At 70.9% G+C, this 110,384-nt stretch carries 107 protein-coding genes and 1 pseudogene (2 of these 108 running past the window's edge); 45 read left to right on the top strand and 63 right to left on the bottom strand.

What is annotated here, in order from left to right; translation table 11 throughout:
• Positions 1-125, top strand: partial view of a hypothetical protein gene (locus AC0IWM_RS05070; RefSeq protein ID WP_471753354.1) — the end only. 1,234 nt of this gene lie to the left of the window's left edge; only the last 125 of its 1,359 coding nucleotides appear in the window; the start codon falls outside the window, past its left edge; it ends in the stop codon at positions 123-125.
• 16 nt (positions 126-141) lie between these two features.
• Here the strand turns inward: AC0IWM_RS05070 and dapE are convergent, their stop codons facing one another.
• A complete protein-coding gene (gene dapE / locus AC0IWM_RS05065; RefSeq protein ID WP_471753353.1) occupies positions 142-1,317 on the bottom strand; it encodes a succinyl-diaminopimelate desuccinylase in 1,176 nt (391 codons plus the stop codon).
• A gap of 113 nt (positions 1,318-1,430) precedes the next feature.
• On the opposite strand from dapE, the gene AC0IWM_RS05060 reads away from it, so the two are divergent.
• Positions 1,431-2,213: a HesA/MoeB/ThiF family protein gene (locus AC0IWM_RS05060; RefSeq protein WP_471753352.1), complete on the top strand. Its 783-nt coding sequence runs from the start codon at positions 1,431-1,433 to the stop codon at positions 2,211-2,213.
• 27 nt (positions 2,214-2,240) lie between these two features.
• On the opposite strand, the gene AC0IWM_RS05055 is transcribed toward AC0IWM_RS05060, so the two are convergent.
• Positions 2,241-4,088, bottom strand: a complete 1,848-nt coding sequence (locus tag AC0IWM_RS05055) for an ABC transporter transmembrane domain-containing protein (RefSeq protein WP_471753351.1) — start codon at positions 4,086-4,088, stop codon at positions 2,241-2,243.
• Positions 4,089-4,266: 178 nt separating this feature from the next.
• Here AC0IWM_RS05055 and rpmE point away from each other — a divergent pair, with 178 nt between their 5' ends.
• On the top strand, positions 4,267-4,521 hold the full coding sequence (gene rpmE / locus AC0IWM_RS05050; RefSeq protein ID WP_055948879.1) for a 50S ribosomal protein L31: 255 nt from the start codon (positions 4,267-4,269) through the stop codon (positions 4,519-4,521).
• 132 nt (positions 4,522-4,653) lie between these two features.
• Here the strand turns inward: rpmE and rcdA are convergent, their stop codons facing one another.
• Complete coding sequence (rcdA, locus tag AC0IWM_RS05045) at positions 4,654-5,184, bottom strand: protease adaptor protein RcdA (RefSeq protein WP_471753350.1); 531 nt, start codon at positions 5,182-5,184, stop codon at positions 4,654-4,656.
• Positions 5,185-5,745: 561 nt separating this feature from the next.
• Here rcdA and rpmH point away from each other — a divergent pair.
• The 6 genes from rpmH (at position 5,746) to AC0IWM_RS05015 (ending at position 11,903) form a co-directional block, all read left to right on the top strand.
• Complete coding sequence (gene rpmH, locus AC0IWM_RS05040) at positions 5,746-5,880, top strand: 50S ribosomal protein L34 (protein WP_055947927.1); 135 nt, start codon at positions 5,746-5,748, stop codon at positions 5,878-5,880.
• Positions 5,881-5,965: 85 nt separating this feature from the next.
• The gene (rnpA, locus tag AC0IWM_RS05035) at positions 5,966-6,565 is read left to right on the top strand and encodes a ribonuclease P protein component (RefSeq protein WP_471753349.1); all 600 of its coding nucleotides are present in this window, start codon (positions 5,966-5,968) and stop codon (positions 6,563-6,565) included.
• Positions 6,558-8,411: a membrane protein insertase YidC gene (yidC, locus tag AC0IWM_RS05030; RefSeq protein WP_471753348.1), complete on the top strand. Its 1,854-nt coding sequence runs from the start codon at positions 6,558-6,560 to the stop codon at positions 8,409-8,411. Before rnpA ends, yidC begins: the two co-directional genes overlap by 8 nt.
• Positions 8,412-8,551: 140 nt before the next feature.
• Complete coding sequence (gene yihA, locus AC0IWM_RS05025; RefSeq protein ID WP_471753347.1) at positions 8,552-9,202, top strand: ribosome biogenesis GTP-binding protein YihA/YsxC; 651 nt, start codon at positions 8,552-8,554, stop codon at positions 9,200-9,202.
• Entirely contained in the window at positions 9,199-9,573 is a 375-nt protein-coding gene (locus tag AC0IWM_RS05020; protein ID WP_471753346.1) for a DUF423 domain-containing protein, read from the top strand. The genes yihA and AC0IWM_RS05020 overlap by 4 nt, the downstream gene beginning before the upstream one ends.
• Positions 9,574-10,013: 440 nt before the next feature.
• A complete protein-coding gene (locus tag AC0IWM_RS05015; protein ID WP_471753345.1) occupies positions 10,014-11,903 on the top strand; it encodes a methyl-accepting chemotaxis protein in 1,890 nt (629 codons plus the stop codon).
• A 48-nt stretch (positions 11,904-11,951) separates the two neighbouring features.
• Here the strand turns inward: AC0IWM_RS05015 and AC0IWM_RS05010 are convergent, their stop codons facing one another.
• The gene (locus AC0IWM_RS05010; protein ID WP_471753344.1) at positions 11,952-12,575 is read right to left on the bottom strand and encodes a carboxymuconolactone decarboxylase family protein; all 624 of its coding nucleotides are present in this window, start codon (positions 12,573-12,575) and stop codon (positions 11,952-11,954) included.
• Positions 12,576-12,610: 35 nt separating this feature from the next.
• A complete protein-coding gene (locus AC0IWM_RS05005) occupies positions 12,611-14,056 on the bottom strand; it encodes a short-chain fatty acid transporter (RefSeq protein ID WP_471753343.1) in 1,446 nt (481 codons plus the stop codon).
• A 236-nt stretch (positions 14,057-14,292) separates the two neighbouring features.
• On the opposite strand from AC0IWM_RS05005, the gene AC0IWM_RS05000 reads away from it, so the two are divergent.
• The gene (locus AC0IWM_RS05000) at positions 14,293-14,604 is read left to right on the top strand and encodes a hypothetical protein (RefSeq protein WP_471753342.1); all 312 of its coding nucleotides are present in this window, start codon (positions 14,293-14,295) and stop codon (positions 14,602-14,604) included.
• 72 nt (positions 14,605-14,676) lie between these two features.
• On the opposite strand, the gene clpB is transcribed toward AC0IWM_RS05000, so the two are convergent.
• A complete protein-coding gene (gene clpB, locus AC0IWM_RS04995) occupies positions 14,677-17,307 on the bottom strand; it encodes an ATP-dependent chaperone ClpB (protein WP_471753341.1) in 2,631 nt (876 codons plus the stop codon).
• Positions 17,308-17,535: 228 nt separating this feature from the next.
• On the opposite strand from clpB, the gene AC0IWM_RS04990 reads away from it, so the two are divergent.
• A complete protein-coding gene (locus tag AC0IWM_RS04990; RefSeq protein ID WP_471753340.1) occupies positions 17,536-18,318 on the top strand; it encodes an MOSC domain-containing protein in 783 nt (260 codons plus the stop codon).
• 388 nt (positions 18,319-18,706) lie between these two features.
• On the opposite strand, the gene AC0IWM_RS04985 is transcribed toward AC0IWM_RS04990, so the two are convergent.
• From AC0IWM_RS04985 to AC0IWM_RS04975, 3 genes are all read right to left on the bottom strand, one after another.
• A complete protein-coding gene (locus AC0IWM_RS04985; RefSeq protein ID WP_471753339.1) occupies positions 18,707-19,219 on the bottom strand; it encodes a DUF3060 domain-containing protein in 513 nt (170 codons plus the stop codon).
• Positions 19,220-19,352: 133 nt separating this feature from the next.
• Entirely contained in the window at positions 19,353-19,628 is a 276-nt protein-coding gene (locus tag AC0IWM_RS04980) for a hypothetical protein (RefSeq protein WP_471753338.1), read from the bottom strand.
• A gap of 195 nt (positions 19,629-19,823) precedes the next feature.
• The gene (locus tag AC0IWM_RS04975; protein ID WP_471753337.1) at positions 19,824-20,033 is read right to left on the bottom strand and encodes a hypothetical protein; all 210 of its coding nucleotides are present in this window, start codon (positions 20,031-20,033) and stop codon (positions 19,824-19,826) included.
• A gap of 237 nt (positions 20,034-20,270) precedes the next feature.
• Between AC0IWM_RS04975 and argB the strand changes: the two genes are divergently transcribed.
• On the top strand, positions 20,271-21,167 hold the full coding sequence (gene argB / locus AC0IWM_RS04970) for an acetylglutamate kinase (protein ID WP_056466552.1): 897 nt from the start codon (positions 20,271-20,273) through the stop codon (positions 21,165-21,167).
• A 13-nt stretch (positions 21,168-21,180) separates the two neighbouring features.
• Here argB and AC0IWM_RS04965 read toward each other — a convergent pair whose 3' ends face one another.
• From AC0IWM_RS04965 to AC0IWM_RS04950, 4 genes are read right to left on the bottom strand one after another with little or no spacing between them, the layout of a single operon-like run.
• Positions 21,181-22,878 (bottom strand): SpoIIE family protein phosphatase, encoded by a 1,698-nt coding sequence (locus AC0IWM_RS04965; RefSeq protein ID WP_471753336.1) that lies wholly within the window; start codon positions 22,876-22,878, stop codon positions 21,181-21,183.
• Positions 22,875-23,738, bottom strand: a complete 864-nt coding sequence (locus AC0IWM_RS04960) for a GGDEF domain-containing protein (protein ID WP_471753335.1) — start codon at positions 23,736-23,738, stop codon at positions 22,875-22,877. The genes AC0IWM_RS04965 and AC0IWM_RS04960 overlap by 4 nt, the downstream gene beginning before the upstream one ends.
• The gene (locus tag AC0IWM_RS04955) at positions 23,735-24,121 is read right to left on the bottom strand and encodes a DUF1987 domain-containing protein (protein WP_471753334.1); all 387 of its coding nucleotides are present in this window, start codon (positions 24,119-24,121) and stop codon (positions 23,735-23,737) included. The genes AC0IWM_RS04960 and AC0IWM_RS04955 overlap by 4 nt, the downstream gene beginning before the upstream one ends.
• A gap of 14 nt (positions 24,122-24,135) precedes the next feature.
• The gene (locus AC0IWM_RS04950; protein WP_243214334.1) at positions 24,136-24,672 is read right to left on the bottom strand and encodes a SiaB family protein kinase; all 537 of its coding nucleotides are present in this window, start codon (positions 24,670-24,672) and stop codon (positions 24,136-24,138) included.
• Positions 24,673-25,096: 424 nt separating this feature from the next.
• Between AC0IWM_RS04950 and AC0IWM_RS04945 the strand changes: the two genes are divergently transcribed.
• Together AC0IWM_RS04945 and AC0IWM_RS04940 are read left to right on the top strand one after the other, a co-directional pair.
• Complete coding sequence (locus AC0IWM_RS04945) at positions 25,097-25,825, top strand: pyrimidine 5'-nucleotidase (protein WP_471753333.1); 729 nt, start codon at positions 25,097-25,099, stop codon at positions 25,823-25,825.
• Positions 25,822-26,244, top strand: coding sequence for a metallopeptidase family protein (locus AC0IWM_RS04940; protein WP_471753332.1), 423 nt, complete (start codon positions 25,822-25,824; stop codon positions 26,242-26,244). The genes AC0IWM_RS04945 and AC0IWM_RS04940 overlap by 4 nt, the downstream gene beginning before the upstream one ends.
• Before the next feature lie 5 nt (positions 26,245-26,249).
• On the opposite strand, the gene AC0IWM_RS04935 is transcribed toward AC0IWM_RS04940, so the two are convergent.
• The 5 genes from AC0IWM_RS04935 to AC0IWM_RS04915 form a co-directional block, all read right to left on the bottom strand.
• Positions 26,250-27,488, bottom strand: coding sequence for a peptide ABC transporter permease (locus tag AC0IWM_RS04935; RefSeq protein WP_471753331.1), 1,239 nt, complete (start codon positions 27,486-27,488; stop codon positions 26,250-26,252).
• Between the two features lie 131 nt (positions 27,489-27,619).
• Positions 27,620-28,147, bottom strand: coding sequence for a DUF2937 family protein (locus tag AC0IWM_RS04930; RefSeq protein ID WP_471753330.1), 528 nt, complete (start codon positions 28,145-28,147; stop codon positions 27,620-27,622).
• A 67-nt stretch (positions 28,148-28,214) separates the two neighbouring features.
• Positions 28,215-28,502 carry a hypothetical protein gene (locus tag AC0IWM_RS04925; RefSeq protein WP_471753329.1) on the bottom strand — a complete coding sequence of 96 codons (288 nt, stop codon included), beginning with the start codon at positions 28,500-28,502 and terminating at the stop codon, positions 28,215-28,217.
• A gap of 5 nt (positions 28,503-28,507) precedes the next feature.
• Positions 28,508-29,509, bottom strand: coding sequence for a WD40 repeat domain-containing protein (locus AC0IWM_RS04920; protein WP_471753328.1), 1,002 nt, complete (start codon positions 29,507-29,509; stop codon positions 28,508-28,510).
• Positions 29,510-29,542: 33 nt separating this feature from the next.
• A complete protein-coding gene (locus AC0IWM_RS04915) occupies positions 29,543-30,214 on the bottom strand; it encodes a YoaK family protein (RefSeq protein ID WP_471753327.1) in 672 nt (223 codons plus the stop codon).
• A gap of 168 nt (positions 30,215-30,382) precedes the next feature.
• Between AC0IWM_RS04915 and AC0IWM_RS04910 the strand changes: the two genes are divergently transcribed.
• Genes AC0IWM_RS04910 through AC0IWM_RS04900 form a run of 3 tightly spaced genes read left to right on the top strand, consistent with a single transcriptional unit; the run spans position 30,383 to position 32,357 of the window.
• Positions 30,383-30,811 carry a response regulator gene (locus AC0IWM_RS04910; RefSeq protein ID WP_056466516.1) on the top strand — a complete coding sequence of 143 codons (429 nt, stop codon included), beginning with the start codon at positions 30,383-30,385 and terminating at the stop codon, positions 30,809-30,811.
• A gap of 51 nt (positions 30,812-30,862) precedes the next feature.
• Positions 30,863-31,225: a photosystem reaction center subunit H gene (locus tag AC0IWM_RS04905; protein WP_471753326.1), complete on the top strand. Its 363-nt coding sequence runs from the start codon at positions 30,863-30,865 to the stop codon at positions 31,223-31,225.
• 55 nt (positions 31,226-31,280) lie between these two features.
• A complete protein-coding gene (locus tag AC0IWM_RS04900) occupies positions 31,281-32,357 on the top strand; it encodes an ROK family protein (RefSeq protein WP_471753325.1) in 1,077 nt (358 codons plus the stop codon).
• Positions 32,358-32,372: 15 nt separating this feature from the next.
• Here AC0IWM_RS04900 and AC0IWM_RS04895 read toward each other — a convergent pair whose 3' ends face one another.
• The 14 genes from AC0IWM_RS04895 to AC0IWM_RS04830 form a co-directional block, all read right to left on the bottom strand.
• Positions 32,373-32,984, bottom strand: coding sequence for a DUF2939 domain-containing protein (locus AC0IWM_RS04895; protein ID WP_056466507.1), 612 nt, complete (start codon positions 32,982-32,984; stop codon positions 32,373-32,375).
• A 14-nt stretch (positions 32,985-32,998) separates the two neighbouring features.
• A complete protein-coding gene (locus AC0IWM_RS04890; RefSeq protein WP_471753516.1) occupies positions 32,999-33,556 on the bottom strand; it encodes an RNA pyrophosphohydrolase in 558 nt (185 codons plus the stop codon).
• A gap of 78 nt (positions 33,557-33,634) precedes the next feature.
• Complete coding sequence (locus tag AC0IWM_RS04885; protein WP_471753515.1) at positions 33,635-34,852, bottom strand: divergent polysaccharide deacetylase family protein; 1,218 nt, start codon at positions 34,850-34,852, stop codon at positions 33,635-33,637.
• A gap of 132 nt (positions 34,853-34,984) precedes the next feature.
• Positions 34,985-36,307, bottom strand: a complete 1,323-nt coding sequence (locus AC0IWM_RS04880) for a S41 family peptidase (RefSeq protein ID WP_471753324.1) — start codon at positions 36,305-36,307, stop codon at positions 34,985-34,987.
• On the bottom strand, positions 36,307-37,614 hold the full coding sequence (locus AC0IWM_RS04875; protein WP_471753323.1) for a murein hydrolase activator EnvC family protein: 1,308 nt from the start codon (positions 37,612-37,614) through the stop codon (positions 36,307-36,309). The genes AC0IWM_RS04880 and AC0IWM_RS04875 overlap by 1 nt, the downstream gene beginning before the upstream one ends.
• Before the next feature lie 29 nt (positions 37,615-37,643).
• On the bottom strand, positions 37,644-38,144 hold the full coding sequence (gene rlmH, locus AC0IWM_RS04870; protein WP_471753322.1) for a 23S rRNA (pseudouridine(1915)-N(3))-methyltransferase RlmH: 501 nt from the start codon (positions 38,142-38,144) through the stop codon (positions 37,644-37,646).
• A 16-nt stretch (positions 38,145-38,160) separates the two neighbouring features.
• Positions 38,161-38,604 (bottom strand): ribosome silencing factor, encoded by a 444-nt coding sequence (rsfS, locus tag AC0IWM_RS04865; protein WP_471753321.1) that lies wholly within the window; start codon positions 38,602-38,604, stop codon positions 38,161-38,163.
• 63 nt (positions 38,605-38,667) lie between these two features.
• A complete protein-coding gene (locus tag AC0IWM_RS04860; RefSeq protein WP_471753320.1) occupies positions 38,668-39,291 on the bottom strand; it encodes a nicotinate-nucleotide adenylyltransferase in 624 nt (207 codons plus the stop codon).
• A gap of 30 nt (positions 39,292-39,321) precedes the next feature.
• On the bottom strand, positions 39,322-40,620 hold the full coding sequence (locus tag AC0IWM_RS04855; protein ID WP_471753319.1) for a glutamate-5-semialdehyde dehydrogenase: 1,299 nt from the start codon (positions 40,618-40,620) through the stop codon (positions 39,322-39,324).
• Positions 40,621-40,729: 109 nt separating this feature from the next.
• Positions 40,730-41,866 (bottom strand): glutamate 5-kinase, encoded by a 1,137-nt coding sequence (proB, locus tag AC0IWM_RS04850; RefSeq protein WP_471753318.1) that lies wholly within the window; start codon positions 41,864-41,866, stop codon positions 40,730-40,732.
• 76 nt (positions 41,867-41,942) lie between these two features.
• On the bottom strand, positions 41,943-42,977 hold the full coding sequence (gene obgE / locus AC0IWM_RS04845) for a GTPase ObgE (protein WP_471753317.1): 1,035 nt from the start codon (positions 42,975-42,977) through the stop codon (positions 41,943-41,945).
• A 151-nt stretch (positions 42,978-43,128) separates the two neighbouring features.
• Positions 43,129-43,395 carry a 50S ribosomal protein L27 gene (gene rpmA / locus AC0IWM_RS04840; RefSeq protein WP_056466480.1) on the bottom strand — a complete coding sequence of 89 codons (267 nt, stop codon included), beginning with the start codon at positions 43,393-43,395 and terminating at the stop codon, positions 43,129-43,131.
• A 39-nt stretch (positions 43,396-43,434) separates the two neighbouring features.
• Positions 43,435-43,749: a 50S ribosomal protein L21 gene (rplU, locus tag AC0IWM_RS04835; RefSeq protein WP_055947814.1), complete on the bottom strand. Its 315-nt coding sequence runs from the start codon at positions 43,747-43,749 to the stop codon at positions 43,435-43,437.
• A gap of 223 nt (positions 43,750-43,972) precedes the next feature.
• Complete coding sequence (locus AC0IWM_RS04830; protein ID WP_471753316.1) at positions 43,973-45,508, bottom strand: helicase HerA-like domain-containing protein; 1,536 nt, start codon at positions 45,506-45,508, stop codon at positions 43,973-43,975.
• A gap of 139 nt (positions 45,509-45,647) precedes the next feature.
• On the opposite strand from AC0IWM_RS04830, the pseudogene AC0IWM_RS04825 reads away from it, so the two are divergent.
• Positions 45,648-46,091: pseudogene (locus tag AC0IWM_RS04825) on the top strand (DUF2267 domain-containing protein); the annotation flags it as partial.
• Positions 46,092-46,293: 202 nt separating this feature from the next.
• A complete protein-coding gene (gene olsB, locus AC0IWM_RS04820) occupies positions 46,294-47,340 on the top strand; it encodes a l-ornithine N(alpha)-acyltransferase (protein WP_471753315.1) in 1,047 nt (348 codons plus the stop codon).
• A 7-nt stretch (positions 47,341-47,347) separates the two neighbouring features.
• Here the strand turns inward: olsB and AC0IWM_RS04815 are convergent, their stop codons facing one another.
• Genes AC0IWM_RS04815 through AC0IWM_RS04805 form a run of 3 tightly spaced genes read right to left on the bottom strand, consistent with a single transcriptional unit; the run spans position 47,348 to position 50,130 of the window.
• Positions 47,348-48,208, bottom strand: a complete 861-nt coding sequence (locus tag AC0IWM_RS04815) for an SDR family oxidoreductase (RefSeq protein WP_471753314.1) — start codon at positions 48,206-48,208, stop codon at positions 47,348-47,350.
• 24 nt (positions 48,209-48,232) lie between these two features.
• Positions 48,233-49,378 carry a tRNA epoxyqueuosine(34) reductase QueG gene (gene queG, locus AC0IWM_RS04810; RefSeq protein ID WP_471753514.1) on the bottom strand — a complete coding sequence of 382 codons (1,146 nt, stop codon included), beginning with the start codon at positions 49,376-49,378 and terminating at the stop codon, positions 48,233-48,235.
• Between the two features lie 59 nt (positions 49,379-49,437).
• Positions 49,438-50,130, bottom strand: a complete 693-nt coding sequence (locus tag AC0IWM_RS04805; RefSeq protein ID WP_056466467.1) for a glutathione S-transferase family protein — start codon at positions 50,128-50,130, stop codon at positions 49,438-49,440.
• Between the two features lie 252 nt (positions 50,131-50,382).
• Between AC0IWM_RS04805 and AC0IWM_RS04800 the strand changes: the two genes are divergently transcribed.
• The 5 genes from AC0IWM_RS04800 to AC0IWM_RS04780 all read left to right on the top strand — a co-directional run bounded on the left by AC0IWM_RS04800 (position 50,383) and on the right by AC0IWM_RS04780 (position 55,454).
• Entirely contained in the window at positions 50,383-51,186 is an 804-nt protein-coding gene (locus AC0IWM_RS04800; RefSeq protein ID WP_056467894.1) for an undecaprenyl-diphosphate phosphatase, read from the top strand.
• Positions 51,187-51,354: 168 nt separating this feature from the next.
• Positions 51,355-53,214, top strand: coding sequence for a methylmalonyl-CoA mutase family protein (locus tag AC0IWM_RS04795; protein WP_471753313.1), 1,860 nt, complete (start codon positions 51,355-51,357; stop codon positions 53,212-53,214).
• Between the two features lie 66 nt (positions 53,215-53,280).
• Positions 53,281-53,667, top strand: a complete 387-nt coding sequence (locus AC0IWM_RS04790) for a hypothetical protein (protein ID WP_103708441.1) — start codon at positions 53,281-53,283, stop codon at positions 53,665-53,667.
• Between the two features lie 144 nt (positions 53,668-53,811).
• Entirely contained in the window at positions 53,812-54,243 is a 432-nt protein-coding gene (locus AC0IWM_RS04785; RefSeq protein WP_471753311.1) for a hypothetical protein, read from the top strand.
• A gap of 209 nt (positions 54,244-54,452) precedes the next feature.
• Complete coding sequence (locus tag AC0IWM_RS04780) at positions 54,453-55,454, top strand: diguanylate cyclase domain-containing protein (protein ID WP_471753310.1); 1,002 nt, start codon at positions 54,453-54,455, stop codon at positions 55,452-55,454.
• Positions 55,455-55,477: 23 nt separating this feature from the next.
• Here the strand turns inward: AC0IWM_RS04780 and AC0IWM_RS04775 are convergent, their stop codons facing one another.
• The 3 genes from AC0IWM_RS04775 to lepA form a co-directional block, all read right to left on the bottom strand.
• The gene (locus tag AC0IWM_RS04775; RefSeq protein ID WP_471753309.1) at positions 55,478-56,188 is read right to left on the bottom strand and encodes a L,D-transpeptidase; all 711 of its coding nucleotides are present in this window, start codon (positions 56,186-56,188) and stop codon (positions 55,478-55,480) included.
• A gap of 221 nt (positions 56,189-56,409) precedes the next feature.
• A complete protein-coding gene (locus tag AC0IWM_RS04770; protein WP_471753308.1) occupies positions 56,410-57,264 on the bottom strand; it encodes a glycosyltransferase family 2 protein in 855 nt (284 codons plus the stop codon).
• Positions 57,265-57,280: 16 nt separating this feature from the next.
• Entirely contained in the window at positions 57,281-59,086 is a 1,806-nt protein-coding gene (gene lepA / locus AC0IWM_RS04765) for a translation elongation factor 4 (RefSeq protein ID WP_056466452.1), read from the bottom strand.
• A 274-nt stretch (positions 59,087-59,360) separates the two neighbouring features.
• Between lepA and AC0IWM_RS04760 the strand changes: the two genes are divergently transcribed.
• From AC0IWM_RS04760 to AC0IWM_RS04750, 3 genes are all read left to right on the top strand, one after another.
• Positions 59,361-60,107 (top strand): response regulator transcription factor, encoded by a 747-nt coding sequence (locus AC0IWM_RS04760; protein ID WP_471753307.1) that lies wholly within the window; start codon positions 59,361-59,363, stop codon positions 60,105-60,107.
• On the top strand, positions 60,104-61,459 hold the full coding sequence (locus AC0IWM_RS04755; protein WP_471753306.1) for an ATP-binding protein: 1,356 nt from the start codon (positions 60,104-60,106) through the stop codon (positions 61,457-61,459). Before AC0IWM_RS04760 ends, AC0IWM_RS04755 begins: the two co-directional genes overlap by 4 nt.
• Positions 61,460-61,602: 143 nt before the next feature.
• A complete protein-coding gene (locus AC0IWM_RS04750; RefSeq protein ID WP_471753305.1) occupies positions 61,603-61,857 on the top strand; it encodes a hypothetical protein in 255 nt (84 codons plus the stop codon).
• A gap of 99 nt (positions 61,858-61,956) precedes the next feature.
• Here AC0IWM_RS04750 and AC0IWM_RS04745 read toward each other — a convergent pair whose 3' ends face one another.
• Positions 61,957-62,751, bottom strand: a complete 795-nt coding sequence (locus tag AC0IWM_RS04745; RefSeq protein WP_471753304.1) for a HugZ family pyridoxamine 5'-phosphate oxidase — start codon at positions 62,749-62,751, stop codon at positions 61,957-61,959.
• 341 nt (positions 62,752-63,092) lie between these two features.
• On the opposite strand from AC0IWM_RS04745, the gene AC0IWM_RS04740 reads away from it, so the two are divergent.
• The 5 genes from AC0IWM_RS04740 (at position 63,093) to AC0IWM_RS04720 (ending at position 67,148) form a co-directional block, all read left to right on the top strand.
• Positions 63,093-63,803 carry a response regulator transcription factor gene (locus tag AC0IWM_RS04740; protein ID WP_055947774.1) on the top strand — a complete coding sequence of 237 codons (711 nt, stop codon included), beginning with the start codon at positions 63,093-63,095 and terminating at the stop codon, positions 63,801-63,803.
• Positions 63,804-63,863: 60 nt separating this feature from the next.
• Complete coding sequence (locus AC0IWM_RS04735) at positions 63,864-65,627, top strand: sensor histidine kinase (RefSeq protein WP_056466442.1); 1,764 nt, start codon at positions 63,864-63,866, stop codon at positions 65,625-65,627.
• 19 nt (positions 65,628-65,646) lie between these two features.
• Positions 65,647-66,183, top strand: coding sequence for an HPr kinase/phosphorylase (locus AC0IWM_RS04730; RefSeq protein WP_471753303.1), 537 nt, complete (start codon positions 65,647-65,649; stop codon positions 66,181-66,183).
• 125 nt (positions 66,184-66,308) lie between these two features.
• The gene (locus tag AC0IWM_RS04725; protein WP_056466439.1) at positions 66,309-66,710 is read left to right on the top strand and encodes a PTS sugar transporter subunit IIA; all 402 of its coding nucleotides are present in this window, start codon (positions 66,309-66,311) and stop codon (positions 66,708-66,710) included.
• Positions 66,711-66,827: 117 nt separating this feature from the next.
• Positions 66,828-67,148 carry an HPr family phosphocarrier protein gene (locus tag AC0IWM_RS04720; protein WP_056466436.1) on the top strand — a complete coding sequence of 107 codons (321 nt, stop codon included), beginning with the start codon at positions 66,828-66,830 and terminating at the stop codon, positions 67,146-67,148.
• A 21-nt stretch (positions 67,149-67,169) separates the two neighbouring features.
• Here the strand turns inward: AC0IWM_RS04720 and AC0IWM_RS04715 are convergent, their stop codons facing one another.
• From AC0IWM_RS04715 to AC0IWM_RS04705, 3 genes are all read right to left on the bottom strand, one after another.
• Positions 67,170-68,066: a GNAT family N-acetyltransferase gene (locus tag AC0IWM_RS04715; protein ID WP_471753302.1), complete on the bottom strand. Its 897-nt coding sequence runs from the start codon at positions 68,064-68,066 to the stop codon at positions 67,170-67,172.
• 111 nt (positions 68,067-68,177) lie between these two features.
• Entirely contained in the window at positions 68,178-69,296 is a 1,119-nt protein-coding gene (locus tag AC0IWM_RS04710) for a CobW family GTP-binding protein (protein ID WP_471753301.1), read from the bottom strand.
• A gap of 202 nt (positions 69,297-69,498) precedes the next feature.
• Positions 69,499-71,034, bottom strand: a complete 1,536-nt coding sequence (locus AC0IWM_RS04705) for a D-alanyl-D-alanine carboxypeptidase family protein (protein ID WP_471753300.1) — start codon at positions 71,032-71,034, stop codon at positions 69,499-69,501.
• A 367-nt stretch (positions 71,035-71,401) separates the two neighbouring features.
• Here AC0IWM_RS04705 and queE point away from each other — a divergent pair, with 367 nt between their 5' ends.
• The 4 genes from queE to AC0IWM_RS04685 all read left to right on the top strand — a co-directional run bounded on the left by queE (position 71,402) and on the right by AC0IWM_RS04685 (position 74,043).
• Positions 71,402-72,034, top strand: a complete 633-nt coding sequence (queE, locus tag AC0IWM_RS04700; protein ID WP_471753299.1) for a 7-carboxy-7-deazaguanine synthase — start codon at positions 71,402-71,404, stop codon at positions 72,032-72,034.
• A gap of 44 nt (positions 72,035-72,078) precedes the next feature.
• The gene (gene queD, locus AC0IWM_RS04695) at positions 72,079-72,444 is read left to right on the top strand and encodes a 6-carboxytetrahydropterin synthase QueD (protein ID WP_471753298.1); all 366 of its coding nucleotides are present in this window, start codon (positions 72,079-72,081) and stop codon (positions 72,442-72,444) included.
• Positions 72,441-73,154 (top strand): 7-cyano-7-deazaguanine synthase QueC, encoded by a 714-nt coding sequence (gene queC, locus AC0IWM_RS04690; RefSeq protein ID WP_471753297.1) that lies wholly within the window; start codon positions 72,441-72,443, stop codon positions 73,152-73,154. Before queD ends, queC begins: the two co-directional genes overlap by 4 nt.
• A gap of 94 nt (positions 73,155-73,248) precedes the next feature.
• A complete protein-coding gene (locus AC0IWM_RS04685) occupies positions 73,249-74,043 on the top strand; it encodes an SGNH/GDSL hydrolase family protein (protein WP_471753296.1) in 795 nt (264 codons plus the stop codon).
• Between the two features lie 87 nt (positions 74,044-74,130).
• On the opposite strand, the gene AC0IWM_RS04680 is transcribed toward AC0IWM_RS04685, so the two are convergent.
• The 3 genes from AC0IWM_RS04680 to AC0IWM_RS04670 form a co-directional block, all read right to left on the bottom strand.
• Positions 74,131-74,730 (bottom strand): cyclase dehydrase, encoded by a 600-nt coding sequence (locus AC0IWM_RS04680; protein ID WP_471753295.1) that lies wholly within the window; start codon positions 74,728-74,730, stop codon positions 74,131-74,133.
• A 32-nt stretch (positions 74,731-74,762) separates the two neighbouring features.
• A complete protein-coding gene (locus AC0IWM_RS04675; protein WP_471753293.1) occupies positions 74,763-75,935 on the bottom strand; it encodes a zinc-dependent alcohol dehydrogenase in 1,173 nt (390 codons plus the stop codon).
• Between the two features lie 99 nt (positions 75,936-76,034).
• Entirely contained in the window at positions 76,035-76,946 is a 912-nt protein-coding gene (locus AC0IWM_RS04670) for a LysR family transcriptional regulator (RefSeq protein WP_471753292.1), read from the bottom strand.
• A 96-nt stretch (positions 76,947-77,042) separates the two neighbouring features.
• On the opposite strand from AC0IWM_RS04670, the gene AC0IWM_RS04665 reads away from it, so the two are divergent.
• Positions 77,043-77,489, top strand: coding sequence for a DMT family transporter (locus tag AC0IWM_RS04665; protein ID WP_471753291.1), 447 nt, complete (start codon positions 77,043-77,045; stop codon positions 77,487-77,489).
• A 9-nt stretch (positions 77,490-77,498) separates the two neighbouring features.
• Here the strand turns inward: AC0IWM_RS04665 and AC0IWM_RS04660 are convergent, their stop codons facing one another.
• From AC0IWM_RS04660 to AC0IWM_RS04650, 3 genes are read right to left on the bottom strand one after another with little or no spacing between them, the layout of a single operon-like run.
• A complete protein-coding gene (locus AC0IWM_RS04660; protein WP_471753290.1) occupies positions 77,499-77,984 on the bottom strand; it encodes a secondary thiamine-phosphate synthase enzyme YjbQ in 486 nt (161 codons plus the stop codon).
• On the bottom strand, positions 77,981-79,705 hold the full coding sequence (locus AC0IWM_RS04655; RefSeq protein WP_471753289.1) for a cisplatin damage response ATP-dependent DNA ligase: 1,725 nt from the start codon (positions 79,703-79,705) through the stop codon (positions 77,981-77,983). Before AC0IWM_RS04655 ends, AC0IWM_RS04660 begins: the two co-directional genes overlap by 4 nt.
• A complete protein-coding gene (locus AC0IWM_RS04650) occupies positions 79,702-80,745 on the bottom strand; it encodes a ligase-associated DNA damage response exonuclease (RefSeq protein WP_471753288.1) in 1,044 nt (347 codons plus the stop codon). Before AC0IWM_RS04650 ends, AC0IWM_RS04655 begins: the two co-directional genes overlap by 4 nt.
• 41 nt (positions 80,746-80,786) lie before the next feature.
• Here AC0IWM_RS04650 and AC0IWM_RS04645 point away from each other — a divergent pair, with 41 nt between their 5' ends.
• Together AC0IWM_RS04645 and AC0IWM_RS04640 are read left to right on the top strand one after the other, a co-directional pair.
• A complete protein-coding gene (locus tag AC0IWM_RS04645) occupies positions 80,787-81,749 on the top strand; it encodes a class I SAM-dependent DNA methyltransferase (RefSeq protein WP_471753287.1) in 963 nt (320 codons plus the stop codon).
• A 167-nt stretch (positions 81,750-81,916) separates the two neighbouring features.
• Positions 81,917-82,654 carry a YoaK family protein gene (locus AC0IWM_RS04640; protein WP_471753286.1) on the top strand — a complete coding sequence of 246 codons (738 nt, stop codon included), beginning with the start codon at positions 81,917-81,919 and terminating at the stop codon, positions 82,652-82,654.
• Between the two features lie 49 nt (positions 82,655-82,703).
• Here the strand turns inward: AC0IWM_RS04640 and arfB are convergent, their stop codons facing one another.
• Both arfB and AC0IWM_RS04630 read right to left on the bottom strand, forming a co-directional pair.
• Positions 82,704-83,123, bottom strand: a complete 420-nt coding sequence (arfB, locus tag AC0IWM_RS04635) for an alternative ribosome rescue aminoacyl-tRNA hydrolase ArfB (protein ID WP_471753285.1) — start codon at positions 83,121-83,123, stop codon at positions 82,704-82,706.
• A gap of 28 nt (positions 83,124-83,151) precedes the next feature.
• Positions 83,152-83,436, bottom strand: coding sequence for a BolA family protein (locus AC0IWM_RS04630; RefSeq protein ID WP_056466387.1), 285 nt, complete (start codon positions 83,434-83,436; stop codon positions 83,152-83,154).
• A gap of 130 nt (positions 83,437-83,566) precedes the next feature.
• On the opposite strand from AC0IWM_RS04630, the gene AC0IWM_RS04625 reads away from it, so the two are divergent.
• The 3 genes from AC0IWM_RS04625 (at position 83,567) to cobT (ending at position 87,371) form a co-directional block, all read left to right on the top strand.
• Complete coding sequence (locus AC0IWM_RS04625) at positions 83,567-84,193, top strand: J domain-containing protein (protein WP_471753284.1); 627 nt, start codon at positions 83,567-83,569, stop codon at positions 84,191-84,193.
• A gap of 255 nt (positions 84,194-84,448) precedes the next feature.
• Positions 84,449-85,432 (top strand): cobaltochelatase subunit CobS, encoded by a 984-nt coding sequence (gene cobS / locus AC0IWM_RS04620; RefSeq protein WP_056466381.1) that lies wholly within the window; start codon positions 84,449-84,451, stop codon positions 85,430-85,432.
• Between the two features lie 37 nt (positions 85,433-85,469).
• Positions 85,470-87,371, top strand: coding sequence for a cobaltochelatase subunit CobT (cobT, locus tag AC0IWM_RS04615; RefSeq protein ID WP_471753283.1), 1,902 nt, complete (start codon positions 85,470-85,472; stop codon positions 87,369-87,371).
• Between the two features lie 40 nt (positions 87,372-87,411).
• Here cobT and addA read toward each other — a convergent pair whose 3' ends face one another.
• The 9 genes from addA to AC0IWM_RS04570 form a co-directional block, all read right to left on the bottom strand.
• Positions 87,412-90,894 carry a double-strand break repair helicase AddA gene (addA, locus tag AC0IWM_RS04610; protein ID WP_471753513.1) on the bottom strand — a complete coding sequence of 1,161 codons (3,483 nt, stop codon included), beginning with the start codon at positions 90,892-90,894 and terminating at the stop codon, positions 87,412-87,414.
• Positions 90,894-94,028, bottom strand: a complete 3,135-nt coding sequence (gene addB / locus AC0IWM_RS04605; RefSeq protein WP_471753282.1) for a double-strand break repair protein AddB — start codon at positions 94,026-94,028, stop codon at positions 90,894-90,896. The genes addA and addB overlap by 1 nt, the downstream gene beginning before the upstream one ends.
• A 67-nt stretch (positions 94,029-94,095) precedes the next feature.
• A complete protein-coding gene (locus AC0IWM_RS04600) occupies positions 94,096-94,833 on the bottom strand; it encodes a nucleotidyltransferase family protein (protein WP_471753281.1) in 738 nt (245 codons plus the stop codon).
• Positions 94,834-94,889: 56 nt separating this feature from the next.
• On the bottom strand, positions 94,890-96,443 hold the full coding sequence (tsaE, locus tag AC0IWM_RS04595; RefSeq protein WP_471753512.1) for a tRNA (adenosine(37)-N6)-threonylcarbamoyltransferase complex ATPase subunit type 1 TsaE: 1,554 nt from the start codon (positions 96,441-96,443) through the stop codon (positions 94,890-94,892).
• Positions 96,444-96,634: 191 nt separating this feature from the next.
• Positions 96,635-99,127 (bottom strand): sensor histidine kinase, encoded by a 2,493-nt coding sequence (locus AC0IWM_RS04590; RefSeq protein ID WP_471753280.1) that lies wholly within the window; start codon positions 99,125-99,127, stop codon positions 96,635-96,637.
• Positions 99,128-99,441: 314 nt separating this feature from the next.
• Positions 99,442-100,842, bottom strand: coding sequence for an adenosylhomocysteinase (ahcY, locus tag AC0IWM_RS04585; RefSeq protein ID WP_471753279.1), 1,401 nt, complete (start codon positions 100,840-100,842; stop codon positions 99,442-99,444).
• A gap of 373 nt (positions 100,843-101,215) precedes the next feature.
• On the bottom strand, positions 101,216-103,351 hold the full coding sequence (locus tag AC0IWM_RS04580; RefSeq protein ID WP_471753278.1) for a VCBS domain-containing protein: 2,136 nt from the start codon (positions 103,349-103,351) through the stop codon (positions 101,216-101,218).
• Between the two features lie 337 nt (positions 103,352-103,688).
• Positions 103,689-105,305 carry an AMP-binding protein gene (locus AC0IWM_RS04575; RefSeq protein WP_471753277.1) on the bottom strand — a complete coding sequence of 539 codons (1,617 nt, stop codon included), beginning with the start codon at positions 105,303-105,305 and terminating at the stop codon, positions 103,689-103,691.
• Between the two features lie 10 nt (positions 105,306-105,315).
• Positions 105,316-105,915 (bottom strand): nitroreductase family protein, encoded by a 600-nt coding sequence (locus AC0IWM_RS04570; protein WP_471753276.1) that lies wholly within the window; start codon positions 105,913-105,915, stop codon positions 105,316-105,318.
• Positions 105,916-106,206: 291 nt separating this feature from the next.
• Here AC0IWM_RS04570 and AC0IWM_RS04565 point away from each other — a divergent pair, with 291 nt between their 5' ends.
• The gene (locus AC0IWM_RS04565) at positions 106,207-107,532 is read left to right on the top strand and encodes a GGDEF domain-containing protein (RefSeq protein ID WP_471753275.1); all 1,326 of its coding nucleotides are present in this window, start codon (positions 106,207-106,209) and stop codon (positions 107,530-107,532) included.
• Positions 107,533-107,557: 25 nt separating this feature from the next.
• Here the strand turns inward: AC0IWM_RS04565 and AC0IWM_RS04560 are convergent, their stop codons facing one another.
• A complete protein-coding gene (locus tag AC0IWM_RS04560; protein WP_055947672.1) occupies positions 107,558-107,797 on the bottom strand; it encodes a hypothetical protein in 240 nt (79 codons plus the stop codon).
• Between the two features lie 85 nt (positions 107,798-107,882).
• Positions 107,883-108,110, bottom strand: a complete 228-nt coding sequence (locus tag AC0IWM_RS04555) for a hypothetical protein (RefSeq protein ID WP_471753274.1) — start codon at positions 108,108-108,110, stop codon at positions 107,883-107,885.
• A gap of 141 nt (positions 108,111-108,251) precedes the next feature.
• Between AC0IWM_RS04555 and AC0IWM_RS04550 the strand changes: the two genes are divergently transcribed.
• Positions 108,252-108,476 (top strand): hypothetical protein, encoded by a 225-nt coding sequence (locus AC0IWM_RS04550; RefSeq protein ID WP_471753273.1) that lies wholly within the window; start codon positions 108,252-108,254, stop codon positions 108,474-108,476.
• Positions 108,477-108,480: 4 nt separating this feature from the next.
• Here AC0IWM_RS04550 and AC0IWM_RS04545 read toward each other — a convergent pair whose 3' ends face one another.
• The gene (locus AC0IWM_RS04545) at positions 108,481-109,071 is read right to left on the bottom strand and encodes a glutathione peroxidase (RefSeq protein WP_471753272.1); all 591 of its coding nucleotides are present in this window, start codon (positions 109,069-109,071) and stop codon (positions 108,481-108,483) included.
• Positions 109,072-109,263: 192 nt separating this feature from the next.
• On the opposite strand from AC0IWM_RS04545, the gene AC0IWM_RS04540 reads away from it, so the two are divergent.
• Positions 109,264-109,809, top strand: coding sequence for a PRC-barrel domain-containing protein (locus AC0IWM_RS04540; RefSeq protein ID WP_471753271.1), 546 nt, complete (start codon positions 109,264-109,266; stop codon positions 109,807-109,809).
• Positions 109,810-110,043: 234 nt separating this feature from the next.
• Here the strand turns inward: AC0IWM_RS04540 and AC0IWM_RS04535 are convergent, their stop codons facing one another.
• Positions 110,044-110,384, bottom strand: partial view of a response regulator gene (locus AC0IWM_RS04535; protein WP_471753270.1) — the 3' portion only. Its footprint extends 94 nt past the window's final position; the window shows 341 of its 435 coding nt (coding positions 95-435); its start codon lies off the right edge, out of view; it ends in the stop codon at positions 110,044-110,046.

Genomic DNA, 110,384 nt, shown 5'->3' with positions numbered 1-110,384 from the left:
GCCTGCGCCAGATCTTCATCGCAGTGGGTGATCGCCTCGGGCCGGACTCCCGGCGCTTCCGGAACCAGGCGGCGGGCGCCACGGCGAGCGCCCCCGGGGCGACGACCGCCGCGAACGGCCCGTGAGGGCGAAGCGGCCCTATCAGGCGGCGAAGTACGCCGCCAGGACCCGCGTGTAGATCGCCGTCAGGCGGTTCAGGTCCGCCACCGGCACGCACTCGTCGGTCCGGTGCATGGTCTGGCCGACGAGGCCGAACTCGATGACCGGGCAGGCATCCTTGATGAAGCGCGCGTCCGAGGTGCCGCCCGTGGTCGAGAGCACCGGGCGGCGGCCGGTCTCGGTGGCGATGGCGCCGGCGACGAGTTCGGTGAAGGCGTCGGGCTCCGTGAGGAAGGCCGGCGAGTTGGAGGGCAGCAGGTCGAGTCTGTAGCGCACGCTGCGCCCGGCCGCCGCGTCGAGGCGGGCCCGGATCTCCCCCCCCAGGGTCTCGGCGGTCCAGCGGTCGTTGAAGCGGATGTTGAAGGTGCCGTGCGCCTCGGCCGGGATGACGTTGGTGGCCGTGTTGCCGACGTCGAGGGTGGTGAATTCGAGGTTCGAGGCGCCGAAATGCCGGGTGCCGGCATCGAGCGGCGCGGCGAGAAGCGCCGAGGCGAGGCGCAGCAGGCCGGGAATCGGGTTCTCGGCCAAATCCGGATAGGCGACATGGCCCTGGCGGCCGTGCACGGTGAGCCGTCCCGTGAGCGAGCCGCGCCGGCCGATCTTGATCATGTCGCCGAGGGAATCCGGGTTGGTCGGCTCGCCGAGGAGGCAATGGTCGAAGCGCTCGCCGCGGGCACGCGCCCATTCGAGGAGCTTGACCGTGCCGTTGATCGCCGGCCCCTCCTCGTCACCGGTGATGAGGAAGCCGATCGAGCCCGGAAAGTCCGGACCGGCCACATCCAGGTAATCGAGGGCGGCAGCGAGCATGCAGGCGATTCCGCCCTTCATGTCGACGGCCCCGCGCCCGTACAGCACCCCGTCCTCCACGGTTCCGGCGAAGGGGCCGTGGCGCCAGCGGGCGACGTCGCCGGGGGGCACCACGTCGGTGTGGCCGGCGAACAGCAGGTAGGGCGCGCCCGTGCCGATGCGGGCGTAGAGGTTGTCGATGTCGGGCGTGCCGGGCTCCGAGAAGCGTGGGCGCTCCACGGTGAATCCGGCCCCTTCGAGGATGCCGGCGAGCCAGGCGAGCGCGCCTCCCTCCTCCGGGGTCACCGAGGGACAGCGGATCAGGCTCTTGGCGAGAGCGAGGGGGGAGCGGTCGCGGGGCACGTTCGGCATGGGCGGGACTCTTCGCGGGGTGTCCGGGTGCGAACGGCCATAAGCGCCGTCGCGCGGGGGTGCAATTCGCGGCCGGGCTTTCGCCGCACGCCGGCGGGGCTTATCTGCGGGGCATGGCCTTCTCCCCCGACGAAGTCGAACGCTATGCCCGCCACCTCGTCCTGCCGGAGGTCGGCGGCCCGGGCCAGGCCCGCCTGAAGGCCGCCCGGGTCCTCGTCATCGGCGCCGGCGGCCTCGGCGCGCCGCTGATCCAGTACCTCGCGGCCGCCGGGATCGGGACGATCGGCCTCGTCGACGACGACACCGTCTCCCTGTCGAACCTGCAGCGGCAGGTGATCCACGCGACCTCCGACATCGGCCGCCTGAAGGTCGAGAGCGCAGCGGAGACGGTGGCGCGCCTCAACCCGCACGTGGCCGTGGAGACGCACGCGACGCGCCTGACCCCGGAGAATGCGCAGGCGCTCATCGGCGCCTACGACGTGGTCGCGGACGGGTCCGACAACTTCGCCACGCGCTACGCAATCTCGGACGCCTGCTTCCACGCCCGGCGCCCGCTGGTGACGGCGGCGCTCGGGCGCTTCGACGGCTCGCTCACCACCCTGCGGCCCTACGAGACCGATGCGGGCGGTCGCCCGCACCCGACCTATCGCTGCCTGTTCCCCAACCCGCCGCCGCCCGGCAGCGTCGCGCCCTGCGCCGAGGCCGGCGTGCTGGGCGCGCTCGCCGGCATCATGGGCTCGCTGATGGCCCTGGAGGTGATCCGCACGGTGACGGAGTTCGGCGAGCCCCTCGTCGGGCGCCTCCTCATGGTCGACACCCGCGCGATGCGCTTCGAGACCCTGGGCTACGCCTGGGACGAGGCCAATCCCCTGAACGGGACCGGCGCGGCGGGCTGACCCCGCGGCCGGCCACGCCCTGGCGCCCTACTCCGCGGGCAGGGCGTCGAGCAGCGGCCGCGGCTCGCGGGCGCGCATGCCGTCGTCGTGGGCGTCGGTGAACTGCAGCGCCGCCAGTTGCGCGTAGAGGGCGCCCTGCGCGAGCAGGCTCTCGTGGGTCCCGCTCTCGACGATCCGGCCGCCGTCGAGGACGAGGATGCGGTCGGCCTTGCGGATCGTGGCGAGGCGGTGCGCGATGACCAGAGTGGTCCGGCCGCGCATCAGCGTGTCGAGGGCGGTCTGCACGGCGCGCTCGCTCTCGGCGTCGAGGGCCGAGGTCGCCTCGTCGAGGAGCAGGATCGGCGCATCCTTGAGGATGGCCCGGGCGATCGCCACCCGCTGGCGCTGGCCACCGGAGAGGGTGACGCCGCGCTCGCCCACCGTGGTGTCGTAGCCCTGCGGCAGGGCCCGGATGAAGCCGTCGGCATGGGCGAGTTCGGCCGCGCGCTGGACCTGGGCCTCCGTCGCCTCCGGCCGCCCGTAGCGGATGTTCTCGAGCACCGAGCCGGAGAACACCGTCGGGTCCTGCGGCACGAGGGCGAGGCGCTCGCGCAGGCTGTCCGGGTCCACCCGGGCGATCTCGACGCCGTCGATCCGGATGAGGCCGGATTGCGGATCGTAGAAGCGCAGCAGCAATTGCAGCACCGTGGTCTTGCCGGCGCCCGACGGCCCGACGAGGGCCACCCGCTCGCCGGGCGCAATGGCGAAGCTGATGCCGTCGAGGGACGGATGGTCCGGCCGGGTCGGGTAGTGGAAGCGCACGGTCTCGAAGGCCACGGCGCCCCTGGCGGGCACCGGCAGGGCCAGCGGATCGGCGGGGGAGCGGATCGTCGATTCGGCGGCCAGGATCTCGCCGAGACGCTCGGCCGCGCCGGCCGCCTGGGCCAGCTCGCCGTAGACCTCCGAGAGCTGTCCGAGGGCGCTCGCCCCGAACACCGCGTAGAGCACGAATTGCGAGAGCTGGCCCGCCGTCATGGTGCCGGCCAGGACCCCTTGCGCGCCGTACCACATCACCCCGACGACGCTGGCCGAGATGAGGAAGATCGCGACGCCGGTGAGGAGCGCCCGTGCCTGGATCGAGTCGCGGGCGGCCCCGTAGGCGTTCTCGGCGGCGGCGGCGAAGCGGGCCGCCGTGGTCCGGCCCATGCCGAAGGCCTGCATGGTGCGGATCGCGTTCACCGCCTCGGCGGCATAGGCCGAGGCGTCGGCGAGGCGGTCCTGGGCTGCGCGGGAGCGCCGCCGCACGCCGCGGCCGGAGAGAATCAGCGGAAAGACGATGAGCGGAATGGCCGCCAGGACGAGCACGGACAGCTTCGGGCTCGTGATGACCATCATCACCACGGCGCCGGTGAACAGGAAGGCGTTGCGCAGGAGGATCGAGATCGAGACGCCGAAGACGGCCTTCACCTGCGTGGCATCCGCGGTGAGGCGCGAGATGATCTCGCCCGAGAGCGAGCGGTCGAAGAAGGCGGGGTCGAGCTGGGTCAGGCGCCGGAACACGGCGGTGCGCAGATCCGCCACCACGCGCTCGCCGAGCGTCGCGACCGTGTAGTAGCGCGCGCCGCTCGACAGGGCGAGGACCGCCACCACGCCGATCAGGGCGGCGAAGTAGGTGTCGATCACGCTCTGACCCTCGGGCGAGAAGCCATGGTCGATGACCCGACGCAGGGCGATCGGGACCACGAGGGTCGCGCCCGAAGCGGCCAGGAGCGCCAGGAACGCCGCCAGCATCCGGCCGCGATAGACCATCGCGAACGGAATCAGCGGGCGCAGCGAACCGAGCGGTGCCTTCGGCCGGGCCTCCCCGGGGATTTTCTTGTCACGGCCGCGAGCCATGGTGCCTCGTCATCATTGGTCTTCCAGGAAAAGCGACCGGCCGGCGGTCTCTTCGATCGGCGCACGCTTGTCGGGCGAGGGTGCGTGAGGTATAGGCGCGCCTTCATCCGATTGCGCGTGATCTATGGCCGCGGGCCGCCAGACGGGCCGGTCGGCTTGGCTATTCAAGGATTTCGTCATGGCAAAGAGCGCGGCCGACAAGGCCAAGGGTACCGAGCATCCCGACTACCACTTCATCAAGGTCGTGATGACCGACGGGTCCGAGTACATGACCCGGTCGACCTACGGCAAGGAGGGCGACACCCTCAACCTCGACATCGATCCGAACACCCACCCGGCCTGGACCGGCGGCGAGCAGAAGATGCTCGATCGCGGTGGCCGCGTGTCGCGCTTCAACTCGCGCTTCGGCGCCCTCTCCTTCGGCAAGAAGTAAGCGCGCCTCGGGTCTCCGCCGCGACGACGCGGCGGTGCCCTCGGAACGACGCAGAACGGGCGGCACCCTCGGTGCCGCCCGTTCTGCGTTCAGGAGCCCTTCGCTCGGTTCGAAACCGGGCGCGCGGCCGTGTCAGGCGGAAGCCGCACCGAAGGCGGAGCGGAGGAGGCTCAACTGGGCGACGACGGGGCTCTCCTGGGGCTGAGGGGTCGGGCGCTCGTCGGCGATCAGGCCGTCGAGGTGCAGGATCCGGCTGTGGAGCCGGCGCGAGCGCACGATGAGATCCTGAAGGGTCGGGGGCAGGACGCCGAACACGTCGCCGCGGAAGGTCTCGGGCGTGGTCAGCCGCACCCGGGTCTTCTCCTGCATCGCCTCAGCCGGCGTCAGCTCGCCCTCGGAGACGGCCCGCTGAACGAGGAGCCAGGAGGCGATCTGCATCAGACGCGTGGTGAGGCGCATGCTCTCGCCGGCATAGCTCAGCGTGCCGTCGCGGGACATCAGGCGGGATTCCTCGCGACCCGTGCCGTCGAGGTAGGCCGCCGCCTCCTCCACCAGGGTCATGCCCTCGCGGAAGAGGACCTTGAAGGCCTCCGAGGCGACGTAGGTGTCACCGAAATTCACCCAGTCGCGCTCGTCCCGGAACATGACGTCGAACCCGCTCATGGTGCCTCCTGTGCCGCGACCGAACCGATTGCGTTCCGAAATGGGACGAAGGCGGCGCGTTTGCACCTGTCTGCGCAACTCTAGCGCCGAACGCCCCGGTCCGCGGCATTTACCGGTCGTTAACGTTAACCCGGCCGGTCGGTGCCATCGGTCCGGCGTGCGACCACAGCCCTCGGCAATTGCGCAGGACCGGAGACGAAAAAAGGCCGCCCGTTGCGGGGCGGCCTGACAGGCGAGTTTCGGGAGCAGTCCAAGCGAGCGAACGGGAAAGTCCGCGCGCTGTCCGGGAGCACCGAACAGGATCACAGGATGGCGCGGATCGGTTAACGAATGGTTGATGCCGTCGCGGCCCGCGCGCCTCGTTCGGGGTCAGGGATCATGCCGTTTCGGCACGCTCCGGAATTGACTCGGGCGGGACCTTGCCCCATAAGCCGCGCCATCGCGACGCGGCGCCCTCGAGGGGCGCTGTTCGCGCTTGCAGACACATTTCAGGGCGAGTGAATATCCGGCGCGGCCTTCGGTGCGGCCCGGATCGATCCTCGGCCATTCGGAGATCGCGCCATGAAGAGAACTTACCAGCCCAGCAAGCTCGTGCGTAAGCGCCGTCACGGCTTCCGTGCTCGCATGGCCACGGCCGGCGGCCGCAAGGTCATCGCGGCCCGTCGCGCCCACGGCCGCAAGAAGCTCTCGGCCTAAGAGACCGGTGGCGCCGTCACGGACGGCGCGCCACATCATGAGTCTGGCCAAGGGCCACAGGACCCGCTGCGAGATCGGATCGGCCATGTCATCGGCCACGTCGGCGATCGGGCGGCTGACGCGGCGCTCAGAGTTCCTGGCTGCGGCCGGCGGGCGCCGCTTCCACAACGAACGCCTGTCGGCGCAGGGCCTCGTCCGCGCCGCGGAGCCGTCCCTCGACGGCGCCTCCGGCGAGCCGTCCGGCGACGGGCTGCGCATCGGCTTCACCATCACCAAGCGGGTCGGGCACGCCACGGAGCGCAATCGCATCCGGCGGCGCCTGCGCGCCGCCGTGGCGCGGGCCGCCGGCGACCTGCCGGTGCGCCCGGCCGACGTGGTGCTGGTGGCGCGGCGCCCTGCCCTGCACGCGCCCTTCGAGACCCTCGTCGACGACCTGCGCCGTGCCGTCGCCGTGGTGACGAAGCCGCAGGGACCGAAATCCGAATCGTCTCCTCCGCGTCCCGCCCGGCGCGGACGCGGCAAAGGTGCGCCCGCGCCCGACGATTCGAAGTCTGGCGCATCGCCGACGGCTCCGGTATTGGCCTCGGGCGCGACGGCCTCCGCCGCGGCGTCCGGTCAGGTGCCGGCCCGCGCGAACGCGCCCTCCCCTTCTCCCAACGCATGCGACGGACCGACCGATGGGTAATGACAAGACGAACATGATCGTCGCGATCGCCTTGTCGCTGGCGGTCTTGCTCGGCTGGAACTACTTCGTCGCCGCCCCGCGCGTGGAGCAGCAGCGTCAGGCCGCCCTCCAGAACAAGGCGGCCACGCAGCCGGCCGGTCCTGACGGCGTACCGAGCGCCAGCCCGAAGGAGGGCGGCCCGGCCAATCCCGTTCCCGGAACCTTGCCGGGCGCCTCCGGCGCCGGCGGCGGCGTTGTGCCCCGCGAGACGGCGATCGCGCGCTCCCCGCGCGTCGCCATCGACACGCCGGCGCTCGCCGGCTCGATCGCCCTGAAGGGCGGCCGCATCGACGACGTCTCGCTGAAGAACTACCACGAGACGGTCGACGACAAGAGCCCGCGCATCGTCCTGCTCTCGCCGACCGGCACCGAGAACCCATACTATGCGGAATTCGGCTGGGTCGGCCAGAATGCCGGCCCGCTGCCCAACGGCGACACCGTCTGGACGGCCGATGCCGAGACCCTGGCGCCGGGCAAGCCCGTTACGCTGAGCTACGACAACGGCGCCGGCCTCGTGTTCAAGCGCATCGTCGCGGTGGACGACAAGTTCCTGTTCACGGTCCGGGACGAGGTCGAGAACAAGGGCGCCAACGCGGTCAGCCTCTATCCCTACAGCCTCGTCTCGCGCTGGGGTAAGCCGCACACCCAGGGCTACTACGTGCTGCACGAGGGTCTGATCGGCGTCCTCGGCGCCGACGGCCTGCAGGAATACACCTACGATCACCTCGCCAAGGAGCCGGCGCTGGGCAATGCCAGCACCAAGGGCAAGACCTGGGCCGGCGTGACCGGCGGCTTCGTCGGCATCACCGACAAGTACTGGGCCGCCGCCGCGATCCCGGACCAGTCGACCCCCTATACCGGCAGCTTCACCGAGCGGACCGACGGCGCCACCAAGGTCTACCAGGCCAACGTGCTCGGCAACGTGCAGGTGGTGCAGCCCGGCGCCTCGGCCGCCGCGACGCAGCAGCTCTTCGCCGGCGCCAAGGAGGTCAACACCGTCAATGCCTACCAGGCGAACCAGAACATCAAGCAGTTCGACCTGCTGATCGACTGGGGCTGGTTCCACTTCATCACCAAGCCGATGTTCCGGGCGTTGGATTTCTTCTTCCACCTGTTCGGCAATTTCGGCGTGTCGATCCTGGTGGTGACCTTCTGCCTGAAGCTGCTGTTCCTGCCCATCGCCAACAAGTCCTACCAGTCCATGGCCAAGATGAAGGCCGTGCAGCCGGAGATGGCGTCGATCCGCGAGCGCTATGCGGACGACAAGATGAAGCAGCAACAGGCGATGATGGAGCTGTACAAGAAGGAGAAGATCAATCCGGTCGCCGGCTGCTGGCCGGTGCTGATCCAGATCCCGGTCTTCTTCGCGCTGTACAAGGTCCTGTTCATCACCATCGAAATGCGGCACGCGCCGTTCTTCGGCTGGATCCAGGATCTGGCGGCGCCCGATCCGACGAGCTTCCTCAACCTGTTCGGCCTGCTTCCCTACGCGGCCCCGGACTTCGTGCACCTCGGCATCTGGCCCATCATCATGGGCATCACGATGTTCATCCAGATGAAGATGAACCCCGCGCCGCCGGACCCGGTCCAGGCGCAGATCTTCACCTTCATGCCGATCGTGTTCACCTTCATGCTCGGCTCGTTCCCGGCCGGCCTGGTGATCTACTGGGCCTGGAACAACACCCTGTCGGTGATCCAGCAATACGTCATCATGCGCCGCAACGGCGTGAAGGTGGAATTGTGGGACAACCTGCGGGGGATATTCCGGGGCAAGGCCGCCGACAAGAACGCCGTCGCCAAGAACTGAGGCGCGCCGAGCTCCGAGGCTTCGGCCACGGCACGACAGTCCAACCGGTCCTCTCCGTCTCGCGACGGGGAGGACTTCCTGTTTCCGGCGTGTCGGCTCGCGAGGGCGGCGGATGCGCCTCTTCCGTCCGGAGCCGCCCGATGTCCAAAGCCGAAGACGATGCCGCCCTTCTGGAGGCGGGACGCCTGCTGTTCGCAGGGGCGGCCGACTTCATCGCCTCGGCGCCGAACGTCCCCGCCCTGCCGCCGATGAAGGGCGTCGAGATCGCCTTCGCGGGCCGCTCGAACGTCGGAAAGTCGAGCCTGGTCAACGCGCTCACCGGACGCAACACCCTGGCGCGGACCTCGCACACGCCGGGTCGCACCCAGCAGCTCAACTTCTTCGATATCGGCGGCCGCCTGACCCTGGTCGACATGCCGGGCTACGGCTACGCGGCGGTGGAGAAGACCAAGGTCGAGGCCTGGACCGACCTGATCCACGACTACCTGAAGGGCCGCTCGAACCTCGCCCGGGTGTTCATGCTGATCGACTCGCGCCACGGCCTGAAGAGCATCGACACGGACGTCCTCGACGGACTCGACAAGGCCGCCGTCAGCTACCAGATCGTGCTGACCAAGGGCGACGCCCTCAAGAAGTCCGAGATGGATGCCCGCATCGCCGGGGTTCAGGCCGCCATCGCCCGGCGCCCGGCGGCCTTTCCGGAGATCCTGCTCACCTCGAGCCGCGACGACCGGGGCGTGCCCGAGCTGCGGGCCAGCGTCGCCCGGCTGTTGCAGGAGCGCGGCGCGTGAGCGGCCTCGATCGCGTCCTCCTGGCCCTGGGTGCCCTCGCGGGGCTCCTCGGCGTGGCCGCGAGTGCGGCGGCCGCCCATGTCAGCGGAGCCGACAGCCTGAAGACCGCCGCGCAGTTCCTGCTCTTCCACGCTCCCGCGATCCTCGCGCTTGTGGCGCTGGCTGCCACGGGCACGACGCACCGGCCGATGACCCGCCTCGCGGCGGGTGCTCTCGTGGTCGGCCTCGCGCTGTTCTCGGGCGACCTCGCGCTCCGGGCGCTCCACGGCACGCCGCTGTTCCCCACGGCGGCACCGACCGGCGGTTTCGCCCTGATGGCCGGCTGGCTGCTCGCCGCGCTGTCGGCCGTCATACCGGTCCGTCGCGCCTAAGGGCCGGCGCCGCCACGGCGGTGGGAGCGATGCGGGTGTGTCCATGGCACGCTCGGACGGATCGCGGCGATCAGGCCGGCCCGCCTTCCCGATGGGTCATAGGCCGGAGGCTCGACCCGAGAAGTCTTCTCCGGCCTATGACCCACCATGTTTAGACATGAACTAAACTGCGAAACTCAAACACATTATCAACGATTTTTCTGATAAAGGATACAAGAGCACCGAACTCTATTTCGTATGGTCAAAGTCGAGCAATGTCCATCAAGTCGCGACTGTTCGCAATCATTTCCGTCCTGAGCCTCTTCGCCTTCTACGAAGCCGCGACGGATCTCTATGGATCATTCGGACGATGGACACGGTCTAATCTCGTTTCGCAACTGTCCGGGGGCGAGCTGATGCTGTCTCGAGGACTTTCAGAACTGCGATTCGAGCGCGGTTCCATGGTTTCGGCGCTGGCGCTCCACGCCGACAAGCTCGGACCGAATCTCAGTGAGATCGCGGCCCGCCGCAAGGTCAGCGACGACGCATTCCCCGTCGCCCTGGAGCGCCTTTCGGCTCAGGAAGGCCTCGATACGCGCCAGTTCGCCGAACGCTTCAAGGCGCTGCAGCAGGTTCGCAAGGAGGTCGATACCAATCTCGCTCTGCCGGTGGCGGCGCGCGAACCAGGCCTCACCAAGCGGGTCAACGACGCGACCGGCAACCTGATCGCCGCGATCGAAGGACTCCTGGCCGCGACCGAGGCGCAGATCCGCCAGCTGGATTCGAGTTTCTCCAACCTGCTGCGTGTGCGGGAACTCGGCTGGTCGGCCCGGACATTGGCTGGCAACACCAACCTCATCGTCAACGACGTGCTGGCTCAGAACCGCGCGATCACGGCGAAGGACGTCCAAGACTACACCGTCCTGAGCCGCCAGACCGAGTTCGCCTTCGGCATCGTGGAATCCATAGTCGAGAGCATGCCGGCCTCGGAGGCGCTGAAAGGCGCCATCCGGAAGGCTCGTGACGGCTACTTCAGCGGCGCCTTCCCTGCCCGCAACCAGGCCCTCATCACCACGCTGGCGGACACCACGCTGCCGCGGCCGACCCTCGCGGAATCGCGTGCGCAATCGACACCCGCGATCGACCTGATCATGGCGATTCCCCTCGCCGCCGTGAACCAGCTCGATGCCACGGCGACCGAGGCGGCGGTGAAGGCCAGGACGGGTGCGATGACGCAGGTCGCGGTCCTGACCTTCGCCCTCGTGCTGGGCGTCGCCAGCATGATCTGGGTCGTGCGCGGCGTGACACGCCCCATCGAGCGCATGACCGGCGCGATGCGCCGTCTCGCCGACGGAGAAGCGATCTCCGAAGTTCCCTATGCCGGGCGTCGGGACGAACTCGGCGCGATGGCGGGCGCGGTGCAGGTATTCCGGGACAATCTGCTCCGGACCCGGCAATTCGAGGACGAGGCGGCCCTGGCACGGGCCTCGGCCGAAGGCCAGCGCCGGGCCGGCATGCAGCAGGTGGTGGACGGCTTCGAGGCGACGGTGGGCGGCATCGTCGGCAGCGTGTCGGCGGCGGCCGGCGCCCTGCACGGGACGGCGCGCGGCATGAGCTCGGCCGCAGGCCAGACCGCCGCCCAATCCTCCGGCGCGGCCGCGGCCGCCATCCAGGCCGCCACCAACGTCACCACCGTGGCGGCCGCGGCCGAGGAGCTCGGCTCGTCGGTCCAGGAGATCGGACGGCGGGTCTCGGAATCGGCCATCCTGGCGCAGGCGGCGGTGACAGAGGCGACGGCGACCGCCGATCTGGTGCGGAACCTGGCGGATGCCGCCAGCCGCATCGGCGACGTGGTGGCGCTCATCTCCAGCATCGCGGGCCAGACCAACCTCCTGGCGCTCAACGCCACCATCGAGGCGGCCCGGGCCGGCGAGGCGGGGCGCGGCTTCGCGGTGGTCGCCGCCGAGGTCAAGGAACTCGCCAACCAGACCGCGCGGGCCACCGACGAGATCAGCGCTCAGATCGGCCAGATCCAAGCTTCCACCGGCCAAGCCGTGGGGGCCATCGGCGGGATCGGAGCGCGCATCCGGGAGATTTCCGGGGTCGCGACCTCGATCGCGGCGGCGGTGGAGGAGCAGGAGGCGGCCACGCAGGAGATCGTGCGCAACGTCGCCCAGGCCGCCACCGGGACGGATGCGGTGACGACGAACGTGGCGGACGTGGCGCGCACGGCGGAGGAGACCGGAATGGCGGCGACCCAGGTGCTGACCTCGGCCTCGGACCTCACGCGCCAAGCCGAGCATCTGAACGCCGAGGTGCTGCGCTTCCTCGCGACCGTCCGCGCCGCCTGAAGCGCGACGGACGACCAGCCTGCAGCCGCCTCCCGTGAGGTGGCTTCCTCAGGGGACCAGGGGCGGCAGCTGCGGCGCCGCCCCGCCCGGCAGGGCGGTCCGGGCCATGTTCATGCTCATGGCGAGCAGCGTGTAGTAGCCGTTGATCCCTGCCATCTCGATGGCGCCCTGCTCGCCGAAGGTCTGGACCGCCCGCGCGTAGGTGGTGTCGCTCACACCCTTGTTGTGGTGCAGCTCCGTCGAGAACGCGTAGACCAGCGCCTCCTCCGGTCCCATCGCATCCGGCCGCCGGCCTTCCTGGATCGCCGTGACGATGGCCGGATCGAGGCCGGCCTTCAGGGCGATCGGCGCGTGGATGTGCCACTCGAGCTGCTGCGTCCATTCCCGGGCGGTGATCAGGATGATGAACTCGCTCAGCCGCAGGGGCAGCACGCTGCGGTAGCGCAGGTGCAGCCCCATGTTGCTGGCGTTGGTCATCAGCTCGGGACTGCGCAGGAGCGGCACGAACGGACCGAAGACCGGCGTCTTTCGTGCCGCGAGGAAAGCCTCGGAGGCGGTCTTCTGCTCCGGGCTGAGGGCATCGGCCGGAATCGGCGGCAGGCGGTCTTGGGCCAAGGCGGACAGGCTCCCGAAGAGAAGAATCGACAGGACCGGCAGGACGGCGACGCGCATGGGTTTTCTGCTCCGATCCGACTTCCGGCCGCCGCCTACGGCATCACCGGCGGGTGGTAGGTCAGCGTGAAGGCCAGCGCCCAGAGCAGGAAAAGCACGACGGGCAGATGGATGAGGAGTTGCAGGAAGCTGAACCCGACGATGTCCCGCGCCTTCAGGCCGAGGATGCCCAGCAGCGGCAGCATCCAGAACGGATTGATGAGGTTCGGCAGCGCCTCGGCTGCGTTGTAGACCATCACGGCCCAGCCGAGGTGGACCTGGAGCTCGTTGGCCGCCTGCATCACGTAGGGCGCCTCGAGCAGCCACTTGCCGCCGCCCGACGGCACGAAGAAGCCGAGCACCGCCGAGTAGACGCCCATCGAGATCGGGAAGCTGCCCGTGGTGTTCAGGCTGACGAAGGCGTGGGTGATCACCTCGGAGACCGAGATCCCGGCCGCGTTCTTCGGCCCGGTCAGCATCGCGCTGATGGCCGCGTAGAGGGGGAACTGGATGAGGATGCCGGCCGTGGCCGGCACCGCCTTGGCCACCGCCACGAGGAAGCGCTTGGGGCGCCAGTGGAGCAGCAGACCGAGGGTGATGAACAGGAGGTTGTAGGTGTTCAGGTTCGAGATCGCGGTGATCCAGGATTGCCGCGCAAACTCTTGGTAGATCCAGGCGCCGGCGATCAACACGAGGAGGATCGTCAGGATCGGCGAATGCTCCAGCCACTCGCCGGGCTGTTCGGGCCGGCCGAGATCGGGCTTTTCACGGTCGACGTTCACGCCGAGATCCTCGGCCGTCATCGCGGTGTTCGCGCGCGGCGCGGAGGCGTAGGCGATGATCACCGACATCACGAACAGGATCGCGGCGATGAGCATCGACTGCCACAGGAAGATGGTCTCGCTGAAGGGGATCACGCCGGTGATCGGCAGGAGCGACTTCGGCAGGCTCGCGGGGTTCGCCTGGAGCTGGGCCGCCGAGGAGCTCAAGCCCATCGCCCAGGTGGCGCCGAGGCCGAGATAGGCCGCCGCCCCCGCAGCACGGTAATCCATGCGGAGCTCCGAGCGGCGGGCGAGCGCGCGGGCGAGCAGGCCGCCGAAGATCAGGCTCAGGCCCCAGCTCAGGAACGAGGATAGCATGGTGGCGGCGGCGACGAAGCCGACGGCGCCGCGACCGGTCTTCGGGATGCTCGCCAGCCGGTCGATCAGCGCCTGGACCGGGGGCGCCGTGGCCACCACGTAGCCGCCGATGGTCACGAAGGCCATCTGCATGGTGAAGGGGATCAGGCTCCAGAACCCGTCGCCGAAACTCTTGGCGATGGCCGGCGCCGGGGCGCCGTTGGCCAGTGCGCCCAGCGCCACGATGACCACCGCGATGGCCACGAAGATGAAGGCGTCGGGAAACCACTTCTCGGCCCAGGCGGTGAAGCGGATGCCCGCCCGCGACAGGGCACCGTCCGTCGCGGCCGGATCAGCGCTGCGCTGCGGCGTAGGTGTCGACATCGGAAAGTCCTGGGAACGAGGAACGTGGCCTTGGGGGCCGCATTCTCCGCAAATGCCGAGTCTGCTCAAGACGTATTCGCGCCGGTGCACAGCCTTGGTGAGGAAGGTTCCGCGCGAATGTCAGGGCCGCCGCTTCAGGCTTCCTTGATGGTTCCGCGCGTAGGCTGGACGAAATTCTCGCGTGGGAGACGGTGTCCGTGGCCGAAATCTCGAAGTTCCGGGACCTCGATACGAGGATGGCGGAACGGCGTCACGCCGGTGTGAAGGTGCGCGACCTGACCCGTCCGGACCGGGGCCGGACGGATTTCGAGAAGCCGTTCCTGTCGCCGCTCGGCTGGCTCATCGCCGTCATCCTCAACATCGCCCTGGTGCTGATCATCGGCCTCAGCGCCGTGCTGGTGCCGCCCCTGATGGCCTGCCGCGAGCAGAGCGCCCGCGGCTTCTTCGCCGGAGACACCTTCCAGGCCTGCGCCGGACGCGGCATCTCGGCCCGGTTCCAGGATCTCGACGGCCGCATCCGCAAACTGGTCCTGCGTTCCGGACAGTGACCGCCTGACACGACGAGGCCCGCGACGGCGGTTGCCGTCACGGGCCCGATCCCGCCTCCCCGGCACCGCGCCTCAGTTGAGCGTGGCGGTCTGCGGACGGCGCTCGGTGCTGAGGCCGGACTTTCCGACCTTCAGGCCCAGGGGACCGACCTCCACCGGCACCGCCTCCCCATCGTGGATCAGCCCCGACAGGAGTTGCTCGGCCAGCCGGTCCTGCACGGCCTTCTGGATCACCCGCTTCAGGGGGCGTGCCCCGTAGGCCGGGTCGTAGCCCTTGTCGGCGAGCCAGTCGCGGGCTTCCGGCTCGACGTCGAGGGTGATCTTGCGCTCGTCGAGGAGCTTCTGCAGGCGCTTCAGTTGGATGTCGACGATCGCCCCCATCTCCGACCGCTTCAGACGGTGGAACAGGATGATCTCGTCGATCCGGTTGAGAAACTCGGGCCGGAAGTGGCTGCGCACCACCCCCATCACCTCCTCGCGCACGGCATCGGTGTCATCGCCCTCGCCCTGGTTGACGAGGTATTCCGAGCCGAGGTTCGAGGTCATGATCAGGAGCGTGTTGCGGAAGTCCACCGTCCGACCCTGTCCGTCGGTCAGCCGCCCGTCGTCGAGCACCTGCAGCAGGACGTTGAAAACGTCCGGATGCGCCTTCTCGATCTCGTCGAACAGCACGACCTGGTAGGGCCGGCGCCGGACCGCCTCCGTCAGCGCCCCGCCTTCTTCGTAGCCGACATAGCCCGGGGGCGCGCCGATGAGCCGGGCCACGGAGTGCTTCTCCATGTATTCCGACATGTCGAGGCGCACGAGGGCGGTGTCGTCGTCGAAGAGGAAGCCGGCCAGGGCCTTGGTCAGCTCGGTCTTGCCCACACCCGTGGGGCCCAGGAAGATGAACGAGCCGATCGGCCGGTTCGGGTCCTGGAGACCGGCGCGCGCCCGGCGCACGGCGGTCGCCACCGCCTCCACCGCCTCGCGCTGCCCGACCACGCGCTCACCCAGGGCCGTCTCCATGGCCAGGAGCTTGTCGCGCTCGCCCTCCAGCATCTTGTCGACGGGAACCCCGGTCCAGCGCGAGACGACGCCCGCGATGTGAGCCGGCGTCACGGCCTCCTCGACCATGCCGTCGCGGACGACGGTGCTCTCGGCCTGCGCCTCGATCTCGGCGAGTTGACGCTCCAGGCCCGGGATAACCCCGTAGGCGAGTTCGCCCGCGCGCTGGTACTGGCCCTGGCGCTGTGCCGAGGCGAGCTCGTTTCGGGCCTCGTCGAGCTTCTTCTTAAGGTCGGCGGCGGCCCCGAGCTTGTCCTTCTCGGCCTTCCAGCGCGAGGTGATCGCGGCGGACTGCTCCTCGAGGTCGGCCAGTTCCTTCTCCAGCCGCACCAGGCGGTCGCGGGAGGCGGAATCGGTCTCCTTCTTCAGGGCCTCGCCCTCGATCTTCAGGCGCACGATCTCGCGGTCGACGTTGTCGAGCTCTTCCGGCTTCGAATCGACCTGCATGCGCAGGCGCGATCCGGCCTCGTCCATCAGGTCGATGGCCTTGTCCGGCAGGAAGCGGTCGGTGATGTAGCGGTTCGACAGGGTCGCGGCCGCCACCAGCGCCGCATCCTGGATGCGCACGCCGTGGTGCTGCTCGTACTTCTCCTTGATCCCGCGCAGGATCGAGACCGTGTCCTCGACGGTGGGCTCGGACACGAAGACGGGCTGGAAGCGCCGGGCAAGCGCCGCGTCCTTCTCCACGTGCTTGCGGAACTCGTCGAGGGTGGTCGCGCCGACGCAGTGCAACTCGCCGCGGGCCAGCGCGGGTTTCAGGAGGTTGGAGGCGTCCATCGCCCCGTCCGCCTTGCCGGCCCCGACCAGGGTGTGCATCTCGTCGATGAACAGGATGATGCCGCCCTCGGCCGCCGTGACCTCGGAGAGCACGCCCTTCAGACGCTCCTCGAACTCGCCGCGATACTTCGCGCCCGCGATCAGCGCGCCCATGTCGAGGGCGAGCAGGCTCTTTTCACGAAGCGATTCCGGCACGTCGCCGTCGACGATGCGCAGGGCCAGGCCCTCGACGATGGCGGTCTTGCCGACGCCGGGCTCGCCGATGAGAACGGGGTTGTTCTTGGTGCGCCGGGACAGGACCTGGATGGTGCGGCGAATCTCCTCGTCGCGGCCGATCACCGGGTCGAGCTTGCCTTCGCGCGCCGCTTCCGTGAGGTCGCGGGCATATTTCTTCAGAGCGTCGTAGGCGTTCTCGGCCGTGGCGTTGTCGGCGGTACGGCCCTTGCGGAGGGCATTGATCGCGCCGTTGAGCGAGGCCGCGGTGACGCCCGCCGCCGCCAGCGCGCGGCCGGCCTCGGTGTCCTTCTCCACGGCAAGGGCGAGGAGCAGACGCTCCACGGTGACGTAGCTGTCGCCGGCCTTCTCGGCGGCCTTCTCGGCGGTGTCGAACAGGCGAACGAGTTCGCGCGTCGCCTGCGGCTGGGACGCGTTGCCGGATACCTTCGGCTGCTTGGCGAGCCAGGCCTCGGTCTGCGCGAGGGCGACCCGCGACTGGCCGCCGGCCCGGTCGATCAGACCGGCGCAGAGGCCCTCGGGATCGTCGAGCAACACCTTGAGGATGTGGCCCGGCTGGAATTGTGGATGGCCCTCGCGCATCGCGAGGCTCTGCGCCGCCTGGACGAAGCCGCGGGCGCGCTCGGTATAGATCTCGAAATTCATCTGTGTCCCACCTCCCCGTGTCGGCTCGACCCGCTGCCCGCTCCACGCGGCACGGCCGGTCGCCGAAACGTCGCCCCCACGGCCGCTGCCGCTGGAGACCCCGGCGCCACCTGGCCGCCGGTAATCGGGATGTGGTGTTGCATATCGGCACCACAAGGGTGCGAGGCAACGGAATGCGGGCGCGGCGAAGCCTTGCGCGCGGATGCATTTCAGGGCCACGCTCGGCGCATGACCGACGCGCCAAGCCTCCACCTCGACGCCCTCTACCGATACCCCGTGAAGGGGCTCTCGCCCGAGCCGATGGCATACGCGACCCTCGCGGCGGGAGATTACTTTCCCGGCGACCGATTGTTCGCCGTGGAGAACGGATCCTCGGGCTTCGACCCGGCGGCACCGGTGCACCAGCCGAAGATCAAGTTCCTGATGCTGATGCGCGACGAGGCGCTGGCGCAGCTCGACACGCGCTACGACCCCGAGGACGGCACGCTGACGATCCGCCAGGGCGGCAGGGTCGCGGCGCGCGGCGACCTCGCCCGACCGGAGGGACGCGAGGCGATCGAGGCCTTCCTCACCGGCTACATGCCCGGGTCGCTGCGCGGAGCCGCGCGGGTTCTCACGGCGCCCGCCGGATACCGGTTCACGGATTCGCCGCGCGGTTTCGTCTCGCTCCTCAACCTCGCCAGCGTCGCGGCCGTCGAGACCATGACCGGCGCGGCGGTTGACCCGCTCCGATTCCGGGCGAACCTCCACATCACGGGTCTCGCTCCTTGGGCCGAACTCGACCTCGTCGACCGCACACTCACCGCGCCGGGGGGCGTGCGCCTGCGCATCCACAAGCGCACGCAGCGCTGCGCGGCGACGAATGTCGATCCGGTCACGGGCCAGCGCGACCTCGCGATCCCGCGCACGCTCTCGCAGCATCTCGGCCATACCGATTGCGGCGTCTACGCGGAGGTGTTGGCGGGCGGGACACTCCGGCCCAGCGACACGATCCGGATCGAGGCTGCCTAGCGGGACCATGCCGCGAAGTCGGCGTCGAGCCGGATCCCGTGACGGCATTGCCTGAGTCTCGGAGGAGCTCGGCTTCAGACCATCACGTCGGCGGACACGGGAGTCGACGCAGAAATGCGGTCCCGTCACGCCTTCGGCCCCGCCCGGGAGCTCGGCCAAAGCCCGCAGACAGCGCGGGCCGGAACGTCGTATCAGCCGTCGATGACCGGTGCGGGCGGTCGTGCGGGGGCCGTCACGTCCCGCTCCCTCCGCCATGTGAGCCAGCCACGGAGGGGATACCCCCGTGCTCGCGGAAGAAAGCGCGTCCGGAGCCCCTCCGATCCGGCGAGGGACGGGAGGCCGGAAAGGCTCGGAACCCGCCGGCTCGTCGGCCGCCCCGATGCGCGACTTACGGCTTCCTCTTGATGGTGTTCTTGATGCCCGAGGCCTGGACCTCCGGGTTGGGAGCCCCCTCGCTGCGCGTCCATTCCACCGCGTGGTTCGCGCCCTGCACGGTGAAGCGGGTGGGGCCTGCCAGCACCAGGGAGACGTGGTTCTGTGCGCCCGAGACGTCGAGCGTGCCGGGGCTGTCTGCGCCGCCCAAGGTCGCCGTGACGCTGTTCTGGGCGATACTGACGGTCACGTCTTGGGTGCGGCCTCCCGTGACACGGTTGTCGGCGCCGGAGACGGCCACGGCCGCCCCCTCCTCGAAGCTCACCGTGTGCTTCGAGCCATGCACCGTGATGAGGCCGCACCGACCGGTCAGGACGATCGCGTTCTCGGCCCCGTAGATCCCGACATCCTTGCCCCCGCAATCGAGGTCGCGGCCGATCCCGACCCCCTCGATGGTGAGGGTCTCGGCGCCAGCGAGGGTTGGCTGGACCAGCGCGGCGGCGAGGACCAATGTCAGGAAACGTGGCATGAAGGCATCCGGCAACGATGATCGGACGCCGAAGAGACCAGACGGACGCAACCCCGTCAAACCGTTGCACGAGCCGGTTGCGGCCGGGCCGACGGCCGGTCCGTCGCGCGGCGACTCGACCCGATCCGATGCGTCACAATCCGTCGCGGACCACCAGCACGATCGCGGCGGCGTAGCCGGCGCGGCGCAGGTGGCGCAGGTCGGCGTGGCGGCGCTCGCAGGTGACCTTGAGGTAGCGGTTCTCGCCCCCGGCCAGGCCGGTGGAGGCCGCCGCGACCTGCCCGTGCATCAGGCAATCCATCGGGGTGCGAGCGGGGGCGACGATGACGTCGAGGGCGGTGTCGCGCGAGCAATCCTTGGCGAGGAGCGTCGCGGCGCAGACGAGGGCGACGGAGAGCAATTCGGACATGACGGACCCCTTGTTCGAGATGGCGAAAAAGGTCCGCGGTGTGGCTCCGGCGTTCGAGCGGCCGCGTGATCGTTGCCTTGGTGTTTCCCCGCATCGTTGTTGTTGACGAGAGCCAAGCACGGCGTGTGCCAGCGTCGTTTCTTGCTGTGGAAGCCGATCGGCTTCCGGCGGAGATCGGTCCGCCGGCGGCGCGGTTCAGCGGCGGGTCTGCAGCCAGTGCGGCTCGGGCTCGGAGCGCGGAAGAACGGCTGCGACGGCGTCGAGGTCGACGGTGAAGTGGTCGGTCAGGAGCCGCCAGACCTCGGAGGGCGAGGCGGCCTGGGCGCCGAGCCGGTCGACCGCACTGGCGATGTGGTGCGGGCTCAGCAGGGTGGGACGCGGAAGGAACGGATCGGCATTGGGCATGGTGCAAAATCCCGGGCGGTGGGCCGATCATGATTCGTCAACCTTAAGGAACACTTACCAGGGTGCGGTTGCATCCGGCCGGTTCGCCTCCCCGCAGCCGTCAGCCCGGCCGGGTCGGACGAAACCCGGCATGCCCGCCGAAATTCGTCCTCGGGCTGCTTCGCAGCGTCGCCTTGCTGCGCTAGAAGCCCCGCGTCGCGCGCGGTGCCCGACGCGCCATCGAGGACGAGCCCCACGATGAAAGAACCGCTGCCCAACGTCCATGTGCGCGCCGAGGTCCTGGTTCAGGCGCTGCCGCACATGCAGCGCTACGACCAGGAGATCGTGGTCATCAAGTATGGCGGCCATGCCATGGGCGACCGCGCGGCGGCGGAGGATTTCGCCGAGGATATCGTGCTCCTGGAGCAGTCCGGCCTCAAGCCGATCGTGGTCCATGGCGGCGGTCCGCAGATCGGGCGGATGCTCGGCAGGCTCGGGATCGAATCGGAGTTCCGCGGCGGCCTGCGCGTCACCGACGAGGCCACCGTCGAGGTGGTCGAGATGGTGCTGGCCGGCTCGATCAACAAGCAGATCGTCGGCTGGATCTCGGCCGAGGGCGGACGTGCCGTCGGCCTCTGCGGCAAGGACGGCAACATGGTGCGGGCCCGCAAAGCCACCCGCACCGTCATCGATCCCGAGAGCCAGACCGAGCAGGAGGTCGATCTCGGCCTCGTCGGCGAGCCCGAGCATGTCGAGCGCGGCGTGCTCGACGCCGTGCTGAAGGCCGAGCTGATCCCGGTCCTGGCGCCAGTGGCCTTCGGTGCCGACGGGCAGACCTACAACGTCAATGCCGACACCTTCGCGGGTGCGATCGCGGGGGCTCTGCGGGCCAAGCGCCTGCTTCTGCTCACCGACGTCCCGGGCGTGCTCGACAAGGACAAGAAGCTCATCCCGGAGCTGTCGATCGACGATTGTCGCCGGCTGATCGCAGACGGCACCATCACGGGCGGCATGATCCCCAAGGTGGAGACCTGCATCTACGCCCTGGAGCAGGGCGTCGAGGCGGTGGTCATCCTCGACGGCAAGGTCAGCCACGCGGTGCTGCTGGAGCTGTTCACCGATTACGGTGCCGGCACCCTGATCCGCCGGGGCTGAACCGGCCCCGCGCTCAGGTCGCGCGGGGCCGGAAGGCCACCAGGGTCATGTCGTCCCGCCGGCTCTCGCCGCCACGGTAGTCGGCGAGCGCCGCGTCGAGGATCGTCACCTGCTCCGAGAGGGGCGCCGCCTGGTGATTGCCCAGGATCTGGGTCACGCCGCGATGGCCGAGGAGGCGGCGGGCCGGCCCGGGGCCGCCCATCTGATCGGTGATGCCGTCGGTCATGAGGTAGAGGGTCATGCCGGACGTGACGCGCAGGCGGCTCTCCTCGACGGCGAAGCGCTCGCCCGGACGCTGCGGATAGCCGAGGCCGCGCTTGCTCCCTCGGATGCGGGTCACCGCCGCGCCGTCGATGGTGGTCAGCGCCGTGCCGGCGCCGGCGAAGCGGATCTCGGACGCGACCGGGTCCCAAATGCAGAGACCGCAATCGAGGCCGTCATCGGATTCCGCGCCGCGTCCATCCTGGCGCAGCCGGGTCCGGACCATGCCGTCGAGAGCCTCCAGGATCGCGGCCGGGTCGCGCAGGCCGCGCTCGTGGATCAGCCGATCGAGGGCGGTGGCGACGATGAGGGTGAGGAAGGCGCCCGGCACCCCGTGCCCGGTGCAGTCGGCGACCAGCAGGATGCCGAGACCGTCGATCTCCTCGAGCCAGAAGTAGTCGCCACCCACCATGTGCAGCGGCTCCCAGAGCACCGCAACCTCGAGGCCGCTGCCGTCGAGGGCGGAGCGCTCGGGCAGCACCGAACTCTGGATGCGGCGGGCATAGCCGATGCTCTCCATCACGAGGTGGTTGGCGTCCTCCAGCTTCCGGTGTGCCTGTTCCAGTTGCTGCAGCAGGTACCTGGCCTCGTCGCCGGAGCGCAGGCCGTCGACCATGCGGTTGAAGGCCTGTGAGATGACGTCGATCTCGTTGCTTGCGCGGAACGCCCCATCCAGTTCCACCGGCACCCAGCGCTTGTGCTCGACTTCGCGCATGGCGAGCAGCAGGCGCTTCAGAGGACCCAGCACGTGGCGGCGCACGTTGGCGTGCAGGGTCAGCACGAAGGCGAGCATCAGGATCAGGCTGGTCACGACGGCGAGCACCGCCTGCTTCTCGGCATTGCCGCGCAGGGCTTCGGCGGAGATCGACAGGGTCAGCCGTCCCACGGGCGCCCCACCCGGGGCGCCGGCGAGGTCGGCCCGGGCGGTGATCTCCTCGAAAGAGCGCCCGCGCCGCGCCTCGCCAAGGGAGATCAATACGTTGCCGGCGGCATCGCGCAGGGTGGCGGCACGGAACGCAGGATCCAGGGTCAGCGCCTCCATCGGCCGGCGATAGACCTGCGGGCTGGCGCTCCAGTCGGGGCCGGCGATGGCCTTGGCGGTCAGGGACGCCATGAGGTCGGCGCGCTCGGTGTAGAGGTGGAGCTGATCGCGGTAATTCACCCAGGCGATGCCGATCTGGGTGACCAGCACGACGACCGCGATGACGGGGTAGATCCGCAGGAAGAGAGTGTGGGCGAGGCTGTCGAGGTCGCGCCCCTGGGCCGAGCCCCGCAGGGCACCGGGACGCATCGACCCCGGCTCGGCGGTGGGCACGTCGACGAAGCCGGCGGCCTTGAGGAAATCGCTGCTGCGTCGAGGACCGGCCCCACGCAGGGAACCGCCCCGCGGGCGCGCGGACGCAGCGGGCCGGGACCCTGCGGCTTCGATCTTTGCGGCCTCGGCATTCATCGGCGGGTCGCACCTCCAGGAGCATCGGGCGTGCCGGACCTGAGCGCGACGCGGTTGCGGCCGCCGTCCTTGGCCGCGTAGAGGGACGCGTCGGCCCGCTGCATCGCGGCCTCCAGGCTCTCCCCAGGCTGAGCCTGGGCGACGCCGATGCTCACGGTGATCCGCATGGCGGCATCCATCGTCGGCACCGGTGTTGCGGCGACGGCCTCGCGCAGGCGCTCGGCGAAGGCGAAGCCCGCCTCCAGGCCCGTGTCCGACAGCACGATGGCGAATTCCTCCCCGCCGGTGCGGCCGATGAAGTCGAGGGTGCGCAAGCTGGCCCGGCAGGTCGCCACGAAGGATTCCAGCGCGGCGTCGCCCGCGGCGTGGCCGAAACTGTCGTTGAGGAGCTTGAAGCGGTCGAGGTCGAGCATGAGGATGCAGACCGGGGCGCCGCTGCGGCCGTGGCGCAGCCATTCGCGCGCCGCGACCTCCATGAAGCGGCGACGCGCCAGGGCGCCGGTCAGGTCGTCGATGTCGGCGAGGCGCCGCAACTCGGCCTCCAGGCGGGTCCGGTGCTCGATTTCGCTCGACAGGGCAGCATTGAGGGCCTGGAGGTCACGACGCTGCTCGGCGAGGCAATGGTTCGCCTTCTGAAGGTCGAGCTGCATCCGGTCGCTCATCCGCACCAACCGCCGCTGCTCGCGGTAGCCCCGGCGATAGGCGTCGGCCAGCGCCTGAACACCGCCGGCCACGTCTGAGAGGCCCGAGAGCATCGCCTCGGTACGGGTCAGCACCGCCTCCTCGGCGTCGTACAGACTGAAGGAATCGGGCGTCGATTCGGCGGCGCCGGCGGTGACGGCCCTGATCGCGCGGGTCATGCCGCCGCCCTCACCATCTCGAAGCGCGCATGGGAGAAGTCGGCCGCGAAGTCCTCGCCCGCCTCCTCGATGGTCTCGTCGCCGTCGGCGAAGCGCCAGCGCACCGTCACCGTGCGCCCCTGCTCGGCCGCGTCCTCCAGGGGCATGAACAGGTTCATCAGCGCCTTGGCGCTCGACGAGTTGAAGTAGGCGAGACCGACCTCGAACACGATCGGCGGTCCCGATGCCTGCATCAGGTAGGTGCGCAGGGCCTGGAGCAGGGGGCCGAAGAAGGCGGCCGCATCCTCGGGGTAGGATTCGCCCTGCAGGGACAGGTGCCCGGTCGCGAAGTCGAAATCGACCTGCGGCGAGCGGTCCGTGGCGGCAAGCTGGATTCGGTCCATCGATGGTCGGCCCGTCAGATATAGGCTTTGAGGCAGAAGAAGCTGCGCCCGGCGCCGAGGTCTTGGAAGTCGAACTCGACGGGTGCGCTGGAGCGCCGGGCGATCTCGATCAGGCCGATGCTGCCGCCGAGGCTGCCCTCGTCCGGCGGCTGGCGCAGCTTCTCGCGGTAGTAGGCCTTCAGTTCGTCGCTGCTGAGGCTCGCGATGTGGTCGAGGCGGGCGCGCAACGGCTGCACGTCGGATCCGGGCAGCTCGTTGCCGCAGACGACGTAGAAGCGCCCGCCCTCCATGCCGACGACGATGACGCCGTTGCTGATCAGGCCCGCCTCCGGGCCTGCCGGCTTCACGACCTTGTCCGCCGAGTAGCGGATGACGTTCTGGGCCTGCTCGACGAAGATCGCGAAGACGCGCTTGGCCACCGACGCGTCGGTCTCGCCCTGCCTCATGCGCAGCTTGAGTACTTCGCCGAGGGAGAACATCACGTTCTCGGAGATGTCGCCACCGAAGGAGAGGATCACACCCTGCCGTCTGGAGGCGTCGAAGAAGTTCATGAAATCGCGAGCAAGCAATGCAATTTCTCCCGCCACACGGGGCCGGCAGCAGACTTCGATGTCGCGCAATACCGTCATGATCGAATAGCCGGGCGTTCGTATATGTCAGGTTAAATTGGCACCTGTGCCACGTCTTTCCGCTCACAAGCAAAATAGCGCCGCGCTTTCGAATAGGCTGCCTATTTAGATTCCAAATCGGCCTGATTTTGCCTAAACCCCGATCATTCTACCGCTGATCGTCGCAGGGATGGCGCGACTGGCGGGCCAATCGGACGACCGGCTGAACGGCCGGAACGACGGGGATGCTTGCGGGATGCCCAAGGCCATGCTCTGAAAAGCAAGCGCCCCGCTTCCCTTCGCGGTACCCGGTCCCCATCTCGAACGGCCGGGCTTCGCGGCCCATCCAGAACCACATCGACACACCTTGTTCCTGCCCGGCGAAACTCACTTCACCACCGCCCAATCCCGCGGCTTTCGCCACGTCGACACCTGGGTGTTCGATCTCGACAACACGCTGTATCCGAGCGATGCCCGCGTCTGGCCGCAGGTGGACGAGCGCATCACCCTCTTCGTGATGCGCCTCTACGGGCTCGACGGGCTCTCGGCCCGGGCCCTGCAGAAGTACTTCTATCATCGCTACGGGACGACCCTGAAGGCGCTGATGGTGGAGGCCGCGATCGACCCACACGACTTCCTCGACTTCGCCCACGACATCGACCACTCGTCGATCCGCCTCGACCCGGCGCTGGGCGACGCCATCGAGCGCCTTCCGGGCCGCAAGCTCATCCTCACCAACGGATCGCGCCGGCACGCCGAGAACGTGGCGGCCAAGCTCGGCATCCTCGATCACTTCGAGGACGTGTTCGACATCGCCGACGCCGACTTCATCCCCAAGCCCGAGCGCTCCACCTACGAGCGCTTCCTCAAGCGACACGGGGTGGAGCCGCGCCGGGCGGCGTTGTTCGAGGACATCGCCCGCAACCTCATCGTGCCGCACGACATCGGCATGTCCACCGTGCTGGTGGTCCCGCCGACCATCGATCCGTTCCGCGAGGCCTTCGAGCAGGAGGCGGTGCGCGAACCGCATATCGACCACATCACCAGCGACCTCGCCGGCTTCCTGGCGAAGCGCGTGCTGCCGGAATTCGCATGAGCGGCGGGACCGTGCCGGACTGGACCTCGGCCCGGGCGCCGGACCTCGGCACGATCGAGGACTTGGCGCACGCGGCGTTCGCCAACCTCCCCCTGGCGTTCCGCAATCTCTGCGCCGGCCTGGTGATCCACGTCGAGGACTTCCCCGACGAGGAGACCCTGCGCGAGATGGACTGCGAGAGCCCGTTCGATCTCCTGGGCCTGTTCCGCGGCATCGGTCTCGCCCAGAGCGGCGAGTTGGCGACCGGTCAGATGCCGAACCAGGTCTGGCTCTACCGCCGCCCCCTGCTCGACGACTGGGCCGAGCACGACGAGACCCTCGGGCACCTCGTCACGCATGTCCTGGTCCACGAGATCGGTCACCATTTCGGGCTGTCCGACGCCGACATGGAGGCGATCGAGGCGGCCGCGGACGCCTGAGGCGCTCAGGCCTTCCGGATGGAGGCAAGCAGGCTGGCCTTCGGCCGGCGGGTGCGGAACTGCCCGCGCTCGACCGCGACGAAGACCAGGACGGCGAGGGCCAGTGTGGTGAGCCACCACATCACCGTCATCCCGACGCCGATGCAGGCGATGAGGAAGGCCGAGGCAAAGGCTCCCATCGCACCCGGCACCAGCACGGACGCCTCGCGGCCCGCCCGCCGGATCGCGGCGTGCAGGGCGAACGCGGCGGCGAAGGCTCCCACCAGGCCGAGTTCGTACCAGAGCTCGAACAGCAGGGTGCGCGGCGCATTCATCGGCAGCAGATTGACGTAGCGCCCGCGCAGGGCCGTCTCGAGGCCGTGCCCGGTGACGAGCCGCAGGGGCTCGCTGGTGACGATGGTCTGCCAGGCCTTGAGGCTGAGAACGCCGGGCGCACGGCCGCCGAACACCGTGGCGCCGATCGGCCGGGCGACGAAGGGCAGGATCGGACCCAGCACCAGCAGGGCGGCCGCCGTGACCCCGAGGAGCCGCGGCGCCAGGACCGGCCGGAACGCAGCGAGCGCGAAGGCGACGGCGCCCACCGCCAGGGCGACCAGGGTGGTCGGCCCGGGGGAGACGAGGAGCGCGACCGACACTAACAGCGCGACCCCGAGGGCCTCGCCGTTGCGCCCGCGCGACCGGAGCCAGGACACGGCCGGCCAGAGAAACAGGACGAGGAGGATCAGGCCTCGATCCAGGATCGCGTCCTCGTCGGCGCCGAGCAGGCCCTGGCCGAACGGCCCCTGCCCCGTGAGTCCGAGGCCGATGGCGAAGACGGCCGCCGCCGCCACGCCCACCGGCAGGAGGTAGAGGTTGGCCGAGCGCATGCGGTCCGGCAGGGCGAGATAGGCGGCCATGATCATCAGCAGCGTGGCGATCACGTTCAGCAGCCGCTCGGTGGCGAGGCTGAGGAACGGCGTCCAGACCAGCGACAGCGCCGACCACAGGATCACGAGGCAGCCGGCCAGGAAGGCGGACGAGCGCAACAGGCGGGAAGAGGCCGGCCGGACCGGGCGGGCCCGGCCGTCGATGGCACTCGCCAGGAGCAGCAGCGCGATGGCGATCGGCGCCAGGATGACCACGGCCCTCCTGGCGACCTGGGCGGCCACCGGGATGATCACGAACAGGCCGATGAACCCGATGCGGCGCAGCAGGGCCGCGGCATCGAGGGCTGGATCGACCGAAGTGGAGGGAGCGCGCGCCATGGGTTCGATGGAGGCCGTGAAACGGCGCCAGGATGAGGCCCGTGCGCTAACGACCAGACCCTAGTGCAGCCGCGGGGGCCAAGCTGTAGACGCAGCGCAACAGTCGCGCCCTCGCGGGCGGACCGGGCACCTCACGCCGGCCGGGTCACGGGCCGGCGGTTGCGGCCCGCGATCAGGCGCCGGACGAAATCGGCAAGGATGCGCCAGCCAGCCCAGGTGGCGAGGAAGCCGACGAGGCCCGCGGTCAGGCCGTCGGCGGTGGTCGGGATGGCGGGGGCGTAATCCTGATAGGTGGCCCGCGCGAGGGAGAGGTCGGGATCGCGCATCAGCGCGACGACGCGGCCGAGGGGGCCGCCGGCCTCCGCGAGTTCCTCCCGCTGGCGATCCAGGGCGGCGAGACGCGCGATGTCCTGTCGGGCCGCCTCGCCGCGGCGGGCGACGAGCGGGTCGCCGTCGCCGCGCAGGCGCGCCACCGCATCGTCGCGGCTGCGCCCGGTGGCGCTGGCATCGGCCTCGAAGCCGGAGACCACCCGGTGCAACTCGTCCAGCGTGCCGCCGAGGCGCTGAGCGTATTGCTGGGCAAATTCCGGAGCCTGCGCCGCAATGGCGCCGCCGAGGAGTCCGAGGGCGAGCCCCAGGGTGCGTAGGACACGAAACACCGGCCTCTCCGCGTGGGTGACGGTGTGGGACAAGGGTGCGACGGCACGGCAGGTTCCGGGCGGACGCTCAAGGTTCCGACGGAGCCCCCTCCCCCGCGAGGCCCGCGACGATATCGGCCTCGGTGACCTCGGGCATGGGCCGCGCGACCTTCACGGCCCGGGTCGGGCGCCCGGGCGCCAGGATCAGGATGACGGTCTCGGTGCCCGGGCAGGCCGGATCGGCGCAGACGATCTCGCTCGCCTTGACGACGACGGGGTCCGCGAGCCCGCCGTGGCGGCGGACCCAGGCGACGATCGCCTCTCGGGCGCCCTGGTCGGCCGGAGGCCGGCGGGTACCGAAGCCGAACAGCGCCATCGCTGTCAGGCCGGCAGGGTGAGGATGCCGGCCTGCCCGTCGGCGCAGCCGAAGGCGAGGCGACTGCCGCGTCCGTCCCAGGCCAGGGCCGAGATGCCGCTGCCCTTGACCGCGTGGCGCACCAGCAGTTCCGAAGCGTCGGAGAAGCGAACGAGCAGGATGCACCCGTCCTCGTAGCCGATGGCCAGCACCAGGGCCTTGGGATGGAACGCCACCCGCGAGACCCGGGCGGGGCGCACGCCGCATTCCCGCGGCGCCTTGCCGGTGGGACCTTCCTTGGAATCGAACGGCCACACGATGGCGGCCTCCGCGCCGCTGGTGGCGAGCCAGTGGCCGTCGCCCGACCAGGAGACCGAGCGAACCTTGGCGGGATAGCCCGACATCCGCATGTGGCCGCGATCGGGCTGGAGGCGCCAGCCATGCAGGGAATTCTCCTGCATCGTCGTCACCACGAACCGGCCGTCGGGCGACCAGGTCACGTCGATATGCGAGCCCTTCCACTCGACGAAGTCGGGAGCGGTGTCGAGATTGGGATACCAGAGGGTGGCGCCGTTGTAGTGCGCGACCGCGAGGCGGTAGCCCTTGGGCGCGAAGGCGAGGCCGCGGGCCGTGGAGGGCGCCGCGAAGGTCTTTTCCCGTCCCTTGGCGTCGCGGGCGACGACGTTGCGCCCGGCCGCATAGGCGAGGCCGCCCTCGGGATGCAGGGCGAGGGCGTCGATCCAGGCGCCGTTCTTGGCGGTCGCGACCTCGACGACGTCGCCCGTGTCCGAGGTCACGACGACCCGGCCATCGTCGCCGCCGGTCACGAGGCGGCGCCCGTCGCCGGCCGCCACGAGGATGCCCGCCTCCGGGTGGACCTCGACCCGGCGGGTCTCGGCACCGGAGGCCAGGAGCACACCTCCGTCCCCGAGGGCGAGGGCGAGAGTGTCCTTCAGCCACACCGTGGCGGTGACATGGGCGCCGGCCGCGACCGGCGTCACGTGATCGAGAAGGGAGGGGGCACTCATCGCAGCGGATCTCTCAACCAGGGTCTCGCGGGCTCATTTCCCCGCGGCGGCCCTCGCCGGCGCCGCACGCGCCGTCAGGACCGTCGCCAGGAGTGCGAGGAGGCCGGCGATGCCGGCGGGAATGGCGAGGGCATACAACGCCAGCTTCCCGTAGGCGACCGTCCCGGCCACCGATCCGAAGAGGAGCGAGAACCAGACGACGCCGTCGCCGATCCAGGCCGTGCGCGCTCCGCGCCGGGCGAGCGCCAGGGCGAGCTTCTGGCCCAGGCCGAATAGGGCGCCGGTGACGAAGGTGGTCCCGGCCCGGAAACCCTGGACGTGGGACAGGACGGCGTTCTGCGCGCCCATGGCCAGGGCCAGCATCAGCGAGGCGATGCCCGAATCAGGTGCGGCCGTGGCGGCCTCGAAGGCGGCCCCGACGATCGCGGTCTCGAAGCCGAGGATGACCGGGGTGACCCAGCGTGCCGGCGTCAGGGCCGACAGGCCGCCGCCGCAGATGCCGCCGAGGAGGAAGGCCACGATCAGCAGGGCCGGCAGGATGGCGTGATGCGGGTCGCCGTGCCCGACGGAGACCGCGAACTGGGTCGTGTTCCCGCTCATGAACGAGGTGTAGAGGCCGCCGAGCCGGATGAAACCGAGGGCGTCCACGTAGCCGGCGAGGGCCGTGAGGATCAGGCCGAAGCCGAGGTGCCAGGGACGGGTCATCGGCTGGACGCGCGTCCATTCACCGGCCGACCCGCAGGGTTAAAGCTTCGCTTACCAAGTCCGCGCAATTGGAGTGATCGGCGGCGAACGATGCGCCTGGGCGACCCGTTTGTCTTGCGATCCGGCCCGGCCCCCAGGGGCTCACGCCGGGTGAGTAGGAGTTGCGTCATGATTTCCTTCGCCTGCGCCTTTCCCGCCCATCCCGCCTTCAGCCCCCGCGGCGCCGCCGAGACCGTCCTGGTGGTCGAGGATGAGGCCATGGTCTGCGAGCTCGCCGCCGAGGCGCTGCTCGACGAGGGCTACCGCGTCCTCACCGCCGCCGATGCCGATGCGGCGGAGGACATCCTGGCGCGGGAGCGCGTCGACCTGCTCTTCACCGATATCGATCTGGCCCGCAACACGAACGGGATCACCCTCGCGCATCGCGCCCGCCGGCACTTGCCGAACCTGCCGGTGGTCTACACCTCGGGCGGGCGCGGCCATCTTTCCCAGGCCGATGCGGTCACCCAGTCCGTCTTCGTCCCGAAACCCTACCGCCTGAGCCATCTCGTGGCCCTCGCCAACGAGATTCTGCGTTCCCACCCCCATCACGGCTGAGACCGGACCGCGCGCGGCGCGGGTTCGGCCACCGGAGTCCGGAGCCCTCGCATGCGCCCTCTCTTCGCCCCCCTCCTCGTTCTCCTCGCCACCACAGCGGCCGCTTCGGCAGCCTGCGACGTGAAGGGCGCCAAGCTCGAGGAGGCGATCGCGGGCAAGTCCGAGCTGCGCGAGACCGCCAACAAGCAGACGGTGCGCGACCTGCGCACGCTGCGCGACGCCGCCATCGTGCTGGAGACCTACAAGTACGCCGCGGAGTGCGAGCGCCTGGTCGAGATCGTACGCGCCCTGGCCTCCAATCCCGAGAAGACGATCGAGCGCGGCGGCGACACCGACGAGGACAAGGCCGAGGACCTGATGGAGGCTCGCGAGCCGAAGGCGCCGGCCCCGGGCGAAACCGCCAAGCCCAAGTGAACGCCCCGTGCGTTGAGCTGCGCGTAAGGACCAGGCACAGGGCAGGCGGACAGGCATGGCGAAGGACACTCAGATCCGCGAGGCGGGCATCGCGCACGCGGCGCAACGGCTGCCGTCGGTGGTGGTCGACGATTACAATATCGAGCTGAAGGACGGCGACGGCTTCATCGGCGACCGGGTTTCGAAGTCTGCGTTCCGCGAGATGCTGGAAGCGTGCCGGGAGCGCCTGCGCGCGCTCGGCGACGATCCCCTCGGCGACAAGGACAGCTGCGACTTCTCCAAGCGTCGACTGGACCAGATCCTGCTCGGCGACGATCCCCTCGCCTCCGGCGTGGTGCTCAGTGCCGTCGAGGATTTTGCCCAGGAGCTCGCGCGGGTGGCCCGCCTCTTTCTCGGCCAGGACGGCTGGGAGGGCACCGAGGCGATCGTGGTCGGCGGCGGCTTCTCCGACAGCCGGGCCGGCCGCCTCGCGGTCGCGCGCGCGGGCTTCCTCCTGCGCGCCGGGGGCCTCGACATCACCCTCGAACCGATCCGGCACCATCCCGACGAAGGCGGCCTGATCGGCGCCGTGCACCTGGCGCCGTCCTGGATGTTCTCCGGTTACGACAGCCTGCTCGCCGTCGACATCGGCGGCAGCAACATCCGCGCGGGGGTCGTGGTCACGAACCTCAGGAAGGCCGCAGATCTGTCGCGCAGCGAAGTCTGGCGCTCCGAAATCTGGCGCCATTGCGACGAGGATCCGATGCCCAGCCGCGACGAGGCGGTGGAGCGCCTCGTGGGCATGCTCAACGACCTGATCCGGCGGGCGGACCGCGCCAACCTAACCCTGGCGCCTTTCCTCGGCATCGGCTGCCCCGGCATGATCGAGGCCGACGGCACGATCGATCGCGGCGGGCAGAACCTGCCCGGCAACTGGGAAGGCAGCGACTTCAATCTCGTCGAGCGCATCACGGCGGCGATCCCCCGCATCGGCGAGCATCCGACCATGGTGGTGATGCACAACGACGCCGTGGTGCAGGGCCTCAGCGAGGTTCCGGACCGCAAGACCGTGACGCGGTGGGGCGTTCTCACCATCGGCACCGGGCTCGGCAATGCGCGGTTCACCAATCGGGGCACCGAGGACGCGGATTGAAGCGGATCCGACCTCTCAGCGGGCCTTCGCGCCGGTGCGCGCGAAGGCCTGGGCGATGCGCTCGCGCAGCTCGTCGTTGAGCTCGATATCGACGAGGCGCCAGGTCCAGCCGCGCAGGCGCAGGCGAATCCGCAGACGGCGGTCGCGGCCGGCCTCAGGCGGCACGCCGATCACGACGGTGCGAAACCCTCGCATCTCCGAGGCGAGGTAGAAAGGGATCAGCCGGCGCAGGCTGTCGATGCGCAGGCCCCCACCCCCGGACTTGCCCTCCGGCGGGTTGCGGCCGAGCTCCACCGATTGCGGCCAGCCGTCATCGAGGAGATCGACCACCGTGGCGGGCGTGACCAGGGCCTCGGCGATGGGGATCGCCAGGGCGGCGGCGGCCTCGGCGATGCGCTGGCGCTCCCGTGGCTCGGCGTCGGGTGCCGCCGGATCGCGCGCCTGCGCAGCCGCCGCGGCCTGACGGATCACCGACAAGCGCAGGGTGCGGAAGTTGACGTGCCGGCCGATGTAGTCGGTGTCGTGCGCCTGCACCGCACGGGCGAGATCGTAGAGCGCCCAGAGCGGTGTCAGCGTGTACGCGAACCATCCGAGCACCAACAGGATCGGGATCGACCACCATCGCATCGGGCGTCAGGCCGTCACGCGGGGGCGCGCCACGCCGTGAGTCCCGCGAAGGCCTGAACCACGCCCTCGTAGACCGGCCGCTTGAACGGCACGATCAGGTCCGGCAGCCCGGCGATGGGCTCCCAGCGCCAGGCGTCGAACTCGGACTTGAAGGCTCCGTCGCCGGGTGTCGCGACGTCGATCTCGTCGTCGGAACCGAGAAAGCCGAAGGCGAACCACTTCTGGGTCTGGCCGCGGTAGCGCCCCTTCCAGGCCTGCTTGAGCACCTCCGGCGGCAGGTCGTAGGAAAGCCAACCCGCGGTCTCCCCGAGGCGGACCACCGAACCGGGCGCGACGTTTGTCTCCTCGTAGAGCTCGCGCAGGGCGGCCGCGGCCGGATCTTCGCCCTCGTCGATCCCGCCCTGGGGCATCTGCCAAGCCCGTCCGTCCGCCACGTGCTCCGGCCCGGCATCGGCACGCCGCCGGCCGATAAAGACGAGACCGGCGCGCGAGATCAGCGTGATGCCGACGCAGGGACGGTACGGGAGGTCGGCGCCGCCGGCGATCGGGGATGCGGTCATGGGCGCGACCATAGGCAGGCGCGGCATGTGCCGCAACGCACGAAACGGCGGCAGAGCGCAATTCCAGGTCGGGCCGTCGGCGCGAACGCCTCAGGGTTTCGCGCTGGTGAGCCGGGTATTCGGACCACCGCCCCGCAGGGCAACGCTGACCGGGACGAGCCGGATGCCGCGCGCCTCCGCCTCGGCGGCCCAGCGGGCGATCCGCTCGATGCTCATCGGCAGGGCGGATGCGGAGGCGAAGGCGAAGCCCTTCTGCCGGGCCTGGGCTTCGAGCCGGGCGAGTTCCCGGTCGATGGCCTCGGGACGCGGCAGGGCGTCGAGCACGATCTCGGCCCGGGCGACGGGTACCTTCACCTTAGCGGCCAGCGAAGCGGCGAGAGAGCGCGGCGAGGTTCCGTCGTCGACGAAGCCGAGGCCGCGGGCGCCGATCTCGCGCAGGACCGGCTCCAGGGCGGCCGGGTCGCTGGTGAGCTTCGCGCCCATGTAGTTGACGATGCCGACGAAGCCGGAGAACCGGCTCATGACCCAGCTCAGGCGGTCGAGATTTTCCGGCGGGCGCGAGCTCGTGAGCAGCGTCTGGGGACCGGGATCGCTGTCGGGATAGTCGAAGGGCTCCATCGGCGCCTGGAGCAGGGCCTCGTGCCCGGCTTCGCGGGCCCGCGCCACGGTCCGCTCAAGATCGCTGCCGTAGGGGGCGAAGCCGAGGCTGATCGCGGGGGGCAGCCGGGTGATGGCGCTGGCCGTGGCCGCCTGCCCGATCCCCAGGCCGGACACCAGGATGGCGATGCGGGGACCGGCGCCACCGGCATCCGGCCGCGCGTAGACGTCAAGGGCGCGCAGGCGCCCGTCCCCGAGGCGCGGAATGTTGCCGTGGCGCCCGCGCTCGACGAGGCGCGGATCCGGGGCGGCGCTCAGCTTCTCCGGCGCCGCCGACGGGACCTGGATCACCACCGCGTCGGTAGGCGCCGCCGTGCCGGTCGGGCGCACCACGGTCACGCCCGAGGCGTTCTCGACGTCGCTCGCGCTGCTCGGACCGAATTTCGGCGCCTCGGGCCGGGCGGCCGCCTGCACGGCCGGCTCCGGGACCGCCGGTTCACGAAGCGCGATGACCGCCACCGCGCTCGGTTCGCCCCCTTCGGGATCGCCGGCCACGACGAGGATGCTGGCACCGAGGACGAGACCCGCCAGGAGTCCGCTGAAGATCATCGGGGGGTTCACCCGCACCTGTCGCAACGACCGCAGGCGCTGGCCGGCGGTCGGCTTGCCGCCGAGCGGACGGGTCAGGATGTCGTCGGTGGCCACGCGCAGCCGCTTCCCCAGGCTCCCGGACCGACGATCGTCGGGGTCATGGCCGAAACGGCGACGGCCCCCAGCGTCGGTCCTGAACCGACATTGGGGGCCGTCATGGTTAACGCTTCGCTAAGGCGAGGCGGATCCAGTTCAGTTCGGAACGGCCGCCTTCGGCGTATTGGCCGCACCCTTCTGGATGCCGCGCAGGAAATCGAAGGCGGCGATGAGCTGCTTGTCCTTGGACGGATCCGGCGGAACGTAGGCGGACGAACCGCCGCGCTCCTCGACATCCTTCTGCTTGAGGTGCCCCTTCAGGCCGGCCTCCCCCTTGGTCTCGTCCTTGCCCTTCAGCTCATCGGGCACCTCCTGCAGGACCTCCTGGTCCGGCTCGATGCCCTTGGCCTGGATCGAGCGGCCCGACGGCGTGTAGTACCGCGCCGTGGTCAGACGCAGGGCACCGCTGCCGCCGAGCGGGATGATCGACTGCACCGAGCCCTTGCCGAACGAGCGCGTGCCCAGCACCGTGGCACGCTTGTGGTCCTGCAGGGCGCCCGCCACGATCTCGGAAGCCGAAGCGGACCCGCCGTTCACCAGCACCACGATGGGCTTGCCCTTGGTCAGGTCGCCGGATTTGGCCGAGAAACGCTGGGTCTCGTCCGGGTTGCGGCCGCGGGTGGAGACGATCTCGCCACGGTCGAGGAAGGCGTCCGACACCATCACGGCTTGGTCGAGGAGACCGCCGGGATTGTTGCGCAGGTCGAGCACGTAGCCCTTGAGCTTGTCGGCGCCGATATCGGTGTTCAGCTTGTCGATCGCCGCGCGCAGGCCGTCGAAGGTCTGCTCGTTGAACTGGGTCAGGCGGATGTAGCCGACGTCACCGCCCTCGGCGCGGGAGCGCACGGGCTTGATCTTGATCACGTCGCGGTTGAGCGTGACCTCGATCGGGTCCTTCGACTCCTTGCGGCTGATCTTCAGCTTCACCGGCGAGTTCACCGGGCCGCGCATCTTGTCGACGGCCTGGTTCAGGGTCAGGCCCTGGACCTGATCCTCGTCGATCTGCGTGATGACGTCGTTGGTGAGGATGCCGGCCTTCGAGGCGGGGGTGTCGTCGATCGGGGTCACGACCTTGATCAGGCCGTCCTCCATCGTGACCTCGATGCCGAGGCCGCCGAACTCGCCGCGGGTCTGCACCTGCATGTCGCGGAAGCTCTTGGAATCCATGTAGCTCGAATGCGGGTCGAGGGAGGTCAGCATGCCGTTGACGGCCGCCTCGATCAGCTTCGCCTCGTCCGGCTTCTCGACGTAGTCGGTGCGCACTTTCTCGAACACGTCGCCGAACAGGCTGAGTTGGCGGTAGGTTTCGGCGGAGGCCGCGACCGCGCTGGTCCCGGAGAGCAGGCGGGTCTGGGTCGCCACCATGGAGGACCCGACGCCGATGAACGCGCCGAGCAGAACGAGGGAAACCTTGCGCATTATCCGCGAACCTTCTCGCTGGGGCTTTTCGCCCACCAAGGCTCCGGGTCGATGGAGCCGCCGTCTTTTCTGAACTCTACGTACAGGACCGGATCGCCGCGATCGCCGGCCGCCGCATCGGCGCCGGTCCCGCTCTCCCCCATCGCCGCCACCGGCTCGCCCGCAAGCACGAACTGGCCGACCTCGACGTTGATCTGGTCCATCCCCGCCAACAAGAGATAGTAGCCATCGCCGGCGTTGATGATCAAGAGACGCCCGTATGAGCGGAATTGCCCGGCAAAGGACACCCAGCCATCGGCCGGTGACGAAACCACGGCCTTCGGCCGGGTCGCGAGCGATATGCCGCGGGTCGTGCCACCGTTGCCGTCGGGCTGGTTGAAGCTGCGCAGGAGCGCACCGCTGACCGGACGCGGCAGGTCGCCACGGGTATCGACGAAGCGCACCTTTGGTGCCAGCCGGGCCGGATCCCGAGCGCCGGCGGCAGCGAAGCGCTCCTGCGTCGCGCGGGCCTCGCGGGTCTCGGCCGCCCGGGCCTCCTCGGCCGCGCGGCGAGCGGAGGCGACCTCCCCCTCCATCCGGTCGAGGAGGTCCTTGAGGCTGCGCGCCTGGACGGAAAGTTCGGCGGTTCGGGTCCGCTCCGCGGCCAGTCCGCTCTCGATCTCGGCCTGGCGGGTGCGCCGCGCCGCGATCAGGGCGTTCAGGCGCTGCTGCTCTCGGGCCCAGTTGGCCAGATCGTTGGTCAAACCTTCGCGATCGGAAGCGATGAGCCCCTTCAGCCTGACGAGTTCGGTGAGGTCACCTGCCAGGGTCTCGGCCTCGCCACGCAGTTCTGGCACGACGGCGCCGAGCAGCATCGAGGTCCGGATCACCGCGAGCACGTCCTCCGGCCGCACCAGCACGGCCGGTGGCGGGCGCCGCCCCATCCGCTGGAGGGCCGCCAGGATCTCGGCGATGACGCCGCGCCGGGAGTCCAGCGACCGCCGCAGGGCCGACTCGCTTGCGCCCAGTGTCTTCAGGCGCTCCTCCAGGCGGCTCATGCGCACTTCGGTGGCCTGAGCCTGACGCGCGGCGTCGACGAGGGCGGCGTTGAGCTTGGCCCGGTCGCCGCCGATGCTGGCGATCTCCGCCTCGTACTTGGCGCGGACTCCGGTGCTGGCGGCCAGCGCCTCCTCGATGCGCCGGAGGTTCTCGGCCCGGCGAGCCTTCTCCTCGAGGGCCTTCTGGACCGCCTCAGGCGTCGCCGGCTCCTCCGCGCGGAGTGCGACCGGCAGGGCGAGCAGCGCGAGCGCCAGCAGGCCGCCTCTCATGCCGTCTCGCCTGCGTCGCTTGGCCGGATTCATCGCTCGTCGAGATTTCCGCGGTGGTACGGGTGGCCGGCAAGGATCGTCAGCGTGCGATACACCTGCTCCAGGGCGAGGACGCGCACAAGCCCGTGCGGCAAGGTGGCGGCACCGAAGGACAGGGCGAGCTCGGCCCGGTTCCGTACGCCGGGGTCGAAGCCGTCGGCGCCTCCGATGGCGAGGACGAGGATTGAGCGGCCGGCATCGCGCCAGTCGCCGACCCGCGTCGCGATGGTCTCGCTGGTGAGGTCGGAGCGCCCGCGCTCGTCATAGACCGCCAGCACCGCACCGGCGGTCGCATGCGCGAGGATCGCAACCCCCTCTTCGGCAGCGCGGTCCTGGGCACGACGCGCCCGGCTCTCCGGGATTTCGGCGATGTCGCAAGCGGGGAAGCCGAGACCGCGACCCACTTGCGCGGCGCGCTCGCGGTAACGGGCAGCGAGATCGCGTTCGGGACCGGGCTTCAGGCGACCGACCGCCGCCACGAGGAGGCGCACGGAGCGGCGCCGGCGCTCACTCGGCCAGGGCGGAGAGGGGACGGTCGCTGGTGGGACGGTCGGCACCCCACATCTTCTCGAGATTGTAGAAGCCGCGCACCTCCGGACGGAAGATGTGCAGGATGATGTCGCCGGCATCGATCAGCACCCAGTCGCAGGCCGGGAGGCCCTCGACGCGCGCGGTGCCGAGCCCTTTCGACTTCATCTCCTGCAGGACCCGGTCGGCGATGGCGCCGACGTGGCGCTGGGAGCGGCCGGACGTGATGATCATGGTGTCAGCCAGGGAGGTCCGGCCCATCAGATCGATCTCGATCGTCTCCTCGGCCTTCATGTCCTCGAGGCAGTCGAGGGCCAAGCTTCGGAGATCGTCGATCTTCCGGTCGGTGGAATCGTCGGAGCCTGAGGATCCGGTGTGGGCCGCGTCGTTCAGCGTCTGGGTTCCTGCAATCGCCATCGTCATCCCGTGATCGTACCCTGTATGCGGATAAAGTGGAATGTGGCTCTTGCCTTTTCCATGACCGGCCTAAGCGCCGCTTTCCGTGCTGGCCCGCAGCGCCGTCGAGGAGAGGGTCGAGCGCGGCCCGTGCAGGAAGACCCAGGCAGGGGCCGGCCGGTCGACCAGGGTCGGCGCCTCCGGCTCCGGAATGCGCCAGCGCCCGAGGGCTCGGGCCGCGCGGGCGGCCGGCGCGGTCAGGGTAAAGCCCGGCCGATCGATGATCGCGATCGGCATCAGGCTCGCGATCTCGGAAAATCCCTGCCAGCGATGAAATGTCGCGAGGCTGTCGGCGCCCATGATCCAAACGAAGCGCACCGACGGGTTGCGGAGGGTGAGGAAGCGCAGGGACTGGCGGGTGTAGCGCGCACCGATCCGCGATTCGAAATCCGTCACCGCGATGCGGGGATGATGGGCGACGCGGTCTGCCCGCTGCACTCGCCGGTCGATGGCCGCGAGATCGCCCCGGTCCTTCAGTGGATTGCCCGGCGTCACCATCCACCAGACGCGATCGAGACGCAGGCGTTTCAGGGCAACGAGGCTGACATGCCGATGCCCGAGATGGGCCGGGTTGAAGGAGCCGCCATAGAGGCCGATGCGCAGGCCCGACGCGACGGGGGGCAGGTGCGCCGGCCCCGACGCGTCAAGGCGCATCGGGGTCCGGACGGATCGGGAAGCCCCGCATCAAGGACGGGTCTGCCCGTTCCCGTGGACGCGGTACTTGAAGGTGGTCAGTTGCTCGACGCCCACCGGCCCACGCGCGTGCATGCGACCCGTGGCGATCCCGATCTCCGCTCCGAAGCCGAACTCGCCGCCGTCGGCGAACTGGGTCGAGGCGTTGTGGGTCACGATCGCCGAATCGACCTCGGCGAGGAAGCGGGTCGCCGCGGCCATGTCGTCGGTGATGATCGCGTCGGTGTGGTGCGAGCCGTTGGTCTCGATGTGCGCGATCGCGGCGTCGAGGCCGTCGATCACGCGCACCGCGATGATCGCGTCGAGATACTCGGTGCGCCAGTCGGCCTCGGTGGCGGCGGTGACCCGGTCGTCGACGGCCTGGGTGGCGGCGTCGCCGCGCACGGCGCAGCCCGCCGCCAGCAGAGCGGAGACGAGGGGGCCCAGATGTGTGGCGGCGCAGGCACGGTCGACCAGCAAGGTCTCGGCGGCGCCGCAGATGCCGGTGCGCCGCATCTTGCTGTTGAGGACGATGGTCCGGGACATCTCGAGGTCGGCACCCGCCGCCACGTAGACGTGGCAGATGCCGTCGAGATGCGCGAAGACCGGCACGCGGGCTTCCGCCTGCACCCGCTCCACGAGGCCGCGCCCGCCGCGGGGTACGATGACGTCGATGCCGCCGTCGAGGCCGGTCAGCATCGCTCCCACCGCTGCGCGGTCGCGGGTCGGCACGATCTGGATGGCGTCCGCGGGCAGGCCCGCCTGCTCCAGTCCGGCGCGCATGACGCGGGCGATGGCCATCGCGGAGCGGTGGCTGTCCGAGCCCGCCCGCAGGATCGCCGCGTTGCCGGCCTTGAGACAGAGCGCGCCGGCATCGGCGGTGACGTTGGGCCGGCTCTCGAAGATGACGCCGATCACCCCCAGGGGCACGGCGATGCGCTCGATCAGCAGGCCATTGGGCCGCTCGAATGCCGCCACCTGCCGTCCGACGGGATCGGGCAGCGCGCCGATCTTGGCCACCGCGTCCGCTATGCCGCTGAGGCGGCCCGCATCGAGCGTGAGCCGGTCGATGAGCGCCTGGGTCTGGCCGGCGGCGCGAGCCGCTTCCACGTCGCGGGCGTTCTCGGCCAGGATGCCGTCCCGCTCGGCGCGCAGGCGCTCGGAGATCAGGCGTAGGGCCGTGTCCTTGGTCTGAGCTGGGGCGAGGGCGATCTGCCGGGCGGCGGCGCGGGCGCGCCGGCCGATGGCGTTCATCTCCTCGGAGAGGTCGCCGGGGGGCACAAAATCGGTTCGCAGGTTCAGAACGGGCACGGCCTTCATCCTCGCGACCGTCCCGGAAATGGGGCGCGGCCGCCATGTGTTAACGTCCGTCATGCCATGCCGGATACGGTCAAAACAAGCATTCCCGCTGACAGATCAGCTATTCCCCTACCATAGCGAGGTCATCGCGATGCACCATCTCGGCGCGGCCGGGGTGGGTGAGAAGATCTGCGATCTCACGACTCGGCCTGCCGATGATGCGCAGGGCCTGGTCGCTGTCATAGGCCACGAGGCCCCGTCCCAGGATTCGCCCGGCCTCGTCGCGGATCACCACCGCGTCGCCTCGCCCGAAACCGCCCTGGACCTTGATGACTCCAACCGGCAGCAGGCTCGCGCCGCCCTGGAGGGCGCGCGCCGCGCCGGCATCGACGGTGAGGATGCCGCGCGGCTCCAGGGATCCGGCGATCCAGCTCTTTCGGGCGGTGACCGGGTTCGAGCCGGACAGGAACCAGCTGCAGGGCCCGCCCCCGAGGATGGTGCGCAGGGGGTTCTTCTCGCGCCCGTCGGCGATGATCATGTGGGTGCCGCCGCTCGCGGCGATCTTGGCCGCCTCGACCTTGGTGCGCATGCCACCGCGCGAGAGCTCCGAGGCGGGACCGCCGGCCATGGCCTCGATCTCGGGGGTGATCCGCTCGATCAGAGGGAGGTGACGCGCGTCCGGGTCGGTGTGCGGCGGCGCGGTGTAGAGGCCGTCGATGTCCGAGAACAGCACCAGCACGTCGGCGCCGATCATCGTCGCGACACGGGCGGCGAGGCGGTCGTTGTCGCCGTAGCGGATCTCGCTGGTGGCGACCGTGTCGTTCTCGTTGACCACGGGCACGGCTCGCACCTCGAGGAGCTTCAGAACCGTGGCACGGGCATTGAGGTAGCGCCGGCGCTCTTCGGTGTCCTGCGGTGTCACTAGGATCTGGCCGGCCGCGATGCCGTGATGTCCCAAAGCCTCCGACCAGTGCCGCGCCAGAGCGATCTGCCCGACGGCCGCCGCCGCCTGACTTTCCTCAAGGCGCAGGGTCCCGGGCGGGTAGCCGAGCACCGTGCGTCCCAGCGCGATGGCACCGGAGGAGACCACGAGTACGTCGGCCCCGCTGGCATGAAGGTCTGCGATGTCCTCGGCGAGCGCGCTCAGCCATGCATGGCGCAGGCGCCCGCGCGTCCGATCGACGAGGAGGGCCGAGCCGACCTTGATGACGATGCGGCGGAAATCTTGGAGGTTGGGGATCTGGACGTCGGAGGTCATCGGCAGCGTCGGCGGGAGGACGATTGTCCGCTTGTGACGACCGGTCGCCCTTCGCACAAGGGCTTGCCGCCTCTCCTCAGGGCTGCCACGCCTCCGCAGGCCGCGCCTCGGCCTCGGCCAGCTTGGCCTCGTCCATCTCGCGGGCGAGGGCCCGCAACGCATCCTGCACGCCGAGGCCGGTGGCCGACGACAGGACCAGGGGCTTCTTCTTCGAGGCGCGCTTCAGACGAGCGACCTGCTCCTTGAGGACGTCCGGATCGACCACGTCGGCCTTCGAGAGCGCAACGATCTCGGGCTTCTCGTCGAGGCCGTGGCCGTAGGCCTGGAGTTCGCGCCTGACGAGCTTGTAGGTCTGCCCGGCATGCTCGTTGGTGGCTTCCACGAGGTGCAGCAGCACACGGCAGCGCTCCACGTGGGCCAGGAACCTGTCTCCGAGGCCGACCCCATCATGGGCGCCCTCGATCAGGCCCGGGATATCGGCGAGGACGAACTCGCGCTCGTCGGAGCGCACCACGCCGAGGCCCGGATGCAGCGTCGTGAAGGGGTAATCGGCGATCTTGGGCTTGGCCGCCGTCACGGTGGCGAGAAACGTGGACTTGCCGGCATTGGGCAACCCGACGAGGCCCGCATCGGCGATGAGCTTCAGGCGCAGCCAGACCCACTGCTCGTGGCCTTCCAGGCCCGGATTGGCGTGCTTCGGAGCCCGGTTGGTCGAGGTGGTGAAGTAGGCATTGCCGAAACCGCCGTTGCCGCCCTTGGCGAGGCGCACGCGCTGGCCGACATGGGTCATGTCGGCGATCAGGGTCTCGCCGTCCTCCGCCAGGATCTCGGTGCCGGCCGGCACCTTCAGCACCACGTCGGCGCCGTTGGCCCCGTGGCGGTTCGAGCCCATCCCGTGCTCGCCCTTCTTGGCCTTGAAGTGCTGCTGGTAGCGATAGTCGATCAGCGTGTTGAGCCCGTCGACGCACTCGACCCAGACATCGCCGCCGCGCCCGCCATCACCGCCGTTCGGCCCGCCGAACTCGATGAATTTTTCGCGGCGGAAGGCCACGCAGCCGGCGCCACCGTCGCCGGAGCGGACATAGACCTTGGCTTCGTCGAGGAATTTCACGGGCGGACTCGAGATCAGGTTGGATGTCGGGGCGCTGGCGCGCCACCGAAGCGTCGAGGGCGAGAAACGACAACGGGGAAGACGGTTTCCCATCTTCCCCGGGATCATCTGGTGGTCGGACCCGCCTGGCGGAAGGCCCCGGGGAAGCGCCTTACTCGGCGGCTTCCTGAACCGGAACGACGGTGACGAAGGCGCGGCCGCGCTTCGTCTCGAACAGTACGCGGCCAGCGGCCTTGGCGAACAGGGTGTGGTCCGTGCCGATGCCGACATTGGTGCCGGGATGCCACTTGGTGCCGCGCTGCCGCACGATGATGTTGCCCGGGATGACGGCTTCCGAGCCGAACTTCTTCACGCCGAGGCGCTGGCCGGCCGAATCGCGGCCGTTGCGGGACGAGCCGCCTGCTTTTTTATGGGCCATGAGGAGTTACTCCGAATTCTTGGATCTCAGGTCGGATCGTCAGGCGCTGATGCCGGTGATGCGGACCACCGTGTGGTGCTGGCGGTGGCCCCGCTTGCGGCGGGAGTTCTGGCGGCGACGCTTCTTGAAGGCGATGACCTTCGCGTCGCGACCGTGGCTGACGATCTCGCCGGTGACGCTGATGCCCGAGAGCAGCGGCGCGCCGACCTGAGTGGCGCCTTCGCCGTTCGTGAAAAGGAGCACGTCACCGAAGGTGACGGCCGAGCCGGCCTCGCCTTCGAGGGTGGCGATCGTGATGGTGTCGTTGGCGGCAACGCGATACTGCTTGCCGCCCGTCTTGATGACTGCGAACATCGTTCTCTCTTCGTGTTCTCTGCCGGCCTCCGGCGCGCCTCGCGGCGAATCCTGGACCGTCTTCTTGTTCAGGTCATCCGCGACACCGGATCGGGGCTTGTCGCCTGGGCCGAGCGCGAACGCGAAACGCGCGGACTTCGTCGAGGAAGCCGCGCGAGAGGCGGTGGATAGGCGGTGACGGGGTATTTTGTCAATGCTGGCGACTGCGTCGGTGCCCGACGCCCTAGCGCTTCGTGAGCCCGCCCAGCACATTTCGCAGGATTGCGTTCCCCACCTCGGTCCCGACCTTGCGGGCCATGGAGCGGGCGGCATTGCCGAGGACCTGCTCGGCGAGGCCCGGGGCCGGACGACGGCCGCCCTTGCCCGTGGGTTTCGAGCCGAGGACGCCCCCGAGCCAGCCGCCGAGCATGCCACCCAGCCCCCCCTCCGCAGGCTCGGCCCCGTCCGTGCCGGCGCCATCGAGGCCCTTGCGGGCGGCCAGCATCTCGTAGGCGCTCTCGTTGTCGACCGACTGGTCGTACTTGCCCCGCACCGGGCTCTTCGCGATGAGCTCGGCGCGCTCGGCCGGGGTGATCGGACCGACGCGCCCCTGCGGCGGGGCGATCAGGGCGCGTTCCACCACCGAGGGCGTACCCTTCGCCTCAAGGAAACTCACCAGCGCCTCGCCGACGCCGAGCTCGGTGATCGCCTGAGCGACGTCGAAGCCGGGATTCTGGCGGAACGTCTCGGCGGCGGCCTTCACGGCGCGCTGATCACGCGGCGTGAAGGCGCGCAGCGCGTGCTGCACCCGGTTGCCGAGCTGGCCGAGGACGGATTCCGGCACGTCGAGGGGGTTTTGCGTGACGAAGTAGACGCCGACCCCCTTCGAGCGGATGAGGCGCACCACCTGCTCCACCGCATCGAGGAGGGCCTTCGGAGCATCGTCGAACAGCAGGTGCGCCTCGTCGAAGAAGAATACCAGCTTCGGCTTGTCGAGGTCGCCGACCTCGGGCAGCTGCTCGAACAGCTCTGAGAGCATCCAGAGCAGAAACGAAGCGTAGAGCCGGGGCCGCTGCATCAGCTTGTCGGCGGCAAGGATATTGACGATGCCGCGCCCCTCGCGATCGACCCGCATGAAGTCATTAAGATCGAGGGCCGGCTCGCCGAAGAATCGGTCGGCGCCCTGGTTCTCCAGCATCAGGAGCTGGCGCTGGATGGCGCCGACCGAAGCCGCCGAGACGTTGCCGTACTGGCCCGAGACCGCCTTCAGGTTTTCGGTGAGGTAGAGGAGCAGGGCGCGCAGGTCCTTGAGATCGAGGACCGGCCACTTGTTGTCGTCGGCGACCCGGAAGGCGATGTTGAGCACGCCCTCCTGGGTATCGTTGAGCTCCAGCAGGCGCGCGAGCAGCAGCGGTCCCATCTCGATGACGGTGCAGCGAATCGGGTGACCCTGGTCGCCGAACAGGTCCCAGAACACCGTCGGGAATCGGTCGGGCTCGTAGGGGATCCCCAGTTCCTCGGCGCGCTTGACGAAGACCGGCTTGGATTCGCCGGCCGCCGCGAGCCCAGAGAGGTCGCCCTTGATGTCGGCGGCGAAGACCGGGACGCCGGCATTGGAGAAGCCCTCCGCCATCACCTGAAGGGTCACCGTCTTGCCGGTGCCGGTGGCCCCCGCCACCAGACCGTGGCGGTTGGCGAGCCGGAGGGTCAGGCCCTCGGGCTTCAAGGTTCCATCCTTCAGCGGCGCCTTGCCGACCAGGATCGTGCCATCGTCCTGCATGACCGTCCGCTCCTCTTCGCCGACCTGGGCGCGGCGGCATCGACCTTGACGGTTATGGGCCGCGACCGCGGCATTTTCCAGCGCTTCGCGGGCCGGCCTTGATTTCGGGGCGGCGAGGCCGGAAGGACAACGTCCCGACCGAGCAGCAATCCCGGCCGCGCGGAACACACGGCCACCCAGGAGCCCGTTTGAGATGGAAGAGTTGATCGCCCGCGTCACGACCCGGACCGGCCTCGATGCCGCGACGGCCCAGACCGCCATCGGCCACATCCTAGCCTTCCTCCAGAAGGAGGGACCCGCCACCGAGGTGAGCCAGCTGCTCAGCGCCCTGCCGGGATCCGAGACCGCGGTCGCCGAGTCCAATGCCGGCGAGGGCGGCGGCGGCCTGATGGGCATGCTCGGCGGCATGATGGGCGGCGGCGGCGTCATGGCCTTGGGCCAGAAGTTGATGTCGGCCGGCGTACCGATGGGCCAGATGCAGCCCCTCGGCCAGGAGCTGTTCGCCTATGGCCGCGAGAAGGCCGGCGAGGACGTGATGGGACCGATCGTCAGCGCGATCCCCGGCCTGAACCAGTTCGTCTGAGATCGCGCGGGTCCGATCCTTCGGCGACTACCCATCGGGACGTCGCCGAAGGGCCGGTTCTGATCCATTCCAAGCCCCTCTGGCAAAACAGCAATCCGTGTCATAAAAGCGTGTGGGCTTCGTGATTTTGTGACCTCCCGAAGGCACGAGGCCAGGGGCTCCCGCGGAGCCGCCTCGGTGTCCCGACAGGGCGGATTGGACGATGGTCCCGAACTTCGCGCGCGATGCCTCCACGGCGTGGCTCAATGGCTGGGAGGCGCATGTGCACGCCCCCTTCGCCAGGCTGAAGCAGCGCACCGCCGAGGCGGGCCGTGCCGGCCTGCCCGCCTTCCATCCGCGCGGCCTGCTGCTTCCGCCGGGTACAGCGCCGATCCGGTTCAAGCCCCGTCTCAGGAAACCCCTGGCTGCGCCTGGCCTGGCGCCGACGCTCGGCCGCATCGGCACCCTGGAAGTGCGGCTCGCCACCACGGTCTCCGAGATCCGGCGGGCGCAGCGCTTGCGCTATCGGGTGTTCTACGAGGAGATGTCGGCCGTCCCGAGCGGACTCGCGATGCTGTCGCGGCGGGACATCGACGATTACGACGCGGTCTGCGACCACCTCCTCGTCATCGATCACGCCACCGTGGATGCCTCGCCCTTCGCAACCAAGCCTTTCCGCCGGCCTCGGCCGAAGGTGGTCGGCACCTACCGGCTCCTGCGCCAGGAGGCGGCCGACCGCCATTTCGGCTTCTACACCGCGGGCGAGTACGACATCGCCCCGATGATGGCGGCCAATCCGGGGGCGCGCTTCCTCGAACTCGGCCGCTCCTGCGTGCTCAAGCCCTACCGGACAAAGCGGACGGTGGAACTGCTCTGGGCCGGCATCTGGGCCTATGTCCAGCATCACCGCATCGATGCCATGCTCGGCTGCGCCAGCCTGGAGGGGACCGACCCCGAGCGCCTGGCCCTGCCCTTGAGCTTCCTCCACCACCACGCCCGCGCCGCCGAGGGCTGGTGCGCCCGCGCCCTGCCGGAGCGCTACGTCGCGATGAACCGCCTGGCGCGCGAGGCCGTCGACCCGAAGGCGGCGCTTCAGGCGCTGCCGCCGCTGATCAAGGGCTACCTGCGCGTCGGGGCCACCTTCGGCGATGGGGCGGTGGTGGACCACCAGTTCGGCACCATCGACGTCTTCGTGGTGCTGCCCGTCTCGGCCATCGCGGCGCGCTATCGCGACCATTTCGGCGTGCCGGCGAATCGGCAGGCGGCCTGAGCGAGTCTCAGGTCCGCGCGTCCGCCACGAGGGCGGCGAGGCCCTCGCGGTAGGTCGGATAGGCGAGGTCGACGCCGAGTTCCTGGCGGATGCGGTGGTTCCTCACTCTCTTGTTCTCGCCGTAGAAGCTGCGCGCCATCGGGCTGAGGTCGGCCGTCTCGAAATCCACCTCCGGCGGCAGCGGCAGGCCGGCGAGCTTGGCGGCGTATTCGGTGACCACCTGCGGCGGCGTCGGCGCGTCGTCGGTGACGTTGTAGACGGCGCCGTTGCGCGGCCGGTCGATCGAGGCCAGCAGCGTCGTGGCGATGTCGTCCACGTGAATGCGGTTAAACACCTGTCCCGGCTTGATGATCCGCTGCGACTTGCCCTCGCGCAGCTTCACGATCGGGTTGCGGCCCGGGCCGTAGATGCCCGAGAGGCGGAACACCTGGACGGGTTTGCCGGTCTCGCGCCCGAGCGACAGCCAGGCCGCCTCCACGGCGAGGCGGCCTTGGGAGCGGCCGCTGACCGGGCTCGGGGCCGTGTCCTCGTCGATCCAGTTGCCGTGGTGGTCGCCGTAGACGCCGATCGTGGAGAGGTAGCCGATCCAGCCGATGCGGCTGCCCGCGATGGCGTCGCGGTATACCGCGAGGGTCGTGTCGAGGTCGCGGACCGGAGGGGCCGAGACGAGGAGCACATCCGTGTCGGCGAGGTCGGCCGCGATGCGGGGGTCGTCGGAATCGGGTCCGAAGGCCCGAAGCTCGGCGATGTCGCCGGGGCCGGTCCGCGCCGGATCGGTGACCGTGGCGCGGACCCTGTCGAAGCGGTCGCGGGCGCGCTCCACGAAGCGGCGGGCGGTGAAGCCGAGGCCGAAGACGAAAAGATTCATGACAAGCACTTCATGGCAGGCGACTCATGCGGCGGCGTGTCCCGTCGTCTCGGGGCCGGCGGGGTCGAGGGCGAGGCGCCACTCGGCCTGGACGGCGTCGTCGGTTTCGCCGAAACCCCGGGCGTTGAAAAGGTCCCGCAGCCGCGGCCGGGCGACGAGGCGGCCGAGCGCCCACACCGCCATGCCGCGCACCAGGGGCGACGGATCGGACAGGTTCGCCTCCGCGGCGGCGGCGAGCGCGGGCTGGCCGGAGTTGCCGATCGCGATGAGCACGTTGCGCAGGAAGCGGTCGCGCCCGGTGCGCTTGACCGGCGTGCCGGCGAAGTGCGCCCGGAAGGCCGCCTCGTCGAGGCCCGCGAGCGCGGCCAGGGGCGGCGCGGCGAGGTCTGCGCGCGCGGCCATGCGGCCCTCGGCGGCCGTGGCGGCGAACTTGTTCCAGGGGCAGACCGCCAGGCAGTCGTCGCAGCCGAAGACCCGGTTGCCGATGGCGGCGCGGAACTCCGTCGGGATCGGCCCGGCATGCTCGATGGTGAGGTAGGCGATGCAGCGGCGGGCATCGAGCCGGTAGGGCGCCGGGAAGGCGTTGGTCGGGCAGATGTCGAGGCAGCGCCGGCACGAGCCGCAATGGTCGGCCTCGGGCGCGTCGGGCTCCAGCTCGGCCGAGGTGTAGATCGCGCCCAGCAGCAGCCAGTTGCCGAGCGCGCGCGAGACCAGCACCGTGTGCTTGCCCTGCCAGCCGAGGCCGGCGGCGGCCGCCAGGGGCTTCTCCATCACGGGCGCCGTGTCGACGAAGACCTTCACCCGGACGTCGCCCTTGGCCGACAGGTAGCCGCCGAGTTCCTTCAGCTTGCCCTTGACCACCTCGTGGTAGTCCCGCCGCTGGGCGTAGGCCGCGATGGCAGCCCGGTCCGTCCGTGCCAGGACCGCGAGGGGGTCGTCCGCGGGGCCGTAATTCATGCCGAGCATGACCACGCTGCGGACCCCGGGCCACAGGGTGGCGGGGTCGGCGCGCTGGTCGGCGCGCTCCGCCATCCAGTCCATCCCGCCGTGGTGCCGGGCGGCGAGCCAGGCGGGGAGCCGGGCCTTGAGTTCGGGAACGGCGTCCGGCCGGGTGACCCGGACGGCCTCGAAGCCGAGGAGGCGGGCGCGCGCCTCGACCGCCCGGCGCAGGTCGGCGCCCGCGAGGATCCTCCGCGGCGGCTTGTTCGCGGCGCGCGCCTGCGGTGCGTTCAAAAATCCAGGTTCGCGTAGTGGTCCGCCGGGGCCATGCCCGGCACCCGGTCGGCCAGCAGGGTGCGGAAGCACGGGCGCGACTTCACCCGCGCGTACCAGTCCCTCGCCGTCTCGTCCTCGTCCCATGGCACGTCGCCGAGATAATCCACGCAGGAGAGGTGGGCCGCCGCCGCGAGATCCGCATAGGTCAGATGGTCGCCCGCCAGCCATTTCCGGCGGGACATCAGGTAGCCGATATACTTCATGTGGTAGCGCACGTTGGTGCGCGCGGCGCGAATGGCGTTCATGTCCGGCGGACCGCCGCCGTTGGCGCTGTTCATGAAGCGCTTCGAGATCTTCTCGGTGACGAGGTACTCGGTCACCTCGGCGTTGAACTTGACCAGGAACCAGTCGAGCAGGCGGCGCACCTCGACCCGGGCCGCCGTGGTCTCGGGCAGGAGGCGCCGGCCGCTCAGGCCGAGCCCCCGGGTCTCGTCGAGATACTCGGCGATGATGCCGGCCCCCGGCACGGCGAGGCCGGTCTGCTCCACCAGCACCGGCGTCGTCCCGGCCGGGTTGATCAGCAGGAAGGCCTCGCGCCGGTCCCAGGCACGCTCCTCCATCAGCGTCGGCTCCATGCCCATCTCGGACAGGACGAGGCGGATGAAGCGGGAATGCGGGCAGAAGGGAGAGTGGTAAAGCGTCGCCATCGAGGCCGTTTCGCACGGGGAGGGTTTGCCGGGGGACGGGCCGCGTCGAGACCCCGCGGGGATGGTCGGCAGCTATGACACTTATGGCCCGATGGTTGCCGCCTCATTAACACGCTCGTCGCGAACGCGATAACCATCCGTCAACCTTGACGGATCGGCCCCGATCCGCGAAGGCCGCGCAAGGTGGATGCACCACCCGCTTCGGGCCGGCCCGGTCCCACGAAACACCCCAACCGTCGAGGCGCTGAGATGATGGATGCGATGGGCATCGCGAAGGCGGTCGTGCTCGCCGTGGTGGAGGGGGCGACCGAGTTCATCCCCGTCTCGTCGACCGGGCACCAGCTCCTCGTCGGCCACTTCATCGGCTTCGAATCGCCCAACAACACCTTCGAGGTGCTGATCCAGCTCGGCGCCATCCTGGCGATCCTGGCGGTCTATTTCCGCCGGCTCCTGGGCATCACCCTGTCGCTGCCCAACGACCCCAAGGCGCGCCGGTTCGTCCTCGGCATCCTGCTGGCCTTCCTGCCGGCGGCGATCATCGGCGGCCTCTTCTCGAAATACATCAAGTACTACCTCTTCAACCCTTGGATCGTCTGCGCGACCCTGGTGGCCGGCGGCATCGTCCTGCTCGTCCTCGACGAGACCGAGCTCGAGGTGAAGAAGCGCGACGTCTTCGATTTCACCCTGCCGATGGACTTCAAGATCGGCCTGTTCCAGTGCATCGCGATGATCCCGGGCGTGTCGCGCTCGGGCGCCACCATCGTGGGCGCGATGCTGATGGGCGCCGACAAGCGCTCGGCCACCGAGTTCTCGTTCTACCTCGCGATCCCCACCATGGCGGGGGCCTTCGCCAAGGACCTGCTCGACAACTACAAGAACCTCTCGCGGGACGACACCGGCCTGATCATCATCGGCTTCATCGTCGCCTTCATCTCGGCCTTCATCGTGGTGCGGACGGTGCTCGACTACGTCGCCTCGCACGGGTTCCGGCTGTTCGCCTGGTGGCGCATCATCGTCGGCTCCCTCGGCTTCGCCGGCCTGATCCTCTTCGGCTGAGGCGCGGGCGCCGATCCGCGGACCGGCGGAGATAAAGAATACAGGCGGGCGAGGCGATTGCGTCCGCGCTCCGCCGCGTGCAAGGGCTGTCCGGAAAGACGGCCCGGCCGCGCTCGGCCGGAGCCGAGCCGCTTGGCCGGAGCCAAGCACATGCGGAGGCCAGCCCCGATGGAAGACCGTCCCCTCGCCGACCTGTTTCCGCCCGCGACCCGCGAGCGCTGGCTCGGCCTCGTCGACGGTGTCCTGAAGGGCGGGGATTTCGAGAAGCGCCTCGTCTCGAAGACCGCCGACGGCCTCCGCATCGAGCCCCTCTACGACGCGGCCGCGCCGGTGGCGCAGCCCATGCGGGCGCCCGGCCCGTGGCGCGTGTCCCAGCGGGTCGACCACCCGGAGGGAGCCCAGGCGAGCGCCCTCGCCCTCGCCGACCTCGAGGGCGGCGCCGATGCCCTCGCCCTGGTCTTCGCCGGCGCCCCCGCCGCCCGCGGCTACGGCCTCACCGCCACGAACGCCGCCGACCTCGACGCGGCTCTCGGCAACGTGATGCTGCCGCTGATCGCCACCCGCCTCGACGCGGGCGCGCGCGGGATCGAGGCCGCCTTCCTGATCAAGGACGTGGTCAAGGCCCGCGGCGAGACCCTGAAGGGCCTGGACCTCGACCTCGGCCTCGACCCCGTCGGCACCCTCGCCGCCGGCGGGTCCCTGGCGGAGAAGTACGGCGCCGAGATCGGCCGCACCCTCGCGGCCTTCGACGCCGAGGGCTTCACGGGACGCGCCTGCCTCGCCGACGGCCGGCCCTACCACGAGGCCGGAGCCAGCGAGGCCGCCGAGCTCGCGGCCGTGCTCGCCACCGCCGTGGACTACCTGCGCGTCCTGGAGGCCGACGGGCACCCGCTGGAGCGCGCCCGCGATGCCGTCGCGGTCCTGCTCACGGCCGATGCCGACGAGTTCCTGACCATCGCCAAGTTCCGGGCCATGCGCCGGCTCTGGGCGCGGGTGGAATCGGCCTGCGGCCTCGCGCCCCGGCCCCTGCGCCTCCATGCCGAGACCGCCTGGCGGATGATGACCCGGCGCGATCCCTTCGTGAACATCCTGCGCACCGCCATGGCCGCCTGCTCGGCCGGCCTCGGCGGTGCCGACGCGATCACCGCCCTGCCCTACACGGCGGCCCTGGGCCTGAGCGATGCCTTCGCGCGGCGCGTGGCGCGCAACAGCCAGATCGTCCTCATCGAGGAATCGAACCTCGCCCGCGTCGCCGACCCGGCCGCCGGGGCCGGCAGCTTCGAGACGCTGACGGGCGAGCTGACCACGGCCGCCTGGGCCGCCTTCCAGGAGATCGAGGATGAGGGCGGCATCGTCGCGAGCCTGCGGAGCGGCATGATCCAGAAGCGGATCGCCGCGACGCGGGCGACCCGGTCCCGGAACGTCGCCACCCGCCGCGAGGCGCTGACCGGCGCCAGCGAGTTCCCCTACCTCGCCGAGAAGCCCGTCACGGTGCTGGAGGTCGCCCCCGTGGCGGCGCCCCCGGCCGCCGGCTTCGGCCGCGGGCCGGCCATGACCGGCGCGCCCCTGCCCTCCCGGCGCCTCGCCGAGCCCTACGAGGCCCTGCGCGACGCCTCCGACGCGGCGCTCGCGGCGAGCGGCCGCCGCCCCTCGGTGTTCCTGGCCAATCTCGGCCCCGTGGCGGTCTTCAACGCCCGCTCGACCTTCGCCGCCAACGCCTTCGCGGCCGGCGGCATCGAGGCGGTGAACCAGGAGGGCTTCACCGATCCGGCGGCCCTGGCGGAGGCCTTCCGCGCCTCGGGTGCCCGCATCGCCTGCCTGTGCTCCTCCGACGCCCTCTACGCGATCCACGCGGTCGAGGCCGCCCGGGCCCTCAAGGCCGCGGGCGCCGCCACCCTTTACCTCGCCGGCAAGGCGGGCGACCTCGCCGAGCCCCTGAAGGCGGCCGGCGTCGATGGCTATCTCCAGGCCGGCGGCGACGTTCTGGCGCTGCTGACGGGAGCGCTGGCGCACGCGACGAACGCGTAGGGGCGCAACCGACGGGCGGCCACGCTCGTTCTCGGCCCAGTCGAGTCGAAACACGAACGGAATGCCATGCGACGCGCAGCCCTCGCGGCGACCACCCTCGCCCTCCTGACCGCCTCCGCCGGGGTCGCCGACGCCGCCAAGAAGAAGGTCCAGGTGCCGAATCGCTACGACGGCACCTGGAGCATCGAGGTGGTCACCCTCGACGGCCCCTGCGACCGGGCCTACCGCTACGGCGTGCAGATCCGGCGGGGCGAGGCGAGCTACGCCGGCGGCGAGTTCAACATCAACGGCCGGGTCTCGCAGAGCGGCGCCGTGCGGGCCGTGATCTCCCGCGGCAACGACGCCGCCGACGTGGTCGGGCGGCTCGGCCGCTCGGGCACCGGCAACGGCACCTGGAACACCACCGGCCTGATCGCCTGCAGCGGGCGCTGGAACGCCGAGCGCCGGGGCTGACAGGCCACCCTGTGATGGGCGCGCCACAACCGCGCGCCGATCGTCGTCCGACGCCGGCGTGCCGGACTTCCGCCCTTCTCCGGACCCAATCCCTGGTGAATACTCGCGTCGGATCGAGATCGATTTCGCACGGGGCTTCCCACGATGAAGGCTTTGCTGTTCGGCGCGTTGGTGACGACCTTGGGATGGGGCGCCGCGGCGGAGGCGGCAGGGCGTAATCCGGCCCAACCCCACGCGGTGATGTCGCCCCTCGAGCGCGCGGCGACGGAGTGCTTCGCCGAGACCGTGCTGTCCAACCCGGCCGCCACCCGGCACGCCCGGGCGGGCCGCTGGTACGAGGCCGCCGGCATCACCGGCTTCCTGTGCCGCCCGGAAGTCGACGCGATGATCCAGGCCCATGACCGCCTCTACGGCCGCGGCACCGGCACCCGCTACTTCCAGAACGCCTATACCCGTCACCTGGGCCAGCAGCTGGCCGAGCGCCTGCAGCCGATGCTCGAGCGCAAGTCCGTGGCGAGTGCCGAGCCGCCGGTCGACAAGATCGAAGCCCAGGACGGGGACAAGGCCGCCGAATAAGCGAAGCGTGACAGGACGTGCCGCGGCGGTTAACCTCCGTTAACCTGGCTGCCCCTATCGTGGGGACCTGAGGACGTCTCGGAACCGGGGAGATCGCTGCCGGCGATCTTCGCGCGCTTCGGGTCTCGTGCCTCGGCTCGAACGGGGCACGACCCTTGACGTCTTCCGGTGATCCCACCGACCCGCTGCGGGTTCCGCGTCGCGGACGCTTGGCCTCCGCCGCCCTCCGCGTGGCCACCCATGCCGTCGACGCCGCGGCGGCGCAGCGGTGGCGCGACACCGCGACGATCCTCGCGCTCCGCGGCGAACTCGCCGCCCATGCGGCCCTGATCCAGCGCCAGGCCGATGCCCTCGCCGACCGGACGCGCGTCTTCGAGCGGGCCTCGGCCGAGGCCGGGATCGGCCTCTGGCACTGCGACCTGCCGGGCGAGACCCTGCGCTGGAGCGGGGGCGTCTACGACCTCTTCGAGTTCCCGCGCGGAGCGACGCCGAGCCGCCGGGACACGCTCGCCTGCTACACCGAGGCGGCGCGCCGCGAGCTCGTGGCCGTGCGGGCGGAGGCGATCGGCCGCCGGTCCTCGTTCACCCTGGAATCCGAGATCGTCGGGCGGCGCGGCAGCCGGCGCTGGATCCGGATCACCGCGACGGTGGAGACCCGGGACGGCGTTCCGGCCCGCCTGTTCGGCTTCAAGCAGGACATCACCGAGCAGAAGCTGCTGGCGGACCGCACGCGCCGGATGGCGGAGTTCGACGGCATGACGGGCCTCGCCAACCGGACGGTCTTCGACGGCCGGCTGGCGGAGCTCTCCGAGACCGGCGCGCTGGTGCTGGTCGACCTCGACGGCTTCAAGGCGATCAACGACACCCATGGGCACGCCGTGGGCGATGCCTGCCTGCGGGAAGCGGCCCGGCGGCTGCGCGAGGTCTGCCACGCGGCCGACCTCGTGGCCCGGATCGGCGGGGACGAGTTCGCGGTCCTTCTCCGGCGGGAGGCCGACGCGGCCCTCTGCGAGGCGCTCGGCCGGCGGATCGTCGCGGCCCTGCGCGAGCCCGTCCTCCACCGCGGCGTGCGCCTCCGCTTCGGCGCCTCCGTGGGCATCGCGCGGGCGGCGTGGTCGGCGCCCTCGGACCTGTTCAGCGACGCCGACGCGGCCCTCTACGCGGCCAAGGCCGCCGGCCGCGGGACCCTGCGGATGGCCGCGCCGCGCTGAGCCCGTCCGTCGCGCGGGCCCCCTCAGGCCGGCAGGACGACGACCTTGGTCTTCACCGACGTGCGGGCGTAGAGATCGATCATGTCCTGGCTCAGCAGGCCGACGCAGCCGCTGGTGATGCCCGAGCCGATCGTGTCGGGCTCGCTCGAGGCGTAGATCGTGTAGAGCGTGTAGGCGCCGTTCTGGTAGAGGTGCAGGGTGCGGGCGCCGAGCGGGTTGTCGAGGCCGCCGGGCATGCCGCGGGCGTACTTGGCCGCCTCGGGCTGGCGCTTGATCATCTCCTTGGGCGGGGTCCAGGTCGCCCATTCGGACTTGCGCCCGACATAGGCGTCGCCGCTCCACCGGAAGCCGTCGCGGCCGACATTGGCGCCGTAGCGGGTCGCGCTCCCGTCGCCCTCGACGCGGTAGACGTAGTAGTTGGCCGGATCGACGATGATCGTCCCGGCGGCCTCCTTGGTCTCGTACGGGACCGTGCGGCGGAAGTATTTCGGATCGAGCTTGCTGATGTCGGTCGCCGGGATCGGGAACTTCTCGCCCGGCATCGGACCGTAGGTCCTGGCCGCCTCGGCGCGCAGGACGCCGTCGGAGGACACGCAGCCGGAAAGCCCGAGGGCGCCGAGGCCGGCGCCGGTGCCGACCAGGAAGGCGCGGCGGCTCAGACTTCCCGTCCGCCCCCCGGACCCGCCACCCGTTTCCGTCGTGCCGGCGGCGGCGTTCCCCGTGTCCCTGATCATCCCGGACGTCCCGTCGTTCCGTCGCGCGATGGGCCGATCCTTCGGCGGAACCGCGACGCGTATGGCCAAGCTGACAGTGCCGCGCCCCCGGCCGCCTGGCAAGCGGCGCGCCGGGCGCGGACGCCGACCGCGATCAGGAGCAGGCGGAATGCGTCGCGGATGTGGCCGGGGCGGTCCGGCGGCCGCGGTCGGCTGGGGAATGCGGCGCGGCCGGAATCGCCTCAGCCGGGTCCGGCCTGGGCATCCGGCGCGGGGCGCTTGGCCCGGCGCAGGAAGGGCAGCCCCGTCGAGGGCTGGCCGCGGGTCGCCTCGTGCATCTTGGCGATCCGGATGAAGCGCCCATAGGCGAGCACGCTCGCCATCACGAAGCCGTCGAGCCCGGCGAGGAAGAAGCGACGCAGGATGTAGAACTTCAGGAAGTTGAGGGGATACTCGAACACCAGCCGCAGGCCGGTCTCGAACCGCGAGCCGATGGGCTGCGTGTCGGCGGCGAGCTGCCCGACATAGTTCGACTTGGCGATGGCGTGGTTCCAGTCGCGGAAGGTGTGGTGCCAGACCACGGAGCGGATCGTCACCGGCTTCTCGTCCGTGGTGATCGCGAGCTTGTCCCAGTTCGGGTTGTCGGTGGTGCGGGCGACGCGCCGGTCGTAGAGGTAGACGTTCTCGGTGCAGAAGGCCCAGGGCGAGGGGCGCGCGTGGTGGGGCAGCACCATCGCCTTGCGGACGATCATCAGCGACGGGATTTTGGGCGAGCGGAAGATCGCCCGGATCTCGCGGACGATCTCGGGCGTCAGGATCTCGTCGGCATCGACGCTGAAGACGTGGTCGTGCCGGCAGAGCTCCTCGCCGAAGCGCCGCTGCGGCCCGAACCCCTTCCAGGGGTTCACCACCACCCGCGCGCCGAGGGATTCGGCGATGGACACGGTCGCGTCCGTCGAGCCCGCATCGATGACGAGGATCTCGCAGCGCAGCGGCAGCGCCGAGCGGATCGCCGCCTCGATGCGGTCCGCCTCGTTCAGCGTCCGGATCAGGACGGTCAGCGGGATGGGCGCGTTCGGGTCCGGATTGTGGTCCACGGTCGGGCGGCCCGGCTCAATCGTCCATCTTCAGGGCGGCGATGAACGCCTCCTGCGGGATCTCGACCTTGCCGAACTGGCGCATCTTCTTCTTGCCCTCCTTCTGCTTGTCGAGGAGCTTGCGCTTGCGCGAGATGTCGCCGCCGTAGCACTTGGCGGTCACGTCCTTGGACAGCGCCTTGATGGTCTCGCGGGCGATGATCTTGCCGCCCAAAGCCGCCTGGACCGGGATCTGGAACAGGTGGCGCGGGATCAGGTCCTTCAGCTTCTCGCACATGGCCCGGCCGCGATGCTCGGCGCGGGTGCGGTGGACCAGCATCGAGAGGGCGTCGACCGGCTCGGCATTGACCAGGATCGACATCTTCACGAGGTCGCCCTCGCGGTAATCGGAGATGTGGTAGTCGAAGGAGGCGTAGCCCTTCGAGATCGACTTCAGGCGGTCGTAGAAGTCGAACACCACCTCGTTCAGCGGCAGGTCGTAGACCACCATGGCGCGCTTGCCGACGTAGTTGAGGTCGACCTGGGTGCCGCGCCGGTCCTGGCAGAGCTTGAGCACGCCGCCGAGATACTCGTCGGGGGTGAGGATGGTGGCGCGGATCCACGGCTCCTCGATGGCGGTGATCTTCATCACGTCCGGCATGTCGGCCGGGTTGTGCAGCTCCTTGATCGACCCGTCCGTCATCTGCAGGCGGTAGACCACGGAGGGCGCCGTGGAGATCAGGTCGAGGTTGAACTCGCGCTCCAGGCGCTCCTGGATGATCTCGAGGTGGAGCAGCCCGAGGAAGCCGCAGCGGAAGCCGAAGCCCAAAGCCGCGGAGGTCTCCATTTCATACGAGAACGAGGCGTCGTTGAGCCGGAGCTTGCTCATGGCGCTGCGCAGGGTCTCGAACTCGGCGGCATCGACCGGGAACAGCCCGCAGAACACCACCGACTGCACGTCCTTGAAGCCCGGCAGCATCTCCTTGCAGGGGCGCTTGTCCTCGGTGAGCGTGTCGCCGACGCGGGTGTCTGCCACCTCCTTGATCGAGCCGGTGAAGAAGCCGACCTCGCCGGGGCCGAGCTCGCCGATATCGGCCATCTTCGGGCGAAACACGCCGATCTTGTCGACGCCGTGGACGGCGTCGGCCCGCATCATGCGGATGTTCATGCCCTTCTTCAGGACGCCGTCGACGATGCGCACCAGCACGACGACGCCGAGATAGACGTCGTACCAGCTGTCGACGAGGAGCGCCTTCAGGGGCGCGTCGCGGTCGCCCTTGGGCGGCGGCAGGCGGGTGACGATGGCCTCCAGCACCGCCTCGATGTTGAGGCCGCTCTTGGCCGAGATCGCCACCGCCTCGGAGGCGTCGATGCCGATCACCTCCTCGATCTGGGCGCGGATGCGCTCGGGCTCCGCCGCCGGCAGGTCGATCTTGTTGAGGACGGGGACGATCTCGTGGTTGGCGTCGAGGGCCTGGTAGACGTTGGCGAGCGTCTGCGCCTCGACGCCCTGCGAGGCGTCGACCACCAGCAGCGAGCCTTCGCAGGCCGCGAGCGAGCGCGACACCTCGTAGGCGAAGTCGACGTGGCCGGGCGTGTCCATCAGGTTGAGGACGTAGTCCTTGCCGTCCTCGGCCTTGTACTCGAGGCGCACCGTCTGCGCCTTGATGGTGATGCCGCGCTCCTTCTCGATGTCCATCGAGTCGAGCATCTGCTCGCTCATGTCGCGCAGGGCCACCGTGCCGGTGGTCTGGATCAGCCGGTCGGCCAGCGTCGACTTGCCGTGGTCGATATGCGCGACGATGGAGAAGTTGCGGATGTTGTCGATGGGGGTCGTTGTCATCGAGAATGCGATCTCCGGCGCGCGCGGCCCGCCGTCATCGGACGGACCCGGCGCACGGTCATAAGGGGGTGAAGAATTTGAACGCCGCAGATAGCAGCGCCCGCCCCCCGCGCCAAGCGCAGGGCGAATCCGGCGCCGTCTCGGGGACCAGACCGAACGACGCGGCGCCCGGACCCGGAACGGAACGCGCTTGCAGAACGGGCTTGCAGCCACGCCTGATCGCCGGCCGATCCCGCGGTGACGCCCACCCCCGCAGACGGAGCGAGGTCGAACCATGATCCCCAGTGAGGGCGCCGGTCCCACGCCGGATGCGGGCCATGTCCTCCTCGTCGAGGACGACGACGGCATGCGCATGCTGGTGACCCGCGCCCTGCGCGAGAGCGGCTACCGGGTCACCGGATGCCGGAGCGGCGCCGAGCTGTGGCGGCTGCTGCCGGAGGGTGGCGTCGACCTGATTCTCCTCGACGTCATGCTGCCCGGCGCCTCGGGCCTCGACCTGCTGCGCACGCTGCGGTCCCGGTCCCGGGTGCCGGTGATCATCGTCAGCGCGCGGGGCGAGGAAGCGGACCGGGTGCTCGGCCTGGAACTCGGCGCCGACGACTACATCGCCAAGCCGTTCGGGCGCCCCGAGCTGCTCGCCCGGATCCGCGCCGTCCTGCGCCGTTCGATCGTCGCGCCGGCGCCCCTGGCCGCGCGCGGCCACGGGACCCTCACCTTCGCCGGCTGGCAGCTCGACCTGCGCAGCCGCGCCCTCGTCGATCCGGAAGGGGCCGGCGTCGATCTCTCGGGCGCGGAATACGACCTCCTCCTCGTGTTCCTCGACCATCCGGGACGGGTCCTCGGCCGCGAGCAGATCCTCGAACTGTCGCGCGCCCGTCTGGGCTCGCCCTCCGACCGCAGCGTCGACACCCTGGTCAGCCGGCTGCGGCGAAAGCTCGATCCCCCCGAGGGCGGCCAGCCGGTGATCAAGACGGTGCGGGGCTCGGGCTACATGCTGGCGACCAAGGTCGAGCGCGCATGAGTGTCCGGTCCGTCGGCGGCGCGTTCCTCGGCCGGCTGCGCCCCCTGGCCCGAAGCCTCGAGGCCCGCACGGTCGCCGTTCTGCTCGTCGCCATCCTGGCGGTCCATGGAGGCGCCCTGCTGCTCTATCGCCAATCGGCCGCCGCGGCGGCCGACGAGGCCTTCGCGAGCCAGGTCGCGACGCAGCTCGCCCTGGCCCGCGAGGCCGTGATGCGGCGACCGCCGGCGGAGCGGGATGGCGAGGCGAAGGCCCTGTCCAATCCGCATTTCGAGATCAGATGGTCCGAGGCCATCGCGCCGGAGCGGTCGCGGACGGATCCGCCCCTCGCGCCCCTGCGCGCGCGCCTGACCGCCCTCGACCCGAGTCTCGGGGACGCCCTCGCCCTGACGCTGGAGGGGGGCGACGATCCCCTCCACCGGAACGACCTCGCCGGGACGCTGGCGCTCCCGGACGGGACCGCCCTGACCTTCCGCTCCGCCCATGCGCCGAGCCTCGCCCTGCAGAATCCCTGGGCCTACCTGGCCACCGCCATGGCCGTCCTCGTCGGCCTCGCGGCGGTGCTGCTGATGCACCGGATCGCCGGTCCCCTGCGCAGCCTGACGCGCCTGACCGGCCTGATCGGTCACAACCGGCCGGTGCCGGTGCCGGAGGCCGGCCCGGACGAGACCCGCGAGATCGCCCGCGCCCTCAACGGCATGCAGGCGCGGATCGCGGATCTCCTGACCGAGCGCACCCAGGCGCTCGCCGCCGTCTCCCACGACCTGCGCACCCCGATCGCGCGCCTGCGCCTGCGGCTCGACGGGCTCGGCGACGCGCCCGAGCGACGGGGCATGGAATCCGACCTCGACGACATGCTGGCCATGATCGACTCGACGCTGGCCTACCTGCGCGGCGACGCCGACCCGGAGGCGCGCCGGGTCACCAACGTCGCCAGCCTCCTGATCAGCATCGCCGATGCGGGACAGGATGCCGGCCAAGCGATCCACTACGACGGACCCGGCCGGGCCCTCGCGGCGATTCGCCCGGTCGCGCTGCGGCGGGCGCTGGACAACGTGGTCGACAACGCCGTCCGCTACGGCGGCCGCGCCCACCTGCACCTCGCGGTCGAGACGTCGACCCTCGTGGTCTGCGTCGAGGACGACGGCCCCGGCATTCCGGCGGACGCGGTGGAGCGGGCCTTCGCGCCCTTCACCCGCCTCGAAGGCTCGCGGAACCGGAACAACGGCGGAACCGGTCTCGGGCTGACGATCGCCCGGCGCGTCGTTGACGCGGAGGGCGGGCGCATCGGCCTCGAGAACCGGGCCGGCGGCGGCCTGCGGGTGCGCATCGTCCTGCCCCGTCCGCCCGGCTGAGCCGGACACCGCGCCCCGGCGCAAATCGTCGTCCGGACTCGGGTCGACACACTTCGTCACGAACCCGGCACACGGCGGTCGAACGGCCTGGCCATCTCCAGCCTCACCGCAGCCGACGGGGCTGCGCCAACACGAGGATCACGATGACCCGCACCACGCTCACCCTGCTCTCGGTCGCCCTCATGACCGCGCTGGCAGGCCCGGCATCCGCCATCGACGGCCACGGCAATGCCGCCAATCCGTCCGTGTCCGTGCCCAATACCGGCGGCGTCTCCGGCGGTCCGGCCCATCGCGACGACCCACGCGTCAGCGAGAGCCGCGAGCTGACCAAGGACGGCAAGCCCGTGCACTCCGCCGATGACGGACACGCCCACGGTCACAGCCACGACAAGAAGTAGGCCCGCGACCGGGCGCACCGGCGCCCGACCGCCGACGCATCGGGGCGACGGCCCCGATGCCCTCGGGCCGCCGCCGACCGGGCCGGCCGCCGGAGAGGATCAATCCGCCCTCGGCGCATCCCCCGCCCGGGCCTGCGCGGCCATCGTCACCAGCACCTTGCGCAGGGCGCCCATCTCCCGGACCGGCTCCGGGTAGAGCACCCGCGCGGTCCGGTCTCCGGTGAGGAGGTCCATGCCTTCCGGGTCGAGGCCGGTGAGGCGCCAGGGACCCGGCTCGGCCCCGGCCGCCACGGCGTAGAGCGCCAGCGCGTCGGCGTGGTCAGCGTTCATGTGCTCGACGGCGCCGGCCTCTCCGGCCACCAGCCCCTCGGCACCGGCGAGATCGAGGCGCAGCTCGTCGGCGGTGAGCACCGCGGCCTTGGCGAAGCCGCCGTTGAGGTGCCCGGCCGTGGGCTCCAGGGCGAAGAACCCGAAATCGGGAAAGTCGGCGTAGAGCTTCGATTTCGGGTGGCGGGCGACGAAGCGGGCGCGGGCCCGCGGCTCCGGGGTCTGGATCACCCGTCCCGTCACGGTCAGGCGCGGATGGGCGAGCGGATCGCCCTTGCCGCCGGCGCTGAACAGCAGCGAGGCGCGCGGGTCCTTCAGCAGGTTGCGGGTATGGGCCGAGAGCCGCGAGAGCAGCATCAGGGGCGTGCCGTCCACGTCCGTGGCGATGGTCACCAGGGAGGCGAAGGGCGTGCCGTCCTCCGGGTCGAGGGTGGCGAGGGCGCCCGAGCGGATGCTGCGCAGGAGGTGGCGGGCCAGCCCGATCGCATCGAACGGCGCCTCGGCCGCCGGCAGCGGCACCGCCGGCCCGCGCCGTTCCCCCCCGGTCCTGGTCTCGCCCTCGGCCATGAACATCCCCTCGATTCGGCGCCCGCGGACCGGTGCTCAGGCCGCGTTCAGCCGGGGGATCATAGCCAGGGTGCGGCCCCTCGCACGAGGGCGCCGGACTGCGGCCCGTTGGCATCAGTCAAGCCGCAAACGAACAAACGACCGAGGTCGCTCGCTTTTTCAGCACATTGCCATTACACAGCCTGACTCTCCGCGCGAACGCGGCCCGCCTCCCCGGCACGGTCGCCACCGCGTTTTTGCCGATCTCTGCCCGCCGTCCACGACGGGGGACGGGGTGGGATGCGGAGGGGCTGGCGCCATCAGACGTCCGCCGAGCCGCATCCGAGCAACAGGACACGCGCATGCCGACCATCGCCCTCGTGGACGACGACCGAAACATCCTCACCTCAGTCTCGATCGCGCTCGAGACGGAAGGCTACCGCATCCAGACCTACACCGACGGCGCCTCGGCGCTGGACGGCCTGAAGCATTCCCCGCCGGACCTCGCGATCTTCGACATCAAGATGCCGCGCATGGACGGGATGGAGCTTCTCAGGCGTCTGCGGCAGAAATCCGACCTTCCGGTGATCTTCCTGACCTCGAAGGACGAGGAGATCGACGAGTTGTTCGGCCTCAAGATGGGCGCCGACGACTTCATCCATAAGCCGTTCTCGCAGCGCCTCCTCGTCGAGCGGGTCAAGGCCGTGCTCCGGCGCTTCGCCCCCAAGGACGGCCCGGGCGCCGCCGCCCGCGAGGCCGATGCCGCCGCCCGCTCCCTGGAGCGCGGGCTCCTGATGATGGATCCCGAGCGCCACACCTGCACCTGGAAGGGCGAGCCCGTGACCCTGACGGTGACGGAGTTCCTGATCCTCCAGGCACTGGCGCACCGCCCCGGCGTCGTGAAGAGCCGCAACGCCCTGATGGATGCGGCCTACGACGACCAGGTCTACGTCGACGACCGGACCATCGACAGCCACATCAAGCGCCTGCGCAAGAAGTTCAAGGTGACCGACACGAGCTTCGACATGATCGAGACGCTCTACGGCGTCGGCTACCGCTTCAAGGAGAGCTGAGCGCCCGCCCGGGCCTCAGGCGCCCCCGCCCGCACCGCTTTCCCTCACCACCGGACGCCCGTGGCCACCACAGACCAAGCCGAAATCCCGTCGCGCGGCGTGCTGGGCTGGCCGCGCCAGATCTGGAACGGGATCGGCCAACGGGCCTCGTCGAGCCTGACGCGACGCATCGTCGTGCTCAACCTCGTCGGGCTCATCGCCCTCCTGTTCGGCTTCCTCTACCTGAACCAGTTCCGCCAGGGGCTGATCCAGGCCCGGGTGCAGAGCCTGCTGATCCAGGGCGAGATCATCGCCGGCGCCATCGCCTCCTCGGCCTCGGTCGAGACCGACGCCATCCGGATCGACCCCGACAAGCTGCTCCAGCTCCAGGCCGGCGAGGGCGAGGAGCCCTCCTCCCCCCTCACCTTCTCCCTCAACCCCGAGCGCGTGGCCCCGCTGCTACGCCGGCTGATCACGCCCACGGGCAACCGCGCCCGGGTCTACGACCAGGAGGGCGGCCTCCTGTTCGACACCCGCACCCTCTCGGCGCGGGGCGAGATGAACCGCAGCGACCCGGACGTCCGCCCGCGCAAGCGCACCTGGCTGGAGAAGGCCTGGGAGACCGTGCAGGCCAAGTTCGGGGCCAGGCTCGACGGCGACGGCGCCGCCCCCGGGGTGACCGAGGATGTCGGCCCGGCCAGCGGCCACGGCCTGAAGGAGGTGCAGGTGGCGCTCGCCGGCGCCCGCGGCACCATCGTCCGCCGCAACCCGGCCGGCGAGACCATCGTCTCCGTGGCGGTGCCGATCCAGCGGGCGAACTCGGTGCGCGGCGCCCTGATGCTGTCGACGCAAGGGGGCGACATCGACCGCGTCATCGCCTCGGAGCGCTTCGGCCTGCTCCAGGTCTTCCTCATCGCCGCGGCGGTGATGCTCGTGCTGTCGATCCTGCTCGCGGGCGCCATCGCCGGGCCGGTGCGGCGCCTCGCGGATGCCGCCGAGAAGGTTCGGCTGGGCATCAAGTCCCGCGAGGAGATCCCCGACTTCACCGGGCGCACCGACGAGATCGGCCACCTGTCGGGGGCGCTGCGCGACATGACCCAGGCGCTCTACCGCCGGATCGACGCCATCGAGAGCTTCGCGGCCGATGTCAGTCACGAGCTGAAGAACCCGCTGACCTCGCTCCGCAGCGCCGTCGAGACCCTGCCGCTGGCGAAGTCGGATGATTCGCGCGGGCGCCTGCTCGCCATCATCCAGCACGACGTGAAGCGCCTCGACCGGCTGATCTCGGACATCTCCGACGCCTCGCGCCTCGATGCCGAGCTCGCCCGCGCCGAGGCCCGCCGGGTCGACATGCGCAAGCTGATGACCACCGTGGTCTCGGTGGCCAACGAGCGCCGGCGCCCAAAGGACGCCCCGATCCAGTTCGACGTCGACACGGCCGCCGGCGAGATGGACTCGCCGTTCACGATCTTCGGGCACGACAGCCGCCTCGGCCAGGTGGTCAACAACCTCCTGGACAACGCGCGCTCGTTCTCGCCCCCCGACGCCAAGGTCCGGGTGGCCCTGCGCCGCGTGCGCAGCGACGTCGAGCTCATCGTCGAGGACGAGGGCCCGGGCATTCCCGAGCACGCCCTGGAGCGGATCTTCGAGCGCTTCTACACCGACCGCCCGGAGCAGGGCTTCGGCCAGAATTCCGGCCTCGGCCTCTCGATCTCGCGCCAGATCGTCCAGGCCCATCGCGGCACGATCCGGGCCGAGAACCGCCCCGGCCCGGCGGACGAGGACGGCGAGCCGACGGTGCGCGGCGCCCGCTTCATCGTGCGCCTGCCGGCGGCGGCCCGCTGAGACCGGACCCGGCCGCGCCATGCCCGACCCCGCGAGCCGGACCGATTCGGTCCACGCCACCTGCATCGCCCTGGGCGAGGCGGGCCTTCTGATTCGCGGCCCCTCGGGCGCGGGCAAGTCGACCCTGGCGCTCCTCCTCCTCGACCGGGCCTCGGTGATGGACTGGCCGGCGAGTCTCGTCGCCGACGACCGGGTCCGCCTCAGCCGCGACGGCGCGACCCTGGTCGCCCATGCGAATCCCGATCTCGCCGATCCCGGTCTCGGCGACCGGATCGAGGTGCGGGGCCTCGGCCTGCTCCGGGCGACCGACATCCTGTCCGCGGTGCCGGTCCGCCTCGTGGTCGATCTCGTCGCCGACGCGCCGCGCCTGCCGGAGGGTCCCCTGAGCCGCACGGCCCTGCTCGGGCTCGACCTGCCGGCCCTGCGCCTGGACGCGGCCCTGCTGCGCGCGGGCCTCGGGCCGCGCCTCGTCCTCGATGCCCTCGCGGAGTGCCACGGCGTGGCGTCCGGGACGCACCGCCCGGTCTTGCGCCTGCCGCCGCTCCCGAGACCGTAGCGCCGGGGCCACCACCGTGGCATGATCATGACGTTCGAGCACACAAAATGCCGCATTCACCTTGCGCTCGACCTTGCGCTGCACAAGATGGCGGCTCCGCTCACAGGGCGTTGGAACCCGCGTCGATGATTGGAATGGTGCTCGTCACCCACGGGCTATTGGCGACCGAGTTCAAGGCTGCCCTTGAACACGTCGTCGGGCCTCAGAAACAGATCGAGACCATCACCATCGGTCCCGAGGACGATATGGAGCTGCGCCGGCTCGACATCATGAATGCGGTCAGCCGCGTCAACACCGGCAATGGGGTCGTCGTGCTCACGGACATGTTCGGCGGCACGCCCTCGAACCTCGCCCTCTCCTGCATGAACGGCGGCGAGGTCGAGGTCGTGGCCGGCATCAACCTGCCGATGCTGATCAAGCTCGCCAGCGTGCGCGATGCCGAACCCCTCGGCGACGCCGTCCTGCACGCCCAGGAAGCGGGCCGGAAGTACATCAATGTCGCGTCGCGCGTGCTGGCCGGCAAATAGGCTTTCTTCCCCTGCAGCCACGGCTTACAGGCAATCTCGGGTCCCGCGCATGAACGGCGGGCCTGCCGATGCCGCGCAGCGCGGCGCGGAACGCCAGCGAGGGGACGGCCGACGCCCATGAGCTACGACGACGATGCCGACGACAGCCTGCCGCCGGTGCCCGAGGGCGGGCTGATCCAGGTGCTCCCGATCATCAACCGGCGCGGCCTGCACGCCCGGGCATCGGCCAAGTTCGTCCAGACCGTCGAGCGCTACGATGCCGCCGTCACCGTGACCCGCTCCGGCGAGACCGTGGGCGGCCGCTCGATCATGGGCCTGCTCACCCTCGGCGCGGCACAGGGCACCTCGATCGCCGTGGTCGCCTCCGGCGACGACGCCGAGGCCTGCATGACGGCGATCACCGACCTCCTCGCCAACAAGTTCGGCGAGGACGAGTAGCGGCGACCCGGGCACCGCCCCTCAGGCGGAGCGCCCGATCCGTTCCGGCGCGACCGCGCCCGCGACCTGACGCCAGGCGACGGCCTGCGCCCCGTGCCCGAGGGTGATGGCGGCGGCGACGATCGCCCCCTCCTGCCGCGTCAGGGTCACGGTGACCTGCCGGCGCTGCGCGAAGAGCCGCGTCACCACCCGCACCAGCGCGGCCTCCGACGGATCGCCGATGATCGGGGCGAGCGAGACCTCGGCATCGAGGAGCAGGAACTCCTCCACCGCGTCGCGGACCCGGTCCGGCTCGCCGATCCGCTCCACCTGCGACGGCGCCCGGCCGGGACGCACGCCGACGAGGCTCTGGGCGGGAATGCCGGCGCGCCGGGGCACCGCCCGGAGCTGCGCCGCGGGCGCCCGCGCGGCCGGCCCGGCCACGCCATCGAGCACCAGGACGGCGCGGGGGCGAAGGAGACGCAGGCGCTCGGCCACCGCCATGCGCACCGCCTCGACGCGGTCGGGCGCGATCGTGGGCGCCAGGGCGGTGCCGTGCGGCTGCCAGAGGCCGATCCGCTCCTGGCCCCAGAGGGTATGCGGCAGCGCCAGCGGCAGCACGGCGGCGAGCTGGTCGGGGCCGTTGCCGGTCGTCCAGGCCAGGGCGAAGAGTAGGTCGCGCCCACCCGACTGGTGCTGGGCCGCCGAGAGCAGGTAATCGGGATCGGCCAGCACCGGATCCGCCACCCGGGCACGGACGAGGAGCGCGCGCCAGGCCGCGATCTCGCCCTCGCTCACCGCCGCCGCCCGGCGCAGGTCGACCCGCCAGGCGGCCGGAGCGGCGATCGGGGAAACCTGCACGTCCGCGGTGAGGGCCGCGTCGGCCGCCGGAGCCCGTGCCGCCGCGCCGCCCTCGATCACCGTGAAGCGCTGTCTCATGTCTCGATCCGATCCCGCCGACGTCCCATCCTGGGACAAGGGGGCGCCCGCGGGCGCCAGTCGGTCTTAAGGTTTCAAGATCGGTGCCGCCCGTTTCCGGACGGGGCCGGCTCAGCCGCCGGGGATCGCCAGCGGATTGTCGGTGAGGGCCGCCGCATCGGGGCCGTCGATGCGCGGCCGGCCCAGGAAGGCGTCCCACAGGCGGGCGACGAAGGCCGGATCGAGGTCGCGCAGGATCAGGACGAGGCGCGAGCGATGGTCGCCATCGGGCCAGGCGTCGAGATGCACCGGCGCGTGGATGACGTGCTGCACGCCGTGCACCACCAGCGGCCGGTCGGGGGCGTCGGCCAGGGCCACGAGCCCCTTCAGGCGCAGCAGGTTCGGACCGTGGGCCGAGCGCAGGAGATCGAGGAACATCTCGAAGGCGGCGCGGGGCACGGGCGCGTCGCTGGTCAGGCTGAAGGCCCGGATCGAGGCGTCGTGCCGGTTCACGTCGTGATGGTGGTGGCCGTGATGGTGATGCCCATGGTCGTGACCGGCCTCGCGCTCGGCCTCGGCGCCGAGCCAGGCGCGCACGTCGGCGCTCTTGCCGTCGAGGCCGAACAGGCCGCCGAGGAGATCGGCGGGCGGCACCGCGGCGTCGCGCAGGGGCGCCGCGGGGTTCAGCACCCGCAGGCGGGCCTCGAGGGCGCGGCCGTCATCATCCGCCAGGTCCCGCTTCGTCACCACGATCTGGTCGGCCACCGCCACCTGCCGCACGGCCTCGACATGGGCGTCCAGGGTCGAGGCGCCGTTGACCGCATCGACCACCGTGACGACGCCCTGGAGGCGATACCGGATGACGAGGTAGGGATGGTAGATCAGCGCGTGCAGGATCGGCGCGGGGTCGGCGAGGCCCGTCGTCTCGATCACCACCCGGCGGAAGGGCTGGATGCGGCCGTTGTCGCGCTTGCGCAGCAGGTCTTCGAGGGTGGCAATCAGGTCGCCCCGCACGGTGCAGCACAGGCACCCCGCCCCGAGCAGGACCATGTCCTCGTCGATCCGCTCGATCAGCAGGTGGTCGAGGCCGATCTCGCCGAACTCGTTGACGATGACCACGGTGTCGGCCAGCGCCGGATCGCGCAGCATCCGGTTGAGCAGGGTCGTCTTGCCGGCGCCGAGGAAGCCGGTGAGGACGGTGAGCGGGATCGGCTCGGGCGCGCGGGGATCAGGCTTGGACAGGTCGGTCATGATTCTGACCTAGCCCTCCGGGCGCTCCTGCTCAATCCTCGGCGATGTAACAATGTTACGAAACACACCCCGGCACGGCCCCGGATCCGTGAGGCCTCGTCTCGGGGACTGCGCGTGGCCGGCCGCCCGGAAGTTCCGATGCCAGCACCGCGTCATTCCGGGGCGCCGAGACAAGCCTCCGGGCGAAATCGTCGGAGACGTCCTACTCGTCGGCCTGCGCCTTGCTGGCGGACTTGGTGCCCTTCGCCGCCTTCGCGGCGGGCTTGGCCGGCTTGTGCTCGGCCTTCGCGTCGGCCTTGACCCCGGCCTTGGGGGCGACCTTCGCCGCCGGCTTCTTGACGGCGCCGACCTTCAGCTTCGGCGCGCCCTCCATCACGGGCGTCGACTCGGCGGGGGCATAGGCGCTGGCCGTGGCCGGAACGCCGGCCTTGCCGCGGGCGAGCGCCTTCCTCGGCTCGGGCTTGGCGGCGGCCTTCGTGGCGGGGGCTGCGGCCTTGGCCTGACGGGCGGCCTCGCGCTTGGCCGCGACCGCCTCGAGCTTGGCCTTGCGGGCCTCCGCGACCTTGGCGGCCCTCTCCGCCTTCTCGGCCTCCTCCTGCTCGTTGAGGGCGATGGCGCCCTCGGCCGGGTCGCGCCCGATCCAGACCAGGACCGGCTGCAGCGGCGCGCGGGGCGGCAGGGCGCGGGTGCGCAGGGCGGCGCTGTTCATCGTGGCGAAGGCCAGCGCGGCCGAAGGCGGGGCGGCGGCGGCCATCAGCTGCGCGTTGGCGTTGTCGGCGCTGGCGCCGGCGGCCCCGGCGCTCGCCGTGATGGCGCCCTGGCCCTCGTCCACCGGCATCGGCTTCTTCCGGTCGCAGATATAGGGCCGCATGTCCGGCGGCTCCGAGATCCCGGAGGCCGGCAGGGCGTCGAGGGTCTGCGCGCCCCAGCCCGGGGACTGGCTGAAGCCGTAATCGAACAGGTCCGACGCCTTGAGATCGCGCTCGCGGGCGCTCGGCTGGCCCATCACCACGGTGAGGATGCGGCGCCCGTTGCGGGTGGCGGTGGCCACGACGTTGAATCCGCCCGAGCAGATGAAGCCGGTCTTCATGCCGTCGGCGCCGGCGTAGCGGCCGAGCAGGCCGTTGTGGTTGGCCATCACCGAGCGGCCGAACTGGATCGCGCTGATCGAGAACAGGGCGCGGCTCTCGGGGAAGTCGCGGATCAGGGCGCGGCCGAGGACGGCCATGTCGCGGGCCGAGGTCCATTGCCGGGCATCGGGCAGGCCGTTCGGGTTGGTCCAGCGGCTCTCGCGCATGCCGATGCGCTGGGCGGTCTCGTTCATCATCTGGGCGAAGCCCTCGACGGAGCCGCCGAGGTTCTCGCCGATCGCCCAGGCCACGTCGTTGGCCGACTTGACCATGATGATCTTCAGGGCGTTGTCGAGGGTGAGCTTGGTGCCCGGGCGGAAGCCCATCTTCGAGGGCGGCTCGGCGGCGGCGGCCGGCGAGATGGTGATCAGCGAATCGAGGGAGAGCTTGCCCTGCCGCACCAGGTCCAGGGCGACGTAGGTGGTCATCAGTTTGGTGATCGAGGCTGGGAACCAGGGGTCGGTGGCCGCCTGCCCGTAGATCACCTTGCCGGAATCGACGTCCACCACGAGGATCGGTGCCGTGGCCGCGCTCGCGGAACCTGCGCCGAGCAGGCCTGCCGCCACCGCGAGACCAACGACGAGGCGCCTCAACAATCCGTTCGACATCAGGCCTGTCTCAAGAAGGAACGCCCCGGCCCGATCGATGATCGGCCCTGGCGGGAAGCCGGTCAACGGCCAAGCTGGCATGCCACCCCTCCGGGAGCGACGGCAAGCGCGTCTCGCCGGATCGTGACACGGTCTCCACAAAGCCGCGTTCCGTGGCAGGAGCATGGCAGACAGTCTCGCAGATGCGAGAAGCCGGCGGATTCATGGTATACCGGCGGTCTCCGCATGGGTGGGGGCGGCCCGCGCCCCGTGGTGCCGATGGCGGGGACCGCTTATGTGCGCGGCAGCCGTCTCCGGCGGCCGAAGGATTTCAGAGGATCAGCTGCGCGCGCCCGGACGGTCCGCCGGGGCGGGCGCCGAGGACGTGATGGCTTACGCAGTCAAGGAACTGTTCCACACCCTGCAGGGAGAAGGCGCCCAGGCGGGTCGCGCGGCGGTGTTCTGCCGCTTTTCCGGCTGCAATCTCTGGTCCGGCCGCGAGGAGGACCGCGCGGGCGCCGCCTGCCGCTTCTGCGACACCGACTTCATCGGGATGGATGGCGAGGGCGGCGGGCGCTTTTCCACGGCGCAGGAGCTGGCGACGGCGATCGCCGCGACCTGGGCCGGCGGCCCCCACAGCCGCTACGTCGTCTTCACCGGCGGCGAGCCCCTCCTCCAGCTCGACGCGGCCCTGATCGCGGCCGTCCACGCGGCCGGCTTCGAGATCGCGGTGGAGACCAACGGCACCCTGGCGGCCCCGGCCGGCATCGACTGGATCTGCGTCAGCCCGAAGGCCGGCAATCCCCTCGTCCAGCGCAGCGGCCACGAGTTGAAGCTCGTCTTCCCGCAGGCCGAGGCTGCGCCGGAGGCCTTCGCGGAGCTCGACTTCCGCCATCACTGGCTCCAGCCGATGGACGGGCCGGACCGGCTCGCCAACACGGCCGAGGCGGTGGCCTATTGCCGGCGCGACGCGCGCTGGCGGCTTTCGCTCCAGACGCACAAGATCATCGGGATTCCGTGAGGAACCCGGAGGAACCCGCCCGCTCGCACCATGAAGATTGCTCGATGAAGATCACCCAAGCCTTCACCTTCGAGGCGGCCCACCGCCTGCCGAACGTGCCCGAGACCCATCGCTGCCACCGCATGCACGGGCATTCCTACCGGGTCGAGCTCACCCTCTCGGGCGCCGTCGACCCGGCCACCGGTTGGGTGGTGGATTTCTTCGACGTCGAGCACGCCTTCGCGCCGGTGCTGTCCCGCCTCGACCATTACTGCCTCAACGAGATCGAGGGGCTGGAGAACCCCACCGCCGAGCACATCGCCGCCTGGATCTGGGAACACACCAAGGCGGCGCTGCCGGCCCTCTCCTCCGTGAAGGTCTACGAGACACCGATGTCCTGGGCCGAGTACGAGGGCGAGGCCCTGAGATGAGCGCCGCCCTGGTCCTGTTCTCGGGCGGGCAGGATTCCACCACCTGCCTCGCCTGGGCGCTGGAGCGCTTCGAGCGGGTCGAGACGCTGGGCTTCGATTACGGCCAGCGCCACCGCATCGAGCTCGACTGCCGGGACGGGCTGCGCCGGGGCATCGCCGCCCTGAAGCCCGAATGGCGCGCGCGGCTCGGCGACGACCACACCCTGGCCCTCGACGCGCTGGGCCAGGTCTCCGACACGGCGCTGACCCGCGACACCGCCATCGCCTTCGAGGACGGTGGCCTGCCCAACACCTTCGTGCCGGGCCGCAACCTCCTGTTCCTGACCTTCGCGGCGGCGCTGGCCTATCGCCGGTCGCTGACCCACATCGTCGGCGGCATGTGCGAGACCGACTATTCCGGCTACCCGGATTGCCGGGACGACACCATCAAGGCGCTGCAGGTGGCGCTGAATCTCGGGATGGACCGGCGCTTCGTGCTGCACACGCCGCTGATGTGGATCGACAAGGCCGAGACCTGGCGCCTGGCCGAGGCTCTCGGCGGCCGGGCGCTGGTCGACCTCATCGTCGAGGACAGCCACACCTGCTACCTCGGCACCCGCGGCGACCGCCATGACTGGGGACACGGCTGCGGCACGTGCCCGGCCTGCGACCTGCGGGCCAAGGGCTACGCCCGATTCACCGCCGAGGCCGTCGCGGCCCAGGGCGCCTGACCCCGCCATCCGGGAGCGCGGCGGGCCGGCCGCCACGGCCCGCGTCCCCGGGCGAACCCGATCTCGAGCGAAACCTGGCAATCCGAGGGTGCGGATGAACGGTCCCGAACTCGGTCGCCGCCGATCGCCCGGCGGGCAATGGCTGCGCCGGACCGTGCTGGCCATCGGCGTCGCCCTGAGCGCCACGCTGGCCGCAGCCCCGATGGTGGGCCTCCCGATGGCCGGCGCTTCCGAGGACGCGCAGCGGAACCGGCAATTGGCCGGCGAGCACCTGATGCGGCGTCTGCCGGCGATCCGCGCGGCGCTCTCGGCGGCCCAGCCGGGCTTCGTCTTCCTGGCGGGCAATTCCCACGCGGAGCTCCTCGGCACCCTGCTCGCCCGGCGGCTCCCGCGGGTCGTCAATGGCGGGATCGGCGGGACTTCGGCACGCCGTTACGCCACGGAACTCGACGGGCTGACCTTCCCGGTCCGGGCCGGCGTCGCGGTGCTGTTCCTGGGCACGAACGACATCCTGCGTCACGCCGCCCCCCTGTCGCAGAGCACGCTGGGCGGGTTCGAGGCGGCCGCTGCGCGCAGTCTCGAACGGCTGCGGGCCAACGCCGATCTCGTACTGGTCGCCGCCGTCCCGCCGATCGGCCCGGAGGCGCGGGCGGACCGCGATCCCGCCGCGGTGGCGGCCTACTCGGCGGCCCTGCGCGGCCTGTGCGCCCGGCACGGGTGCCGGTTCTTCGATCCGTTCGCGGCCCTGCGCGACGGCGAGGCGGGCCTGACCACGCAGGCCGCCCCGCCGGACGGGGTCCACCTGCGCGACTACGAGGCGCTGGCCGCCGACCTGGAGACGCGCCTGCGCGCGCTCGGCCCCACCGGGTCCCGACGGTCTGCGGACTGATCCCCTCTGCTGCAAGCGCACCGGCCGGAAGGCGCGGGCGGAGGCCGGGACCTCGCGTTCGTTCCCGACGCTGCCGGGTGCCCCGCCTCAGGTCCAGGCGCGAAGCCCCTCCGGCGTGGTGAAGTCCCGGGGCCGGACGTCGCGGGCGGCGCCGCGCGCCGCTGCGAGTCCCTTCGGGAACCCGCTCCGGTTCCGGTAATCCGCCCGGACCCGCTCCGAGGGGGCGAGCGGGGCGTCCGAGAGGGCCTGTGCGCAGAGGATGTCGGCCAGGCCGACTCCCGCGAGGGCCGTCAGGGCGACGACGGTGTTGGTCCGGTGGCGCGGGTCGCCGCCGAGCCCGGGCAGCACGGTGGCGACGTCGAGGCCGTCCCCGGCGACCCGGGCCCAGATCCAGGGCGTCGGATCGCGGGAGCCGAGGATGCCGGCCCCCTGGACGAGCTCGCGCACCCCGTAGGCCCGCACCAGCGGGCCGGCGCGCGGCATGCCGAGCCAGCGCGCGATCGCGTCGCCGCACGTCAGCTCCGTCACGCCGAGGGCGAGGGAGAACCAGCCGAGGCCCTGCGCCAGCTGGCGCGTGGTCGGATCGGGCCGGCGGCGCCGGTCCGCGGCGAGGCGGGCGGGGGGTGCCTCGGATCCCGGGCTCCCCTGGCGGGCCGTCGGATCCTGGCGGGACGCGGATGCGGGCATGCGAACGTCCTCGAAGCGGGATCGGGGGACGATCAGGGCCGGAGCACGACCTTGATGCAGTTGTCCTTCTTGTCGCGGAACGTCCTGTAGAGCTCGGGCCCGTCCTCGAGACGACCCCTATGGGTGATGACGAAGGAGGGATCGATCTGTCCGTCGGCGATGCGCTGGACGAGGTCGTCGGTCCAGCGGTTGACGTGGGTCTGCCCGGTGCGGAGCGTGAGACCCTTGTTCATCAGGGCGCCCATCGGGATCTTGTCGACGAGCCCGCCATAGACGCCCGGAACCGAGAGGATGCCGGCCGGGCGGCAGACATAGATCATCTCGCGCAGCACCGTGGCGCGGTCGCTCTCCAGCATCATCGCCTGCTTCACGCGGTCGTAGACCTGTTCCAGGGCGCGGGGGGCGTGCGCCTCCATGCCGACGGCATCGATGCACTTCTCCGGCCCCTTGCCGGCGGTGAGCTGGTTCAGGCGCTCGACGGTGCTCTCCGTCGCATTGTCGATGGTCACGGCGCCACCGGCGCGGGCCATCTCCAGGCGCTCGGGCACCCGGTCGATGCACACCACCTGCTTGGCGCCCAGCAGGATCGCCGAGCGGACCGCCATCTGGCCGACCGGGCCGGCCCCCCAGATCGCCACCGTGTCGGTGGGTTGGATGTCGGCCTGCACCGCCGCCTGCCATCCGGTCGGGAAGATGTCGCCGAGGAACAGCACCTGCTCGTCGGTGAGCCCGTCCGGCACCTTGATGTGGGTCTTGTCGGCGAACGGCACGCGAACGTACTCGGCCTGTCCGCCCTGGTAGCCGCCGGTGAGGTGGGTGTAGCCGAACAGGCCCGCGGTGGTGTGCCCGAAGGCCTTGGCGGCGAGGTGCTTGTTGCGGTTCGATCGCTCGCAGACCGAGAAGAAGCCGCGTCTGCACTGGTCGCACTCGCCGCAGATGATCGTGAACGGGATCACCACCCGCTCGCCCTTGCGCAGAGCGCCGTTGATGCCCTTTCCGGTCTCGACCACCTCGCCCATGAACTCGTGGCCCATGACGTCGCCCTTCTCCATGCCGGGCATGAAGTGGTCGTAGAGGTGCAGGTCCGAGCCGCAGATCGCGCAGGACGTGACCTTGATGATGGCGTCCCGGTCGTCCTCGATGCGGGGATCGGGGACGGATTCGCAGCGGATGTCCTGAGCGCCGTGCCAGACGATGGCTTTCATCGCATCTCTCCCGCGTACGGTTTCGTGTCGTCGATATGCTGAGAACCGGACGGCGGGGCACGGGTTCGGTCCCGATGGAGCGGTCCCGCGCGGCGCGCCTCACGCGGTCGCGATGCTCCGCTCCGAGACCAGCGCGTCGCGCTCCAGGCGGAGTAGCTCGACCAGGCGCTCCGCGAGGCGCCCCGGCGGACGGCCCGCCGGGCGGACCAGCATGGTCTCGATGGGCAGGGCCGGCCGGAACGGGCGCAGCACGATCGGCAGGCCGGTGAGCTCGCCGGCCGGGACCGGGTCGACGATGGCGAGGCCCAGCCCTTCCGCGACCAGCCCGCAGCGCGCCGCCGTGTACTGGGCCATCAGGGGAAAGCGCGGCACGCAGCCGGCTTCCGCGAACCGTGCCTCGACCGCCTCCTGGAACAGGCCCGGGCCGCCGGCGATCAGGGTCTCGCCGGCGAGGTCTTCCGCCGCGATGGCAGGCCGGCGGGCCAGGCGATGCCGGCGCGGCACGGCGCAGACCGCATCGACGGTCAGGAAGCGCTCAGCCGTCACGCCCGCATGGCCGGAGCGCGGGCGGGCGAGGCCGAGGTCGCACTGGCCCGAGGCGGCCCAGGCCCAGATCGTGTCCGGGCTCGGCACGTGGACGGCGACGCGGGCGCCCGGATGTTCGGCGGCGAGGCGACGGATCGCCCGCGGCAGCAGGCGCGAGGCCAGGGAGGGCTGGCAGGCGATGCGCAGGGGCCCGGTGCCGAGTTCGCGGATCTGCCGGGCGGCGTGGCGCAGATGGTCGAGGCCGGCATAGCTGCGCTCGACCTCCCGGGCGAAGGCCTCCCCCTCCGGCGTCGGCCGGGCGCTGCCGTGGCCGCGCACGAACAGGGTCAGGCCGGTCTCGGCCTCGAGCTGCGCCATGGCCCGGCTCACATGCGGCTGGCCGACCCCGAGGGCCGCGGCGGCCCGGGTCATTCCGCCATGGCGCATCACGGCGCGGAAGAGATCGAGATGGGCCGGGTTGATCATGCCTCGCCCGCATGGAAACGCGCCGATCCGTCATTTGACGGCATGGGCGTGGGATGGTTGTCAAGGAACCCGTCTCCCGAACCGGTCCCGAGGCCCATGCTCAACCTCCTGCTTCCCCTGGCCCTCTCCGTGCTGGCGGGCACCAGCATCGTGGTGCAGCAGGCGCTGATCGCGAACCTGCGGATCGGCCTGAACTCCTCGGCCTGGGCGGGCTTCGCGAGCTACTTCGTCGGCCTCCTGTCCATGGTGGTGCTGGCCCTGGCCCTGCGCGATCCGCTGCCCTCGGCGAATCTCGCCGCGCGCATCCCCTGGTGGGCCTGGAGCGGGGGCTTCTTCGGCGCGGTCTTCATCGCGCTCGCCACGATCCTGGTGCCGCAGCTCGGCGCGGCCACCTTCCTGGCGCTCCTCGTCACGGGCCAGATGCTGGCCTCGGTGGCCTTCGACCATTTCGGCTGGCTCGGCCTCGCCCAGCGCGCCCTGGACGGGCCGCGCCTCCTCGGCGTCGGGCTCCTGATCGGCGGGGTGATCCTGATCCGGCGCTAGGGGCGAGGCTCAGGCCCCGACGGCCTGGAGCAGGATCTCGCGTCGATGGGGCCGGTCGCGATGCTCGATCAGGTAGAGGCCCTGCCAGGTGCCGAGGCCGAGGCGCCCGCCCAGCACCGGCACGCCGAGGGCCGAATCCGTGACCATCGTGCGGATATGGGCCGGCATGTCGTCCGGCCCCTCGGCCCCGTGGACGTAGCCGGCATGTCGCGGGGCGAGGCCGTCGAGGGCGGTGAGGAGGTCGGTCTGCACGTCGGGATCGGCATTCTCCTGGATGGTCAGGGAGGCCGAGGTGTGCCGGCAGAACACGGTGACGAGGCCCGTGACGACCCCGCTGCGCTGCAGGAAATCCGCGACCGCGCGGGTGATGTCGGTGAAGCCCTGGCCGGGCGTCGACACCGTGAGCGTCGCGCTCGCCTGCCGCTCCACGGGTCCGCTGGAGAACCCCTCCAGCGCGCCGATCCTGCCTCCCGTCCTCATGCCTCCCGTCCTCATGCCTCCACCTCCTTCAAGGTCTCGCCCGGCGCGATCTCGCGCTCGCCCCGGGCCAGGATGGTCTCCAGGGCCTCGATCCGGTCGGCCTCCGCCGCCGGCTTGTCCCAGCGGATGCGGGCCACCCGGGGAAACCGCATGGCGACCCCCGACTTGTGGCGGGTCGAGCGCTGCACGCCCTCGAAGGCGATCTCCAGCACGAGGCCGTGGTCGAGCCCGTAGGCGACCTCGCGCACCGGGCCGAAGCGCTTGGTGGTGTTGTTGCGGACGTAGCGGTCGAGCTTGGCCAGCTCGGCATCGGTGAAGCCGTGATAGGCCTTGCCCACCGGCACGAGCTCCGGCGTGCCGTCCTCGCGGTCGCGCCAGACCCCGAAGGTGTAGTCGGAGTAGAACGACGAGCGCTTCCCGTGCCCGCGCTGGGCGTACATCATCACGGTGTCGACCCGGAACGGCTCGCGCTTCCACTTCCACCAGGGTCCCTTGGGCCGCCCGGGCAGGTAGGCGCTGTCGCGGCTCTTCAGCATGATGCCCTCGATGGCGTCGGCATCCGCGCCCGCCCCCACCGCGGCCGGGTCGGCGCGGGCGGCGGCCAGATCCTCCCAGCTCGCGAACGGCACCAGGGGCGAGAGGTCGATCCGGGCGTGGTCGAGGGCCGCCACGAAGGCCTCCAGGCGGGCGCGGCGCTCGGTGAAGGGCAGCGGGCGCAGGTCCTCGCCCTCGGCCTGCATCAGGTCGTAGGCGCGGACATGGGCGGGGAACTCCTCGAGGAGCTTCGAGGTCACGGCCTTCCGGTTGAGGCGCTGCTGGAGCACGTTGAAGCTCTGCACGCGGCCCTCGCGCAGGATCAGCAATTCGCCGTCGACGGCGCCCGAGAAGGTGATGGCCTCGGCGAGATCCGGGAAGGCGCCGGAGATGTCCTCGCCGGTGCGCGAGTAGATGCGGGCGACCTGGGCGCCGGCCTCGTCGCGGCCCCCGACGAGCTGGACGCGGATGCCGTCCCACTTCCACTCGCCGGAGAAGGCGGCCGGATCGAGCTTCTCGAAGTCGCCCTCCGCGTCGATGGGGTGCGAGAGCATCGGCGGCCGGAACGGCGCCGGGTTCAGGGTGGCGGGCCGCTCGGCCCGGCCCTCGACCCAGGCGAACAGGGTGGCGTAAGGCGGCTCCAGCCCGTGCCAGACCTCCTCGACGGCGTCGGCCTCGTGGCCGCCGAGCGCCCCGATGGCGGTCTTGGCGAGCCGGGCCGAGACGCCGACCCGCAGCGCCCCGGTGATGAGCTTGAGGAGTGCCCAGCGCCCGGTCTCGTCCAGCGCGTCGAGCCATTCGGCGATGCGGGCGGGCAGGTCGGCCTTCTTCACGGTGCCGAGGGTCTCGACCACCTCGGCCAGGGTCGGCACGTGCGGCGGCGGGTTGTTGTGGCCGGGGCCGACGAGCGGTTCACCGGCCGAGGCCGCGGGCGCCGGCCAGATCAGGGCCGTGGTCTCGGCCAGATCGCCCACGTAGTTGTGCGAGAGCCCGAACAGCACCGGGTCGACGCGCGCCTCCACCAGCCCGCGTATCATCGCGGGCTTGGCCTCGCGGAAGGTCAGGCCGCCCGTCATCGCGGCCAGCGCGTAGCCGCGCTCCGGGTCGGGGGCGTGGGCGAAGTAATCCTGCAGCAGGCGCAGCTTGGCGTTGCGGCGCGGCTCGTAGGCGAGGCGGTCGAGGAGGTGGGCGAAGTCGTTCACGCGGCCTCCTCCGGTGCGGCGGCGGGCTCGGCCTCGCCGTCGTCGCCGTAGCCCAGCAGGTGCAGGGGCTTGGCCGCGATGCCCTGCGTCCCGCACCAGTGCACCAGGGCGTCCTCCTGCCCGTGGGTGACCCAGACCTCCCCGGCCCCGGTCTCCAGGATGGTGCGGCAGAGATCGGGCCAGTCCGAATGGTCGGAGATGCAGAGGGGCAGCTCGACGCCCTTCTGGCGGGCGCGGGCGCGCACCCGCATCCAGCCCGAGGCGAAGGAGGTCACCGGGTCGGGGAACTTGCGCGACCAGACGTCCTGGATCGAGGAGGGCGGGCAGAGCACGATGGCGCCGTGCAGCTTGGCGCGTTCGGCCGCCACCACCTTCGGGGTCTCGCCGAGCGGGATGCCCTCCCGCTTGTAGAGCTCGGTCAGCTTCTCCATCGCGCCGTGGAGGTAGATCGGCCGGTCGTAGCCGGCCTCCCGCAGGAGCGCCATCACGCGCTGCGCCTTGCCGAGCGCGTAGGCGCCGACGATGTGGGCGCGCTCGGGGAACAGGGCCACGGAATCGAGGAGCTTCCTCACCTCGTCGCGAGTGTCCGGCATCCGGAACACCGGCAGGCCGAAGGTCGCCTCGGTGATGAAGACGTCGCAGGGCACCACCTCGAAGGGCAGGCAGGTCGGGTCGTAGGCGCGCTTGTAGTCGCCCGAGACGACGACCCGGACGCCCTGCGCCTCGATCGCGATCTGGGCCGAGCCGAGCACGTGCCCGGCGGGCGCGAAGCGCACGGTGACGCCGCCGATGCGGATCTCCTGGTCCAGCGGTGCCTCCTGCCGGCTCTCGCAGAAATCCGCCCCGTAGCGCACCGCCATGATGCGCAGGGTCTCGCCCGTGGCGAGCACCCGGCCGTGGCCCGCCCGGGCGTGGTCGGCGTGCCCGTGGGTGATCAGGGCGCGCGGCACCGGCCAGGTCGGATCGACGTGGAAGCCCCCGAGGGGGCAGTACAGGCCCTCGCGGGTCAGGGTGAGAAGATCGCTGGCGCTGAAACTCATCGGCGCGGCATATAGGGCGCCCGAGACCCGTTCGCAGTCACATGTCCCGCACGATCACCTCCGGCGACCTTCGCGCCGACCGGCGCTACGCCTACGCCCAGGGCTGCCTCGACGACGGCGACCCGGACGGCGCCGCCGAGATGGCGGAGCAGACCCTGGAGATCGCGCCCCGCTTCGCCCCGGCCTGGTTCCTCCTCGGCCGCGCCCGCGAGGCCCGCTACGCCCGGGGCGGGCGGGCCAGCGACCATCACGCGGCCCTGCGCGCCTACGCCAACGCCCTCGACATCGACCCCGAGGACGCGCAGGGCGCCCGCCTGGCCCTGGTGCGGATCGGCGCCGGTGACGCGGTCACGGCGATCTCGCCGGGCTACGTCCGGGCGCTGTTCGACGCCTACGCGCCGCGCTTCGACCGCCACCTCGTCGAGGGCCTGTCCTATCGCGGGCACGCGCTCGTCGCCGACGCCCTCGATGCCACCGCGGGTCCGGCCGCGCCGCTCGGGCGCGTCGTCGACCTCGGCTGCGGCACGGGCCTCGTCGGGGCCGCCCTCGGCGGCCGGCCGGAGCACCTGACCGGCATCGACCTCTCGCCCGGCATGCTGGCCGAGGCCGGGCGGCGCGGCCTCTATCACCGGCTGGTGGAGGGTGAACTGGTGGCGGCGCTCGACGCCGAGCCCCCCGCCTCGGCCGACTGCGTCACGGCCGCCGACGTCATGATCTACGTGGGCGATTTCCCCGGCATGGTCTCCGGCAGCGCCCGCGTCCTGCGGGCCGGCGGACGCTTCGCCTTCACCGTGCAGTCCCACCCGGGCGACGGGCTCGTCCTGGGGGCGGATGCCCGTTACGCCCACGGCGACGCGCTGGTGCGGGAGACCCTGGCCGGAGCGGGCTTCGATCTCGAACTCTGCCGGCCGGCCGTGGCGCGGCGGGAAAACGGGGCCGACGTCCCGGGCCGGGTGATCGTGGCCCGGCGGCCGGACCCTTCACGTTTCCGTTGCGGCCCTTGAGCGCCAGCGCACGACGCGGTTGAACCAAATCGGAGCATGACTGTTGCTCCGGACGCATCGGTGCACCCCGTCCCCGGCCTGACGCCGGGGTCCGATCCCGCACCGGACGCACCGGCCTGACAGCACCGCAATTCGAGCCCCCGCACGGGACGGAGGATGGCAGACCTATGGCAGAGACGCAGAACAAGTCGTTTCCCGCGAGCGCAGCGACGCGCATCCCGTTCGCGCTGGCGCTCTCGGCCGTGGCCGGCTGCGCCGATTCCATCGGGTTCCTCGAATTCTCGCAGCTGTTCATGTCGTTCATGAGCGGGAACACGACGCGCTTCGGCGTCTCGGTCAGCCGGTTCGACTGGGAGAGCACCTCGCGCGTCGCCTCGGTCATCGTCCTGTTCTGCTTCGGTGCCTTCGCGGGGACGCTGATCGCGGCCTGGGTCGGGCGCTGGCGCCTCTCGGTGCTGCTCCTGCTGCAATCGGTGCTCCTGACGATCGGGCTCATCGTCCCGCACGGCAGCTTCGCCTTCCCGCTCCACGCCTACCCGATCGTCATCGCGCTCGGCCTGCAGAACGCGACGCTGCAGGACGAGGGCGGGCGCAGCCTCGCGCTCACCTACGTCACCGGCGCCGTGGTGCGCTTCGGGACCGGGCTCGCCAACCTGATGCTCGGCACCGTGGCGCCCTCCTTCTGGATCCAGGCGCCCCTCTGGGCGGCGCTGAGCACCGGCGCGGTGATCGGCGGCTTCCTGCAGATGCGCTACGGCGAGGACGCCTTCCTGTTCCCGGCCGCGGTCTCGGCGCTGCTGGCCGTCATCGCCCTGGTGCTGACGATCATGAAGCCGGGCAGCCGCTACGTCAGCGGCGAGGTCGAGACGCATCCGCCGGACGGCACGGCGGCGGCCAGGATCTGAACCCGAGATCCGAGCCCAGGATCCGAGCGCAGGATCCGGGGCCCGGCCCCTAATCCGCGCTGCTGCCGCGCAGGCGCTTGGTGGCGCTCCGCTTCGACTTGTCGTCGAGGCGGCGCTTCTTCGAGGCGAGCGTCGGGCGCGTGGCGCGCCGGGGCGTCGGCGGCACGGCGGCCTCGGCCACGAGTTCGGCCAGCCGCTCGCGGGCATCGGCCCGGTTCCGGTCCTGGGTCCGGAAGCGCTGGGCGCTGATCACGATGACGCCGTCGACGGTGAGGCGCCGGCCCGCCAGGCGCATCAGGCGGACCGCCACCGCGTCCGGCAGGGCGGCCGAGCGCCGGGCGTCGAAGCGAAGCTGCACCGCCGTCGAGAGCTTGTTGACGTTCTGCCCGCCGGGGCCGGAGGCGCGCACGAAGGTCTCCTCCAGTTCCGCCTCGTCGATGGCGATGTGGGGCGTGCAGTGAAGGGCCACGGCGGGGTCTCTCGCGGGAAGTGTCGGATCAGGACGCCTCGGCGGGCGTGCGGGCGCGCACCGCCAGGGCGTGGAGCCCGCGCTTGAACGCCGGTTCCAGGGCGGCGTTGACGATGCGGTGGCGCTCCACGCGGCTCTTGCCCTCGAAGGCGGCCGCGACCACGTCAAGGCGGAAATGCGTCTCGCCTTCGGGCCGCGCCCCCGAATGGCCCGCATGCAGGTGCGATTCGTCGATCACCGCCAGGTCCTGCGGCGCCAGTTGCGCCCGCAGCGTGTCGGTGATCCACTCCCTCAGGGTCACGGTCTCGGTCATCGCGGGCGTCTCCTCGTGTTTCCCGTCGTCGGGCGTCGGCGTCCAGCCTGCGTCAACCCCCCAACACCGCATGCGGCATCAGGCCCGCCGCTCTTGTGTCTCCGACCCGCCCCCTCATAATCGCCCTATCATGGATCTCAACTCGCCCCTGTTCGACAGCATCCGCATCAAGCCGTCCTGCGACGAGCCGAAGACGGCCGCCGCCCAGACCTGCGAGACCCCCGGGTGCAAGAACCCCGGGCTCTACCGCGCGCCCAAGGGCCGGAAGGCGGAGGGGCAGTACTGGCGCTTCTGCATGGACCACGTGCGGGCCTACAACGCCACGTACAACTACTTCGACGGCATGAACGACGCCGCCGTGCAGGCCTTCCAGAAGGACGCGATCATCGGGCATCGCCCGACCTGGGCGATGGGCGTGAACCCCGCCACGGCCGGCGACCGCGGCAAGGCGGCGCCCAAGCGCGACTGGGCCTATGTCGACCCGCTGGACATCCTGCGCGCCGAGGGCGTCGGCGAGCCCGCCCGGCGCAAGGCCGCGCCCGAGCCGCGCCGGCCCCGGCACTCGGCCGCGACCCTGAAGGCCCTCGACGTGCTCGGCCTCGACGAGAACGCGGACTCGGCCGCCATCAAGGCGCAGTACAAGATCCTGGTGAAGCGCTTCCATCCCGACGCCAATGGCGGCGACCGCTCGTTCGAGGAGCGCCTACGCGACATCATCCGCGCCCACGACGCCCTGCGCGCCGCCGGCCTCTGCTGAGGGGCCGGGCGCCGGCGCTTCCGGAGTTCCGGCACGATCGATGCACGTTTTCCGGGGCTCCCCTGCTCTGAGTGGGCGGCAATCGCCGGGCGAGGCCCTATATGCAGCGCAGACACCCCTTGGCGCCGCCCGGCGTCGACCTTTAGATGGCGGTCGCGCGCGGTTCATCGTCCCAGAACCGCGAGACCCCGAAGTCCGACACAGCCCGCGCGTTCCGTGACACGCCCACGGCGCCCGCGCCCCGACGAGGTCCTTATGCTTTCTGACGTCTCGCCCGCCTCGCTCCCCGACCGGGAAGTCTCCGTCCGAGAGGCCTTCGGCATCGACCTCGATCTCCGGGTCCCGGCCTTCTCGCGGAGCGAGGAGCACGTGCCGGATCTCGATCCGGACTACATCTTCGATCGGGAGACCACCCTGGCGATCCTGGCGGGCTTCGCCCGCAACCGCCGCGTGATGGTCACCGGCTACCACGGCACCGGCAAGTCGACGCATATCGAACAGGTCGCCGCGCGCCTGAACTGGCCCTGTATCCGGATCAACCTCGACAGCCACGTCTCGCGCATCGATCTCGTCGGCAAGGACGCGATCGTGCTGCAGGACGGCAAGCAGGTCACCGCCTTCCAGGACGGCATCCTGCCCTGGGCGCTCCAGAACAACGTCGCCCTGGTCTTCGACGAGTACGATGCCGGCCGGCCAGACGTGATGTTCGTGATCCAGCGCGTGCTGGAACTGTCGGGCCGCCTGACGCTCCTCGACCAGAAGCGGGTGATCCGCCCGCACCCGGCCTTCCGCCTGTTCGCCACCGCCAACACGGTGGGCCTCGGCGACACCTCGGGCCTCTACCACGGCACCCAGCAGATCAACCAGGGCCAGATGGACCGGTGGTCGATCGTCACCACCCTGAACTACCTCGCCCATGACCGCGAGGTGGACATCGTCCTGTCGAAGGCGGTGCACTACCAGCGCGACGGCGGCCGGGACATCGTCAACCGCATGGTGCGCGTGGCGGACCTCACCCGCAACGCGTTCATGAACGGCGACCTCTCCACCGTCATGAGCCCGCGCACGGTGATCACCTGGGCCGAGAACGCCGACATCTTCCAGGACATCGGCTTCGCCTTCCGGGTGACCTTCCTCAACAAGTGCGACGAGCTGGAGCGCACCCTGGTGGCGGAGTTCTACCAGCGCGCCTTCGGCAAGGACCTGCCCGAGAGCGCCTCGAACGTCGCCCTGAGCTGACCCCCTCCCGTCCGTTTCGAGGAAGCCGTCGACCCGCATGTCGATCTCCAACCGCAAGCCCGGCGACCGGCGCGAGCCCGTCGCCGAACCGCTCAAGCGCTCGGTGGCGGGCTGCCTGCGCGCCATCGCCAAGCGTTCCGAGATCGAGGTGGTCTATGCCAGCGACCGCCCGGCCCTGACCGGCGACAAGGCGCGCCTGCCCGAGCCGCCGCGCAAGCTGACGCCCGAGGACGTGGCGATCCTGCGCGGCAACGCCGACTCGATGGCGCTGCGGCTCGGGTGCCACGACGTCGCCGTGCATCGCCGCCTCGCGCCCGAGAATGCCGGCGCCCGGGCGGTGTTCGACGCGGTCGAGCAGGCCCGCGTCGAGGCCATCGGGTCGCGGCGCATGGCCGGCGTCGCCTCGAACCTCTCGGCCATGCTGGAGGACCGCTACCATCGCGGCGGCAAGTACGAGGACATCACCGACCGGGCCGACGCCCCGATGGAGGATGCCGTCGCACTGATGGTGCGCGAGCGCCTCACCGGCGCCGCCCCCCCCGAGGCGGCCCGCAAGATCGTCGACCTCTGGCGCTCCCATATCGAGGAGAAGGCCGGCGCGAACCTCGACGGGCTGATCGGCTCCATCGAGAACCAGCGCAGCTTCGCCAGGTCGGTGCGCGAGCTCCTCACCTCCCTCGACATGGCCGACGAGACGCCGTTCGACCCCGAGGACGACGAGAACGAGGACGAGAACGAGTCGCAGGACGACGAGCAGACCCCGAGCGAGGGCGAGGCCGAGGAGCAGTCGCAGGGCGACCGCTCCGAGATGGAGACCTCGCAGGAGGCCACGGACGAGTTGCAGGAAGGCGCCACCGAGGCCGCCGACGCACCCTCGGGCGAGCTGCCGGACGAGGCCGAGAACGCCGAATCCGAGGAGGCCTCGGAAGCCTGGCGTCCTCCGTCGCAGCGGACGAACGAGCCGCGCGGGCCGGAATACAAGGTCTTCAATCCACGCTTCGACGAGATCATCCACGCCGAGGACCTCTGCGACGCGGAGGAACTCGCGCGCCTGCGGACCTACCTCGACAAGCAGCTCGCCCATCTCCAGGGCGTGGTCGGGCGCCTCGCCAACCGGCTGCAGCGCCGGCTCCTGGCCCAGCAGAACCGCGCCTGGGACTTCGACCTCGAAGAGGGTCAGCTCGACCCCGCCCGCCTCGTGCGCGTGGTCACCGACCCGTACCAGCCGCTCTCGTTCAAACGGGAGAAGGACACGAATTTCCGCGATACGGTGGTCACGCTCCTGCTGGACAATTCCGGCTCGATGCGCGGGCGCCCGATCACCGTGGCGGCGACCTGCGCCGACATCCTGGCGCGCACCCTGGAGCGCTGCGGCGTCAAGGTCGAGATCCTCGGCTTCACCACGCGGGCCTGGAAGGGCGGCCAGTCGCGCGAGGCGTGGCTCGCCGGCGGCAAGCCCAATACGCCGGGCCGCCTCAACGACCTGCGCCACATCGTCTACAAGAGCGCCGACGCGCCCTGGCGCCGGGCGCGCAAGAACCTCGGGCTGATGATGCGCGAGGGCCTGCTCAAGGAGAACATCGACGGCGAGGCCCTCGACTGGGCGCACAAGCGCCTGCTGGCCCGGCCCGAGCAGCGCAAGATCCTGATGGTGATCTCGGACGGCGCGCCGGTCGACGATTCCACGCTGTCGGTCAATCCCGGCAACTACCTCGAGCGTCACCTGCGCTGGATGATCGAGGACATCGAGACCCGCTCGCCGGTGGAATTGCTGGCCATCGGCATCGGCCACGACGTGACCCGCTACTATCGCCGCGCCGTGACGATCATCGACGCGGAGGAGCTCGGCGGCGCGATGACCGAGAAGCTCGCCGAACTCTTCGAGGAGGATGCCGGCACGCCGGCGCCCCAGAAGCGGGCCGCCGGGGGGCGTCGCTAGAATCTGTCCGGTTCGGGATGACCCCGACAGATTCCAGCGCTCACGCCGCCCTCTGCGCCAGCGCCTCGAGGGCGGCGGCGACCGCCTCGGCATCGAGCCGGCGGATGACCGGCCCCGAGGTCCAGACCAGCATCGGCACCACCCGGTGGCGCGGGTAGATCTCCGCCAGGAGCGCGGCGTAGAGGGCGATCTGTCCGGCTTCCGCGCGCGGCAGCGGCGCGCCCTCCCGCGGGGGCCGGCCGGTCTTGAAGTCGGCGACCCAGACCGTGTCCCCGGTGATCGCCAGACGGTCGACGCGGCCGAAGACCGGGCGCGAGACCCCGCCGACCACGACCCGGCCCGACAGCGTCACCTCGGCCCGGGCCTCCCGCGCGAAGAGGGGCGCCAGGTCCGGCTCCTCGAAGAGGTGCAGGGTCGCGGCGACGATGCCGTCCTGCTTGGCCCGATCGAATCCGGGCGCGCGGGCGCGCACGAAGGCGCGCGCGGCGGCCGCCCGCTGGGCCGGCTCGATCCGCGGCAGGTGCTCCACCAGGGAATGGATCAGTGTCCCGCGCCGGCGCGCCTCGCTGTCGGCCTGGCGCTGGCCCGGCTCGCGGCGGGTATCGGCGGCCCCGAGAGCGCCGGACGGCGTCACCGGCGGGGCGGCCTCGATTTCGGCCGGGACGGGGGCCTCCAGCCAGGCCGGCAGGTCCGGCGGCCCGGGGACGGCGGAGGGGGCCGGAGCCGCCGATTCCGCCGCGCCGCCGTCGCGCCACAGGGTGGCGGGGCCGTGGGGCGTCTCCAGCCCCTCCCCGGGGCCGAAGGCGCGCTCCAGACCGGTGCGGATCATCTCGCACCAGGCCGCCTCGCTCGGGGCCTCGTGTCCCCGATAGGGCGCGATCACGAGGCGGTCGGCGGCGCGGGTCATCGCCACGTAGAGGAGGCGGTTGTGCTCCTCGCGGCCTCGGGATTGCAGGGTGGCGCGGGCCTGGGTGACGGCCTCGCAGTCACCGGCCTTGGCCCCGGCCCAGATCGGCGGCAGCGGCGCGGCGCCCTGGCCGAACCGCTGCGCCCCCGGCAGGAGCGGCAGCAGCGGCGGGTCGTTGCGCCCGAGTGCCTCGCAGCCGTCGATGACGGCCACCACCGGCGCCTCGAGCCCCTTGGCCCCGTGGACGGTCATCACCCGGACCTCATCGCGACCGGAATCGAGGTCGCGCTTGACTGTGTGGCCGCCCTCCCCGCGCCCCGGCACCGTGTCGTAGCGGGCGAGAAAGCCGCCGAGGGAGGGGGCGTCCGGCGCCTGCTCGGCCTGGGCCGCCGTCATCAGGAAGACGTCGATGGCGTCGCCGGCCTCGCCGCCGAGGCGCGAGACCAGGGCGCGCCGGCCGCCCCGCGCGCCGAGCAGCGCGGCGTAGAATCCGAACGGTCCCTCGCAGGCGGCGAGGTCGATCCAGGATCTCAGGGCCGCGTGACCCCGGATCGCGGCCGGGTCGCCGGCGGCGGCGTGCCGGGCCAGCGCGTCCTCGAGGGTTTCGTGCAGGTCGCGGCGGGCGGCGATGCGCACGAGGTCGTCGTCGTCGAAGCCGACGAGGGGCGTCTTCAGGGCGCCGGCCAGGGTCAGGTCGTCGGCCGGCAGGAGCCCGGCGCGGCCCACAGCCACGAGGTCGTTGACGGCGATGTGGGCGGCGATGTCGAGGCGGTCCTGGCCGGCGACGGGCACGCCGAGGGCCTTCATGGCACGGATGACCTCCTCGAAGGCCGCCGAGCGCTTTCGGACCAGGATGAGGATGTCGCCCGGGCGCCAGACCCGGCCGGTCTCGTCGCCGGTGGTGATCCAGGCGAGCGCCGCGCGGGCGACCCGGCGGGCGGTGACGACGGCCGGCGCGTTGGTCTCGGGCGCGTCGACGGGGGCCGCCCAGGCGTCGGGCTCGGGCTCGTCGGCCGGCTCTTCGATGGGCCAGAGCTCCACGGTGCCGGGCGCGGCTTTCCGCGCCGTGCTGTGGGTGGTGCCGACCGCCGCGTCCTCGAAGGACAGGCCCTCGTAGTGCTCGGGAACCGCGAAGGTGGCGTCCACCGCGCGCAGGACGCCGCCGGCCGAGCGGAACGACAGGTTCAGGTGGACGTCCTCGAAGGCGAGGTCGGCCCCCTCGGCCGCCCGCTGCCAGGCGCGCCGCGTGGTCTCGAATTCGCGGGGCTCGGCGCCCTGGAAGCTGTAGATCGACTGCTTCGGATCCCCGACGGCGAAGCGCGTGCGGGCGACCTCGCGGGCGCCCTCACCGGAGGCGAACTCGGCGGTGATGCGGCGCAGGATCTCCCACTGGTGCGGGTTGGTGTCCTGCGCCTCGTCGATGAGCACGTGGTCGACGCCGCGGTCGAGCTTGTACAGGACCCAGGTGGAATCGACCCGGCCGAGGAGGTCGAGGGTCTTGTGGATCAGGTCGTCGAAGTCGAGGGCGCCGAGGCGGGCCTTCTGGGCCTCGACCCGGCGGTGGATCTCGCCCGCGAGGGTGAAGAGCGCGTGGGTGCGTTCCAGGGCGCGCACGCCGCGGAGCGTGTCCTGCAGCGGCTCCAGCCGGTCGCGCTCGTCGCGCAGGGCCTGCTTGGCGTCCTCCGGCACCGCCTTCGTGCCGAGGCTCTTGTCGGCCTTCGGCGCCCCCTCCTTGGTGAAGAAGAGGGAGAGATAGGTCTCCAGGGCCTCGCCGGGCGAGGCCGCCGCCTCCACCGCCAGGAGCTTGTCGGCGATTCCGTCGTCGGTGGCCTTGCCGGTGCGCAGGCGGCCGGCGAGCGCGGTGAGATCACCGAGCCCCCCGTCCAGCATGCGTGCCTCGATCGCCGCGGCACTGTCCCCGGGCCGGACGCCGAGGGCGTCGGCCAGCGCGGCGAAGGGGCCGTCGAGGCCCAAGCGGCTGTCGAGCACGTCCCGCGCCCGCATGGCGCTGCGGATCGCCTTGCGCAGCGCATCCCCCGTCGCCTCCGGCCCGACGACGGCCAGGGCCTCGCCGAGCCGCGGATGCCGGCCGCCGATGGCGTCGGCCAGCACGTTCCCGGTCTCGATCCGGAAGGCCTCCGCGGCCTGCGTCTCGTCCAGCACCACGAAGCGCGCCGGCACGTTCGCCTCGAAGGGAAACATGTGCAGCAGGCGTTCGCAGAGGGCGTGCAGGGTCTCGATCTTCAGGCCGCCCGGGGTCTCCACCGCGCGGGCGAACAGCCGCCGGGCCACCTGCAGGGTCTTCCGCGCAGGGCGCTCCCCCGTGAGTTCGGTGAGTTCGGCCGTGAGGGCGGCGTCGTCCAGGGTGACCCAGCGGCCGAGCACCCGGAAGACCCGGATCGACATGTTCGCCGCCGCCGCCTTCGTGAAGGTGAGGCAGAGGATGCGGGCCGGCGGCGCCCCGTCGAGGAGCAGGCGCACCACCCGGTCGGTCAGCACCTTGGTCTTGCCGGCGCCGGCATTGGCCGAGACCCAGGCCGAGGCACGCGGATCGGCGGCCCGGCGCTGGGCCGCCTTGGTGAGGTCGTCGACGACGAAGGCTTCGCGGCCCGACATCATGCATCTCCCTCCCCGCCGAGCGACCATTCGAGCACCCGGGCGAGGTGGTCGTAGTCACCGTAGGACTTGGCGTATTTCGGGTAGGGCCGCGAGGTGTAGGCGGCCTCGCCGGTGAGGAAGCGGGCGACGAGGCCGCGGAAGCGCGCGACGTGCTCGGCCACGATGGCGGCGATCTCGCGCTCGTCCCCGCGCGGCGGCTTCACCGCGAGGGGCTCGAACGGTTTGCGGCCGCCCGAGGCGTGGACGTAGAGGAGGTCGGGCGTCAGCGTGGTGGCCGGAAAGCCGTCGAAGGCGCCGGCCATGAGCATCGCAGCCTCCAGGGTGAGCTGGGGCGAGAAGCCGGCGAAGACTTCCTTGTTGCTCGGCGGCAGCCCGGTCTTGAAGTCGACGATGCAGGCCCCGCCGTCGCGGCGCCGCTCGATCCGGTCGGCCCGCGCCCGCAAGGTGAAGCTCTCGGCGCCCATCGGGATCACCCATTTGCCGGACATCTCCGGATGCACCCGCGCCAGCTGCGCCCGGCGCTCGACCTCCCAGGCCAGGAAGTGCGCGGCCAGCCGCTCGTAGCGCGGCCACCACTCGGCGTAGAGCTCGGGGTAGGTGTCGGAGATCGGCCGGAAGGCGTTGAGAGCGAGGCTGAACAGGCGCTCCACCGCCGTCTCGGGCAGCGCCTCGGGATGATCCTGGGCGAACTGCCCCAGGATCTCGTGGATCAGCGTGCCGCGGTCGGCCGCGCCCGGCTCGGCCGCAACCGGGTCGAGCGGGTCGAGGCCGAGGACGTGCCGGGCGAAGATCACGTAGGGGTCCCGCACCAGGGTCTCGACCTCGGTGACGCTCAAGGAGCGCGGGAACAGGGCCGGATCGGGCTTCGGCCGCGGCTGCTTCAGGCGGGCCTGCGCCGGGCCGCTACCCTGGTCGAGGGCGGCGGCATAGGCCGAGAAGCGGCGCCCGGCGTCGAGGGCCCGGTTCCAGCAGGCGTCGCCCGTGAAGGCGCGCAGGCGCTGCAGGAAGCGCGAGGGCACGGTCGGCGCGCCTTCGCGCTTGGCCGCCCGGGTGATCAGCGCGTCGTGGTGGCCGAGGGCCTGCACGAAATCGTGGGCGCTCTGGCCGATGCGGCGCTCGGGCGGATTGAGGCCGATGCGCTCGCGCATGGGCCGGTTCAGGAAGGCGTCGGTGGTCGTCTGCATCGGCCAGACGCCCTCGTCGAGGCCGCCGAGCACGACCCGGTCGACGCTCATCAGCCGCGCCTCCAGGAGGCCCAGGATGCGCAGGCGCGGATGCGGGCGCCCGTCGCTGCAGGCCACCATGCGCTCGCGGGCCAGGGCGGTGAAGAAGGCTGGGTAGTCGCCGAAGCGGCCGGGCAGCAGGCCGGGCTCAGCCATCTCCAGGTCGTCGAACAGGGTGTCGAGCACGCCCAGGGAGGCGTCGTCGACCGCCTCGCCCTCGGCCGCGTCGATCAGCATGTCGAAGGCGGCGCGATGAGCGGCGGCGTAGGCCACGAGGTTGCCGACGCCGCGGTGATCCGCGTCGAGGAAGCCGCCGAAGGCCAGTTCCAGCCGGTCGAGGAGGCCGGCGGCGAGATCCCAGTCGCGCTCGGTCAGGCGGCGCTTGGCCCGGGGCCGGCGCCCCGTGGCGGCGCGCTGGTCGGCGAGCGCCTTCTGGAGCCCGGCAAAGCCCGGCGCCGGGGCCGGCCCGCGCAGGGCGCCGATCTCCAGGGCGGCGGCGGCCCGGACCACGTCGCTGCGCGGCATGCCGAGCCGGACATAGGGATGGGCCAGGAGCGTGATCAGCCGGGCCGGCTGGAGGTCGGCCGCGACCTCGGCGGCGAGGCGGGCCAGGCGCCCGGCCCGGCTGCGCGACAGGGCCTCGCCCCCCGAATCCTCCGCGACGATGCCCCAGCGGGCGAGTTCGGCCGCCACCCGGAGCGCCAGGGAGCGGTCCGGCGTCACCAGGGCGGCCGTGGCGCCGGGAGTCTCGAGGGTCTCGCGCAGGGCGATGGCGATGATCAGCGCCTCCTCGCGCTCGTCGCTGGCCTCGACCACTGCGAGGCCCTGCATCCCCTCCTGCGCCAGCCGGGCGCGCTCGGCCGGGTCGAGGGCGGCCCAGGCCTCGGTGGTCTCGGCCGGACGCAGGGCCTGCGACAGCAGGCCGAAGCGGGCGCGGGCCGGGGCGGAGGGATCTCCGAGGGTCTCTACCTGCGCCCGGTCGCGGCCGAGGCAGGCGGGGCCGAGGAGGCGGTGCAGGATCGCCTGCGGATGACCGTGGGCGATCTCGCGCGAGACGCCCTCGCCGGTCTCGATGGCGTCCCAGCCGGCGGCGTCGAGGTCGCCGTCGAGGCCCGGCAGCACCACGGCGCCGCGCGGCAGCCCCGCCACCGCGGCGATCAGCCGGGCGGTGGCCGGCACCGAGCCGGTGGAGCCGGCCACGATCACCGGATCGGTCGGGCGGTCGCGCATCAGCCGGTCCGCCTCGGCCAGGACGAGGCGGCGCGAGCGCGAGACCGGGTCGCTCATCCCGCGCTCGGCGAGGATCCCGGGCCAGGCCTCGGCGGCGATCTTCACGAAATCCAGGGTCAGGCCGAAGTAGCGCGAGTACTCGGCCTCGACGGCGCCGCCGATCTCCGCCCAGGGCAGGCCCTCGACGGTGAGCGCGTCCATCAGCCGTTCGAGGTCGGCGGCGAGCCCGATGGCGTCGGCGGGGGAGGACGGGACCAGGAAGGGCACGTCGTCGTCGATCGGGAGCAGCGTGCGGTCCACCGCCTCGGCCCAGCCCTGGACGAGGCGGGCGAGGATGAGCCGGCGCTCCAGGGGCGGCATCGCCGGGGCGAGCAGGTCCGGGCCGTTCTCGAGGAGCGGGTTGGCGGCCAGATCCAGTTCCGCCTCGTCGGCCTCGCCGAGCGGCACCATCCGGGGCAGCAGGGCCGCCTGGCCGAGGCGCGCGGCGAGGATCGCGGCCAGCGCGCGGACCGCCCGCTGGGTCGGCAGGTACAGGGTGACGGAGGCGAGGGCGAACGGATCGGCGCCGATCTCGCCGACGAGGCGCCCCGAGATCAGGGCGTCGGCGAGCGTCGGCAGGAAGGGCGCCCCGGGCGGAATCGAGAAGACGTGGGTGGACGAGACGTCTGAGGTCGGCATCGCACCCTCCATGCCACCAAATCCCGTGCCCTGGAATGCGACGCCCTGACGGATCGAGATTCTGCGCTCAGACCGTCGGCGCCGTGGACTTCACCCGGGCCTCGGCCGCCGTGATCGCCTCCGGCGTTCCGACGTGGAGCCATTGCCCGTCGAGGCGCAGTCCGCGCAGGCGGCCGGCCGCGATGGCGCGGTCGAACAGGAGGTTGAGGGAGAAGGCGCCCTCGGGGGTCCCGGCGAAGAGGCCGGGCTTCAGGATAGCGACGCCGGCATAGATGAAGGGTGCCACCTCGCGCTCCCCGCGGCGCTCCAGGGCGCCGGAGGAATCCATCACGAAGTCGCCGTTGCCCTCGTAGCCGAGGCTGGTCGCGGTCGGGGCGACGAGGAGGAGGATGTCCATCGTCTCCGGGTTCCAGGCGGCGATCAGGCGGCCGAGATTCGAGTCCGGCCCCTCCAGCCAGAACGAGTCGGCGTTGAAGACCACGAACGGGTCGTCACCGAGGAGCGGCAGGGCCTTCTTCACGCCGCCGCCGGTCTCGAGCAGGGCGTCGCGCTCGTCCGAGAGCACGATCTTCGGGGCCGTCCGGCGCTTGCCGACATGGCCCTCGATCAGGTCCGCGAGGTAATGGACGTTGACCACCGCCTCGGTGATGCCGCCCTCGGCCGCCCGGTCGAGGGCGTGGTCGAGGAGCGCCCGTCCGGCCACCTCCACCAGAGGCTTGGGCACCGTCGCGGTGATCGGGCGCATGCGCTTGCCGAGACCGGCCGCGAGGACGAAGGCGCGGGTGATGGGGGCTGTGTCGGACATGGCGGCTTCGTCTCGTGGAAAGGTCTCGGGCGGGCGCTGACTGCCGTCCGGCAGCCTCACGCGGGCATCGCGGGTCCTTGAGCGGCCTCGCCCGGCTCGGACGCGCCCGCGGCCTTCGGCACGAGGTGCGGCAGGTGCGCCTCGTGCCAGAGGCGCAGGTGGGTCAGGGCCGGGTGGTTGAGGTTGCGCGCGAGGTAGCCCTCGATCCGCGGCAGGTGCGCGAGGTAGGCCGGCTTGCCGTCGCGCCGGTCGAGGCGGGCGAAGATGCCGAGGATCTTGGTGGCGCGCTGGGCCGCCAGCACCGCGTAGGCGCGGGCGAAGGCCTGCATGTCGAAGTCGGGCTCGCGGGCGCGGCGCTCGCGCACGTAGAGGCCGAGGAGCCGCAGCTCGAACTCGGCGCTCGCGTCCACCCGCGCATCCTGGAGGAGCGAGGCGACGTCGTAGGCCGGATGGCCGAGGACCGCGTCCTGGAAGTCGATGACGCCGATGCGCTCCAGCCCCTCGCGCTCGGGCAGCCAGATCAGGTTCGGCGAGTGGTAGTCCCGCAGGGTCCAGGTCGGGCGATCGGGCTTAACGCCGTCGAGCGCCTCCGCCCACAAGGCCACGAATTCCGAGCGGGCCGCGTGGGGCAGCTCGGCTCCCCTGATCGCCGGGCAGTACCAGTCCGGCAGCAGCTCGGTCTCGAACACCAGGGCTTCGAGGTCGTAGGGCGGCAGCACGTGGTCGATGCCGTCGGCGACCGGCAGGACGCCCGGCAGCTCGGTGGCGTGGAGCTTGGCCAGCAGGCGGACCGCCTCGGCGTAGCGCTCCGGGCGCGGACCGTTGGCGTCGACCACCGGCTCGGAGCCGAGGTCCTCCAGGATCAGCAGGCCCTCGGCGAGGTCCTCGCCATAGATGCGCGGTGCCGAGAAGCCCAGCGCCCGCAGGCCGCGATCCATGCCGACGAAGGCGTGCACGCTCTCGGCGAGCTTGACGATGGCGCTGTAGGGGCGGCCGTTGCGCACCGGCGGACCGTCGGCGCGGGGCGGCGAGATCATCAGCACGGCGCTCTTGCCGTCCGGCTTCACCAGGCGCTCGTAGGCGCGCGAGGAGGCGTCGCCCTGCATGTTGATGCGCGTGGCCTCGTCCCAGCCGCTGCGCACGAGGAGGATGCGCAGGGCGCGGGCCCGCTTCAGCCGGGCGGCCATGCCGCCGCTGCCGTCGATGCGGGCGAAGCGCGCGCCGTCCCCGAACTCGGCCCGCAGGGAGAGATCGACGGTCAGCATCGGCGCGTCGCGGGGCCCGAGGCGCTCGGGCCATTCCACCAGGGTGATGGCGGTCTCGGCCATCTCGTCGAAGCCGAGCTCGACGAGTTCGTCGGGGCTGCGCAGGCGATAGAGGTCGGCATGCACGATGGGGCGCCCGTCGGCCGCCTCGTAGGGCTGGATCAGCGTGAAGGTCGGGCTCGGCACGTCGAGGTCCGGGTCGCCCACGAGCTCGCGGATCAGCGCGCGCGCCAGGGTGGTCTTCCCGCCGCCGAGGCCGCCGGACAGGGCGACGATGTCTCCCGGCACGAGGAGGCCCGCGAGGAAGCGGCCGAGATCCTCGGTGGCGCCCTCCTCCGGAAGCATGATCTCCCAGGCCGATTTCACCTCACGCTGGGGCGTGTCGGCACCATCCTCGTTCAACGCCCAATTCCTCCCTGGCCGTGCGCCGCCGCGGCCGGATCCGGATCGCGCGGAGCCCCGCTGTCATACCGGAGCATCCTTAACCAAATCGCGGGCGGGGCGAAGGCTCCATGGGGATTAGCCGGGGACACCCCCTACTCGGCGGCGTCCCGGTGCGCGGTCGGCTCGGTGATCGGGAAGGTGCAGGTGACGCGGGTGCCGGCCCCGGGGGCCGAGTCCAGGCTGACCCGCCCGCCATGCAGCTCCACGAACGAGCGCACGATCGACAGGCCGAGGCCGACGCCCCGGTGGCGGGTGCCGAGGGTGTGGCTCTCGAACCGGTCGAAGACCCGGGCGGCGACGTCGGGCGGCATGCCCTGGCCCTGGTCGGCCACCGCCAGGGTGAGCTCGGCGGCGTCGCGGCGGACCTCCACGCGGACCTGCTGGCCCGGCGCCGAAAAGCCGACGGCGTTCGACAGGAGGTTGAACAGGATCTGGCGCACGCGCTTGCCGTCGGCGACGAAGGTGCCGACGTCGTCGGGCACGTCGAGGGCGAGGGTGATGGCGGAATCGGCGAGCCGGTCCTCCAGGCCGCGCACGGCGGCGTCGACGGTGGCGCGGACATCGACCACTTCGCGGGTGAGTTCGAGGGAGCCGGCGTCGATGGAGGCGAGGTCGAGGATGTCGTTGATCATCACGAGCAGCGCCCCCGAGGAGCGCATGATGTGCCCGGAATACTCGCGCTGGCGCTCGTTCAGGGCGCCGACCGTCTCGTCGCCGAGGAGCTGGGTGAAGCCGATGATGTTGGTGAGCGGCGAGCGCAGCTCGTAGGAGACGTGGTTCACGAAGGTGTCGCGCAGCTGCGAGGTCCGCTCCAGGGCGTCGTTTTTGTCCGTGAGCGCGCGCTCCACGTTCACGCTGGCGGTCACGTCGATGAGCGTGAGCAGCGTCGCGCCCTCGGGCAGCGGCTGGGCGGCGCAGTCGAGCACGGTGCCGTCGACGATCTCCAGGCGGCAGGTCAGGCCGGCCCGGCTCTCCAGGCCGGTGATGGCGCCGCGGATGTCGATCCACGGGTCCTCGTCGGGCGAGAGGGTCTGGCAGGCGGCGATGACGGCATCGACGCGGGGGCGTTCGCGCAGGGTCTCGGGGTCGAGGCGCCACAGGGTGGCGAAGGCGCGGTTGGCGAAGGTCAGGCGGCCGTCGGCGCCGAACACCGCCACGGGCTCCTTGAGGGTGTCGAGGGTCTCGGCCTGCACCCGCATCAGGGCGTTGTAGCGGGATTCGAGCTTCATGTTCTCCGAGACGTCGTCGAACAGGTAGGTCAGGCCGCCCTGCGGGTTGGGATCGGCGACGACCCGCAGCGAGCGCCCGTCGGGCAGGTACCACCAGGCCTCGTTGGCCTCCACGGCGCGGTAGGCGGCGAGCACGTCGGCCTTCCAAGACTTGAAGTCGGCCTGCTCGGGCAGCTTGCGGGCCGCCCGCAGCCGGTCGAGGATCTCGCCGTCCAGGGGGCGGCCGTCGAGGAAGGCCTGGTCGAGGTCCCAGAGCTGCCGGTAGGCGGCGTTGTGGAAGATCAGGCGCTGACGGGCATCGAACATCGCCACGGCGGTGGGCAGCTGGTCCAGGGTGCGGACGTTGGCGTCCATCTGGCGCTGGAGGTCGGCCCGCACGCTCTCGAGCTCCGAGACGTCGACGGCGATGCCGACCCGGCCGGTCTCGATGGCGCTCTCGGTGACGTCGAGGGTCCGGCGCCCGCCCGCTACGACGGCGGACAGGCGGTGGGCCGCACGCCCCCCGGCCGCCAGGCGCGCGGCCTCGTCCCGGGCGATGAGCTCCCGGGCCTGCCGGTCGAGGAGCTCGACGCCGCCCTCCAGGGCGCGCTCGCGGGTGCCCGCCTCCACCGCCGCCACGTAGGCGAGGTTGACCCAGGCGAGGACGCCGTCGCGGTTGCGGCGCCAGACCGGCTGCGGGATCGCGTCGAGGAGGCTGCCGAGCGCCGAGAGGCCGCGCTTGGCCTCGTGCAGGGTGAGGCGCAGGTCGATCAGTTCGCGCTTCTCGTCCGTGGTCTCCCGCAGCCGCAGGATCGCGCGGCCGGACAGGGCCTGCCCGTGCGCGTCGATGAAGCGGCCCGACTGGGTGCGCAGGCTCAGGCGGAAGCCGGCGCCGCGGGCGCGGAGCGCCTCGACCGCCGTGTTCAGGGCATCGGCGTCCACCGCGTGCAGCCAGGTCTCGAAGGCGGGCAGGCCGAGGTCGGCGTCGCCGGGCGAGCGCCGGCCGTCGACGAGGCCGACATCGCCCTCGATGGCCGGCGCCCCGCGGCCCGACCAGGTGATGAGGACCTGGCGCTCGGCGTTCAGGAGCATCTCGGCGCGGTCGTGGGACTCGCGCAGGGCCGACAGCTCCGTGACGAGGTCGCGCTCGCGCCGGGTCCAGCGGCTGCGCTCGCGCATGTGCAGCAGGGCGACGATGGTGGAGAACACCGTCAGCCCGATCAGGATCGCGAGACCGGCGGCGTTGTGCGTGTGTTGCCCGAATCCCGAGGCGGCAGCGCTGGCATCCATCCCCGTCCCGGCCGCCCAGGCCGGTCGCACGGCGACGACGAGAGAGCCGGCGCACAGCAGGGCGCGCGCCGTTGGTTCGACCCTCATGATCCGTCCCGCCTCCACGAATCTTCGATGAGACGCCGAAGGGCGCCCATCCCGCAACCGCCCGGAGGCCGGCTGCGAGCCACTCCATCTGAGGAATCAGCCCACACTAGCGCGAGGCGGAATCGTCCCGGAAGAGGGTTAAGCTTAACTTTGGAGGCTTCGGGGGCGATGGCCGCGCAGGGGCGCAGAAAAGCCACACTGCGCAGGCGCGCCGGTCGGGGCCCGGACGCGCGGAAGCCCGGCACGGGGCCGGGCTTCGCTGGGGCCGGATCCGGCTTCGTCGCGGCGCCCCGGGAGGGGCGCCGGAGCGGTCTTCAGTAGCGGTAGTGGTCGGGCTTGAACGGGCCGTTCTCGGAGACGCCGATATAGGCGGCCTGGTCGGGGCGCAGCTTGGAGAGCTTCACGCCGATCTTCTCGAGGTGGAGGAGCGCCACCTTCTCGTCGAGGGCCTTGGGCAGGGTGTAGACCTGCTTCTCGTACTTGCCCGGGTTGGTCCAGAGCTCGATCTGGGCCAGCGTCTGGTTGGTGAACGAGGCCGACATCACGAAGGACGGGTGGCCGGTGGCGTTGCCGAGGTTCACCAGGCGGCCCTCCGACAGGAGGATGATGCGGTGGCCGTCGGGGAAGGTGATCTCGTCCACCTGCGGCTTGATGTTCGACCACTGAAGGTTCTTCAGGCCGGCGACCTGGATCTCGTTGTCGAAGTGGCCGATGTTGCACACGATGGCGCGGTCCTTCATCGCCCGCATGTGCTCGATGGTGATGATGTCCTTGTTGCCCGTGGCGGTGACGAAGATGTCGGCGCGCGGGGCGGCGTCCTCCATCGTCACGACCTCGTAGCCTTCCATCGCGGCCTGGAGCGCGCAGATCGGGTCGACCTCGGAGACGAGGACGCGGCAGCCGGCATGGCGCAGCGACGAGGCCGAGCCCTTGCCGACATCGCCGAAGCCCGCGACCATGGCGACCTTGCCGGCCATCATGACGTCGGTGCCGCGGCGGATGCCGTCGACCAGCGACTCGCGGCAGCCGTAGAGGTTGTCGAACTTCGACTTGGTGACGGCGTCGTTCACGTTGATGGCCGGGAAGAGCAGCTTGCCCTCCTTGGCGAGGTTGTAGAGGCGGTGCACGCCCGTGGTGGTCTCTTCCGAGACGCCCTTGATCGAGTCGGCGAGACCCGCGAACCAGCCCTTCGGCTTCTCGGCGAGCTTCTTCTTGAGGAGCGCGAAGAAGATCTCCTCCTCCTCCGACTCCGGCTTGTCGAGGAAGGCGGTGTCGCCGTTCTCGGCGCGCAGGCCCAGGTGCACGAACATGGTGGCGTCGCCGCCGTCGTCGAGGATCATGTTCGGCATGCCGCCGCCATGCCAGTCGAACAGCTTCGAGGTGTAGTCCCAGTACTCCTCCAGGGTCTCGCCCTTGATGGCGAAGACCGGGATGCCGGCGGCCGCGATGGCGGCGGCGGCGTGGTCCTGGGTCGAGTAGATGTTGCAGGAGACCCAGCGGATGTCGGCGCCCAGCGCCTTCAGGGTCTCGATCAGCACGGCCGTCTGGATCGTCATGTGCAGCGAGCCGGCGATCTTCGCGCCCTTCAGGGGCTGCGACGGACCGAACTCCTCGCGGGTGGCCATCAGGCCCGGCATCTCGGTCTCGGCGATCGAGATCTCCTTGCGGCCGTAATCGGCCAGGCCGATGTCCTTGACGATGTAATCCTGGGCCATGGGTACTTCCTCCGTGGGCTGGCTGCGGGCTGGCGCAGGCCATAGCAGGACCAGGCGGCGGAGGCAATCAAGATATAAAGATGTCTTTATGCGAATCGGTTCCGGTGCGCTGCGGTCTGCCTGACGCGGGTTCGGGCGATCACGTCCGACGATCCATCCCGAACGAAGCGGCAAGCGATACGGTCGACACCTCCCGCCCCCCTGCTCACCGGGAGGCAGGACGCGAGCCCTGGCGGGACACGATCCGCACCGTGCCCGTCGCCGACGGCGTATCGACCGCGCACATGAACCGCAATGGAGCATTTAAATGAAATGGGCCGCCATTTCTGGCGACCCAAATCTTCAATGCATCAATGCAGACGAGACAGTCACTTCAGACCATGAACAGCAGATCGTCCATAACGAGAATCCCACTGCCTCCGGTGTGATTCAGCACGAGCTGGTCGATGTGCCCCCAGTCGACTTCGACTTTCGTGCTCCGACCCAGATCGAGCACCTTTTCGCCGACGAGGACGCCGTTATTGAAGCCCTGCAGGTCCACATGCGTGTTCTGCAGATTGAGGTCGGCGAAATAACCGCTCTGAAATTCGAAGTCTGCTCCATCGGCTCGACTGATCGTTGTCGGGGTCGCCCCAAAGTAGTTGTTCAAGCCCACGAACGATCCCGAACCTTGACTGTTGTTGGCCACACCCGAGTAACCGTAATTTTCATGCATCGCGATCATTTCGTAGCTGCCACTTGAAGCAGAGTCCCATTTGAAACCTTTGTAATTTGAAATATCTCCGTAACTTTGATTGTTGGCCGCGTTGGTCCCAGGAACATCTTCGAAGGTGATCAACAGATTTCCGGCCTTCACCGGCTCATCCTGCCCTGCAATGCTCACTTTGATCTGTTGGCTGGCCGTTCCATCCTGCGAGTTCACGGTGAGCGTATCATAGACCGTCTGTCCCGTGGCCAACGCCTGCACGTTGGCGTCGCCGTTGCGCAGGGTGTAGTCCCAGGCCCCGTCGTTGAAGGTGAAGTCGCCGTAGGTGCCGTGCAGCGCCGAGGCCGAGACATCCGCGAAGTGGCTCTGGCCGGCATCGAGGTCGGACACGGCGAGGGTGCCGGACGCCTTCAGGACACCGTCTTCCTTGACGGCACCGACCGCGTTGCCGGAGATCGCGGCGACATCGTCCACGCCCGTCACCGTGACGGTGACGGAGGCGGTGTCGACGAAGCCCTGGTCGTCGGCGACCTTGTACTGGAAGGTCACGTCGGCCTGCTCGCCGGCCTTAAGGTACTGAAAGGCTTGGCCCGGATCATAGACGACGCTCTTGCCGTCCTGGCTGCTCGTGGCCGTGCCCTGGAGGCCCGAGGCGAGGATTTCGGTGACGTGCAGGGCCGTGTTGCTGGCCGCCAGCAGGTCCTTGTCGTTGGCCAGAACCTGGATCGTGACCGGGACATCCTCCGTCGTGGTCGCCTTGTCGGCGGCCGCGAGAACGGGGGCGACGATCTCGAGCTTCTCGAACTGCCGCACCCCGATGTCGGCGGTCTTGAACTGGTACATCCAGTTGCCGTCACCGGCGAGATGCTTCTGGAAGCCCTGGAGGTCGGCGAGCACCGCCGCGTCCTGCGCCTCGGCGGCGGTGAGGACGAGCTGGAGGGTGTCCGAGCCGCCCTCGCCCCAGAGGTCGATATGCGCGCCGCCCTTGCTCTGGGCGAGGGTGAGCCGCGCGACGTCGTTGCCGTCGCCGAGGTAGACGAGGTCGGAGCCGCCGCCGAGGATCACGCGGTCGTTGCCGCCGCCGGCATAGATCGTGTCGTTGCCGGAACCCGTGGTGATCACGTCGGCGCCGGAGCCGGTGTAGATGCGGTTCAGGCCGTTGCCGACCGTGATCGTGTTGTTGCCCTCGCCGGCATAGATCTCGTTGTTGCCGGATCCGGCCGTGATGACGTCGTGACCGGAGCCCGCAGTGATGCGGTTGGAGCCGCCGCCGGCGTCGATGACGTTGTTGCCTTCGCCGGCGTTGATCTGGTCGTCGCCCGAGCCCGCGGTGATGCGGTCGGCGCCGGAACCGGTGTTGATCGTGTTCCGGCCATCGCCGGCCCGGATGACGTTGTTGCCCTCGCCAGCATTGATCTGGTCGTCGCCGGAGCCCGTGACGATGGTGTCGTTGCCCGAGCCGGCATTGACCTGGTTCCGGCCGTCCCCGGCATCGACGGTGTTGTCGCCCTCGCCGGCGTTGATCTGGTCGTTGCCGGCGCCGGCGACGATGCGATCGGCCCCCGAGCCGACGTTGATGGTGTTGTTGCCCGCGCCCGCATCGATAACGTTCAGGCCTTCTCCGGCATTGATCTGATCGTCACCCGCACCAGTCGTGATCTGGTCGTTGCCAGATCCGGCATTGATCAGGTTGCGTCCGACCAGATCGACGACTCTGTTGTTCCCCTCGCCGAGATTGTAGTTGTCGTCGCCATTACCGCCGAGATACGTATCGTCAGCATTGCTGCCATTGAACGTTGCCATCGCGCCCCCCCATTTTCTTAATATCGTCTCAACGCGATTTGTTTAAGAAAATTTTCTGGATTGGGGAAGCGAGATTTCCCAATATTTCCGTCAAACGACTACTTAGGGTGCCCAATTAACCTAAACGCCGGGATTTGACTTCTCCACAGAGAACACGACCATCGGCGTCACGTACGCGAGAATACGAAGCATCGTCGATGCTTCCAGCTCGCACGGGATGTCGAAAGACTGCCCTAGACAGCATGATCATGGCGCGATGACGCCCGTTGCTTGAACGCTGCCTCGCAACGACGCGCCGAACCCGATCGCCCCGAGGCCTTGCGCGCCCGGCGCAGGTCTAATCCGCGTCGCGCAGCTGCCGCCGGATGATCTTGCCCGTGGTGGTCATAGGCAGGCTGTCCCGGAACGCGATCTCGCGGGGATATTCGTGGGCGGAGAGGCGGGTGCGCACGAAGGCCTGGATCTCGGCGGCCAGCGTCTCGGAGGCGGTGTAGCCCGGGCGCAGGACGACGAAGGCCTTCACGATCTCGGTGCGCAGGGGGTCCGGCTTGCCCACCGCGGCGGCCAGCGCCACCGCGGGGTGCGCGCCGAGGCAGTCCTCGATCTCGGTTGGGCCGATTCGGTAGGCAGCCGAGGTGATGAGGTCGTCCTCGCGCCCGACGAAGTGGACGTAGCCGTCGGCGTCGCGCCGGGCGGTGTCGCCGGTGAGCATCCAGTCGCCGGCGAACTTCTTCGCGGTCGCCTCCGGCTGGTTCCAGTAGCGCAGGAACATCACCGGGTCGGGACGGGCGATGGCGATCTCGCCCGGCTCGTCGTCGGCGGTCTCGGTCCCGTCGGGCCGCAGGATCGCGACCCGGTGCCCCGGCACCGGCCGCCCCGTGGAGCCGGCCCGTGCCACCCCGGCCGAGCGGCAGGCGGCGAGGACCAGGTTGCACTCGGTCTGGCCATAGGCCTCGCCGATGGTGAGCCCGAGTTCGCGCCGCGCCCAGTCGAAGGTCTCGGGGCCCAGGGCCTCGCCGGCGGAGGCGATGTTGCGCAGGCGCGCGAGGTCGAAGCGCCCGCGCGGGTCGGCGACGCCGCGCAGCATGCGCAGGGCGGTCGGCGGCAGGAACGCGACGGTGACCGCCCGCTCGGCGATCAGCCGGAAGGCGGCCTCCGGCTCAAAGCGGAAGCTCGGGCAGGCCACCACCGGCAGGCCGAAATGCAGGCTCGGCAGGGTCGCGTTGAGGAGGCCGCCGGCCCAGGCCCAGTCGGACGGGGTCCACATCCGATCGCCGGGCTTCGGCGGGAAGTCGTGCATCATGCAGAAGCCCGGCAGGTGCCCCAGGAGCACCCGGTGGGCGTGCAGCGCGCCCTTGGCCGGCCCGGTCGTGCCGGAGGTGTAGATCATCAGGGCGGGATCGTCGGCCCGGGTGTCCACCGGCACGAACACGTCCGGCGCCTCCGCCAGCAGGGCGTCGTAGCCGAGGGCGAGGCCCCGCGCGCCGTCGACGCAGACGACGCATTCGAGCGCCGGCAGCTCGGCGCGGATCGCGTCGATCTTGGCAAGGCCCGCCGCATCGGTGATCAGGACCCGCGCGCCGGCATCGGTCAGCCGGTAGCGCAGGGCGTCCGGTCCGAACAGGCCGGCCAGCGGCAGCGCGATCGCCCCGAGCTTGTAGGCGGCCGCGTGCGCGATCACCACGGCGGCCGATTGAGGCAGCAGCACGCCGACGCGGTCGCCGGGCACGACGCCCCGGATCCGCAACCCGGCCGCCAGGCGGTCGGAGCGGTCCCGAATGTCCCCGAAGGTGAACTCCGAGACCCGCGCGCCGACGACCTCCTGGATCGCGACCCGGCCGGGCTCGCGCGCGGCCCAGCGGTCGCAGACATCGACGCCGATGTTGAAGCGCTCCGGGATGTCCCAGGCGAAACCGGCGACGAGCGCGGCATAGTCGGGTGCGGGCCTCAGCACGGCGGGCGGCTCAGGCTTCGCGGGCCTTGAAGGCGCCGGCGAAGGCGAAGTCGGTGATCGGGCGCCGGCCGTTCGGCACCTCCTTGGCCCGCTGCTCCTCGGTGAGATCGGCCGGGTTCGCCGCGCGCCCGACGGCGTAGGCCGCCTCGACCTGATGGTCCGGGGGCACGGCGAGCACGGTGACGGAGCGCTCCTTGTCGAAGCCGCCCATGCCGTGCACGTGCCAGCCCTGGCGGATCGCCTGGAGCTGGAAGTTCGCCGAGGCGGCTCCGGTGTCGAGGGAATGGCTGGCCGAGGGCTTCAGCCCGTCGCCGGTCTTCATCAGCTTGCTCGAGACGAGGATGACGAGGGCGCCGGCGCCCTCCGCCCACTTGCGGTTTCCCGGCACCAAAAGGTCGAGGAAGGTCTCCCATTCGGGCGTGCCGCGCAGGGCGTAGACGAAGCGCCAGGGCTGCGAGTTGTAGGAGGACGGCGCCCAGCGCGCGGCCTCGAACATCCGCAGCAATTCGGATTCCGGCACCGCCTCGCCGGTGAAGGCGCGCGGCGACCACCGCTCGATGAAGAGCGGGTCGATGGCATGGTCGGGCTGGCGCGGGTTCGAGACGGTCACGGGCGGGCTCCAGGAGGCGGAAGGACCGGGGCAGGCGGCGTCGGACGACCCCTTCGAAGGGCCGATCCGCGGCGGCGCGCGCCCCGCGATCGGCGAGGCATGCACGAGGTGGGGCCGGCGAGGCAATTGTCCATTCGGTCCCCCATCGCCGCAAGAGGGGTTTCCCCTGAGCGCAGTGGCCGCGCGCGACGGATCGGTCGCATTTTACGGATCGGGGAAAGCATGCCCACACGGGTCGCGGGCAATCTCCGTCCGGGGCCGCCGCCCGCCCGCCTATGGATCTCCCCACGCGTGACCGCTTCGTCTGCTGCCCGATCGTCCGACGATCCGGGCTCCCTGTCGTTTCGCGCCAGCGACCACCTGCTGATGCTCATCGAGCGGACCCTGCAGGCGACGCGCTGGCGCCTCGCCTTCCCGGCCGAGCTCGAGGCCCGGTTCGAGGCCGAGACCGGCCGCCGGCGGGTCCGGCACCTGCGCCGCGCCACCCTGATCGGCCTGGCGGTCTTCCACCTCTACGCCTGGGCGGCCTACGTCACGACGCCCAACCTCGCGACCCAGAATCTCGTCCTGCGGATCGGCGTGATGACGCCGATGGCGCTCGCGATCTTCGTGGCCCTCGGCCGGGTGAGCGCGCGGATGCGGGAGGCCCTGTGCGGCCTCGGCGTCCTGGCGGCGACGATGATCCCGGCGGGCACCCTCTGGCTCGGGCAGGGACCCAACGTCGCCCACGCGACCACGGCGATCTGGCTGACGGTGATCTTCGCCAACATCTGCCTGGCCCTCCGGTTCATCTGGGCCTGCATCGTCTCGGGCACGGCCGCGCTCGCCGGTTGCCTCGCCGTCGCGGCCCACCCGGAGATCGCGCCCGACCTCGCAGGCCTGATCCGCCTCGACATGCTGATCGGCATCGCCTTCAGTCTCGCAGCCGCGCACAAGATCGAGAGCGCCAACCGGCGCAACTATCTCTATACGTTACGGGAATCCCTGCGGGCGCAGCAGCTCGTCGTCGCCAATGCGCGCCTCACGCGCCTCTCGACCACCGACCCGCTGACCGGCCTCGCCAACCGGCGCGCCTTCTCGGAGCGCCTCGAGGCCCTCTGGCAGGCCTCACGGGACGGCGACCCGTTCGCGCTGATGCTGGTGGATGTCGATCACTTCAAGCGCTTCAACGACCATTACGGGCACGGGTCGGGCGATGCCTGCCTGTGCGCGATCTCGCGCCTGCTCACCGCCCGGGCCGGCAGCGCCGCCGATCTGGTGGCACGCTACGGCGGCGAGGAATTCGCGCTGCTGCTGCCGGGTCTCGACAACGAGGCCGCCATCGCCCTGGCCGAGCGGATCCGCCTGTCGCTGAACGCGCTTTCCCTGCCCCATGCCGGGCGCGGCGACGGGCTGAATCACGTGACGGTCAGCGTCGGCGTCGCCGCGAGCCGCGACGGCGCGGCGACGCCGGCCGCCCTGTTCGAGGCGGCCGACGCAGCGCTCTACCGGGCGAAGTCGGCGGGGCGGAACCGCACCGGCTGCGCCCGGCATCGCCAGGAGGCGGATACCGGCCCGCAAGCGGCCCTGGCCGCATGGCCCGCCGGCGGAACCCCGGCCCGGCGACGCTCGGCCTGAGCGTCGCGGGAACCGGACCCGATCCTCAGTCGACCACGCGGGCGGTGGGGCGATCGTTGCCCTGGGCGGTCTCGTCGTGCCAGGCGCCCTTGCTGTCCTGGTAGCGGATGCCCTCCGTCGAGCCTGGAACCTGCTGCTCGGCCGCGGCGGCCTGGGCCGCCTGCAGGGCCTCGTCGTGGCTCGGATAGGTCTCGGAGAACACGTCGCCGACCTTGTAGGCGAAGCCGCCGTCGTGCTCGACGATGCGATAGGTGATCTCGGACATCGGCCGTTCCTTCCCGTTTCGCGCGCGGGCACAGGTGCCGAGCGCATGTGGGAGGGCGAACACGGGGCGCTTCGGGAGGTTCCCGTCAGTGACGCGTCGGGCGCGCCCAGGACAGGTTCGGAAGCGCCGCCTCGCAGCCCGCGATCAGCGAGCCGCGCACGTCCGTCGGATCGTAGCCCGGCCCGTCGGGGAACCCGATCGCGTGGGTGGTCTCGCTGTCTTCGCGGCGGATGTGGGCGACCCAGCCCTCGGGCGCCCGCTCGAAGGCGATCTCGAAGACGGCCCCCGCCTGCTCGAACCGGTGCGGCTTCATCGTCCCGTCCCTCGACCCATCCCGCGGCGGCCCGGAACCTCCGGCGATCCGGGGCCCGCCTCTCGCCGGATGTGGGGGCTTGCGGTATCGGAGCAAGGGACCCCACCGCTCCGGCCGAAGGCGGCCGGCCCCAGGAGCCGCATGCGCCCCCTCCTCCTCGGCCTTCTCGTGACGATTCTGTGCGCGGGCTCCGGCGCCCGGGCCGAGTTCAGCCTGTTCGGCAGCGCCGATCGGACACCGGCCAATCCCTTCGCGTCGAACTACGCCTCGCCGCCGGCGCGCGGCAGCGCCGAACGGCCGCGGCGTCTCCGCCGCGCGCCGCCGAAAGCCGAGGCGCTCCGCCCGCCCCGGGACATCCCGCGCTGACGCCTCAGGCGGCGGGCAGCGCGTTGGCGATCGCGGTGACGATGCGCGGATCGTTGGGCTCGACCGAGGACGGGAAGGCGCCGATCAGGCTGCCGTCCCGGTCGACGAGGTATTTGTGGAAGTTCCAGCCCGGCGCGTTGCCGGGCTTCTCGGCGGCGGCCCAGCGGTAGAACGGATGCGCGGCCGGGCCCCGGACATGGGTCTTGGCGGTCACCGGGAAGGTGACGCCGTGGTTCCGGCGCGCCGCCTCCGCGATGGCGACCCCGTCGAGGGGCTCCTGATTGCCGAAATCGGGCGACGGGACCGCGATGACGGTCAGGCCCCGGTCGCCGAAGCGGGTCCACAGGCCCTGCAGTCCGGTGAATTGCCCGGCATAGCCGCAGGCCGTGGCGGTGTTGACCACCAGGATGGGCCGGCCGGCATAGGCCGAGAGCGGCAGGGTGCCGCCCTCCGGCTTCTCGAAGGAGAAGGCGCCCGCCTTCGCGGCATCGGCCAGGGCCGGGCGGACGCCGCAGACGAGGGCCCCGCCCAGGATCGCCAGGGCGTGACGGCGCGGCAGCGCGAAGCGGGACTCGGGCGAGATGGCGTTCGACATGGTGCGGCACCCCTTGGCGGGCGCGCGGACCGGTTCCGCCGCCCCTGTCCCCAGGAACCTAAGGCCGGAACGGCGTTCGTCCATTCACCATGCCGTATCGCGGGAACCTTTGGCGGAGGCCTGAACTTGAGCGTGTGCCATCACGGCCCCCCTCGTTCGACCTTCGGCTCGATTTTTCGAAAGACTTCGCCCATGCGCAGCCTGTTGCTCGGCACGACCCTCCTCGCTGCCAGCGCCACCCTCGCCCTCGCCCAGTCGCCGGATGCCAACGCGCCCGCGGCCGCGTCGGCACCGGTCCAGGCCGCCCCCGCCACCCTCGCCAACGATCTGCGCCCCACCTTCGTGGTGCAGAACAAGAGCGACATGGTCACTTCGAAGCTCGTGGGCCTCACCATCCAGAACGCCGCCAACGAGACCATCGGCGAGATCGCCGACGTGGTGCTCGACGAGAAGAACACCGTGAAGTCCTGGGTGGTCGGCGTCGGCGGCTTCCTCGGCCTCGGCACCAAGTACGTCGCCATCGACCCCAGCGCGATGAAGCTCGTGCGCGTCGACGACGCCACCCTGAAGGCGACGATCGACACCAACAAGGATCAGCTCCGCGCCGCGCCGGAATACGTCTATCTCGGCAAGGCCAAGCCCAACGCCGATGCCAAGCCGACGACGGGCGCCACGACGAACACGGATGCGAAGTCGAATTCCGACACGAAGCCGGCGGACGCCCCCAAGGCGCAGTGATCGGCGCGAGGATCGCGTCCGAGACGCCGTCGCGATCCGACGCCCGAAAGCCTTCGCGTCCGCGCGCGAGCTCCGCGCGAGGGCTTTGTCCGTCCGGGACCGAAACCGATACGATCCGGGCCGATCGTCAGAAAACCGTCACGCTGTTGGGGTATCCGGCTCGCCGACCGGAGTTGGGCGATCCCAACGGGGAGGTATCGAGATCCGAGCGTCGCGCCTCGGAGGCGCCGCGCATCAGGCAGGGCTGCGGAGGGCGTCCCAAACCGTGCTGGCGACGTTGTCGATGCGCCGGACCGCGATCAGGCCGTCGCGGTCGTCCGGGAACTGGGTGTCGAACAGTTCCTCGAGCCACTGCGTCGGGTCTTCCTCGCTCGCCAGGGATTCGAGGTCGCTGGCGAAGACGATGCGCAGGTCGGGGCGAAGCGCCCGGGCTTCCAGGGCGAGCCTCTGGCAGCAAAGCTTGCCCTGCAGGCTCACGTCGGTGACGAGAACATCGACGGGCAGGCCCAGGGCCAGGACCGTCATCGCATCGACGCCGCAATCCACCGTCGTGGCCGCGAAGCCCGCCCGCCGGA

The sequence above is a fragment of the Methylobacterium sp. AC433 genome (assembly GCF_979253015.1).
The sequence above is the reverse complement of the archived record's forward strand: the minus strand, read 5'-3'. Positions and strand labels throughout refer to the sequence as shown.

Excerpts from the sequence above, each read along its gene's own strand:
- rcdA (WP_471753350.1), bottom strand. The coding sequence starts at position 5,184 with ATGAGCGGGTTCGACGTCATGTTCCGGGACGAGCGCGACTGGGTGAAT.
- addA (WP_471753513.1), bottom strand. The coding sequence starts at position 90,894 with ATGTCGGGCCGCGAAGCCTTCGTCGTCGACGACCTCACCAAGGCGGCC.
- AC0IWM_RS04740 (WP_055947774.1), top strand. The coding sequence starts at position 63,093 with ATGCCGACCATCGCCCTCGTGGACGACGACCGAAACATCCTCACCTCA.
- AC0IWM_RS04725 (WP_056466439.1), top strand. The coding sequence starts at position 66,309 with ATGATTGGAATGGTGCTCGTCACCCACGGGCTATTGGCGACCGAGTTC.
- AC0IWM_RS04640 (WP_471753286.1), top strand. The coding sequence starts at position 81,917 with ATGGCAGAGACGCAGAACAAGTCGTTTCCCGCGAGCGCAGCGACGCGC.
- clpB (WP_471753341.1), bottom strand. The coding sequence starts at position 17,307 with ATGAATTTCGAGATCTATACCGAGCGCGCCCGCGGCTTCGTCCAGGCG.
- addB (WP_471753282.1), bottom strand. The coding sequence starts at position 94,028 with ATGCCGACCTCAGACGTCTCGTCCACCCACGTCTTCTCGATTCCGCCC.
- tsaE (WP_471753512.1), bottom strand. The coding sequence starts at position 96,443 with ATGCTTCCGGAGGAGGGCGCCACCGAGGATCTCGGCCGCTTCCTCGCG.
- AC0IWM_RS04550 (WP_471753273.1), top strand. The coding sequence starts at position 108,252 with ATGCGCCCCCTCCTCCTCGGCCTTCTCGTGACGATTCTGTGCGCGGGC.
- AC0IWM_RS04950 (WP_243214334.1), bottom strand. The coding sequence starts at position 24,672 with ATGAACTTCTTCGACGCCTCCAGACGGCAGGGTGTGATCCTCTCCTTC.
- AC0IWM_RS04790 (WP_103708441.1), top strand. The coding sequence starts at position 53,281 with ATGCGACGCGCAGCCCTCGCGGCGACCACCCTCGCCCTCCTGACCGCC.
- AC0IWM_RS04665 (WP_471753291.1), top strand. The coding sequence starts at position 77,043 with ATGCTCAACCTCCTGCTTCCCCTGGCCCTCTCCGTGCTGGCGGGCACC.
- AC0IWM_RS04590 (WP_471753280.1), bottom strand. The coding sequence starts at position 99,127 with ATGAGGGTCGAACCAACGGCGCGCGCCCTGCTGTGCGCCGGCTCTCTC.
- yihA (WP_471753347.1), top strand. The coding sequence starts at position 8,552 with ATGTCCAAAGCCGAAGACGATGCCGCCCTTCTGGAGGCGGGACGCCTG.
- rpmE (WP_055948879.1), top strand. The coding sequence starts at position 4,267 with ATGGCAAAGAGCGCGGCCGACAAGGCCAAGGGTACCGAGCATCCCGAC.
- AC0IWM_RS04985 (WP_471753339.1), bottom strand. The coding sequence starts at position 19,219 with ATGCCACGTTTCCTGACATTGGTCCTCGCCGCCGCGCTGGTCCAGCCA.
- AC0IWM_RS05010 (WP_471753344.1), bottom strand. The coding sequence starts at position 12,575 with ATGCGCGTCGCCGTCCTGCCGGTCCTGTCGATTCTTCTCTTCGGGAGC.
- AC0IWM_RS04600 (WP_471753281.1), bottom strand. The coding sequence starts at position 94,833 with ATGTCCGACACAGCCCCCATCACCCGCGCCTTCGTCCTCGCGGCCGGT.
- AC0IWM_RS04540 (WP_471753271.1), top strand. The coding sequence starts at position 109,264 with ATGCGCAGCCTGTTGCTCGGCACGACCCTCCTCGCTGCCAGCGCCACC.
- AC0IWM_RS04800 (WP_056467894.1), top strand. The coding sequence starts at position 50,383 with ATGGATGCGATGGGCATCGCGAAGGCGGTCGTGCTCGCCGTGGTGGAG.
- rpmH (WP_055947927.1), top strand. The coding sequence starts at position 5,746 with ATGAAGAGAACTTACCAGCCCAGCAAGCTCGTGCGTAAGCGCCGTCAC.
- AC0IWM_RS04890 (WP_471753516.1), bottom strand. The coding sequence starts at position 33,556 with ATGGTCGCGCCCATGACCGCATCCCCGATCGCCGGCGGCGCCGACCTC.
- AC0IWM_RS04990 (WP_471753340.1), top strand. The coding sequence starts at position 17,536 with ATGACCGACGCGCCAAGCCTCCACCTCGACGCCCTCTACCGATACCCC.
- AC0IWM_RS04660 (WP_471753290.1), bottom strand. The coding sequence starts at position 77,984 with ATGAGGACGGGAGGCATGAGGACGGGAGGCAGGATCGGCGCGCTGGAG.
- AC0IWM_RS04910 (WP_056466516.1), top strand. The coding sequence starts at position 30,383 with ATGATTTCCTTCGCCTGCGCCTTTCCCGCCCATCCCGCCTTCAGCCCC.
- AC0IWM_RS04875 (WP_471753323.1), bottom strand. The coding sequence starts at position 37,614 with ATGAGAGGCGGCCTGCTGGCGCTCGCGCTGCTCGCCCTGCCGGTCGCA.
- AC0IWM_RS04715 (WP_471753302.1), bottom strand. The coding sequence starts at position 68,066 with ATGAGACAGCGCTTCACGGTGATCGAGGGCGGCGCGGCGGCACGGGCT.
- cobT (WP_471753283.1), top strand. The coding sequence starts at position 85,470 with ATGTCGATCTCCAACCGCAAGCCCGGCGACCGGCGCGAGCCCGTCGCC.
- AC0IWM_RS04750 (WP_471753305.1), top strand. The coding sequence starts at position 61,603 with ATGACCCGCACCACGCTCACCCTGCTCTCGGTCGCCCTCATGACCGCG.
- AC0IWM_RS04755 (WP_471753306.1), top strand. The coding sequence starts at position 60,104 with ATGAGTGTCCGGTCCGTCGGCGGCGCGTTCCTCGGCCGGCTGCGCCCC.
- rnpA (WP_471753349.1), top strand. The coding sequence starts at position 5,966 with ATGTCATCGGCCACGTCGGCGATCGGGCGGCTGACGCGGCGCTCAGAG.
- queC (WP_471753297.1), top strand. The coding sequence starts at position 72,441 with ATGAGCGCCGCCCTGGTCCTGTTCTCGGGCGGGCAGGATTCCACCACC.
- AC0IWM_RS04915 (WP_471753327.1), bottom strand. The coding sequence starts at position 30,214 with ATGACCCGTCCCTGGCACCTCGGCTTCGGCCTGATCCTCACGGCCCTC.
- AC0IWM_RS04815 (WP_471753314.1), bottom strand. The coding sequence starts at position 48,208 with ATGAATCTTTTCGTCTTCGGCCTCGGCTTCACCGCCCGCCGCTTCGTG.
- AC0IWM_RS04670 (WP_471753292.1), bottom strand. The coding sequence starts at position 76,946 with ATGATCAACCCGGCCCATCTCGATCTCTTCCGCGCCGTGATGCGCCAT.
- AC0IWM_RS05015 (WP_471753345.1), top strand. The coding sequence starts at position 10,014 with ATGGTTTCGGCGCTGGCGCTCCACGCCGACAAGCTCGGACCGAATCTC.
- queE (WP_471753299.1), top strand. The coding sequence starts at position 71,402 with ATGGCTTACGCAGTCAAGGAACTGTTCCACACCCTGCAGGGAGAAGGC.
- AC0IWM_RS04775 (WP_471753309.1), bottom strand. The coding sequence starts at position 56,188 with ATGATCAGGGACACGGGGAACGCCGCCGCCGGCACGACGGAAACGGGT.
- queD (WP_471753298.1), top strand. The coding sequence starts at position 72,079 with ATGAAGATCACCCAAGCCTTCACCTTCGAGGCGGCCCACCGCCTGCCG.
- AC0IWM_RS04965 (WP_471753336.1), bottom strand. The coding sequence starts at position 22,878 with ATGAATGCCGAGGCCGCAAAGATCGAAGCCGCAGGGTCCCGGCCCGCT.
- AC0IWM_RS04880 (WP_471753324.1), bottom strand. The coding sequence starts at position 36,307 with ATGCGCAAGGTTTCCCTCGTTCTGCTCGGCGCGTTCATCGGCGTCGGG.
- AC0IWM_RS04680 (WP_471753295.1), bottom strand. The coding sequence starts at position 74,730 with ATGCCCGCATCCGCGTCCCGCCAGGATCCGACGGCCCGCCAGGGGAGC.
- AC0IWM_RS04955 (WP_471753334.1), bottom strand. The coding sequence starts at position 24,121 with ATGGACCGAATCCAGCTTGCCGCCACGGACCGCTCGCCGCAGGTCGAT.
- olsB (WP_471753315.1), top strand. The coding sequence starts at position 46,294 with ATGGTCCCGAACTTCGCGCGCGATGCCTCCACGGCGTGGCTCAATGGC.
- AC0IWM_RS04630 (WP_056466387.1), bottom strand. The coding sequence starts at position 83,436 with ATGACCGAGACCGTGACCCTGAGGGAGTGGATCACCGACACGCTGCGG.
- AC0IWM_RS04935 (WP_471753331.1), bottom strand. The coding sequence starts at position 27,488 with ATGGCGCGCGCTCCCTCCACTTCGGTCGATCCAGCCCTCGATGCCGCG.
- AC0IWM_RS05005 (WP_471753343.1), bottom strand. The coding sequence starts at position 14,056 with ATGTCGACACCTACGCCGCAGCGCAGCGCTGATCCGGCCGCGACGGAC.
- argB (WP_056466552.1), top strand. The coding sequence starts at position 20,271 with ATGAAAGAACCGCTGCCCAACGTCCATGTGCGCGCCGAGGTCCTGGTT.
- lepA (WP_056466452.1), bottom strand. The coding sequence starts at position 59,086 with ATGACAACGACCCCCATCGACAACATCCGCAACTTCTCCATCGTCGCG.
- AC0IWM_RS04705 (WP_471753300.1), bottom strand. The coding sequence starts at position 71,034 with ATGTCGAACGGATTGTTGAGGCGCCTCGTCGTTGGTCTCGCGGTGGCG.
- AC0IWM_RS05000 (WP_471753342.1), top strand. The coding sequence starts at position 14,293 with ATGGCGGAACGGCGTCACGCCGGTGTGAAGGTGCGCGACCTGACCCGT.
- AC0IWM_RS04920 (WP_471753328.1), bottom strand. The coding sequence starts at position 29,509 with ATGAGTGCCCCCTCCCTTCTCGATCACGTGACGCCGGTCGCGGCCGGC.
- AC0IWM_RS04650 (WP_471753288.1), bottom strand. The coding sequence starts at position 80,745 with ATGAGTTTCAGCGCCAGCGATCTTCTCACCCTGACCCGCGAGGGCCTG.
- AC0IWM_RS04905 (WP_471753326.1), top strand. The coding sequence starts at position 30,863 with ATGCGCCCTCTCTTCGCCCCCCTCCTCGTTCTCCTCGCCACCACAGCG.
- proB (WP_471753318.1), bottom strand. The coding sequence starts at position 41,866 with ATGACCTCCGACGTCCAGATCCCCAACCTCCAAGATTTCCGCCGCATC.
- AC0IWM_RS04830 (WP_471753316.1), bottom strand. The coding sequence starts at position 45,508 with ATGCAGGACGATGGCACGATCCTGGTCGGCAAGGCGCCGCTGAAGGAT.
- AC0IWM_RS05060 (WP_471753352.1), top strand. The coding sequence starts at position 1,431 with ATGGCCTTCTCCCCCGACGAAGTCGAACGCTATGCCCGCCACCTCGTC.
- rpmA (WP_056466480.1), bottom strand. The coding sequence starts at position 43,395 with ATGGCCCATAAAAAAGCAGGCGGCTCGTCCCGCAACGGCCGCGATTCG.
- AC0IWM_RS04745 (WP_471753304.1), bottom strand. The coding sequence starts at position 62,751 with ATGGCCGAGGGCGAGACCAGGACCGGGGGGGAACGGCGCGGGCCGGCG.
- rsfS (WP_471753321.1), bottom strand. The coding sequence starts at position 38,604 with ATGACGATGGCGATTGCAGGAACCCAGACGCTGAACGACGCGGCCCAC.
- AC0IWM_RS04860 (WP_471753320.1), bottom strand. The coding sequence starts at position 39,291 with ATGCGCCTTGACGCGTCGGGGCCGGCGCACCTGCCCCCCGTCGCGTCG.
- AC0IWM_RS04925 (WP_471753329.1), bottom strand. The coding sequence starts at position 28,502 with ATGGCGCTGTTCGGCTTCGGTACCCGCCGGCCTCCGGCCGACCAGGGC.
- AC0IWM_RS04940 (WP_471753332.1), top strand. The coding sequence starts at position 25,822 with ATGAGCGGCGGGACCGTGCCGGACTGGACCTCGGCCCGGGCGCCGGAC.
- AC0IWM_RS04975 (WP_471753337.1), bottom strand. The coding sequence starts at position 20,033 with ATGCCCAATGCCGATCCGTTCCTTCCGCGTCCCACCCTGCTGAGCCCG.
- AC0IWM_RS04785 (WP_471753311.1), top strand. The coding sequence starts at position 53,812 with ATGAAGGCTTTGCTGTTCGGCGCGTTGGTGACGACCTTGGGATGGGGC.
- yidC (WP_471753348.1), top strand. The coding sequence starts at position 6,558 with ATGGGTAATGACAAGACGAACATGATCGTCGCGATCGCCTTGTCGCTG.
- AC0IWM_RS04795 (WP_471753313.1), top strand. The coding sequence starts at position 51,355 with ATGGAAGACCGTCCCCTCGCCGACCTGTTTCCGCCCGCGACCCGCGAG.
- AC0IWM_RS04730 (WP_471753303.1), top strand. The coding sequence starts at position 65,647 with ATGCCCGACCCCGCGAGCCGGACCGATTCGGTCCACGCCACCTGCATC.
- AC0IWM_RS04685 (WP_471753296.1), top strand. The coding sequence starts at position 73,249 with ATGAACGGTCCCGAACTCGGTCGCCGCCGATCGCCCGGCGGGCAATGG.
- AC0IWM_RS04720 (WP_056466436.1), top strand. The coding sequence starts at position 66,828 with ATGAGCTACGACGACGATGCCGACGACAGCCTGCCGCCGGTGCCCGAG.
- AC0IWM_RS04580 (WP_471753278.1), bottom strand. The coding sequence starts at position 103,351 with ATGGCAACGTTCAATGGCAGCAATGCTGACGATACGTATCTCGGCGGT.
- AC0IWM_RS04625 (WP_471753284.1), top strand. The coding sequence starts at position 83,567 with ATGGATCTCAACTCGCCCCTGTTCGACAGCATCCGCATCAAGCCGTCC.
- AC0IWM_RS04895 (WP_056466507.1), bottom strand. The coding sequence starts at position 32,984 with ATGCGATGGTGGTCGATCCCGATCCTGTTGGTGCTCGGATGGTTCGCG.
- AC0IWM_RS04760 (WP_471753307.1), top strand. The coding sequence starts at position 59,361 with ATGATCCCCAGTGAGGGCGCCGGTCCCACGCCGGATGCGGGCCATGTC.
- rplU (WP_055947814.1), bottom strand. The coding sequence starts at position 43,749 with ATGTTCGCAGTCATCAAGACGGGCGGCAAGCAGTATCGCGTTGCCGCC.
- ahcY (WP_471753279.1), bottom strand. The coding sequence starts at position 100,842 with ATGGCCCAGGATTACATCGTCAAGGACATCGGCCTGGCCGATTACGGC.
- AC0IWM_RS04555 (WP_471753274.1), bottom strand. The coding sequence starts at position 108,110 with ATGAAGCCGCACCGGTTCGAGCAGGCGGGGGCCGTCTTCGAGATCGCC.
- AC0IWM_RS04645 (WP_471753287.1), top strand. The coding sequence starts at position 80,787 with ATGTCCCGCACGATCACCTCCGGCGACCTTCGCGCCGACCGGCGCTAC.
- AC0IWM_RS05055 (WP_471753351.1), bottom strand. The coding sequence starts at position 4,088 with ATGGCTCGCGGCCGTGACAAGAAAATCCCCGGGGAGGCCCGGCCGAAG.
- AC0IWM_RS04675 (WP_471753293.1), bottom strand. The coding sequence starts at position 75,935 with ATGAAAGCCATCGTCTGGCACGGCGCTCAGGACATCCGCTGCGAATCC.
- AC0IWM_RS04545 (WP_471753272.1), bottom strand. The coding sequence starts at position 109,071 with ATGTCGAACGCCATCTCGCCCGAGTCCCGCTTCGCGCTGCCGCGCCGT.
- AC0IWM_RS04560 (WP_055947672.1), bottom strand. The coding sequence starts at position 107,797 with ATGTCCGAGATCACCTATCGCATCGTCGAGCACGACGGCGGCTTCGCC.
- cobS (WP_056466381.1), top strand. The coding sequence starts at position 84,449 with ATGCTTTCTGACGTCTCGCCCGCCTCGCTCCCCGACCGGGAAGTCTCC.
- dapE (WP_471753353.1), bottom strand. The coding sequence starts at position 1,317 with ATGCCGAACGTGCCCCGCGACCGCTCCCCCCTCGCTCTCGCCAAGAGC.
- AC0IWM_RS04900 (WP_471753325.1), top strand. The coding sequence starts at position 31,281 with ATGGCGAAGGACACTCAGATCCGCGAGGCGGGCATCGCGCACGCGGCG.
- AC0IWM_RS04710 (WP_471753301.1), bottom strand. The coding sequence starts at position 69,296 with ATGACCGACCTGTCCAAGCCTGATCCCCGCGCGCCCGAGCCGATCCCG.
- AC0IWM_RS04960 (WP_471753335.1), bottom strand. The coding sequence starts at position 23,738 with ATGACCCGCGCGATCAGGGCCGTCACCGCCGGCGCCGCCGAATCGACG.
- AC0IWM_RS04980 (WP_471753338.1), bottom strand. The coding sequence starts at position 19,628 with ATGTCCGAATTGCTCTCCGTCGCCCTCGTCTGCGCCGCGACGCTCCTC.
- AC0IWM_RS04805 (WP_056466467.1), bottom strand. The coding sequence starts at position 50,130 with ATGGCGACGCTTTACCACTCTCCCTTCTGCCCGCATTCCCGCTTCATC.